Annotated in this window: 107 protein-coding genes, 1 tRNA gene and 2 pseudogenes (2 of these 110 only partly in view); 34 read left to right on the top strand and 76 right to left on the bottom strand. The window is 69.3% G+C overall.

Features of this window, described 5'->3' with window-relative positions:
• From HQ306_RS09120 to gatC, 3 genes are all read right to left on the bottom strand, one after another.
• Nucleotides 1-961, bottom strand: partial view of an ATP-dependent 6-phosphofructokinase gene (locus HQ306_RS09120; protein ID WP_027507019.1) — the 5' portion only. It extends 71 nt beyond the left edge of the window; only the first 961 of its 1,032 coding nucleotides appear in the window; it begins with the start codon at nt 959-961; its stop codon lies beyond the left edge, outside the window.
• A 97-nt stretch (nt 962-1,058) separates the two neighbouring features.
• On the bottom strand, nt 1,059-2,555 hold the full coding sequence (gene gatA, locus HQ306_RS09115) for an Asp-tRNA(Asn)/Glu-tRNA(Gln) amidotransferase subunit GatA (RefSeq protein ID WP_037187049.1): 1,497 nt from the start codon (nt 2,553-2,555) through the stop codon (nt 1,059-1,061).
• Complete coding sequence (gene gatC / locus HQ306_RS09110) at nt 2,555-2,851, bottom strand: Asp-tRNA(Asn)/Glu-tRNA(Gln) amidotransferase subunit GatC (protein WP_222630679.1); 297 nt, start codon at nt 2,849-2,851, stop codon at nt 2,555-2,557. The genes gatA and gatC overlap by 1 nt, the downstream gene beginning before the upstream one ends.
• 173 nt (nt 2,852-3,024) lie before the next feature.
• On the opposite strand from gatC, the gene HQ306_RS09105 reads away from it, so the two are divergent.
• Nucleotides 3,025-3,675, top strand: a complete 651-nt coding sequence (locus HQ306_RS09105; RefSeq protein WP_027507022.1) for an amino acid-binding protein — start codon at nt 3,025-3,027, stop codon at nt 3,673-3,675.
• On the opposite strand, the gene ligA is transcribed toward HQ306_RS09105, so the two are convergent.
• The 8 genes from ligA to HQ306_RS09065 form a co-directional block, all read right to left on the bottom strand.
• Nucleotides 3,619-5,769, bottom strand: a complete 2,151-nt coding sequence (gene ligA / locus HQ306_RS09100) for an NAD-dependent DNA ligase LigA (protein WP_222631461.1) — start codon at nt 5,767-5,769, stop codon at nt 3,619-3,621. The two genes, HQ306_RS09105 and ligA, sit on opposite strands and share 57 nt — an antisense overlap.
• A gap of 62 nt (nt 5,770-5,831) precedes the next feature.
• Nucleotides 5,832-6,857, bottom strand: a complete 1,026-nt coding sequence (locus tag HQ306_RS09095) for a methionine synthase (protein ID WP_222630677.1) — start codon at nt 6,855-6,857, stop codon at nt 5,832-5,834.
• Complete coding sequence (gene mnmA, locus HQ306_RS09090; RefSeq protein ID WP_222630676.1) at nt 6,854-7,963, bottom strand: tRNA 2-thiouridine(34) synthase MnmA; 1,110 nt, start codon at nt 7,961-7,963, stop codon at nt 6,854-6,856. Before mnmA ends, HQ306_RS09095 begins: the two co-directional genes overlap by 4 nt.
• Before the next feature lie 30 nt (nt 7,964-7,993).
• The gene (locus HQ306_RS09085) at nt 7,994-9,202 is read right to left on the bottom strand and encodes a cysteine desulfurase family protein (RefSeq protein ID WP_222630674.1); all 1,209 of its coding nucleotides are present in this window, start codon (nt 9,200-9,202) and stop codon (nt 7,994-7,996) included.
• A 70-nt stretch (nt 9,203-9,272) separates the two neighbouring features.
• Complete coding sequence (locus HQ306_RS09080; RefSeq protein WP_155957127.1) at nt 9,273-10,184, bottom strand: lysophospholipid acyltransferase family protein; 912 nt, start codon at nt 10,182-10,184, stop codon at nt 9,273-9,275.
• Nucleotides 10,181-11,020 carry a GNAT family N-acetyltransferase gene (locus tag HQ306_RS09075; protein ID WP_056445480.1) on the bottom strand — a complete coding sequence of 280 codons (840 nt, stop codon included), beginning with the start codon at nt 11,018-11,020 and terminating at the stop codon, nt 10,181-10,183. Before HQ306_RS09075 ends, HQ306_RS09080 begins: the two co-directional genes overlap by 4 nt.
• Before the next feature lie 124 nt (nt 11,021-11,144).
• Nucleotides 11,145-12,101: an electron transfer flavoprotein subunit alpha/FixB family protein gene (locus HQ306_RS09070; RefSeq protein WP_027507028.1), complete on the bottom strand. Its 957-nt coding sequence runs from the start codon at nt 12,099-12,101 to the stop codon at nt 11,145-11,147.
• 50 nt (nt 12,102-12,151) lie between these two features.
• The gene (locus HQ306_RS09065; RefSeq protein ID WP_027507029.1) at nt 12,152-12,952 is read right to left on the bottom strand and encodes an electron transfer flavoprotein subunit beta/FixA family protein; all 801 of its coding nucleotides are present in this window, start codon (nt 12,950-12,952) and stop codon (nt 12,152-12,154) included.
• 256 nt (nt 12,953-13,208) lie between these two features.
• Between HQ306_RS09065 and HQ306_RS09060 the strand changes: the two genes are divergently transcribed.
• From HQ306_RS09060 to HQ306_RS09050, 3 genes are read left to right on the top strand one after another with little or no spacing between them, the layout of a single operon-like run.
• Nucleotides 13,209-13,994 (top strand): class I SAM-dependent methyltransferase, encoded by a 786-nt coding sequence (locus HQ306_RS09060; protein ID WP_222630672.1) that lies wholly within the window; start codon nt 13,209-13,211, stop codon nt 13,992-13,994.
• A gap of 29 nt (nt 13,995-14,023) precedes the next feature.
• Complete coding sequence (locus tag HQ306_RS09055; protein ID WP_222631459.1) at nt 14,024-15,532, top strand: glycoside hydrolase family 57 protein; 1,509 nt, start codon at nt 14,024-14,026, stop codon at nt 15,530-15,532.
• Entirely contained in the window at nt 15,529-16,776 is a 1,248-nt protein-coding gene (locus tag HQ306_RS09050; RefSeq protein WP_222630664.1) for a glycosyltransferase family 4 protein, read from the top strand. The genes HQ306_RS09055 and HQ306_RS09050 overlap by 4 nt, the downstream gene beginning before the upstream one ends.
• A 1-nt stretch (nt 16,777) precedes the next feature.
• Here HQ306_RS09050 and HQ306_RS09045 read toward each other — a convergent pair whose 3' ends face one another.
• Nucleotides 16,778-17,521, bottom strand: a complete 744-nt coding sequence (locus tag HQ306_RS09045; protein WP_027507033.1) for an acyltransferase — start codon at nt 17,519-17,521, stop codon at nt 16,778-16,780.
• A 126-nt stretch (nt 17,522-17,647) separates the two neighbouring features.
• Here HQ306_RS09045 and HQ306_RS09040 point away from each other — a divergent pair, with 126 nt between their 5' ends.
• Nucleotides 17,648-18,973 carry a PQQ-binding-like beta-propeller repeat protein gene (locus HQ306_RS09040; RefSeq protein WP_222630662.1) on the top strand — a complete coding sequence of 442 codons (1,326 nt, stop codon included), beginning with the start codon at nt 17,648-17,650 and terminating at the stop codon, nt 18,971-18,973.
• Here the strand turns inward: HQ306_RS09040 and HQ306_RS09035 are convergent.
• From HQ306_RS09035 to HQ306_RS09015, 5 genes are read right to left on the bottom strand one after another with little or no spacing between them, the layout of a single operon-like run.
• The gene (locus HQ306_RS09035; RefSeq protein WP_222630660.1) at nt 18,958-20,145 is read right to left on the bottom strand and encodes a class I SAM-dependent methyltransferase; all 1,188 of its coding nucleotides are present in this window, start codon (nt 20,143-20,145) and stop codon (nt 18,958-18,960) included. The genes HQ306_RS09040 and HQ306_RS09035 overlap by 16 nt on opposite strands.
• Before the next feature lie 7 nt (nt 20,146-20,152).
• Nucleotides 20,153-21,163 carry a class I SAM-dependent methyltransferase gene (locus HQ306_RS09030; protein WP_027507036.1) on the bottom strand — a complete coding sequence of 337 codons (1,011 nt, stop codon included), beginning with the start codon at nt 21,161-21,163 and terminating at the stop codon, nt 20,153-20,155.
• A gap of 33 nt (nt 21,164-21,196) precedes the next feature.
• Nucleotides 21,197-21,976, bottom strand: a complete 780-nt coding sequence (locus HQ306_RS09025; protein WP_222630657.1) for an enoyl-CoA hydratase/isomerase family protein — start codon at nt 21,974-21,976, stop codon at nt 21,197-21,199.
• A gap of 10 nt (nt 21,977-21,986) precedes the next feature.
• The gene (locus tag HQ306_RS09020) at nt 21,987-22,805 is read right to left on the bottom strand and encodes an NUDIX hydrolase (protein ID WP_222630655.1); all 819 of its coding nucleotides are present in this window, start codon (nt 22,803-22,805) and stop codon (nt 21,987-21,989) included.
• Nucleotides 22,802-23,638: an ABC transporter ATP-binding protein gene (locus HQ306_RS09015; protein WP_027507055.1), complete on the bottom strand. Its 837-nt coding sequence runs from the start codon at nt 23,636-23,638 to the stop codon at nt 22,802-22,804. The genes HQ306_RS09020 and HQ306_RS09015 overlap by 4 nt, the downstream gene beginning before the upstream one ends.
• Nucleotides 23,639-23,681: 43 nt before the next feature.
• Between HQ306_RS09015 and glgX the strand changes: the two genes are divergently transcribed.
• On the top strand, nt 23,682-25,847 hold the full coding sequence (gene glgX / locus HQ306_RS09010) for a glycogen debranching protein GlgX (RefSeq protein ID WP_222630653.1): 2,166 nt from the start codon (nt 23,682-23,684) through the stop codon (nt 25,845-25,847).
• Nucleotide 25,848: 1 nt separating this feature from the next.
• Here glgX and HQ306_RS09005 read toward each other — a convergent pair whose 3' ends face one another.
• The 3 genes from HQ306_RS09005 to ctaD all read right to left on the bottom strand — a co-directional run bounded on the left by HQ306_RS09005 (nt 25,849) and on the right by ctaD (nt 29,753).
• Nucleotides 25,849-26,637 (bottom strand): peptidyl-tRNA hydrolase, encoded by a 789-nt coding sequence (locus tag HQ306_RS09005; RefSeq protein ID WP_373428281.1) that lies wholly within the window; start codon nt 26,635-26,637, stop codon nt 25,849-25,851.
• On the bottom strand, nt 26,634-27,884 hold the full coding sequence (gene serB / locus HQ306_RS09000) for a phosphoserine phosphatase SerB (protein ID WP_027507041.1): 1,251 nt from the start codon (nt 27,882-27,884) through the stop codon (nt 26,634-26,636). The genes HQ306_RS09005 and serB overlap by 4 nt, the downstream gene beginning before the upstream one ends.
• Nucleotides 27,885-27,965: 81 nt before the next feature.
• Nucleotides 27,966-29,753, bottom strand: a complete 1,788-nt coding sequence (ctaD, locus tag HQ306_RS08995) for a cytochrome c oxidase subunit I (RefSeq protein ID WP_027507042.1) — start codon at nt 29,751-29,753, stop codon at nt 27,966-27,968.
• Between the two features lie 210 nt (nt 29,754-29,963).
• Here ctaD and HQ306_RS08990 point away from each other — a divergent pair, with 210 nt between their 5' ends.
• Complete coding sequence (locus HQ306_RS08990; RefSeq protein WP_027507043.1) at nt 29,964-31,034, top strand: ABC transporter substrate-binding protein; 1,071 nt, start codon at nt 29,964-29,966, stop codon at nt 31,032-31,034.
• 24 nt (nt 31,035-31,058) lie between these two features.
• Nucleotides 31,059-31,532: an NUDIX domain-containing protein gene (locus tag HQ306_RS08985; protein WP_027507044.1), complete on the top strand. Its 474-nt coding sequence runs from the start codon at nt 31,059-31,061 to the stop codon at nt 31,530-31,532.
• A 291-nt stretch (nt 31,533-31,823) separates the two neighbouring features.
• Here HQ306_RS08985 and nrdF read toward each other — a convergent pair whose 3' ends face one another.
• The 6 genes from nrdF to HQ306_RS08955 form a co-directional block, all read right to left on the bottom strand.
• Nucleotides 31,824-32,789 carry a class 1b ribonucleoside-diphosphate reductase subunit beta gene (gene nrdF / locus HQ306_RS08980; protein ID WP_056445506.1) on the bottom strand — a complete coding sequence of 322 codons (966 nt, stop codon included), beginning with the start codon at nt 32,787-32,789 and terminating at the stop codon, nt 31,824-31,826.
• Nucleotides 32,790-32,966: 177 nt separating this feature from the next.
• Nucleotides 32,967-34,007 carry a type IV toxin-antitoxin system AbiEi family antitoxin domain-containing protein gene (locus tag HQ306_RS08975; RefSeq protein WP_222630652.1) on the bottom strand — a complete coding sequence of 347 codons (1,041 nt, stop codon included), beginning with the start codon at nt 34,005-34,007 and terminating at the stop codon, nt 32,967-32,969.
• 89 nt (nt 34,008-34,096) lie between these two features.
• A complete protein-coding gene (nrdE, locus tag HQ306_RS08970) occupies nt 34,097-36,259 on the bottom strand; it encodes a class 1b ribonucleoside-diphosphate reductase subunit alpha (protein ID WP_222630649.1) in 2,163 nt (720 codons plus the stop codon).
• Nucleotides 36,260-36,304: 45 nt separating this feature from the next.
• A complete protein-coding gene (gene nrdI, locus HQ306_RS08965) occupies nt 36,305-36,742 on the bottom strand; it encodes a class Ib ribonucleoside-diphosphate reductase assembly flavoprotein NrdI (RefSeq protein WP_037187075.1) in 438 nt (145 codons plus the stop codon).
• A gap of 135 nt (nt 36,743-36,877) precedes the next feature.
• Nucleotides 36,878-37,120, bottom strand: coding sequence for a redoxin NrdH (locus HQ306_RS08960; RefSeq protein WP_027507048.1), 243 nt, complete (start codon nt 37,118-37,120; stop codon nt 36,878-36,880).
• 367 nt (nt 37,121-37,487) lie between these two features.
• On the bottom strand, nt 37,488-38,048 hold the full coding sequence (locus HQ306_RS08955) for an NAD(P)H-dependent oxidoreductase (protein WP_027507049.1): 561 nt from the start codon (nt 38,046-38,048) through the stop codon (nt 37,488-37,490).
• Between the two features lie 84 nt (nt 38,049-38,132).
• Between HQ306_RS08955 and HQ306_RS08950 the strand changes: the two genes are divergently transcribed.
• Nucleotides 38,133-38,729: a TetR/AcrR family transcriptional regulator gene (locus HQ306_RS08950; protein WP_222630641.1), complete on the top strand. Its 597-nt coding sequence runs from the start codon at nt 38,133-38,135 to the stop codon at nt 38,727-38,729.
• 2 nt (nt 38,730-38,731) lie between these two features.
• Here HQ306_RS08950 and HQ306_RS08945 read toward each other — a convergent pair whose 3' ends face one another.
• From HQ306_RS08945 to moaA, 3 genes are read right to left on the bottom strand one after another with little or no spacing between them, the layout of a single operon-like run.
• Nucleotides 38,732-39,487, bottom strand: coding sequence for a fructosamine kinase family protein (locus HQ306_RS08945; protein WP_222630639.1), 756 nt, complete (start codon nt 39,485-39,487; stop codon nt 38,732-38,734).
• A 2-nt stretch (nt 39,488-39,489) separates the two neighbouring features.
• Nucleotides 39,490-39,735, bottom strand: coding sequence for a MoaD/ThiS family protein (locus HQ306_RS08940; RefSeq protein WP_307092495.1), 246 nt, complete (start codon nt 39,733-39,735; stop codon nt 39,490-39,492).
• A gap of 4 nt (nt 39,736-39,739) precedes the next feature.
• Nucleotides 39,740-40,804, bottom strand: coding sequence for a GTP 3',8-cyclase MoaA (gene moaA, locus HQ306_RS08935; protein WP_222630637.1), 1,065 nt, complete (start codon nt 40,802-40,804; stop codon nt 39,740-39,742).
• Nucleotides 40,805-40,893: 89 nt separating this feature from the next.
• Here moaA and glp point away from each other — a divergent pair, with 89 nt between their 5' ends.
• From glp to HQ306_RS08920, 3 genes are read left to right on the top strand one after another with little or no spacing between them, the layout of a single operon-like run.
• On the top strand, nt 40,894-42,099 hold the full coding sequence (gene glp / locus HQ306_RS08930; RefSeq protein WP_222630635.1) for a gephyrin-like molybdotransferase Glp: 1,206 nt from the start codon (nt 40,894-40,896) through the stop codon (nt 42,097-42,099).
• Nucleotides 42,096-43,118, top strand: coding sequence for a bifunctional molybdenum cofactor biosynthesis protein MoaC/MoaB (moaCB, locus tag HQ306_RS08925; RefSeq protein ID WP_285185367.1), 1,023 nt, complete (start codon nt 42,096-42,098; stop codon nt 43,116-43,118). Before glp ends, moaCB begins: the two co-directional genes overlap by 4 nt.
• Nucleotides 43,115-43,528: a molybdenum cofactor biosynthesis protein MoaE gene (locus HQ306_RS08920; protein WP_222630633.1), complete on the top strand. Its 414-nt coding sequence runs from the start codon at nt 43,115-43,117 to the stop codon at nt 43,526-43,528. Before moaCB ends, HQ306_RS08920 begins: the two co-directional genes overlap by 4 nt.
• Here the strand turns inward: HQ306_RS08920 and HQ306_RS08915 are convergent.
• Both HQ306_RS08915 and HQ306_RS08910 read right to left on the bottom strand, forming a co-directional pair.
• The gene (locus tag HQ306_RS08915) at nt 43,525-44,532 is read right to left on the bottom strand and encodes a GTP-binding protein (protein ID WP_222630631.1); all 1,008 of its coding nucleotides are present in this window, start codon (nt 44,530-44,532) and stop codon (nt 43,525-43,527) included. The two genes, HQ306_RS08920 and HQ306_RS08915, sit on opposite strands and share 4 nt — an antisense overlap.
• Nucleotides 44,533-44,570: 38 nt before the next feature.
• Nucleotides 44,571-45,371: an N-acetylmuramoyl-L-alanine amidase gene (locus HQ306_RS08910; RefSeq protein ID WP_222630629.1), complete on the bottom strand. Its 801-nt coding sequence runs from the start codon at nt 45,369-45,371 to the stop codon at nt 44,571-44,573.
• Nucleotides 45,372-45,659: 288 nt separating this feature from the next.
• Here HQ306_RS08910 and HQ306_RS08905 point away from each other — a divergent pair, with 288 nt between their 5' ends.
• Nucleotides 45,660-46,004 carry an Lsr2 family protein gene (locus HQ306_RS08905; RefSeq protein ID WP_027505883.1) on the top strand — a complete coding sequence of 115 codons (345 nt, stop codon included), beginning with the start codon at nt 45,660-45,662 and terminating at the stop codon, nt 46,002-46,004.
• A gap of 101 nt (nt 46,005-46,105) precedes the next feature.
• On the opposite strand, the gene HQ306_RS08900 is transcribed toward HQ306_RS08905, so the two are convergent.
• Both HQ306_RS08900 and HQ306_RS08895 read right to left on the bottom strand, forming a co-directional pair.
• Nucleotides 46,106-46,178: transfer RNA gene (locus tag HQ306_RS08900), tRNA-Ala, on the bottom strand.
• Between the two features lie 93 nt (nt 46,179-46,271).
• Complete coding sequence (locus tag HQ306_RS08895; RefSeq protein ID WP_027505882.1) at nt 46,272-47,030, bottom strand: thioredoxin domain-containing protein; 759 nt, start codon at nt 47,028-47,030, stop codon at nt 46,272-46,274.
• Nucleotides 47,031-47,141: 111 nt separating this feature from the next.
• Here HQ306_RS08895 and HQ306_RS08890 point away from each other — a divergent pair, with 111 nt between their 5' ends.
• Nucleotides 47,142-47,894 (top strand): VIT1/CCC1 transporter family protein, encoded by a 753-nt coding sequence (locus HQ306_RS08890; RefSeq protein ID WP_373428384.1) that lies wholly within the window; start codon nt 47,142-47,144, stop codon nt 47,892-47,894.
• On the opposite strand, the gene HQ306_RS08885 is transcribed toward HQ306_RS08890, so the two are convergent.
• From HQ306_RS08885 to HQ306_RS08875, 3 genes are all read right to left on the bottom strand, one after another.
• Nucleotides 47,835-49,160, bottom strand: coding sequence for an MFS transporter (locus tag HQ306_RS08885; protein WP_222630621.1), 1,326 nt, complete (start codon nt 49,158-49,160; stop codon nt 47,835-47,837). The genes HQ306_RS08890 and HQ306_RS08885 overlap by 60 nt on opposite strands.
• Nucleotides 49,157-50,797 carry a phosphoglucomutase (alpha-D-glucose-1,6-bisphosphate-dependent) gene (gene pgm, locus HQ306_RS08880; protein ID WP_222630619.1) on the bottom strand — a complete coding sequence of 547 codons (1,641 nt, stop codon included), beginning with the start codon at nt 50,795-50,797 and terminating at the stop codon, nt 49,157-49,159. Before pgm ends, HQ306_RS08885 begins: the two co-directional genes overlap by 4 nt.
• Before the next feature lie 110 nt (nt 50,798-50,907).
• Nucleotides 50,908-51,582, bottom strand: a complete 675-nt coding sequence (locus HQ306_RS08875) for an LON peptidase substrate-binding domain-containing protein (protein ID WP_056445535.1) — start codon at nt 51,580-51,582, stop codon at nt 50,908-50,910.
• Nucleotides 51,583-51,696: 114 nt separating this feature from the next.
• Between HQ306_RS08875 and treZ the strand changes: the two genes are divergently transcribed.
• Nucleotides 51,697-53,475: a malto-oligosyltrehalose trehalohydrolase gene (treZ, locus tag HQ306_RS08870; protein ID WP_222630617.1), complete on the top strand. Its 1,779-nt coding sequence runs from the start codon at nt 51,697-51,699 to the stop codon at nt 53,473-53,475.
• Here the strand turns inward: treZ and HQ306_RS08865 are convergent.
• Complete coding sequence (locus HQ306_RS08865) at nt 53,451-55,055, bottom strand: MFS transporter (RefSeq protein ID WP_308115468.1); 1,605 nt, start codon at nt 55,053-55,055, stop codon at nt 53,451-53,453. The two genes, treZ and HQ306_RS08865, sit on opposite strands and share 25 nt — an antisense overlap.
• Before the next feature lie 89 nt (nt 55,056-55,144).
• On the opposite strand from HQ306_RS08865, the gene HQ306_RS08860 reads away from it, so the two are divergent.
• Nucleotides 55,145-55,711 carry a TetR/AcrR family transcriptional regulator gene (locus HQ306_RS08860; protein WP_056446231.1) on the top strand — a complete coding sequence of 189 codons (567 nt, stop codon included), beginning with the start codon at nt 55,145-55,147 and terminating at the stop codon, nt 55,709-55,711.
• Between the two features lies 1 nt (nt 55,712).
• Here HQ306_RS08860 and ilvA read toward each other — a convergent pair whose 3' ends face one another.
• Together ilvA and HQ306_RS08850 are read right to left on the bottom strand one after the other, a co-directional pair.
• Nucleotides 55,713-57,044 (bottom strand): threonine ammonia-lyase IlvA, encoded by a 1,332-nt coding sequence (gene ilvA, locus HQ306_RS08855; RefSeq protein ID WP_027505876.1) that lies wholly within the window; start codon nt 57,042-57,044, stop codon nt 55,713-55,715.
• Nucleotides 57,045-57,129: 85 nt separating this feature from the next.
• On the bottom strand, nt 57,130-57,564 hold the full coding sequence (locus HQ306_RS08850; protein ID WP_027505875.1) for a nitroreductase family deazaflavin-dependent oxidoreductase: 435 nt from the start codon (nt 57,562-57,564) through the stop codon (nt 57,130-57,132).
• A gap of 141 nt (nt 57,565-57,705) precedes the next feature.
• Between HQ306_RS08850 and HQ306_RS08845 the strand changes: the two genes are divergently transcribed.
• Both HQ306_RS08845 and HQ306_RS08840 read left to right on the top strand, forming a co-directional pair.
• Nucleotides 57,706-57,945 (top strand): hypothetical protein, encoded by a 240-nt coding sequence (locus tag HQ306_RS08845; RefSeq protein ID WP_027505874.1) that lies wholly within the window; start codon nt 57,706-57,708, stop codon nt 57,943-57,945.
• 235 nt (nt 57,946-58,180) lie between these two features.
• Nucleotides 58,181-58,798, top strand: coding sequence for a hypothetical protein (locus HQ306_RS08840; protein ID WP_222630615.1), 618 nt, complete (start codon nt 58,181-58,183; stop codon nt 58,796-58,798).
• Between the two features lie 25 nt (nt 58,799-58,823).
• Here the strand turns inward: HQ306_RS08840 and dnaE are convergent, their stop codons facing one another.
• Together dnaE and rarD are read right to left on the bottom strand one after the other, a co-directional pair.
• Nucleotides 58,824-62,390 (bottom strand): DNA polymerase III subunit alpha, encoded by a 3,567-nt coding sequence (gene dnaE / locus HQ306_RS08835; protein ID WP_222630613.1) that lies wholly within the window; start codon nt 62,388-62,390, stop codon nt 58,824-58,826.
• A gap of 41 nt (nt 62,391-62,431) precedes the next feature.
• Nucleotides 62,432-63,331: an EamA family transporter RarD gene (gene rarD / locus HQ306_RS08830; RefSeq protein ID WP_222631447.1), complete on the bottom strand. Its 900-nt coding sequence runs from the start codon at nt 63,329-63,331 to the stop codon at nt 62,432-62,434.
• A 107-nt stretch (nt 63,332-63,438) separates the two neighbouring features.
• On the opposite strand from rarD, the pseudogene HQ306_RS22580 reads away from it, so the two are divergent.
• Nucleotides 63,439-63,573, top strand: a pseudogene (locus tag HQ306_RS22580) (DUF2256 domain-containing protein); the annotation flags it as partial.
• The gene (locus HQ306_RS22160) at nt 63,556-63,843 is read left to right on the top strand and encodes a DUF3253 domain-containing protein (protein WP_268788590.1); all 288 of its coding nucleotides are present in this window, start codon (nt 63,556-63,558) and stop codon (nt 63,841-63,843) included. The pseudogene HQ306_RS22580 and the gene HQ306_RS22160, both read left to right, overlap by 18 nt.
• Nucleotides 63,844-63,855: 12 nt before the next feature.
• Here the strand turns inward: HQ306_RS22160 and HQ306_RS08820 are convergent, their stop codons facing one another.
• A complete protein-coding gene (locus HQ306_RS08820) occupies nt 63,856-64,623 on the bottom strand; it encodes an MBL fold metallo-hydrolase (protein ID WP_308115466.1) in 768 nt (255 codons plus the stop codon).
• Nucleotides 64,624-64,809: 186 nt separating this feature from the next.
• On the opposite strand from HQ306_RS08820, the gene HQ306_RS08815 reads away from it, so the two are divergent.
• A complete protein-coding gene (locus HQ306_RS08815; protein WP_231476323.1) occupies nt 64,810-65,463 on the top strand; it encodes a hypothetical protein in 654 nt (217 codons plus the stop codon).
• A gap of 13 nt (nt 65,464-65,476) precedes the next feature.
• Here the strand turns inward: HQ306_RS08815 and HQ306_RS08810 are convergent.
• Nucleotides 65,477-65,593, bottom strand: a pseudogene (locus HQ306_RS08810) (carbonic anhydrase); the annotation flags it as partial.
• An 86-nt stretch (nt 65,594-65,679) separates the two neighbouring features.
• Entirely contained in the window at nt 65,680-66,333 is a 654-nt protein-coding gene (locus HQ306_RS08805) for a vancomycin high temperature exclusion protein (RefSeq protein ID WP_374197720.1), read from the bottom strand.
• Nucleotides 66,334-66,425: 92 nt separating this feature from the next.
• Between HQ306_RS08805 and HQ306_RS08800 the strand changes: the two genes are divergently transcribed.
• Nucleotides 66,426-67,016, top strand: a complete 591-nt coding sequence (locus tag HQ306_RS08800) for a CHAP domain-containing protein (RefSeq protein WP_222630607.1) — start codon at nt 66,426-66,428, stop codon at nt 67,014-67,016.
• Between the two features lie 2 nt (nt 67,017-67,018).
• Here HQ306_RS08800 and HQ306_RS08795 read toward each other — a convergent pair whose 3' ends face one another.
• The 3 genes from HQ306_RS08795 to lspA are packed head-to-tail and all read right to left on the bottom strand — an operon-like array spanning nt 67,019 to nt 69,152.
• Nucleotides 67,019-67,645, bottom strand: a complete 627-nt coding sequence (locus HQ306_RS08795) for a hypothetical protein (protein ID WP_308115465.1) — start codon at nt 67,643-67,645, stop codon at nt 67,019-67,021.
• Nucleotides 67,646-67,650: 5 nt separating this feature from the next.
• Nucleotides 67,651-68,577 carry an RluA family pseudouridine synthase gene (locus HQ306_RS08790; protein ID WP_027505865.1) on the bottom strand — a complete coding sequence of 309 codons (927 nt, stop codon included), beginning with the start codon at nt 68,575-68,577 and terminating at the stop codon, nt 67,651-67,653.
• Nucleotides 68,574-69,152 (bottom strand): signal peptidase II, encoded by a 579-nt coding sequence (lspA, locus tag HQ306_RS08785; RefSeq protein WP_231476321.1) that lies wholly within the window; start codon nt 69,150-69,152, stop codon nt 68,574-68,576. Before lspA ends, HQ306_RS08790 begins: the two co-directional genes overlap by 4 nt.
• A 69-nt stretch (nt 69,153-69,221) precedes the next feature.
• Here lspA and HQ306_RS08780 point away from each other — a divergent pair, with 69 nt between their 5' ends.
• Complete coding sequence (locus tag HQ306_RS08780; protein ID WP_156380553.1) at nt 69,222-70,163, top strand: hypothetical protein; 942 nt, start codon at nt 69,222-69,224, stop codon at nt 70,161-70,163.
• Entirely contained in the window at nt 70,154-70,909 is a 756-nt protein-coding gene (locus HQ306_RS08775; protein ID WP_222630605.1) for a hypothetical protein, read from the top strand. Before HQ306_RS08780 ends, HQ306_RS08775 begins: the two co-directional genes overlap by 10 nt.
• A gap of 62 nt (nt 70,910-70,971) precedes the next feature.
• On the opposite strand, the gene HQ306_RS08770 is transcribed toward HQ306_RS08775, so the two are convergent.
• From HQ306_RS08770 to HQ306_RS08645, 26 genes are all read right to left on the bottom strand, one after another.
• Nucleotides 70,972-71,484, bottom strand: coding sequence for a hypothetical protein (locus HQ306_RS08770; RefSeq protein ID WP_027505863.1), 513 nt, complete (start codon nt 71,482-71,484; stop codon nt 70,972-70,974).
• Nucleotides 71,485-71,795: 311 nt separating this feature from the next.
• On the bottom strand, nt 71,796-72,443 hold the full coding sequence (locus HQ306_RS08765) for a cutinase family protein (protein ID WP_056445560.1): 648 nt from the start codon (nt 72,441-72,443) through the stop codon (nt 71,796-71,798).
• Nucleotides 72,444-72,675: 232 nt separating this feature from the next.
• Nucleotides 72,676-73,314, bottom strand: coding sequence for a hypothetical protein (locus HQ306_RS08760; RefSeq protein WP_056445563.1), 639 nt, complete (start codon nt 73,312-73,314; stop codon nt 72,676-72,678).
• Between the two features lie 138 nt (nt 73,315-73,452).
• A complete protein-coding gene (locus HQ306_RS08755) occupies nt 73,453-74,745 on the bottom strand; it encodes a DNA polymerase IV (RefSeq protein ID WP_373428381.1) in 1,293 nt (430 codons plus the stop codon).
• Between the two features lie 55 nt (nt 74,746-74,800).
• Nucleotides 74,801-77,935, bottom strand: coding sequence for an isoleucine--tRNA ligase (gene ileS, locus HQ306_RS08750; protein WP_222630603.1), 3,135 nt, complete (start codon nt 77,933-77,935; stop codon nt 74,801-74,803).
• A gap of 244 nt (nt 77,936-78,179) precedes the next feature.
• The gene (locus HQ306_RS08745; protein ID WP_222630594.1) at nt 78,180-78,338 is read right to left on the bottom strand and encodes a hypothetical protein; all 159 of its coding nucleotides are present in this window, start codon (nt 78,336-78,338) and stop codon (nt 78,180-78,182) included.
• Nucleotides 78,339-78,403: 65 nt separating this feature from the next.
• The gene (locus HQ306_RS08740; protein WP_027505857.1) at nt 78,404-79,264 is read right to left on the bottom strand and encodes a DivIVA domain-containing protein; all 861 of its coding nucleotides are present in this window, start codon (nt 79,262-79,264) and stop codon (nt 78,404-78,406) included.
• Between the two features lie 216 nt (nt 79,265-79,480).
• Nucleotides 79,481-79,759, bottom strand: a complete 279-nt coding sequence (locus HQ306_RS08735) for a YggT family protein (RefSeq protein ID WP_027505856.1) — start codon at nt 79,757-79,759, stop codon at nt 79,481-79,483.
• A gap of 139 nt (nt 79,760-79,898) precedes the next feature.
• Nucleotides 79,899-80,606 (bottom strand): cell division protein SepF, encoded by a 708-nt coding sequence (locus HQ306_RS08730; protein ID WP_027505855.1) that lies wholly within the window; start codon nt 80,604-80,606, stop codon nt 79,899-79,901.
• Between the two features lie 81 nt (nt 80,607-80,687).
• Nucleotides 80,688-81,413: a YggS family pyridoxal phosphate-dependent enzyme gene (locus HQ306_RS08725; RefSeq protein WP_222630592.1), complete on the bottom strand. Its 726-nt coding sequence runs from the start codon at nt 81,411-81,413 to the stop codon at nt 80,688-80,690.
• Nucleotides 81,410-82,102, bottom strand: a complete 693-nt coding sequence (gene pgeF / locus HQ306_RS08720; protein WP_222631440.1) for a peptidoglycan editing factor PgeF — start codon at nt 82,100-82,102, stop codon at nt 81,410-81,412. The genes HQ306_RS08725 and pgeF overlap by 4 nt, the downstream gene beginning before the upstream one ends.
• Nucleotides 82,103-82,137: 35 nt before the next feature.
• On the bottom strand, nt 82,138-83,319 hold the full coding sequence (gene ftsZ, locus HQ306_RS08715; protein ID WP_027505852.1) for a cell division protein FtsZ: 1,182 nt from the start codon (nt 83,317-83,319) through the stop codon (nt 82,138-82,140).
• Nucleotides 83,320-83,493: 174 nt separating this feature from the next.
• The gene (locus HQ306_RS08710) at nt 83,494-84,285 is read right to left on the bottom strand and encodes a cell division protein FtsQ/DivIB (protein ID WP_082544518.1); all 792 of its coding nucleotides are present in this window, start codon (nt 84,283-84,285) and stop codon (nt 83,494-83,496) included.
• Nucleotides 84,286-84,299: 14 nt separating this feature from the next.
• Entirely contained in the window at nt 84,300-85,775 is a 1,476-nt protein-coding gene (murC, locus tag HQ306_RS08705) for a UDP-N-acetylmuramate--L-alanine ligase (protein ID WP_056445582.1), read from the bottom strand.
• Nucleotides 85,772-86,893, bottom strand: coding sequence for an undecaprenyldiphospho-muramoylpentapeptide beta-N-acetylglucosaminyltransferase (murG, locus tag HQ306_RS08700; protein ID WP_222630590.1), 1,122 nt, complete (start codon nt 86,891-86,893; stop codon nt 85,772-85,774). The genes murC and murG overlap by 4 nt, the downstream gene beginning before the upstream one ends.
• Nucleotides 86,890-88,449 (bottom strand): putative lipid II flippase FtsW, encoded by a 1,560-nt coding sequence (gene ftsW, locus HQ306_RS08695; protein WP_222630588.1) that lies wholly within the window; start codon nt 88,447-88,449, stop codon nt 86,890-86,892. The genes murG and ftsW overlap by 4 nt, the downstream gene beginning before the upstream one ends.
• Complete coding sequence (gene murD / locus HQ306_RS08690; RefSeq protein ID WP_222631438.1) at nt 88,446-89,936, bottom strand: UDP-N-acetylmuramoyl-L-alanine--D-glutamate ligase; 1,491 nt, start codon at nt 89,934-89,936, stop codon at nt 88,446-88,448. The genes ftsW and murD overlap by 4 nt, the downstream gene beginning before the upstream one ends.
• Nucleotides 89,937-89,943: 7 nt before the next feature.
• On the bottom strand, nt 89,944-91,023 hold the full coding sequence (mraY, locus tag HQ306_RS08685; protein WP_027505847.1) for a phospho-N-acetylmuramoyl-pentapeptide-transferase: 1,080 nt from the start codon (nt 91,021-91,023) through the stop codon (nt 89,944-89,946).
• The gene (murF, locus tag HQ306_RS08680; RefSeq protein ID WP_027505846.1) at nt 91,020-92,471 is read right to left on the bottom strand and encodes a UDP-N-acetylmuramoyl-tripeptide--D-alanyl-D-alanine ligase; all 1,452 of its coding nucleotides are present in this window, start codon (nt 92,469-92,471) and stop codon (nt 91,020-91,022) included. Before murF ends, mraY begins: the two co-directional genes overlap by 4 nt.
• Complete coding sequence (locus HQ306_RS08675) at nt 92,468-94,048, bottom strand: UDP-N-acetylmuramoyl-L-alanyl-D-glutamate--2,6-diaminopimelate ligase (RefSeq protein WP_308115584.1); 1,581 nt, start codon at nt 94,046-94,048, stop codon at nt 92,468-92,470. Before HQ306_RS08675 ends, murF begins: the two co-directional genes overlap by 4 nt.
• A gap of 203 nt (nt 94,049-94,251) precedes the next feature.
• The gene (locus tag HQ306_RS08670) at nt 94,252-96,168 is read right to left on the bottom strand and encodes a penicillin-binding protein 2 (protein ID WP_082544520.1); all 1,917 of its coding nucleotides are present in this window, start codon (nt 96,166-96,168) and stop codon (nt 94,252-94,254) included.
• Nucleotides 96,165-96,965, bottom strand: coding sequence for a hypothetical protein (locus HQ306_RS08665; RefSeq protein WP_261769352.1), 801 nt, complete (start codon nt 96,963-96,965; stop codon nt 96,165-96,167). Before HQ306_RS08665 ends, HQ306_RS08670 begins: the two co-directional genes overlap by 4 nt.
• A complete protein-coding gene (gene rsmH / locus HQ306_RS08660; protein ID WP_222631424.1) occupies nt 96,962-97,966 on the bottom strand; it encodes a 16S rRNA (cytosine(1402)-N(4))-methyltransferase RsmH in 1,005 nt (334 codons plus the stop codon). Before rsmH ends, HQ306_RS08665 begins: the two co-directional genes overlap by 4 nt.
• 201 nt (nt 97,967-98,167) lie before the next feature.
• Nucleotides 98,168-98,599 (bottom strand): division/cell wall cluster transcriptional repressor MraZ, encoded by a 432-nt coding sequence (gene mraZ, locus HQ306_RS08655; RefSeq protein ID WP_027505841.1) that lies wholly within the window; start codon nt 98,597-98,599, stop codon nt 98,168-98,170.
• Between the two features lie 512 nt (nt 98,600-99,111).
• On the bottom strand, nt 99,112-99,540 hold the full coding sequence (locus tag HQ306_RS08650; RefSeq protein ID WP_222630586.1) for a DUF3040 domain-containing protein: 429 nt from the start codon (nt 99,538-99,540) through the stop codon (nt 99,112-99,114).
• A 167-nt stretch (nt 99,541-99,707) separates the two neighbouring features.
• Complete coding sequence (locus HQ306_RS08645; protein ID WP_231476320.1) at nt 99,708-100,148, bottom strand: SAV_6107 family HEPN domain-containing protein; 441 nt, start codon at nt 100,146-100,148, stop codon at nt 99,708-99,710.
• A gap of 397 nt (nt 100,149-100,545) precedes the next feature.
• On the opposite strand from HQ306_RS08645, the gene HQ306_RS08640 reads away from it, so the two are divergent.
• From HQ306_RS08640 to HQ306_RS08620, 5 genes are read left to right on the top strand one after another with little or no spacing between them, the layout of a single operon-like run.
• Nucleotides 100,546-101,121 carry an N-acetyltransferase gene (locus tag HQ306_RS08640; protein ID WP_261769490.1) on the top strand — a complete coding sequence of 192 codons (576 nt, stop codon included), beginning with the start codon at nt 100,546-100,548 and terminating at the stop codon, nt 101,119-101,121.
• A complete protein-coding gene (locus HQ306_RS08635; protein WP_051613370.1) occupies nt 101,118-102,734 on the top strand; it encodes an NAD(P)/FAD-dependent oxidoreductase in 1,617 nt (538 codons plus the stop codon). The genes HQ306_RS08640 and HQ306_RS08635 overlap by 4 nt, the downstream gene beginning before the upstream one ends.
• Complete coding sequence (locus HQ306_RS08630; RefSeq protein WP_051613369.1) at nt 102,731-103,582, top strand: carotenoid biosynthesis protein; 852 nt, start codon at nt 102,731-102,733, stop codon at nt 103,580-103,582. Before HQ306_RS08635 ends, HQ306_RS08630 begins: the two co-directional genes overlap by 4 nt.
• Before the next feature lie 23 nt (nt 103,583-103,605).
• Nucleotides 103,606-104,337, top strand: a complete 732-nt coding sequence (locus HQ306_RS08625) for a DUF3153 domain-containing protein (RefSeq protein WP_222630582.1) — start codon at nt 103,606-103,608, stop codon at nt 104,335-104,337.
• Nucleotides 104,334-105,512 carry a glycosyltransferase family 2 protein gene (locus HQ306_RS08620; protein WP_222630580.1) on the top strand — a complete coding sequence of 393 codons (1,179 nt, stop codon included), beginning with the start codon at nt 104,334-104,336 and terminating at the stop codon, nt 105,510-105,512. The genes HQ306_RS08625 and HQ306_RS08620 overlap by 4 nt, the downstream gene beginning before the upstream one ends.
• On the opposite strand, the gene HQ306_RS08615 is transcribed toward HQ306_RS08620, so the two are convergent.
• Nucleotides 105,444-106,490: a methylenetetrahydrofolate reductase gene (locus HQ306_RS08615; protein ID WP_081821267.1), complete on the bottom strand. Its 1,047-nt coding sequence runs from the start codon at nt 106,488-106,490 to the stop codon at nt 105,444-105,446. The two genes, HQ306_RS08620 and HQ306_RS08615, sit on opposite strands and share 69 nt — an antisense overlap.
• A 222-nt stretch (nt 106,491-106,712) precedes the next feature.
• On the opposite strand from HQ306_RS08615, the gene HQ306_RS08610 reads away from it, so the two are divergent.
• The 4 genes from HQ306_RS08610 (at nt 106,713) to HQ306_RS08595 (ending at nt 112,136) form a co-directional block, all read left to right on the top strand.
• Nucleotides 106,713-107,816 (top strand): polyprenyl synthetase family protein, encoded by a 1,104-nt coding sequence (locus HQ306_RS08610; RefSeq protein ID WP_222630578.1) that lies wholly within the window; start codon nt 106,713-106,715, stop codon nt 107,814-107,816.
• On the top strand, nt 107,813-109,381 hold the full coding sequence (crtI, locus tag HQ306_RS08605) for a phytoene desaturase family protein (RefSeq protein WP_222630576.1): 1,569 nt from the start codon (nt 107,813-107,815) through the stop codon (nt 109,379-109,381). The genes HQ306_RS08610 and crtI overlap by 4 nt, the downstream gene beginning before the upstream one ends.
• Before the next feature lie 101 nt (nt 109,382-109,482).
• A complete protein-coding gene (locus HQ306_RS08600; protein ID WP_222630569.1) occupies nt 109,483-111,147 on the top strand; it encodes an alpha-(1->6)-mannopyranosyltransferase A in 1,665 nt (554 codons plus the stop codon).
• Nucleotides 111,144-112,136 carry a phytoene/squalene synthase family protein gene (locus HQ306_RS08595; protein WP_222630567.1) on the top strand — a complete coding sequence of 331 codons (993 nt, stop codon included), beginning with the start codon at nt 111,144-111,146 and terminating at the stop codon, nt 112,134-112,136. Before HQ306_RS08600 ends, HQ306_RS08595 begins: the two co-directional genes overlap by 4 nt.
• A gap of 12 nt (nt 112,137-112,148) precedes the next feature.
• On the opposite strand, the gene HQ306_RS08590 is transcribed toward HQ306_RS08595, so the two are convergent.
• Complete coding sequence (locus HQ306_RS08590) at nt 112,149-112,517, bottom strand: Rv2175c family DNA-binding protein (protein WP_027505833.1); 369 nt, start codon at nt 112,515-112,517, stop codon at nt 112,149-112,151.
• A gap of 161 nt (nt 112,518-112,678) precedes the next feature.
• On the opposite strand from HQ306_RS08590, the gene pknB reads away from it, so the two are divergent.
• Nucleotides 112,679-114,700 (top strand): Stk1 family PASTA domain-containing Ser/Thr kinase, encoded by a 2,022-nt coding sequence (pknB, locus tag HQ306_RS08585; RefSeq protein ID WP_308115556.1) that lies wholly within the window; start codon nt 112,679-112,681, stop codon nt 114,698-114,700.
• Nucleotides 114,701-114,715: 15 nt separating this feature from the next.
• On the opposite strand, the gene HQ306_RS08580 is transcribed toward pknB, so the two are convergent.
• Nucleotides 114,716-115,343 carry the final stretch of a class II 3-deoxy-7-phosphoheptulonate synthase gene (locus HQ306_RS08580; protein WP_027505831.1) on the bottom strand. The gene runs 758 nt beyond the window's last position, so the window shows 628 of its 1,386 coding nt (coding positions 759-1,386); the start codon falls outside the window, past its right edge — the gene reads right to left on this strand; its stop codon occupies nt 114,716-114,718.

The raw sequence follows: 115,343 nt of genomic DNA, 5'->3' as shown, positions 1-115,343 counted from the left end.
CGAGGTCCACCAGGCCGATCTCAGCGCCCTGGAGGGAGACCATCTTGCCCTTCTCCCCCGCGTGCACGGCGTCGACGGCGTTGACGCCGAAACGGGTGGCGAGGACGCGGTCGTACGGAGTGGGCTTGCCGCCGCGCTGCACGTGGCCCAGCACCGTGGTGCGGACCTCCTTGTTGATGCGGCGTTCGATCTCGACGCCCAATTGCTGTGCGACACCGGTGAACCGGACGTGGCCGAACTCGTCGATTCCTCCGTCGCGGATCTCCATCGACCCCTCCTTGGGCGTCGCTCCCTCGGCGACGACGCAGATGAAGTGGGAGTCCCCGCGCTGGAACCGCTTCTTCACCAGATCGCACACCTCCTGGACGTCGAAGGGCTGCTCGGGGATCAGTGTCATGTGCGCGCCGGACGCGAGGCCGGAGTGCAGCGCGATCCAGCCGGCGTGCCGCCCCATCACCTCGACGAGCATGACGCGCTGGTGGGACTCGGCGGTGCTGTGCAGCCGATCGATCGCGTCGGTGGCGATGGTGAGTGCCGTGTCGAAACCGAACGTGACGTCGGTGCAGTCGATGTCGTTGTCGATGGTCTTGGGAACCCCGATGACGGGCACGCCCTCCTGCGACAGCCAGTGTCCGGCGGTCAACGTGCCCTCGCCGCCGATGGGGATGAGCACGTCGATGCCGTTGTCGTCCATCGTCTGCTTGATCTGGTCGAGCCCCGCCCGCAGCTTCTCGGGATTGACGCGTGCGGTCCCCAGGATGGTGCCGCCCTTGGTGAGCAGTCGATCGTTGCGATCGTCGTTGCGCAGTTGGATACGACGGTCCTCGAGCAGGCCGCGCCAGCCGTCGAGGAATCCGACCACCGACGACCCGTAGCGGGCGTCCGCCGTGCGTACGACGGCCCTGATGACCGCGTTGAGTCCCGGGCAGTCGCCGCCGCCGGTCAGTACTCCGATACGCATGGGTCGGTGCCTCTCGTTCGCGGGTGTCGACGCGGGGTCGCCGCGCACGATGCTCGTCACCATCTTGCTACCTCCGGCGCGGGGAGGCACGGTCGGATCAGATCGCGGACGGCTGGGGAAACTCTCCCCGTGCGGCTTCGTACGCCGCACCGACCCGGTAGAGGCGATCGTCCGCCATCGCCGGAGCCATGATCTGCAGCCCGACCGGGAGACCGTCCGCGAGACCGGACGGCACCGACATGGCCGGGTGACCGGCCAGGTTGGTCGGCAGGGTGCAGAGGTCGTACAGGTACATGGCGATGGGGTCGTCGACCTTCTCGCCCAGCGCGAACGCCGTCGACGGGGTGGTGGGCGACACCAGGACGTCCACCTTCTCGTAGGCACGATCGAAGTCCCGGGCGATGAGCGTCCGGATCTTCAGAGCCTGGCCGTAGTACGCGTCGTAGTAGCCTGCGGACAGCGCATACGTCCCGATCATGATGCGGCGCTTGACCTCCGGGCCGAACCCGGCGGCACGCGACATCGCCATGACCTGATCGGCACTGTGCGTTCCGTCGTCACCGACCCGCAGTCCGTAGCGCATCGCGTCGAAGCGGGCGAGGTTGGACGACACCTCCGACGGGAGGATGAGGTAGTACGCGGCGAGGGCGTGATCGAAGTTGGGGCACGACACCTCCACCACCTCGGCGCCCAGCGAGGTGAGCACCTCGACGGCGGCGTCGAAGGAGGAGATGACCCCCGGCTGATAGGCGTCCGAGTGCAGTTCCTTGACGACGCCGACGCGCACGCCCGTCAGATCTCCACCCGCGCCGCGGCGCGCCGCCGCGACGACGTCCGGCACCGCCGCGTCGACCGACGTCGAGTCGCGGGGGTCGTGTCCGGCGATGACCTGGTGCAGCAACGCGGTGTCGAGCACCGTCCGCCCGCAGGGACCGCCCTGATCCAGGGAGGAGGCGCAGGCGATGAGCCCGTACCGGGAGACGCCGCCGTACGTCGGCTTGCACCCGACGGTTCCGGTGACGGCGGCCGGTTGCCGGATCGAGCCACCGGTGTCGGTACCGATGGCCAACGGTGCCTGGAACGACGCGAGCGCCGCGGCCGAACCGCCGCCCGAACCGCCCGGCACCCGAGTGGTGTCCCACGGGTTCAGGGTGGGTCCGTACGCGCTGTTCTCGGTGGACGACCCCATCGCGAACTCGTCCATGTTGGTCTTGCCCAGCAACGGGATTCCCGCGGCACGCAGCCTCGCGGTGACCGTGGCGTCGTACGGCGAGACCCATCCCTCGAGGATCTTCGAGCCGGCGGTGGTGGGCATGTCCGTGGTGGTGAACACGTCCTTCAGCGCCAACGGGACGCCGGCCAACTCCGACGCGGGCGTCTCACCCGCGTCCAACGCGTCGTCGACGCGCTGGGCGGCGGCGATCGCCTCGTCCCCCGCGACGTGCAGGAAGGCGTGCAGCGTTCCGTCGACCTCGGCGATGCGATCGAGGTGGGCGCGAGTGACCTCCACGGCGGAGACCTCGCGGGTACGGATCTTCGCGGCCAGGTCGGACGCGGTGGACCGGATCAGATCGGTCTGCTCGGCGGCGGTCATCAGTCTTCTCCCAGGATGCGCGGCACCGCGAAGCGGCTCTGTTCGGACGCGGGCGCCTCGGCGAGGGCACTGTCCGGGCCGAGACCCGGGACGATGACGTCTGGCCGGGTGACGTTGGTCACAGCGAGCGGACTCGCGGTGGCGTCGACGTCCGAGACGTCGACCTCCGACACCGCCTTCACGTGGCCCAGAATGGCGTCGAGCTGACCGGCGAACGCATCGAGTTCGTGCTCCTCGAGCGCGAGCCGGGACAGTCGTGCGAGGTGGGCGACCTCGTCGCGGGATATGGCAGACACGTCCGTCAGGCCCCCTTCGATTCGTAACGCATGCCGAGCAGCCTAGTTCGTGGCGACCACCCCACCGTCACGGCCTCGCGTCGCGGCGAGGGACGGCGAGCCCGGCCGTCCTCCACCTTCCCGTGAGCCGCGTGCGACTCGATGGAGACGGCGTCGAGTGCGAGGATGTCGGCGTGTCGTATCTCCTGCGGGTCCAGTTGCCCGACCGTCCGGGCAGTCTCGGGTCGCTCGCCGTCGCCCTGGGTTCGGTGGGGGCCGACATCCTGTCGCTCGACGTCATCGAACGCGGAGCCGGATTCGCGGTGGACGATCTGGTGGTGGACGTCGCGCCGGGCGCCCTCCCCGACACACTCATCACCGCGGCCGAGAAGCTCACCGACGTCCGCGTGGACTCGATCCGTCCCTACGCCGGCATCCTGGACACACACCGCGAGCTCGAGCTCATCGATCAGGTGGCGACGGCGCACGACGACCGTCTGCAGGTGCTCGTGGACGGTGCGCCGCGGGTGCTGCGCGTCGGGTGGAGCACCGTGGTGGGCATGTCGGATCACGGTCCGGCAGTCATCGTCGGCAGCTCCGGGGCGCCCGAGTCGCGGGCCGACGACATGCCGTGGATGCCCCTCGAGAAGCCGGCAGTCCTCGACCCGACCGGAGCATGGGTTCCGCAGTCGTGGAAGGACATGGACACCACACTGGCCGCGGCGCCGCTCGGATCGTCGGGCACCGTGCTGGTGCTGGGACGACCCGGCGGACCGGACTTCCGACCGTCAGAGATCGCCCGGCTCGGCTACCTGGCCGGCATCGTCGCCACCGTCCTCGGCTGAGTCCGCCCCGGCGACCAGCGCGCGGGCCGCGTCGGGCCCCTCGCCGAGCAGCGTGCGGAACCCGTCCTCGTCGAGCACGGGAACACCCAGTTCGAGCGCCTTGTCGTGCTTGGATCCGGGCGCGTCGCCGACGACCACGAACGCCGTCTTCTTCGACACCGACGAGGCCGCCTTGCCGCCGCGGGCCAGGATCGCCTCCTTCGCGTCGTCACGCGTGAACGTGGCGAGCGATCCGGTGACGACGATCGACAGACCGTCGAGCGTGCGCTCGATACTCTCGTCGCGTTCGTCCTCCATGCGCACGCCCGCCGCCGACCACTTCTCCACGATGGCGCGGTGCCAGTCGACGTCGAACCACTCGACGACTGCGCGGGCGATGGTGGGGCCCACCCCGTCGGCGGCGGCCAGTTCCTCCTCCGTCGCCGCCCGGATGGCGTCGAGCGACCCGAAGCGGGCGGCGAGGGCGCGGGCGGCGGTCGGCCCGACATGGCGGATCGACAATCCGACGAGCACCCGCCACAGCGGCTGATCCTTGGCTCGCCCCAGGTTGTCCAGCAATCGCCGACCGTTCGCGGACAGCGCTCCCGCCTTGGTTCGGAAGAGATCCGTCCGGGTGAGCTGGTCCTCGGTGAGATCGAACAGATCGCCCTCGTCCTCGATCACCTGTGCGGACAGCAGCGCCGTCGCGGCCTCGTACCCCAACACCTCGATGTCGAATGCACCACGGCCCGCGACGTGAAAGACCCGCTCCCGCAACTGTGCCGGGCACGAGCGCGAGTTGGGGCAGCGGATGTCGGCGTCGCCCTCCTTGGCCGGTGCGAGCTCGGTTCCGCACTCGGGGCAGTGCGTCGGCATGACGAACTCCCGCTCGTCCCCGGTGCGCGCGTCGACCACAGGACCGAGCACCTCCGGGATCACCTCGCCCGCCTTGCGGATGACCACCGTGTCTCCGATCAGCACGCCCTTGCGCACGACCTCGGACGCGTTGTGCAACGTCGCGAGGGACACCGTCGACCCTGCCACGAGCACCGGCTCCATGAACGCGAACGGCGTCACTCGCCCGGTGCGACCGACATTGACCCGGATGTCGAGCAACGTCGTGGTGGCCTCCTCCGGCGGATACTTGAAGGCGATGGCCCAGCGGGGTGCGCGGGACGTGGATCCGAGTCGGCGGTGCAACGCCATCTCGTCGACCTTCACCACGAGGCCGTCGATCTCGTGCTCGACCGAGTGCCGGTTCTCGCCCCAGTACTCCATGCGTTCGACCACCGCGTCGACGCCCTGCACCAGTGCGGTGTGAGTCGAGACCGGCAGACCCCAGGCGGCGAGCGCGTCGTACGCGACGGACTGGGCGGCGGGGGCGAAGCCCTCCATCCGGCCGAACCCGTGACAGATCATGCCGAGCCGCCGCCGCGAGGTGACCGCGGGGTTCTTCTGCCGCAGCGACCCCGCGGCGGAGTTGCGCGGGTTGGCGAACGGCGGCTTGCCCTGCTCGACGAGAGAGGCGTTGAGCGCCTGGAAGTCCTCGAGTCGGAAGAACACCTCGCCCCGCACCTCGAGCAGCGTCGGGACCGGGAACTCGTCCGACGGGGTGAGCACCTCGGGGATGTCGTCGATGGTGCGCGCGTTGAGCGTCACGTCCTCCCCGGTGCGTCCGTCACCGCGGGTGGCGGCGCGCACCAGTCGGCCGTTCTCGTACACCAGATTGAGCGCGACACCGTCGATCTTGACCTCGCAGAGGTAGTGCAGGTTCTCCCCCGCCTCCACCTCGACCCTGCGCGCCCAGGCACGCAGCTCGTCCGCGTCGAACACGTTGTCCAGGGACAACATTCGCTCGAGGTGGTCGACAGCCGTGAAGTCCGTCTCGAAGCCGCCACCGACGAGCTGCGTCGGCGAGTCGGGCGTCCGGAGATCCGGATGCTCCTCCTCCATCGCCTGCAGGCGCTTCAGCAACTCGTCGAACTGCCCGTCCGAGATGATCGGCGCGTCCCGCACGTAGTACCGGAACTGGTGACCGCGGACCTCCTCGGCCAGCGCGTCCCACTCCTGCTTCTGCTCGGGTGAGGCCGGGACCAGGTCCGGCGGTGTCTCGATCTCGTCCACGATCGCAGACTATCGGAGCGCTCCGACACCGTTCCCGGTGACGAAGGCCGGTGTCACAGCGCGTCGGGATCCTCGGTGAAAGCAGCGCGGACGTCGCGCAGCACCGTCAGAGCGTGCCGGGCCCACGGCAGGCTCGCGCCGGACAACCCACACGTGGGTGAGACGGCGACGCGCTCGGCGAGGTACCGCCTCGGGAAGCCCAACCGATCCATCAGTTCCACTGCGGGCGCCGCACTCTCGCGCCACGCCGGGTACTTATCCGGGTCGGTTCCCGGCACCACCCCCAGGACGGCGACACCGCCGCTCTCCAGGTACTCGCCGACCGCGTCGTACCGCGACGTGGGCAGCAGGGACAGATCGAACGAGACGCCGTGCACCCCGCTGCGTTCGAAGACCTCGAACGGGACGTCGGCGGAGCACGTGTGCACGATCACGGGTCGGTTCACCCGCTGCACCACCGAGCCCAGCAGGTCGGCCACCTCCGGCGCCGGCACCGCGGCGATCTGCTCGAGGCTCGTCACGCCCTGCAGGCGACCGGCCAGCACGGCCGCGATGCGAGGTTCGTCGAACTGGACGACCACCTCGGCGCCGAGCCGCCTCGCGACCTCGTCGGCGTGCGCGGCCACTCCCTCGGCCAACGACCCGGCTATGTCGCGCACCGCACCGCGGTCGGTCAAGGCGCGGTGACCGAACGCCAGCTCGATGTCCGCGGCCATCGTCAGCGGGCCCGCGGCCTGCACCTTGACGGCGCGGCCGGATCCGCGCAGCCCGGCCAGTTCCCACTGCTCCTCGAGAACGTCGAGGTCCTCCGTCAGGAAGTCGCGGGCCCGGCGGCTCGTCGTACTCGGCCGTCGGCTCACGCGGTATCCGCTGGTGGCCGCATCGATCTCGATGTCGACCAGCAGCACGCCGGTGCGCCCGATCATGTCGGCGCCGAGACCTCGCGCCGGGAGTTCCACGACGTGCGGCAGGTCGGGGAGCTCGCCGATCACCGTCGTGACGGCGTTCGCGATGTCCGTTCCCGGCCACGAGCCGACGCCCGTCGCCACGCCTGCCAGAGCGGCAGCAGGATCCGTCACGGGCGAGCGGACGCGGTGAGTGGCGACTCGGCGGAGGTTGCCGCGATGGTGCCGCTGCCGACCACGATGTCGCCTGCCGGGTCGGGGCGGTACAGCACGGCTGCCTGACCACGGGCAACTCCGGTGAGCGGGGACCGCAGACCGATGCGCAGGGTGTCGCCGTCGACACGAGCGACGGCGTCCGCGATTCCGCCGTGTGCCCGGACCTGGACGACGCAGTCCACGTCGCCCTCGGGCGCCGTGCCGGACGTCCAGACGGGTGTGCTCGCATCGATGCCGTACACGTCGAGGCGGCTCGCCGAGCCGACCCGGACGGTCCCGGTCTCGGGCTCGATGGAGGTGACGTACCGCGGCTTGCCGTCGGCGGCCGGTCCCTCGACACCGAGGCCTTTGCGCTGGCCGACGGTGAACCCGTGCACACCGTCGTGCTCGGCCAGCACCGCGCCGGAGTCCGCGTCGACCACCGATCCGGGGCGCACGCCGATACGGGCGCCGAGGAACGCCCGGGTGTCGCCGGAGGGGATGAAGCAGATGTCGTGACTGTCGGGCTTGTCCGCGACGGCGAGACCGCGGCGGGCGGCCTCGTCACGCACCTCCGCCTTCGGGGTGTCCCCGATCGGGAACAGGGCACGGGACAGCTGGCGCGCGGTGAGGACGCCCAGCACGTACGACTGGTCCTTGTCGGCATCGACCGCACGACGCAGCACGCCGTCCTCGAGCCGGGCGTAGTGGCCGGTGGCGACCGCGTCGAAACCGAGCGCCTCGGCCCGATCGGCGAGCGCCGCGAACTTGACCTTCTCGTTGCAGCGCAGGCACGGGTTCGGGGTCTCGCCTGCGGCGTAGGACGCGACGAAGTCGTCGATCACGTCCTCCTTGAACCGATCCGCGAAATCCCAGACGTAGAACGGGATCCCGAGCACGTCCGCGGCGCGGCGCGCGTCCCCGGCGTCCTCCTTGGAGCAGCACCCGCGCGACCCGGTGCGCAGAGCGCCGGGAGCGGTGGACAGCGCCAGGTGCACCCCGACCACCTCGTGGCCGGCATCGACGGCACGCGCCGCCGCCACGGCGGAATCGACGCCGCCGCTCATCGCTGCCAGAACTCTCATGTCACCACTCTTCTCGTCTCGACGTTCTCGTCATCTCGAACTGGACGCCATGCCGGCGGCCCGCGCACGTTCGACGACGCGCGGCAGGACCTCGAGCAGTGCGTCGACATCGGCGTCGGTGCTGGTGTGGCCCAAGGAGAACCGGAGTGATCCGCGGGCATCGGCCGCATCGACGCCCATCGCCAGCAGCACATGACTCGCCCGCGCGACACCCGCCGTGCACGCGGATCCCGTCGAGCACTCGACACCGGACGCGTCGAGCAACATCAACAGTGAATCGCCCTCGCATCCGGGGAACGTGACGTGCACGTTGCCGGGGAGTCTGTCCGCGCCGCGGGCACCGTTGACCGACGCGCCGGGCACCGCGTCGAGGACACCCTCGATGACACGCTCGCGCAACGCCACGAGCCGCGCCTCGGTGTCGGCCCGTCCGGCGACGGCGACGTCGAGGGCGGCCGCCATGCCCACGGCACCTGCCGTGTCGGGCGTCCCGGACCGGACGTCGCGTTCCTGACCGCCTCCGTGCAGCAGTGATTCGCAGGGCACCGAGCGTCCGAGCAGCAGCGCGCCGACGCCCTGGGGTCCGCCGAACTTGTGTGCCGCGATGGACAGCGCGGAGAGACCACTGGACGCGAAGTCGAGCTCACGGACACCGGCCACCTGGACCGCGTCGCTGTGCATGGGCACGTCGAACTCGGCCGCGATGGCAGCGAGTTCGCGGATCGCCATGATGGTGCCCACCTCGTTGTTCGCCCACATGATCGACACGACGGCGACCTCGTCGGCGTGCAGCTCGAGTTCTCGGCGCAGCGTCGACGGGAGGACGCGGCCGTCGGCCTCGACCGGCAACCAGGACACCGCGGCGCCCTCGTGACGTTCGAGCCACTCCACGGCATCGAGCACGGCGTGATGCTCGACCGAGCTGGTGATCACGCGGACGCGACGAGAATCACGCGCTCGGCGTGCCCAGAAGATGCCCTTGACCGCCAGATTGTCGCTCTCGGTGCCGCCGGAGGTGAAGATGACCTCGGACGGACGAGCGCCCAGCGCCGCGGCGATGGACTCCCGCGACTCCTCGATGCGGCGGCGGGCCGTGCGCCCCGATCCGTGCAGGGACGACGCGTTTCCCACGGTCCGATGGATCTCCGTCATCGCCTCGATCGCCGCGGGGACCATCGGAGTGGTCGCGGCATGATCGAGGTACACCGGCGTTCCGGGCACACGTGGGGGCTGTGGCATGACGTGGTCCAGGATAACCGGTCGCGGACCCCGCCTCTCCCCCGCGCGAGCACGCCCGAACTGCCGTGCGTCAGCTCGCCCGCACGACGGTTCCGGCGTACTCACCGGGGCGGACCGGCTGGGCGAGCCGATCCCGGCGCGGCAGTCGCGTGCGGGTGACGCGCAAGGGCGGAACTGCCGTCTCGTCCTGGTGTCGGCGCACGGCCAACTCCGCGCTGCGCGCCAGCAGTCGACGATCGTCGATGGGCGCGATGTCCTCGCACACCCGCACGGCGGCACGGACGCCCTTCAGCCGCAGGATCCTCGACATCGACTCGCCGATGGTCTCGTCGCCCACGAAGGCGGTGGCCGTCGTCGGACGGTGGTCGACGTCGCGGTAAGTGACCGCGATCGGCCGCACCACCGCACCGGCGTCGATGGCCGCCTGGAACAGGGCGGGACGGAACGATCCGTAGGCGGTTCCGCACCAGGTGGTGCCCTCGGGGAAGACGACCACCGTGGCTCCCGATCGCAAGGCCTCGGTCACCTCGTCGACGGTGCCGGGCAGGGAGCGGAGTCGCTCACGGGCGATGGGGACGACCCGCACGATGCGTGCGAGCAGACCCAGGACGGGCCAGTCCACGAGGTCCGCGCGGGCGACGAAGCGGCACGGGAAACAGGCTGCCAGCACCAGGACGTCCGTCCAGGACACGTGATTGGCGACGACGAGCGTTCCGACGCCGGTGGGCTCGGCCGTGCGGTCGCCGTCCAGAGTCACCCGGACACCGAGCGCGCCGAGGAGTCCCCTGGCTCCGGCACGTGCGGCGGCGCGTCGACCGCCCGCCGGCAACACCCGGCCCGCCAGCAGGAGCGGGACCACGGCGAGCAGCACCGCCACCAGGACGCAGCGCACCACCACGCGTGCGGTGCCCACGGTCGCCGAGACCGCCGGATGGCACCCCGTCCCGCACGGGCTGGCGGGCATCCAGGCGTGTGTCGTCACGCGTGCGACTCCGCGGTCGCCGCGGCCGAGCGGAGCCGGTCGAGATAGCGGACGTTGGCGTCCTTCATGTGCAGGAGGGTGACGAAGTCCGCGACGCCGAAATCGGGATCGTGGGCCGGCTCCCCGCAGATCGAGGCGCCCATGCGCAGATAGCCGCGCATCAGGGCCGGCACCGAGGTGCGGGCGGGCGCCGTCATGTCGGCGAGGGCGACACCGTCGACGCGCACGGGGGTGCGGGGGTACGCGCGGACCTCGGAGCGGTGCCGCTTCTCGACGAGGTCGTACACGCCCTTGACGTGCGCGCCGTCCGGCTCCCCGTCGCCGAGTGCCATGGGGACCGACACACAGCCCATCACCCGGTCGTAGCCACCGAGGTCGATGTACCGGAGGATCCCGGACCACATCAGCGCCAGCACCGAGCCGGATCGATGGCCCTCCAGGACGCACGCACGACCCATCTCGACCGTCCGCAACTCGTGTGCACGCAGTTCGCTGATGTCGAACTCCGTCGCCGTGTAGTACCCGCCGGCGCGCTCCGCACCGTCCGGGGTGAGCATGCGGTAGCAGCCGACACGATCGCCGGTGCGGTTGTCGACGACGAGCAGGTGATCGCAGTGGTCGTCGAAGCGGTCGGCGTCGAGGCCGCCGTCGAAGGTGGTCGACTCGTACCCCGCTTCCGAGCCGAACACGGTGGCGCGCAACCGCTGCGCCGCGAGCACGTGTTCCGGGGTGGATCCGAGAACGAGTGAGTGGTGCTTGTCGGAGACGAGCACGTGCTCGTCGGCCGAGGACGGGGTGATGACGGTCGGTGCCGAGTCGCACACATCTGATGTCATGGCACATAGATCTATCGAGCCCACTCGACGGCACTCACAACACGACGTGACCGGAAGGTGCACGAACGACGAAAGCCCCGCTACCGACGAACGGTAGCGGGGCTCTCGGGTACTGCTGAGGGGATCAGCCCTTGCGCTTCTTCACTGCCTCGGCGAGCTGAGGCGTGACGTCGAAGAGGTCGCCCACGACGCCGAAGTCCGCGATCTCGAAGATCGGTGCTTCCTCGTCCTTGTTGACGGCGACGATCGTCTTGGACGTCTGCATGCCGGCGCGGTGCTGGATCGCACCGGAGATGCCGAGCGCGACGTACAGCTGGGGCGAGACGGTCTTGCCCGTCTGACCCACCTGGAACTGGCCCGGGTAGTAGCCCGAGTCGACGGCTGCACGCGACGCGCCGACGGCCGCACCGAGCGAGTCGGCCAGATCCTCGACGACGGAGAACTTGTCCGCGCTGCCGACACCGCGACCACCGGAGACGACGACCGATGCCTCGGTGAGCTCGGGGCGGTCGCCGCCGGCGACGGGCTCACGCGAGGTGACCTTGACGACGGCCTCCTCCTGCGCGGGAACCTCGACGTCGACACGCTCACCGGCACCGGCCTGCGGCTCGGCGTCGATGGCACCCGGGCGGAGCGAGATGACCGGGACGTCGCCGTTGGTCTTCGCCTCGACGGTGAACGCGCCACCGAAGATGGAGTACGTGGCGGACTTGTCGGCGTTGATCGCCACGACGTCCTGGTGCAGTCCGGCACCGAGGCGAGCGGCGAGACGACCCGCCACCTCCTTGCCCTCGATGCCACCGGACGTGAGGATCGCGGCGGGCGAGACCGACTCGGCCAGGGACGACAGCACGTCGACCTTCGGCGTGACGAGGAAGCCGTCGACGTCGGCGGACTCCGCGACATAGATCTTCGCGGCGCCGGCCTCGGTGAGTGCGGCGGCGATCGCGTCGGTGGTGCCCGGCGCTCCCGTGACCACCGCGGACGGCTCACCCAGAACGCGGGCGGCCGTGATGAGCTCGCTGGTGACCTTCTTCAGTGCCCCGTCTGCGTGCTCGACGAGTACGAGTACCTCTGCCATGGTGTTTCTCCTGTACTGCAGTGAGACGAATGTGTGCTGGTGACGGGGATCTAGATGATCTTCTGCGCGACGAGGTACTCGGCGACCTTGGTTCCGCCGTCGCCCTCGTCGTTCACGCGCTCACCAGCGGTCTTCGGCGGCTTCGGGGTCACCGTGGTGACGGTGGTGCCCGCGTTCGCGACGCCCACGGTCTCCGGATCGACGCCGATGTCGGCGAGGGTGAGGACCTGCACCGTCTTCTTCTTGGCGGCCATGATGCCCTTGAAGGACGGGAAGCGCGGCTCGTTGATCTTCTCGGTGACGCTGACGATCGCGGGGAGATCCGCCTCGAGGCCGAAGATGCCCTCGTCGGTCTCGCGCTCGCCGCTGACCTTGCCGTCGGCGACGACCAGCTTGCGCATCTGGGTCAGCTGCGGGATGCCGAGGTACTCGGCGATGATGGCGGGGACCGCGCCGATGCGGCCGTCGGTCGCCTCGTTGCCGGCGATGACCAGATCTGCGGCCTCACCGTTCTCGAACTCCACCTGGCCGAGTGCGGCAGCGAGAGCCCACGCGGTCTGGATGGCGTCGGAACCGTGCATGGCCGGATCGTTGACGTGCACAGCACTGTCCGCGCCCATGGAGAGGGCCTTGCGGATGGCCTCGGTCGCGCGGTCGGGTCCTGCCGAGAGAACCTTGACCTCGCCGCCGTCGCGCTCCTTGATCAGGAGTGCCTCCTCCACGGCGCGCTCGTTGATCTCGTCGAGCACGGCATCGGCCGCGTCGCGGTCGAGCGTGTAGTCGCCGTCCGAGAGCTTGCGCTCGGACCACGTGTCGGGAACCTGCTTGATCAGTACGACGATGTTCGTCATGGGTCTTCGTCGACCTCCTGTGTCCTGTCTCGGTGAATCAGGTCTTGATCTCGTAGCGCGGGGCCCGAAACGTATTCGGAGTTCACGCTGCGCGCGGTGGGCCGAAGCCCCGGAACCGACGTGTCACGGACGTTACCCCATTCGTGGTTACTGATGGGTAACTTACTCCTGTCGCGCCGAGAAATCACCCCCAGGGGCCCCTCGGACCGCCGACCGGCGTCGCTCGACCGGGCAGGTGGGAACTACTGTCGCCCGGATGAACGACGCCGCGACCGACACGACAGTGTCGACCGAGACACCCCTCCCGCTCACCGGCGAGCGCACCGTGCCCGGCATCGCCGAGGAGAACTACTGGTTCCGTCGGCACGAGGTCGTGTACCGCCGTCTCGCACCGGCCTGCGCCGACCGAGTGGTGCTCGAGGCGGGCTCCGGCGAGGGCTACGGCGCCGACTTGATCGCGCGGACGGCGACACGGGTGATCGGTCTCGACTACGATCGCAGCGCCGCCGAACACGTCGCTCGCCGGTACCCGTCGGTCGCCATGACCCGAGGCAACCTCGCGATGCTGCCGCTGCGCGGCGAGAGCGTCGACGTCGTCGTCAACTTCCAGGTGATCGAACATCTGTGGGACCAGGCCGAGTTCCTGCGGGAGTGCCTCCGGGTTCTGGTTCCCGGCGGCGTCCTCCTCGTCAGCACTCCCAACCGCATCACGTTCTCCCCCGGCCGGGACACCCCGCTCAACCCCTTCCACACCCGCGAACTCGCAGCCGCGGAACTACGGGAACTACTGTTCGACAACGGATTCGAGATCGAGTCGATGATCGGCGTGCATCACGGCGAGCGACTGCGCGAACTCGACGCGGCCCACGGCGGATCGTTCATCGACGCGCAGATCGACCGCGCCCTCGCCGGTGAGCCGTGGCCGGAGGCCCTCGTCGCCGACGTCGCCGGCATCACCGTCGACGACTTCGACATCCACGCCGAGGCGATCGACGAGAGCCTGGATCTCGTCGCGGTGGCCCGGAAACCGTCCAGCACGTGACGGGCGCGCCCTCGGCCGACGAACCGGGCATGTTCGCGCTCGTCCTGCACTCCCATCTCCCGTGGCTCGCCCACCAGGGCCGGTGGCCCGTCGGGGAGGAGTGGCTCTACCAGTCGTGGGCAGATTCGTACCTGCCCGTGGTCCGCGAACTGCGGACCCTTGCCGACGAGGGCTGCACCGATCTTGTGACCCTCGGCGTGACGCCGGTACTCGCCGCCCAACTGGACGATCCGTACAGCCTCGACGGGATGCATCACTGGCTCGGCAACTGGCAGCTCCGCGCCGCCGAAGCCGCCGGGTCCCGTGACCCGGACCGCCGCGCGCTCGGTCACCGCGAACACCGGCGATCGGCTGCCGCTCTGCACGAGTTCGAGACCCGCTGGCGCCACGGCGGCGCCCCCCGACTGCGCGAACTGGCCGACTCCGGCGCCGTCGAACTGCTCGGTGGGCCGTCGATGCACCCGTTCCAACCTCTTCTCGACCCACGACTGCGGACGTTCGCGCTCCGCGAGGGACGCGCCGACGCCGTACGCCGGTGGGGCCGCGGCACCGAGGGCATCTGGGCACCCGAGTGCGCCTTCACCGCAGGGATGGAACTCGACTACGCCGCCGCGGGCGTCGGACACTTCATGGTCGACGGCCCGGCTCTGCACGGAGACACGACGTGCGGCCGTCCGGTCGGCGACACCCACGTCGTCGCGTTCGGTCGCGATCTCCCGGTCAGCTATCGCGTGTGGTCACCGAAGTCCGGTTATCCCGGTCATTCCGCGTACCGCGACTTCCACACCTACGACCACGACACCGGGCTGAAGCCGTCCCGGGTCACCGGCAGAAGCGTCGCGGGCCCGGACAAGGCACCGTACGAACCGGAGCGCGCCGCAGCAGCCGTCCGCTCGCACGTCGAGGACTTCGTCGACGTGGTTCGCCGCCGGCTGCGCTCCGAACACGCGCGCACCGGGTCCCCGGCACTGGTGGTCGCCGCCTTCGACACCGAGCTCTTCGGACACTGGTGGCACGAGGGTCCGGCATGGTTGGCCGGCATCCTGCGTGCGCTCCCCGAGGCCGGCATCCGCGTCGGGACACTCGCGGGCGCGAAGCGAGACGGCTACGTCGGTGACCCCGTCGACCTCCCTGACACCTCCTGGGGCAGCGGGAAGGACTGGCGGGTGTGGGCGGGCGATCCCGTCCGCGACCTGGTCGATCTCAACGCCGAGGTCACCGCCACCGCGCTCGACGCCGTCGACGCGGCACCCCCCGGCGGTCTGCGAGACCGTGTCGCGGACCAGATCCTGCGCGAGACGATGCTCACCGTCTCGAGCGACTGGGCCTTCATGGTGAGCAAGGACTCGGCCGCGCAGTACGCCCGCGACCGCGCCCACAAGCACGCTCACGCGGTGCGCGAGATCGCCGACGCCCGCGTGCACGGGCATCACGCACGAGCCGCCGACCTTGCATCCGGGTGGAACCAGGCGGACGATCTGTTCCCGGACCTCGATGCGCGGCGTCTGCAACCGACGGGTCGGGAGGTGCGGGCGTGAAGGTCCTGATGATCTCGTGGGAGTACCCGCCCGTGGTGGTCGGCGGCCTCGGTCGCCACGTCCACCATCTCGCGGTGGAACTGGCCGCGGCCGGACACGAGGTGGTGGTCCTCTCCCGCCGCCCCACGGGTTCCGACGCGGCGACCCACCCCACCGTGAGCTCGGTCGCCGAGGGCGTGCTCGTCGTCGCCGTGGCCGAGGATCCGGCGCACTTCACCTTCGGAGTGGACATGCTGGAGTGGACGCTCGCGATGGGTCACGCGATGGTGCGCGCCGGCCTCGCACTCTCCAAGCCCGGCATCGGCGAGGGGTGGGTTCCCGACGTCGTCCATGCCCACGACTGGCTGGTGGCGCACCCGGCGATCGCGCTCGCCGAGTACTACGACGTCCCGCTGGTCTCGACGATCCACGCGACGGAGGCCGGACGCCACAGCGGATGGGTCTCCGGCCGCGTGAACCGCCAGGTGCACTCCGTGGAATGGTGGCTGGCGCACGAATCCGATTCCGTCATCACGTGTTCCGCGGGAATGGAGGACGAGGTGGTCCGCCTCTTCGGTCCGCTTCCGTCCCCGGTCCACGTGATACGCAACGGCATCGACACCCGGACCTGGACGTATAGTCCTCGCGCGCCACGCATCGGCGCCCCGTCCCTGCTCTTCGTGGGTCGGTTGGAGTACGAGAAGGGGGTGCAGGATCTGATAGCGGCACTCCCCCGTGTCCGACGGACGCACCCCGGCACCACGCTCACCGTCGTCGGCGACGGGACCCAGCTCGACCACCTCGTCGATCTGGCGCGTGTGCACCGGGTGCGCCGGGCGGTGACGTTCGTCGGATCCCTCGGCCACGACGGCGTTCTCGGGCATCTGCACCGGGCCGACGCGCTGGTGCTGCCGAGTCGATACGAGCCCTTCGGCATCATCGCCCTCGAGGGCGCCGCGGCCGGCACACCGCTCGTCGCCTCCACCGCGGGCGGCCTGGGCGAAGCCGTCGTCGACGGCGTCACCGGGATGTCCTTCGTTCCCGGCGATGTCGGCTCCTTGGCGACGGCGGTGCGGCGCACACTCGACGACCCCGCTGCGGCACGTACCCGGAGTGACGCGGCACGTGCGCGACTCACGTCCGACTTCGACTGGCACTCCGTGGCCCGCGAGACCGCCACGGTCTACTCCACCGCGAAGCGCCGGGTGCGCTTTCCGCTGGGCAGGCCCACGATCAGCGAACGTCCACTGCCCGAACGGGACTGAGTCACTCGCTCCCGAGCGACTTCTTGCGGGCGATGTCCTCCAGTGCGGCGACGTACGCCGCGCGGTCCTCCGCGCCGGCCTCCCAGTCGGTGCGACGGTTCCGGACCACTCGTGCGGGTGCGCCGACCGCGATCCCGTAGTCGGGCACGTGACCCTTGACCACCGCGTGCGCGCCCAGGACGCAGCCGCGACCGACGACGGTCTCCCGCAGCACGGTCACCTTCGCGGCGATCCACGTGTCCGGGCCGATCCGCACCGGCGACTTGACGATGCCCTGATCCTTGATCGGCACCGTGATGTCCTCGGTCCGATGATCGAAATCGCAGATGTAGCACCAGTCGGCGACGAGGGTGGACGCACCGATCTCGATGTCGAGATAGGTGTTGACGACGTTGTCCTTGCCGAACACCACCTTGTCACCGATGCGCAGCGACCCCTCGTGGCAGCGGATCGCGTTGCCGTCACCGATGTGCACCCAGCGACCGATCTCGAGTCGCGCCAGCTCGGGCGTCGCGTGGATCTCGACGTTCTTGCCGAGGAAGACCATTCCGCGCAACACCACGTGCGGGTTCGCGGCCTTGAAACGCGCGAGGCGGTAGTACCGCACCAGGTACCAGGGCGTGTACGCCTTGTGGCCGATCACCCAGCGCAGCGACGCGAGCGTGAGGAAGCGCGCCTGGTCGGGGTCGCGTCGCCGCGATCCTCGCCACCGGGTGCGCAACGGCGCGTTCCACATGCTGGTCATGGGCGGCACATTACTGTCGGCGCCGCCGCAGGGAACCCGGGGGCCGACCACCGGGGGTCGGAACCGTGACGCATCGTTTCAGCCGTTAGTCTCGTGCGAGCCGATCACCCGACATCAGGAGAGTGCATGCACGACGAGAACCCGCGTACCTCGGTGCGCACTCGTCGAGCCGGTGCCGCTCTCCTCGCGGTCGGCGCCCTCGCCCTCGGGGCCTGTGGCAGTGACTCCGGGCCCATCGACATCCTGGGCGACGAGGGCTGGCGCGGCGGTCTCGCCGACGCCCACAACTCCGCCTCCGTGACCACCGAGGGCAGTCGCTCCCTCGCTCTCGACTGGACCCGCCCTCTCGGCGCTCCCACGTCCACACGTCCCTCCGTCGCGCCCAACGGTCAGATCACGGTGACGATGACCGGAGACGCCGGCTGCGCGCTCGGATCGTTCCAGGGCGAGACCGGACGCAAGCGGTTCTGCAACTCGCTCGGACCCTCCGGCGTCTCGTCGACCGCGGTCGCCGACTCGGCGTCCAACCTCTACGCCGGTGACGACGGCAGCATGAGCTCGATCAACCAGAACGGTCAACTGCGCTGGCGCACACCGGTCTACGGGGTACCGCGCACCCCGCAGTTCCTGCCCGACGGCAACGTCCTGGTGGTCACCCAGTTTGGTCAGATCAACGTGCTGAGCAACCAGACCGGGAACGCGGTCGCACCCGTACTGGACCTGAACCCCAATCCCACGCCCCTGGACGCGCCGAACACCACGCTGCGGCCCGCGGACGACGGTCTGCTGGCCTGCCTGGGCGGTGGGCCGGACTGCGCCGTCGCGGCGGCACCGGCCGTCGATCTGGAGTCCTCGACCGTCTACCTCGTCCTGTGGCGCGCCGGCGCCGTCGCTCCCCAGCTCGTGGCGCTGTCCTACACCGGCGGTGACTCCCCCGGCCTCACCGAGGCGTGGTCGTCGCCCCTGCTTCCCTCCGCCGTGACGTCGAGCCCCGTGGTGTCACCCGACGGTGACCGTGTGTACCTCACGGACATCGACGGCACCGTGCGTGCGTACTCCACCGAGGACGGCTCCGAGATCTGGTCCTACTTCGTCGGTGACCGCGCGGCAGGAAGTGTGTCCGTCGCTGCGGACGGCACCATCGTCCCCGCGGGCGGCGCGGGGTCGCATCTGCGGGCGATCCGCGATGCGGGCGAGCGACCCGAGACGCTCTGGGAGCGGCCAGATCTCGTGACACAGGGTTCCTCCGCACTGGCGGGTGGCACCACGGGCTACACGGTGGTCGGCGACGGTGACGGGCTCGCACTCGTCACCTTCGACACGGCCACCGGCGAGACGGTCGACACCGACGCGCTCCCCGGCGCCGAGGGCTACAGCCCCGGAGTCGTCGTCGGCTCGGACGGCGAGGTGGTCGTCCCGACCGCGCTGGGATCCCTCTACTCGTTCCGCTGAGGCCCGGTACGCGGCCCGCACACGAAGGCCACCCCCGAGCGCCCGATCCGGGTGATCACGAGCCCCAGCGGCACGGTGCCCCGGAGATCGAGCCGGGGGCGCAGCAACGCAGGATCGACGTCGATGCCACGGACGATAATCTCGAGCGACCCGCATCCCAGCTCCGCGAGCCGCTTGCGCAACACCTTCTCGGTGAAGGGCAACCTGTCGAGGATCTCGAAGCCCGTCGTCCCCTCCGGTATCGCGTCTCCCGTGAGGTGCGCGATGCGTGGATCCAGTTGCCACAGTCCATGTCTCGCGGCGTAGTGGCGCACGAGACCGGCCCGCACGACGGCGCCGTCGGGATCGACGATGTACCTGCCCGGGGCACGATCGTCGTCGATGGCGTCCGAGTCGGCGTCCGTCACCTCCCACGCGGAACCGTCCGACCGGAGCACCGTCGCACGGCGACGCACAGCGGGGTCCGCCACCTCCCCCAGCCAGAGGCACGCCTCGCGGACGGCGCCGTCGAGGGAGACGAGTTCGACCTCGGCCCGCGTGTGTCGGCTCGCGAGGTCGAGACGGTCGACGTCGAGACCCGGTGCGCACTTGACCACCAGGTCGCGGCCGGCATAGGCGTCGAGGAGGTCCGGAAGCGGGGGTTCGAGGGCTGCGGGGTCGTGACGGCGGCGGCCGCCGGCGCGGCGGCCGGGGTCGGCGACGACGACGGTGCCGCGCGTGGTGGGGGCCACCGCGTCGGCACGCAGCACGGCCACGTCGGGAACGTTGTGTCGTGCCATGGCCAACCGCACCGGATCGAGATCGCTACCCACCACGATGTCCGCGACCGAGTGCAGGGTGTGCAGTTCGGTGCCGATCGAGCAGGTGACGTCGTGGATGCGACGTCCGCGCAGCCGCTCGGCCCGGTGCCGGGACACCTGTTCGGTGGTGGCCTGCTGCACCGCGTCGTCGGTGACCAACCACGTTCCGGCGAACGGCAGCTTGGTCGCGGCCTTGCGACGCAGGGTGACCGTCTCGATCAGCGCGGCGGCGCGGTCACCGAAGGCGCTGCGGATCCGGCCGATGTCCGAGACCAGCGTGGCGGGCGTCAGCGCACGGTCACCGACCGCGGCCAGCGCGTCGGACGCCCCGGCCAGGTACTCGACGTCGTCGAGGTCGAACGAGTATCCCACCGACGCGTCAGAGCGCGCCGGTGTCCGGCTTCGTGCCCGTGATCATCACGTTGTAGAAGTAGCCACGGGGCACGACGTGGTGCAGCACGTTCTCGTCGAGCCAGGACAGCGACTTCCAGCCGTTGAACGCGAACCTCGCCCAGCCCCAACCCAGCTTCTCCGCCGGCACCGCCGCCTCGAAGGTGCGGACCGGCCAGCCCAGCAGCGCTGCGGCGAACTCCTCGGTCTTGGCCTGCACGTCGTCCGCACCGGCGGCGACGGCGATGTTCTCGAGCTCCGTCGGGTCGAAGGTGTGCAGATCGACGACGGCCTCGAGTGCCGCGGCACGGGACGACTCGTCCAGCTCCTGCTGCGGGCGACGCCAGTCCGCGAGGAACGGCAACCGCGTCGTGCGGGTCGTGGCCTCCCACGTGAGACGCCCCAGCCACCGCGCGTAGAAGTTGCCCACCGTCGTCGGCTCGCCCGCGAACACGAACCGGCCGCCGGGCTTGAGCACGCGCAGCACCTCGCGCAGCGACTGCTCCACGTCCGGGATGTGGTGCAGCACCGCGTGACCGACGACGAGATCGAACGTGTCGTCCTCGTACGGGATGGTCTCGGCGTCGGCGACGCGGCCGTCCACGTCGAGGCCCAGGTTCTCGGCGTTGCGCAGCGCGACCTTGACCATGCCCGGCGACAGGTCCGTGACCGACCCGGTCGCGGCGACGCCGCTCTGCATGAGGTTGAGCAGGAAGAAGCCGGTACCGCAGCCCAGTTCCAGCGCGCGACCGTACGGCAGGGCCTCGGATCCGGCCACCGCGTCGAAACGGCCGCGGGCGTAGTCGATGCAGCGCTGGTCGTAGGAGATCGACCACTTGTCGTCGTAGGTCTCCGCTTCCCAGTCGTGGTAGAGCACCTGGGCCAGCTTGGTGTCCGACCGTGCGGCCTGCACTTCCTCGGCACTCGCGTGCGGGCGCGGCGCCGGATCCGACGGTGCGGTCGAGGCGGCGGTGTCGGTGTGCGGTTCACGAGCGGTCATGGAAGGGAACCCTATCTGAACGAGTGCGGGAGGCTAGTTGCCGGTGAAGTCGGCCTTGCCCGGGCCGTTCTCGAGGAACGACGCCATGCCGATCGCGCGGTCCTCGGTACCGAACAGCGAGGCGAAGACGTGCGCCTCGATCTTCAGGCCCGTCGCGAGGTCGGTGTCCAGACCCTCGTCGATGGCCGCCTTTGCTGCGGCGAGGGCGCGCGAGGCACCGCGGACGAACTGACCGGCCCACGCGCGCGCCGCCCCGTACACGGCATCGGGGGCCACCACCTCGTCCACGAGACCGACGGCGAGCGCCTCCTCGGCCCCGACGAAACGGCCCGTGAACACCATGTCCTTCGCGCGGCTCGGGCCGATCAGCCGGGCGAGTCGCTGGGTGCCGCCACCGCCGGGAATGACGCCGAGCAGCACCTCGGGGACGCCGAGCTTCGCGTTGTCGCCCGCGATGCGGCGATCGGCACCGAGGGCGACCTCCAGACCGCCGCCGAGGGCGTATCCGGTGATGGCGGCGACGGTGGGCTTCGGGATGGACGCGATCGCTCCGAGACCGGCCTGCAGAGCGCCGATCGCGTCGGTCATCTGGCCCGCGGACATCTCCGCCATCTCCTTGATGTCCGCGCCGGCGGCGAACACCTTCTCACCGCCGTACACGATGACCGCCTTGACGTCCGGATCCTCGGCGGCGGCCCGCGAGACCTCGAGGAGCTCACCCTGCACCTGGCGGTTCAGGGCGTTCATCGGCGGCCGGGAGAGCCGGATGGTGCCGATGCCGTCGGTCACGTCGAGAGTCACGAATTCAGCCATGGCCAGCACGCTAGCTGTTCGACGTCCGCTCGGCGCGTGGGGGGAGGTCGGCGCGATACTCGTCGGCGCCGTCGAAGTTCACCCGCACGGATCCACCCGATCCGCTGATGACGGGCTGCACCGGCGCCAGATCGGCCTCTGCGGCCATGGCCTGGGCGACCGACCCGTGACCGGCGAGATGCCGCAGGCACGCCCAGGTGGGCGGCATCAGCATGCGGTCGCCGCGACGGAACTCGTCGAGGGCATCCGCGGGCCGCACCCACGCGGCGTCGACGGCCTCGGACGTCTCGCCGTCGGGACGTTGCCCGGACGGGAGCGCCGCGACGAAGAAGCGGGTGTCGTACCGACGGGTCGTCTCGCCCTCGGGCGTGATCCAACGGGCGTGCGGGCGCAGCAGATCGGAGCGCACCACCAGGCGGGTCTCGGCCAGGAACTCACCGAACGAGATCTCGTGCTTCTCGACGGCACGACGCCGGTCGGCGTGATCGGACGTGTCCGCGACGACGGTGTGCGCGTCGGGCCCGGCGAACAGGACACCGCACTCCTCGAAGGTCTCGCGCACCGCGGCGAGCACCAGGGCCCGCGCCGCGGCGTCGTCGTCGGTGCCGAACCGTGCCGCCCACCACGCGGGTGACGGGCCGGCCCACCGGTCCTCCCCGTCCGCGGGCGTGCGATCGGTCGGATCCACACCGCCACCCGGGAAGACCGTCATGCCGGCGGCGAACGCCATCCGTCCGACTCGCCGCTGCAGGAAGACCTCGAGCCCTGCCGGCGCATCGCGCAGCAGGATGACGGTGGAGGCGTCCCGCAGCGCGACCGGTTCGGTCACCGCGCTCGCCGATGGGACGACCGCGACCGCTTGCGCCGCGCGAAGAACCGCCCGTCGGTGCGCTCGAGGGCGATGGCCTGACTGAACGCGGTGGACAGGTTCTCCTCCGTGATGACGTCGTCGATGAGACCCTGCGCCACGACTCCGCCCTCCTTGAGCAGCATCGCGTGGGTGAAGCCCGGTGGGATCTCCTCCACGTGGTGCGTGATCAGCACCGTCGCGGGGGCGTCGGGGTCGAGTGCGAGGTCGGTGAGGATGGCGACGAGATCCTCGCGGCCTCCGAGGTCGAGACCCGCGGCCGGCTCGTCGAGCAGCAGCAACTCGGGGTCCGTCATCAGAGCGCGGGCGATCAGGACACGCTTGCGTTCGCCCTCGGACAGAGTCCCGAAGGTCCGGCGAGCGAGATGCTCGATACCGGCCGTCTCGAGCATGTCGACCGCACGCTCGTCGTCCACCTCGTCGTACTTCTCACGCCAGCGACCGAGCACCGCGTACCCCGCCGACACGACCAGATCGGCCACCACCTCGTCGGACGGGATGCGTCCGGCGAGAGCAGAGGACGACAGGCCGATGCGCGGCTTGAGTTCCGAGATGTCGACGTGCCCGAGCGTCTCGCCGAGCACGTGCGCGGTGCCGGAGGTCGGGTAGATCTCCGCCGCGGCGACGCGCAGCAGCGTGGTCTTGCCCGCACCGTTCGGTCCGAGGACCACCCACCGCTCGTCCAGCTCCACGTTCCAGGAGACGGGGCCGACGAGGGTCGTCCCTCCGCGGACGACGGAGACATCGGCGAGTTCGACGAGCAGGTCTGGGTCAGGAGAGGACACGCCTTCCATCTTCCCGCACGCGCGGGGTGCATCCACGGCAGGATCAGCACGCGTGTCGCACAAACAGAACTCACCGAAGTCCGCCGCCGCGTCGGGCAGGCCCTTCCCGCTGGGCGCCCACCCCGTGGAGGGCGGCGTCTGCTTCGCCGTGCACGCACCCGACGCGCACGCCGTCGAGGTGTGTCTGGTGGACGGGTCGGGCCCCGACTCACGGGAGTCGCGTCACCTCCTCACCCAGCGCACGTACGGCATCTGGCACGGTGTGGTCGCCGAGGCCGGCGTCGGATCCGTCTACGGCTACCGCGTCTCCGGACCGTGGAATCCCGAAGCCGGTCACCGGTTCGATCCGCACAAGATCCTTCTCGACCCCTACGCACGGCGCATCGTCGGCAGCCTCGGCGACGCGCGAGCCCTCCTGCCGTACCGCGACGACCCGTTCGGACCGCAGTCGACGGTCGACTCGCTGGGACACGCTCCCCTCGCGGTGGTCACCGCTCCCCTGCCGGCCTCGGACGCACCGCGACTCGAGACCGACTGGGACCGCACCGTCGTGTACGAGGTGCACGTCGGGTCGTTCACCGGTGCCCATCCGGACGTCCCCGAGAATCTGCGCGGCACCTACCTCGGACTCGTTCACCCTGCGGTGCTCGAGCACCTTCGTACGCTGGGTGTGACGGCGGTGGAACTGCTTCCGGTGCACGCGTGCCTCACCGAACCCGGTGTGCGCGCCCGAGGGATGCGCAACCACTGGGGCTACAGCACCGGCTCGTACTTCGCCGTCGAACCGTCCTACGCCTCGGTCCCCGGCGCCGAGGTCACCGAGTTCCGCACGATGATCGACACGCTGCACGAGGCGGGTATCGAGGTGATCCTCGACGTCGTCTACAACCACACCTGCGAGGGCGGTGTCGACGGCCCCTCCCTCTCGTGGCGCGGCCTGGACGCGCGCGGGTACTACCTGCTGGACGCCCGCGGTCACGACATCGATCTGACGGGATGCGGCAACACCGTCGACGCCGCGTCCCCGGCTGTCGTCCGGATGGTCTGCGACTCGTTGCGGTACTGGGTCACCGAACTGGGGGTCGACGGCTTCCGCTTCGATCTCGCCAGCACTCTGGGCAGGCCGGGCGGATGGCGCTTCGATCCGCACGCCCCGATGTTGAGCGCCATCGCGGCCGACCCGATCCTGTGCCGCGCGAAGCTGATCGCCGAGCCGTGGGACGCGACCGGGCCCGGGTACCAGGTCGGCGGGTTCGGCGGCGTGTGGAGCGAGTGGAACGACCGCTACCGAGACACGCTGCGCCGCTTCTTCGCCGGGCACGGCGGTGTGCGTGAGCTGGCGTCCCGCCTCGCGGGATCCGAGGATCTGTTCGCGCCGACCGGACGCAGGCCGTGGGCGTCCGTCAACTTCGTCACCGCTCACGACGGCTTCACCGCGCGAGACCTGGTGTCCTACACCGCCAAGCACAACGAGGCCAACGGCGAGTCCAACCGCGACGGCACCGACAACAACCTCTCGGTGAATCACGGCGTCGAGGGCGAGACCGAGGACCCCGCCGTGCTCGCGGCGCGCGATCGACACGTGCGTGCGCTGCTGTCGACCCTGGCCCTGTCCACCGGGACACCCATGTTCCTGGCCGGCGACGAACTGGGACACACGCAGCACGGCAACAACAATGCCTACTGCGTGCCGCAGGGAACATCGGCCGCGGATGCGCACGCGATCGACTGGTCGAGACGGGACGACGCCCTGACGGCGACTCTGGGACGAGCACTGCGGCTGCGTCGATCGGCACCCGTTCTGCGCCAACAGGAGTTCTTCGCCGGTCGTGACACACCCAGCGGCGAACCGGATCTCATGTGGTTCGACCACGACGGGGCCGAGATCGTCGGCGATCGGTGGAACGACGATCACGCCCGGACCCTGCAGGCCTGGGTCGACGGATCCGACGTGCGCATCCCCGCGCTCCGACACGCAGGGGTCGAGGCGGAGACCTTCGATTCGGCTCTGCTGGTGGTGCACTCGGGAGGCGATGCGAACATCGTCCTCCCCGATCACCGTCGACACGGGCCGAACGAGGCTCCCGGTTACGTTCCCGTCTTCGACTCCGCGACACCCGACGGTCGACCGGTGGACGCGTCGCCCGTCACCGCGGGAAGCACCGTCCGAGTGGCCGGTCCGATCGTGCTCGTCTACATCTCGACGATCCCGTCCTGACTCAGGCGGTGCGCGGGACGTCCAGCTCGGCGATCACGGTCATCGACCCGGGGGCGACCTCCGTGTAGCCCGCGTCCCGCACGCCGACGGCGGTGCCGCGCTCGCACTCGGCCACGAGGCGAGACCAGGTCTCGGCATCGGCATCACGGACGCTGACGGCCCACTGCGCGTCCTGCCACGCCCGGACGTCCTCGACCGTCATGGCACCGGCAGCGAGCATCACGGCGTGTCCCACCTGGGCGGCGGTCTTGCCGACGGTCATCTCGAGCTCCGCGTCCACCCAGAGCCGCACGGCACCCTCGGCGTGCGATCCCGGGTCGTCGGCCGGCAGGTCGGTGCCTCCCACCTGGAGCTTGCGCAGCCTCGGGTCCAGATCACCCACACGGCACGGCACATAGGCCCGAGCCGACGCCCCGCCCACGTCGACGGTCACGCCGTCCACCTCCTGCGCCGCCGTCCACTGCGCGCCCCGCGCGCGACGGGACACCTTGCGGATCCGCGCACCCAGCCACGCCGTGTACTCCTCGTGCCAGGGACCGCCCGGGGCGATGCGCTCGTCCAGGCACACCTGCAGCGTCGCGGACGCCGCCGCGGCCAGCAGGTCGGACCGGGCCGGCGGATCGACCTTGGGGATGTGGAGCACCAGCGGCATCGCGCGCACGTCGGCAGGATCGGGCGGATCGACTCGCGAGCCGTAGGAACCGGCCGCACTCGTCCCGGCCACCAGCACCGCGTGGCGCTCCTCGAGGGTGGACGGCCGGACGTCCTCCAGGGGACCCTCGTCGATCACGGGATGGGGATGCGGCGAACCCCGCCGTCGAGGGAGTCGGCGGCCTCGATCTCACTGCGGGTGACACCGAGGACGAAGAGCAGCGCGTCGAGGAACGGATAGGACAGCGCCGCGTCCGCGACCTCGCGCAGCGCCGGCTTCGCGTTGAAGGCGATGCCGAGACCCGCCGCGGTGAGCATGTCGATGTCGTTGGCACCGTCGCCGACCGCCACCGTCTGCTCCATCGGCACGCCGACCTGTGAGGCGAACTGGCGCAGCGCCACCGCCTTCGCCGCGCGATCGACGACATCGCCGATCACGCGCCCGGTGAGCTTGCCGTCGACGATCTCCAGGGTGTTCGCCTTCACGAAGTCCAGTTCGAGCTCGTGCGCCAAGCCCTCGATCACCTGCCGGAAACCGCCCGACACCACGCCGCAGTGATAGCCGAGTCGTCGCAACGTCCGAATGGTGGTGCGCGCGCCCGGCGTGAGCTCGAGATCCTCGGCGACGTCGTCGATGACCGATGCGTCCAACCCGGCGAGGGTCGCGACTCGACGGTGCAGTGACTCCGCGAAGTCGATCTCGCCTCGCATGGCCGCCTCGGTGACGGCTCGGACCTCGTCCTCGACTCCGGCCCGCGCCGCGAGCATCTCGATGACCTCGCCCTGCACCAGCGTCGAGTCGACGTCGAACACGATGAGGCGCTTCGCTCGACGAGCCAGTCCGGACCGTTCGACGGCGACGTCGATACCGACTCCGGCAGCCACGGTCGCGAGCGCCGACCGCAACGCCTCGTCGGCCTCGTCGCTCGACAGCCCGCCCTCCTCCTGCGGACGGGCCGAGACCAACAACTCGAGTCCCGTCACCGGGTAGTCGGCGATACCGCGGATCGAGTCGATGTTGGCGCCCTGTCGCGCGAGTTCGCTCGACAGCACGCTGATGGCTCGCGCGGTGACGGGCCGTCCCAACACGACGACGACGTGGGTGGAGAGGGGCGAACGACCGTGCGCTCCCCCGACCTCGACGTCGACGTGGACACCCACCGTGCCCATGGCCTCCTCGAGGTGCTCCTGCAAACTCTCGACGTCCCCGGGGCAACTGCCCAGGACACCGAGCGTCAGGCGACCGCGAATGACCACCTGCTCCACGTCCACGACGCTGACGTCGTGTCGCGCCAGCGAGGCGAAGAGCACGGATGTGACACCGGGCTTGTCACCGCCGGTGACCGTCACGAGCACGGACGTCGGCGGGGGTGGTGTCTCCACCATCGAGGTATCTCCTTGTCACACGAAAAGCCCCTCACCGTGAGGAGAGGGGCTCGTCGCTGGAACGGTCGTGGAACGAGAGGACTACTTGTCGCGGTCGCCCGAACCTTCGTGATCGCTGGTCGCGATCGGCGCGCGGCGTGCCTGCTCGAGCACCTCGGTGGTCTTGCCTCCACCGTGGCCCGGTCCCACATGCGCTTCGTCTCGCATGCGTTCGACCATGTGCGGGTAGTGCAGCTCGAACGCGGGGCGCTCGGAGCGGATACGCGGGAGCTCCACGAAGTTGTGGCGCGGCGGCGGGCAGCTGGTCGCCCACTCCAGGGAGTTGCCGTAGCCCCACGGATCGTCGACCGTGACGACCTCGCCGTAGCGGTAGCTCTTGAAGACGTTCCAGAGGAACGGCAACGTCGAGGCGCCGAGGACGAAGGCACCGACCGTCGAGATCGAGTTGAGCACCGTGAAGCCGTCGGACGGGAGGTAGTCCGCGTAGCGACGCGGGAATCCCTCGGCGCCGAGCCAGTGCTGCACCAGGAACGTGGCGTGGAAGCCGACGAAGGTGGCCCAGAAGTGCCACTTGCCGAGAGCCTCGTCCATCATCCGGCCCGTCATCTTCGGGAACCAGAAGTAGATACCGGCGTAGGTCGCGAACACGATCGTGCCGAACAGCACGTAGTGGAAGTGCGCCACCACGAAGTAGGAGTCGGTGACGTGGAAGTCGATGGGCGGGCTGGCGAGCAGCACACCGGACAGACCACCGAAGAGGAACGTGACCAGGAAGCCGACCGAGAACAGCATCGGCGTCTCGAACGTCAGCTGGCCCTTCCACATCGTGCCGATCCAGTTGAAGAACTTCACACCCGTCGGGACGGCGATGAGGAACGTCATGAAGGAGAAGAACGGCAGCAGCACCGCACCGGTCGCGTACATGTGGTGGGCCCACACGGCGATGGACAGCGCCGCGATGGCGATGGTGGCGTAGATCAGGCCCGTGTAACCGAACAGCGGCTTACGGGAGAAGACCGGGAAGATCTCCGACACGATGCCGAAGAACGGCAGCGCGATGATGTACACCTCGGGGTGACCGAAGAACCAGAACAGGTGCTGCCACAGCAACACACCGCCCGTGGCCGGATCGAACAGGTGCGCACCCAGGTGTCTGTCGGCCGCCAGTCCCAGCAGTGCCGCGGTGAGCAGCGGGAAGGCGAGCAGCACGAGGATCATCGTCACGAAGATGTTCCAGGTGAAGATCGGCATCCGGAACATGGTCATGCCCGGGGCACGCAGGCAGATGACCGTCGTGATCATGTTCACGCCACCGAGGATGGTGCCGAGGCCCGAGAGCGCGAGGCCCATGATCCAGAAGTCCGCGCCCACGCCCGGCGAGTGCACGGCGTCGGTGAGCGGCGTGTAGGCCGTCCAGCCGAAGTCTGCAGCGCCACCGGGGGTGATGAAGCCCGCCGAGGCGATGAGTGCGCCGAACAGGTACAGCCAGTAGCTGAACGCGTTCAGACGTGGGAACGCCACGTCGGGCGCACCGATCTGCAGCGGGAGGATGTAGTTGGCGAACGCGAACACGATGGGCGTCGCGTACAGCAGCAACATGATCGTGCCGTGCATGGTGAAGAGCTGGTTGTACTGCTCGTTCGACAGGAACTGCATGCCCGGGAGGGCGAGCTCCGCACGCATGAGCAGGGCGAGGACGCCACCGAACAAGAAGAAGCCGAACGACGTGACCATGTACATGATCCCGAGCGTCTTCGGATCGGTGGTCGTCACCATCTTGTGGATGAACGATCCCTTGGGCCCCATACGGGGCGGGTACGGCCGTGAAGCCGTCAGCTCGGGGACTGGCTGGGGCGCTAGGGCAGTCACTGATCCTCCTGAAAGCGCGTCTCCCCGTGCCCGAGGTGGACGCATGAAATTCGTGCGCTCTATGGATCGTAACCCCATGACACACGAACTGCGGCACGGGTCCTACGAAGTGTCGTACTTCCACCCGGGTGTCGCATTTTCCGGCCCGCGGGAGGCCCTCTTCCGAAGGCCTCCACGACCGGAGCACGGCCTGCCCGTAAGGTCTCGGCCATGTCGGATCGCTCTCGTCGTCACGCTCGATCGGTCGTCGCCCTCGCGACGATTCCCGCGATGCTCGCCCTCTCTGCCTGCGGCGACACCTCGAGTGACGACGCCTCCACCATTGTGCGGACCACCACGAACGTGGCCGGAGCCGGCGTCGTCGGCATCGAACGTGACACCGCCGGCCTGTGCGCGCTCCCGCAGCCGGTCGACTCGGTCGGTCAGCAAGGTGACACCCGGCTCGTCGTCGGCAGCGGCCGTGCGACCACGGTGCCCGCCGATCCGCAACGTGTCGTGGTTCTCACCATGACGGCACTCGACGCGTCGTGCGCCGTCGGCACCTGGGAGCGCGTCGTCGGCGCACCCACGGCGCCGCTCGCTCCCACCGCTCCCCCGTCCGGCCTGCTGCGCCCGGACTACCTCGGCACCGGCATCGCCGAGATCGCCGGCGTCGGACCCGAGGGCTCCCCCGACGTCGACGCGATCCGAGCACTGGCTCCGGACGTCATCATCGGCGGCGACGCCCTCGACCCCGCCGTCACCGCGCAACTCGACGGCATCGCCCCGACCGTTCTCACGCGCGCGTCGTCGTCGTGGCTCGAACGGTCCACGCTCGCGGCCGCGGCGATGGGACGACGTGACGCCGCCACCCGTGCGACGGAGCAGTACCGCGCACGCGCCGAGACCGTGGGCCGCGAGCAGAACTCCCGCATCACCGAGGCGTCTCTCGTGCGCTTCGGCGCCGACGGCACACAACTGCTCGGCGACGACAGCTTCGCGGGGCAGGTACTCGCGCAGGCGGGCGTGCGACGACCGGGGCCTCAGCTAGGCGAGACCCGCGCACTCCCGCAGGACGATCTGTCCGACGCGGAGGGCGACCTGATCTACGTCATGTTCGACGGACAGGCGGGGCTGGAACGCGGCACCGAGGTCATGGACTCGGACGCCTGGAAGGACCTCGGCGCCGCGACGGACAGTCGCGTGTTCAGCGTCGACGACACGGTGTGGTCGGGCGAGGGCCTCGTGGCTGCGGGCGCGGTCCTCACCGACGTGTCGAACACGCTGAACGGCTACGTCTGACGCGTCGGCGGTAGCGTTCCGGGAGTGCCGATACCCGAGTTCATCACCACCCTGCGCGCCAAGATCGGTCACGATCCGCTCTGGCTCTCCGGTGTCAGTGCCGTCGTGCTCGACGCCGACGATCGGCTGCTGCTGACGCGTCGCAAGGACAACGAGCTCTGGGCCGTGGTGTCCGGCGTCCTCGAGCCCGGCGAGGAACCCGGACCGGCCGCCCTCCGGGAGATCCTGGAGGAGACGGGCGTGACGGCCGAGCTCGTGCGGTTGACGAGTGTCGACGTCACCGAGCCCATCGTCTACCCGAACGGCGACCGCACCCAGTACCTCGACGTCTGCTTCCTCGCCCGGTACGTCGCCGGCGAGGCGCGGGTCGCGGACGACGAGAACCTCGACGTGCAGTGGTTCGCGCGCGATGCGCTGCCCGCGGACATCACCGACACCTCGACTCTCCGCATCGCGAAGGCGCTGGACCACGGCCCGGAGGCCTGGTTCCGGCGGTAGGTGGCGCCGGACCGTGCCGTCCTGCCGCGTCCTGTGTGCACCGCTGCTCAGTGTCCGGCGCGCCCGCACACCCTCACCGATTTCGGCCACCTTCACCGGTCACAACCGGTGAAGGTGGCTACAACCGTTGCAGGAGGGCGCAACGGCGCACGTGCTCCGGTTTCCGCAACCCGCTCCTGCTACAACCGAAGCGGGTTGCGGGAACCGGAGCACCTCGCACTCGAGACGTGCTCACCAGACATGACTCAGGGCACCACCCGCAAAGCGGACGGTGCCCCGAGGTGAGGTGGGTCAGAAGTCCCAGTCGTCGTCCTCGGTGTTGACTGCCTTGCCGATGACGTACGAGCTTCCCGAACCCGAGAAGAAGTCGTGGTTCTCGTCGGCGTTGGGTGAGAGCGCCGACAGGATGGCCGGGTTGACGTCGCACTCGTCCTTCGGGAACAGGCCTTCGTAGCCGAGGTTCATGAGCGCCTTGTTCGCGTTGTAGCGCAGGAACTTCTTGACGTCCTCGGTCAGACCGACCTCGTCGTAGAGGTCCTGCGTGTACTCGGTCTCGTTCTCGTACAGCTCGAAGAGCAGATCGAACGTGTAGTTCTTCAGCTCCTCGCGCTCGGCGGGCGAGCGGGTCTCGAGTCCGCGCTGGTACTTGTAGCCGATGTAGTACCCGTGCACGGCCTCGTCGCGGATGATCAGGCGCACGAGGTCGGCAGTGTTGGTGAGCTTGGCCCGCGAGGACCAGTACATCGGCAGGTAGAAGCCCGAGTAGAAGAGGAACGACTCGAGCAGGGTCGAGGCGACCTTGCGCTTGAGCGGGTCGTCGCCCTTGTAGTAGTCCATGACGATGGACGCCTTGCGCTGCAGATTCGGGTTCTCCTCCGACCAGCGGAACGCATCGTCGATGTCGCGCGTGGAGCACAGCGTCGAGAAGATCGACGAGTAGGACTTGGCGTGCACCGACTCCATGAACGAGATGTTGGTGTACACCGCCTCCTCGTGCGGAGTAATGGCGTCCGGGATGAGCGACACGGCGCCGACGGTGCCCTGAATCGTGTCGAGCAGCGTCAGACCCGTGAAGACGCGCATGGTGAGCTGCTTCTCGTGGTCCGTCAGCGTGTCCCAGGACGGGATGTCGTTCGAGATCGGCACCTTCTCGGGCAGCCAGAAGTTGCTGGTGAGCCGATCCCAGACCTCGGAATCCTTGTCGTCGACGACGCGGTTCCAGTTGATCGCGGAGACGCGATCGATGAGCTTCACCATGGGTACCTACCTGCTGATCGATGACTCTGCTTCACGGCTGCACCTGCGGTGCGCCGGGGACTGCGAGAAATGCGGCCGTGGCCGCGAATTGTCACTGACGGCAACACTACCCGTTGTGGCATGCCCCGGGGGCCAACACAACACCGTGTGTCTCCGACCCGTGCGCCTCATGCGCGTTCAGAGATGCGCACGAGGCTCACAACGGGCGCAGCCCGACCACTCGCCTACCCACCCCTCACGACGGAGGACGGTCGTCACCTCACGTGCGACACCGCAGGGATCGTCGACCACCTCGTCGTACCCGAAGACCAGACGCGGGCGGCCGGCAAGTTCCGCGGCATTGTCGCGTCGACGGTCGCGGAAGGCCACGCCGGGCATCGCGTGGAACCGACGGCCGTCCAGGCGAACGATCAGGTCGACGCCGACGTTCGAATAGTCGACATCCTCGAACAATGTCCGCCCGTCGACGCGAACAGGGCTCTGACGTGCACCGACGGGAAATCCATGCGCCTGCTCGACCTCGAGTGCGTACGCGAGTTCGAGAACGGACTGCACCCCGTCGGACATGTACCGCACAGCCTGTTCGAGGGCCACACGGTAGCGGTAGGGGCGACGCTTCTCGAGTCGCTCACGGATGTCGTCGAGGCGCACGATCCGACTGCTCACGGAGGACACCAGACTCGTCATCGCTTCGCGCGCAGTCGATTCGGATGTCGCAAGGTCGATCGCCGTGTCGGCCGCACGGGTTCTCGGTAGCGGCCCGTCGTGCACGATGTGTGCATGAGCGCGGGACCGATGCACCACGACCCCGGGATGTAGAACTGACCCGACGCGGGCCACCGGTCCCGTCGCCGTCACTCGGGAGCGAACCCTGGTGGGACTCTGGCACCGCGCCGAACGGCCGTAGGGAACCGTGACATGGGCGCGTGCACCCGATGAGACTCGCCGCAGACCCCACTCCTCCGCTGCGCTCCGGTGACTGAGCAAGGAGTCCGGGCCGCCGTAGAGCAGGGCGGCGCACAGAGTCTGTTCCCGATCGAGCGGACCTGCTGCGATGGCGTAGACGCCCCGAAGAACGATCGCCCAGCGGCCCGACTCGACGTGCCGCCGAACTCTGTCTCGGCTGTAGCCGAGAGCCGTCACCTGCGATTGCGTGAACAGGCCTGACTGATCGTCCAGTAGTCGATGCAGTTCATGTTCGTCCCCCCGGATGCGCATGCGGGGATGGTGCACGACCGGTACGACACCCGTCCGTGCGCCTTCTGCGCATCGTCAGATGCGCACAAGGCGCACGGGGGCGAAGCCCACTAGAGCATGCAGCTGACGCAACCCTCGACCTCGGTCCCCTCGAGGGCCATCTGGCGCAGCCGGATGTAGTACAGCGTCTTGATTCCCTTGCGCCACGCGTAGATCTGCGCCTTGTTGATGTCGCGGGTGCTCGCGGTGTCCTTGAAGAACAGCGTGAGGGACAGGCCCTGGTCGACGTGCTGCGTCGCTGCCGCATACGTGTCGATGATCTTCTCGTAGCCGATTTCGTACGCGTCCTGGTAGTACTCCAGGTTGTCGTTGGTCAGGTACGGCGCCGGATAGTAGACGCGGCCGATCTTGCCTTCCTTGCGGATCTCGATCTTCGACGCCACCGGGTGGATGGAACTGGTGGAGTAGTTGATGTACGAGATGGAGCCGGTCGGCGGGACGGCCTGCAGGTTCTGGTTGTAGATGCCGTGCTGCTGCACCGACGCCTTCAACTCGACCCAGTCGTCCTGCGTCGGGATGCTGATTCCCGACTGGGAGAACAACTCTCGGACACGCGCTGTCTTGGGCTCCCAGGCGCGCTCGGTGTACTTGTCGAAGAACTCGCCCGACGCGTACTTGGACTGCGGGAAGCCTCCGAAGTAGCTGCCGCGCTCCTTCGCCAGACGGTTCGAGGCCCGCAGCGCATGGAACAGCACGGTGTAGAAGTAGATGTCGGTGAAATCGACACCCTCCTCGCTGCCGTAGTGGATGCGCTCACGAGCGAGGTAGCCGTGCAGGTTCATCTGGCCGAGGCCGATGGCGTGCGAGGTGTTGTTGCCCTGCTCGATGGACGGCACCGAGTAGATGTGGGTCTGGTCCGACACGGCCGTCAAGCCGCGGATGGCGACCTCGATGGTCTGCGCGAAGTCGGGCGAGTCCATGGTCTTCGCGATGTTCAGCGAACCCAGGTTGCACGAGATGTCCTTGCCCACATGGCTGTACGAGAGATCCTCGTTGAACGTGGACGGCGTCGAGACCTGCAGGATCTCCGAGCACAGGTTCGAGTGCGTGATCTTGCCCTCGATGGGATTGGCCCGGTTCACCGTGTCCTCGAACATGATGTAGGGGTAGCCCGACTCGAACTGCAGCTCGGCGAGAGTCTGGAAGAACTCGCGCGCCTTGATCTTCGTCTTGCGGATGCGCGCGTCGTCGACCATCTCGTGGTAGGTCTCGCTGACGTTCACGTCGGCGAAGGGCTTGCCGTAGATGCGCTCGACGTCGTACGGCGAGAACAGGTACATGTCCTCGTTCTTCTTTGCCAGCTCGAACGTGATGTCCGGGATGACGATGCCGAGGGACAGCGTCTTGATGCGGATCTTCTCGTCGGCGTTCTCGCGCTTGGTGTCGAGGAACTTGTAGATGTCCGGGTGGTGCGCGTGCAGGTACACCGCGCCGGCACCCTGCCGCGCTCCGAGCTGGTTCGCGTACGAGAACGAGTCCTCGAGCAGCTTCATGATGGGGATGACGCCCGACGACTGGTTCTCGATGCGCTTGATCGGCGCACCGGATTCACGAACGTTGCTGAGCAGCAACGCGACTCCGCCACCACGCTTGGACAGCTGCAGTGCCGAGTTGATGGAGCGACCGATGGACTCCATGTTGTCCTCGATGCGCAGGAGGAAGCAGGAGACGGGCTCGCCGCGCTGCTTCTTGCCCGAGTTGAGGAACGTGGGAGTGGCCGGCTGGAAGCGGCCGGCGATGATCTCGTCGACCAGGTCGGTCGCGAGAGTCTCGTTGCCGGCGGCCAGCGTCAGCGCGACCATGCACACCCGATCCTCGAAGCGCTCCAGGTAGCGCTTCCCGTCGAACGTCTTGAGTGTGTAGGACGTGTAGTACTTGAACGCACCCAGGAAGGTGGGGAACCGGAACTTCTTGGAGTAGGCGTGCTCGATCAGACCCTTGACGAAGGATCGCGAGTACTGGTCGAGAACCTCTGCCTCGTAGTAGTTCTCCTCCACCAGGTAGTCGAGCTTCTCGTCGAGGTTGTGGAAGAAGACCGTGTTCTGGTTGACGTGCTGCAGGAAGTACGCCCGCGCGGCGTCCCGGTCCTTCTCGAACTGGATCTCGCCGTTCGGCCCGTACAGGTTGAGCATCGCGTTCAGAGCGTGATAGTCGAGCTCCGAGTCGTCACGGCGCGACACGGCGGGAGACGAGTCGGTGATGGTCGGTGCCATGTGCGTACTCCTGAGATCGATGATGGGCGGTACTGGTGCGGACGATCAGATGGTGCAGGTCGCGTCGAGCCGGTCCCAGAACTCGGCGAGTCCGGTGCGGACCCGCTCCACGTCCTCCGGGGTACCCATGACTTCGAAGCGATAGAGGAACGGGACCTGACATTTTGCCGAGACCACGTCCCCGGCGAAACAGTACGAATCGCCGAAGTTGGTGTTGCCCGCGGCGATGACGGCGCGAATGAGGGACCGGTTGTGCTCGTCGTTGAGGAACCGGATGACGGGCTTGGGGACGTAACTCGTGTCGCGCCCCAGCGCGGTGGTGCCGCCGCCGTAGGTCGGGAGGATCAGGACGTACGGACGGTCGATCTCCACGTCGTCGCGGGGATAGCGAACGGGGATGCGCGTCGCGGGGATCTCGAGCTTCTCCACGAACCGGTGGGTGTTCTCCGAGACGCTCGAGAAGTAGACCAGCGATTCGGACACGATGCTCCATCCTCCGCCGACTCTGCGCACTTCTTCGACATTCGCGACGGCGCGGACCGGGTGGGTCGGCCGTCAGCGGTGAGTCGGGAACTCACCCGAGCCGGCCTCCTCGTCGGAAGGCGCGGCGGACGCGCTTCAGGCAGCGGCGGTGACGAGGGTCTTGATGCGGTCGGGACGGAAGCCGGACCAGTGGTCCTCGCCTGCGACGACGACAGGTGCCTGCAGGTAGCCGAGCGCCATGACGTAGTCACGTGCCTCGGGATCCTGCGAGATGTCGATGACGTCGTACTCGATGCCCTCTTTGTCGAGAGCGCGGTACGTGGCCTTGCACTGCACGCAGGCGGGCTTGGTGTAGACGGTGACGGTGGTGGCGCTCATGAATCCTCTTCTCCGCATCCTGTGTCCGGATGCGCTCGCTGTTCGCCCGAGAGCTGTCCTGCACTGCTGCTGTGGGATCGCACTGGAGAAAGCGAGACCCGCCGACTCTGCCGTGCACACCACTGACAACCTGTCCGAGAGACCGGGCCGGACCCGCATCCACCCCTCCGAAAAGGGGGTGATGCGGGCCTCGAGCCGTTGTGGCCTCTCGGTGTTCAAGACACTACACCTAGTGTCCGACAGTGCAAGGCAACACCACACTTTGTAATGACACTGGTGGAATTACCTGGTCGGACGCGGAAAACTCCGGCGTGTCGCGACCCCTCGGGCGCGTCGCGAGACCGCGCTGCAGACGGGGCCTCGAGCCTCAGGCATCGACGAGCTCCGCGCGGGTGAGCGCCGTGACGACCTCGGCGATGTCCGCGGCGATCTGTGAGTTGTCACGGGGATGGCCCCCGTCGATCGCGGCCACCACGCCACCGATGGCGAGATCGACGTCGTCGAGCACGCTCGCGCCGGCGATCCGCGCCGCCTTCTCCGTGTCCTCCTTGGCCCACCGGGCGCCGTTCGAGCTCGGCGAGGAACTGATGACGGCGGTCGGCTTGGTGGAGATGGCGCCGCTGCCGTAGGGGCGGGAGAGCCAGTCGATGGCGTTCTTGAGTACTGCGGGGATGGTGCCGTTGTACTCGGGCGTGAGCAGCAACACGGCGTCGGCGTCCTGGACGGCCGCGCGCAGAGCGGTCACGGTGTCGAGCGAGGCGACCGACTCGGGGGTGTCGATGTCCTCGTTGTAGAACGGAAGGCCTCCGAGGCCCTCGTGAATGACGACCTCGACGCCCTCGGGTGCGACGGACGCGGCGGTCTCGGCGAGACGACGGGTGATGGAGGCGGCGCGGAGGCTGCCGACGAGTGCGATGACGCGGCTCATGGGTGGGTCCTTTCGACGAAGTGTGTCCGTGATCTACAACCGGACCGTAGTCCACTTTCTTCCGTGACGCGCTATCCTGACGGTGTGACACATGCCCCTCTGCCGATGGCGGCCGACGACAGCGAGCGCTGCGACGCCGCGCGCAACCGCCGTCTGCTCCTCGACGCCGCGATCGGGCTGGTCGACGAGCGCGGAGCGGACTCCGTCACCATGGACGCCGTGGCAGCCCGCGCAGGTGTGGGCAAGGGCACCGTGTTCCGTCGGTTCGGCAGTCGTGCGGGTCTGATGTTCGCTCTTCTGGACCACACCGAGACCGAACTCCAACAGGCCTTCCTCTTCGGTCCTCCCCCGCTGGGCCCCGGCGCACCACCGCTCGATCGACTCGTCGCGTTCGGCCGTGCCCGCCTCGAACTGGTCGCCGTGCAGGGTGAGGTGCTGCGGGCAGCCGAGAACTCGCCCGTCTCGCGCTTCTCCGCGCCCGCCCACGCGGTCGGCCTGACCCACGTGAGCACACTGCTGCGGCAGATCGGCGTGTCGGGCGATGTCACGTTGCTGGCCTACGCGCTGCTCGCCCCGCTCGAGGCCACTCTGGTGCTGCACCTGCAACGCGACGCCGGAATGACCACCGAGCGCCTCGCCGACGGCTGGGAGGATCTCGCCCGCCGCATCGCCTCCGCCTGACCTCAGGCCAGCGCGAGGGTTCGCGTCGCGGCGTCGGCCAGTGCCACGCCGTAGCTCCGGCCGTGACCCGCCGCGTGCACGGCGAGGGGATGCAGCTGATGCAGAGGCACCCGTTCCTCGGCACCCGGAGCGAGCTCGTGCTGCTCCTGATAGCCGTCGAGAAGGTGCTCGAGGTGCGGACATCCGAAGAGAGACAGCATCGCGAGGTCCGTCTCGCGATGTCCGCCGTGCGCCGCGGGGTCGATGAGCGTCACGCCGCCGGGCGTCCAGAGCACGTTGCCGGTCCACAGGTCGCCGTGCAGACGCGCCGGAGGGTCGGTCGAGTCGAACGACCCGTCCGCGACGACGGAGCAGGCACGCTCCACGAGGTCGGCCTCGTCCCGCGTGACCGTGCCGGCGTCGACCGCGACACGGAGATACGGCAGCACCCGTTCCTGCGCGTAGAACTCACCCCAGCGGTCGTGCTCCACCGACGACATGGTGCGCGATCCGATGAACAGCGTTCCGTCGAAACCTGCAGGCGGCGAGCCGAACCGGGGGGCACCGCTGTCGTGGGTGCGGGCGAGCAGTGCGCCGAAGCGGCGAGCAGCGTCCGGCGTCGGCCGGACGGAGTCGAGGCGTTCGAGAACGATGTGGTCGGCCGCGACCTCGAGGACGTCGACCGTAGGCGCTCCCCCGTCGGCGAGCCACCGCAGACCTGCAGCTTCGGCGGCGAAGAAGTCGGGATGCGCGTCCTCACGCCGTTTGACGAACGCCATCTCTAGCCGCCGGCGAAGGGCGGGAGGACGTCGATCCGGGAACCGACGGGGTAGGCGTCGTCGCGGACCATCTCGTCGCCGATGAGGAACACCGCCACGTCCAGCACACGATTCAATTTCTGCCCGTGGCGTCCACGCAGCGCCGACTTCACGTCCGCCACGGTCGCGCCGACCCTCAGGTCGTACGACTCCTGCGTGGTGCCCGCAGCGTCCGCGGCCCCCGCGAAGTACCGCACGTCCACAGTCACGGACTCAACCACCGATGGCACCCATCGAGCGTTCCGGCGGCACGAAGTCCTCACGTTCCATCCCGTGGCCGGCCCACTTGTTCCACATCGCTCCACGCCAGAGGTCCGCGATCTCCTCGTCGGTCGCACCCCCCCGCAACGCCACCCGCAGATCGGTCTCGGAGTCGCTGAACAGGCAGGACCGCACGGTCCCCTCCGCCGTCAACCGGGTCCGGTCGCAGTCGGCGCAGAAGGACCGGGTGACCGAGGCGATGATGCCCACCGTGGCGGGGCCACCGTTCACGGTCCACTCCTCGGCGGGCGCGGACGGATCGGTGCGGCCGATCTCGGTGAGCGTGAACCGCTCCCCGAGCAGATCGAGCAGTTCCGCCGCCGACACCATCGTCGAGCGCGCCCACTCCCGGTCGGCGTCGAGCGGCATCTGCTCGATGAACCGCAGATCGACACCTCGGTCCAGGCACCACTGCACCAGGTCCTGAGCGCCGTGCAGAGTCTCGCGCATGAGAACGGCGTTGATCTTGACCGGCGTCAGTCCGGCCGCCAGGGCCCCGTCGATGCCGCCGAGCACGGCGGGCAACCGGTCCCGCCGGGTCAACGATGCGAAGTGCTTGCGGTCGATCGTGTCGAGAGAGACGTTGACCCGGGTCAGACCCGCCTCGCGAAGACGCTCCGCTCGGCGTTCGAGGCCGATGCCGTTGGTGGTCATCGACAGTTCGACACCGGGTGCGTGCTGAGAGGTCAGGGCGATGATGTCCACGATGTCCTTGCGGACCAACGGCTCGCCGCCGGTGAAGCGGACCTCGCGCACACCGAGGAGTCGATCGGCGACGCCGACGAGGCGGGCGATCTCCTGCGCAGTGAGCAGTTGTTCGAACTCCAGGTTCGGCAGCCCCTCGGCCGGCATGCAGTAGGTGCATCGCAGCGAGCACTTCTCGGTGACCGAGATGCGCAGGTCCCGCGCGATGCGACCGAAACTGTCCAGCAGGTGCGGAACGTCCGGACGGCCGACCATGGACGGCGCGCGCACGACACCGGGCAGGCTGGGAATTCCCATGCTCACCGTCGTCATTCGATCACCTCCACTCGCCGTTCACGTCAGTATGCCCGTTCGGGGCAACGGGAACCCGACCGTCCTCATTCCCGCTCTAGGATGACCGCATGGGCCATGCGCACACGACGTCGGCACGCTCGGTCGAGGATCACGCCGTTCGGATCGACGAGATGATCACCCGCGCGTGGTCCGCTCGCCCCCCGGAGACGGTTCCGCTCACCGATGCGCTCGGCCGCGTGACGCACGCGGACATCGAGGCCCTCATCGACGTCCCCAACTTCCGGAACTCCCAGATGGACGGATACGCGGTCGACGCGGAATCGGTTGCCCGCGTACCGGTCACACTGCCGGTCACCGGCGTTCTCGCCGCCGGCGACGCCGGGGACGAACGGCATCGGTCGGGCACGGCACGCAAGATCATGACCGGCGCTCCGGTACCCGAGGGCGCCGACGCGGTGATCCCCGTCGAGGACACCGAGATGGACGGGGACGGTGTCCGCGTCCTCGGCTCACGGCGCTCGGGTGAGTACGTGCGGGAGCAGGGCAGCGACATCGCGGCGGGGTCGGTCGTCGTCACAGCCGGCACGACGCTCGGCCCCCGTCACCTCGGCGCTCTCACGGCCGTCGGCCGATCCGACGTCACCGTCCGCCCCCGGCTGCGGGTCGCGGTCATCGCGACCGGCGCCGAACTCGTCGAGGCGGGCAGTGCACTCGGACCCGGTCAGCTGTACGACTCGAACGGTCTCACGCTCGCGACCTCGGTGACCGCGGACGGCGCCGTGGTGACGTTCCGCGGACGCAGTACCGACACCGCCGACGAGTTCTCCGCGATGCTGTCCGAGGCCGCCGAGAACGCGGACGTGATCATCACCTCGGGGGGTGTGTCGATGGGCGACTTCGAGGTGGTCCGGGACGTGCTCGGCCCCCGCGGGGGAACCTTCACCCACGTCGCGATGCAGCCCGGTGGGCCGCAGGGGTGGACCGACCTCGACGGCACCCCGGTGATCAGCTTCCCCGGCAATCCCGTGAGCACCCTGGTGTCTTACCTCGTCTTCGCCCGTCCGGCGATCCGGAGGCTCTCGGGCCTCCCCGACGCGACCGTCACCGAGCGCATCGCCGACGAGGCAGTCCGATCCCTGCCCGGACGGCGTCAGTTCCTGCGGGGCCGACTCACGGAGACCGGCGTCGTGGTGTCGTCCGGACCGGGGTCGCACCTGGTGGTGTCGATGGCCGCCGCCGATGTTTTGGTCGACGTCCCCGCGGACACCGTCGAGGTGCCCGCGGGCAACAGTGTGCGAGTGTGGCCGCTGTGAACGATTCATCCGCTGCGCACTCATCCGGGAGTTCCTCCACAGGGCTCTCGCACCTGGACTCCGACGGCCGGGCCCGCATGGTCGACGTCAGCGGGAAGAGCGAGACCACGCGCACCGCGGTCGCCGCCGGGTCCCTGCGGACGACTCGGGACGTGATCGCCCTGGTGCGTGCCGACGGCATGCCGAAGGCCGATGTCCTGTCGACCGCGCGCATCGCCGGCATCGCCGGAGCGAAGCGGACGTCCGATCTCATTCCGCTGTGCCATCCGCTTCCGCTGTCCTCGGTCGCGGTGTCCTTCGGCTTCACCGACGACACGATCACGATAGAGGCCACAGCCGTCACGACCGGGCGGACGGGCGTCGAGATGGAAGCACTGACGGCGGTGTCCATCGCCGGGCTCACGCTGCACGACATGGTCAAGGCCGTGGATCCGGCAGCGTCGATCGAGTCGGTGCGTCTGATCCGCAAGGAGGGTGGCAAGCGCGGCGTGTGGACGCGCGACGACCACCAGCCCGACACCTCCTCCACAGCAACGCCTCTCGGTGATCGAACTGCGGTCGTCGTCGTCGCGTCCACCGGCGGCGCAGCCGGGACGCGCGAGGACACCACGGGACCGCGCATCGTGTCGTGGCTCGGTGACCGCGGTTTCGACGTTCGGGGGCCTCTCGTGGTGGCAGACGCCGACGTGGCCGCGGGCTTACGAGACGCCCTCACCGGCGGACCCGCCCTGATCATCAGCACCGGCGGCACGGGCGTCTCCCCCACCGACGCCACACCCGACGCCACCCGGCCACTGCTCGACCGCGAACTACCCGGCGTCGCGGAGGAGATCCGACGTACGGGACTGGCAGCCACCGTGCACGCCTCGATCAGCCGCGGGTTGGTGGGCGTCGCTGGGAAGACAGTGATCGTGAACCTGCCCGGATCACCCGGCGGAGTGAAGGACGGACTGACGGTGCTGGATCCGATCGTGGACCATCTCGTCGCCCAGGTACGCGGAGGCGGTGCTCACGAATGACAACGGTTCTCGCCCGGATCTCGAGCGATCCGATCGATCCGGCGGAGGTCTCCGACGCCGTCTCGGGTCCTGAACACGGTGCCGTGCTGGTGTTCTGGGGAGTCGTCCGCGACCACGACCACGGCGAGTCGGTGTCGGCACTCGAGTACCGAGCCCACCCCGACGCCGAGAAGTTCCTGCGTCGCTGCTGCGAGGACGCGGCCGCGTCGTCCGGCCTGCCGACGGCGGCCGTGCACCGCGTCGGCGACCTGACGATCGGTGACACCGCTCTCGTCGCCGCGGTCGCGTCTCCCCATCGCGCCGAAGCATTCGCAGCGTTGCAGGCGTTGGTCGATCGCGTCAAGACCGAGGTGCCGATCTGGAAGCGCCAGCAGTTCCCCGGCGGCACCAGCGAGTGGGTGGGGCTCTAGCGGTCGCCGGTGCGCAGGAACCTGTGCACCACGAGTGATTCTTCGTCGGTCGCACTCTCGGTGCGGACCATCGCCTCGATCCGGGAACGCGCCGCCGCGACGTCGAGTCCCGAGCCGATGAAGACCAGCGCGGTGTCTCCGCGGGACGAGGCGGTCTCGACGTCGATGTGGACGCCGACCGTCTGGACGACGAATCGCGCCGCGCCACGGCCGAATCGAACGAATCCCTTGGATCTGTACAGCCCCGCCGGCGGGTTCTCGAGGAACTCGAAGAACGCCCGCGGATCGAGGCAGTCGCTGGTCTCGACGCTGAACGTCTCGTAACTCGCGTGCAGGTGGTCGTGGGGATCGTCCTGCTCCCGCAACAGATCGTCGAGGGCGAGTTGCCGGGGCCCGTCGTCGGGGCGCTCCGGCGGATCGAGAAGGAGCGACACGTCCACGGCTCCGTGCGACGTCACCACCGTCGGGGCAGCGGGAGCCGCGTCGCGCACCAGCGTGAGCACCTCGTCGATGCGTCCGGGTCCCACCGCATCCGCTTTGTTCACCACCACCAGGTCGGCGAGACCGAGATGCTGAGCGAGGTGCTGGTGCCGGGCCGTCGACTCGAGCACGTGCAGGGCGTCCACGACCATCACCATGCCGCCGTACCGGATCCGCGAGTCGGTGCTCGCGACGACCATCCTGATGAGAGCACGTGGCTCCGCCACACCGCTGGCCTCGACGACGATCGCGTCGACGGCGGCACTGGTCGCGGTGAGGGCTCCGAACATCTCGTCGAGATCCTCGGTGTCGACGGCGCAACACAGACAGCCGTTGCCCAGGGTGATCATCGAGTCGACCTGCCCGGCGACCAGCATCGAGTCGATGTCCACGGCGCCGAAGTCGTTGACCACCACACCGATTCGAATGCCGTGATTGCGGCGGAGGAGATGGTTGAGCAACGTCGTCTTACCGGATCCGAGGTACCCGGCGACGAGAACGACCGGAACAGCGCTGCGAGACACCGCGTCAGGGTACGTCAGCCGATTCAGCCTCCCCGCCCCTACCGACCGGCCTCCGGCCTCCCCGCCACGAAATCGACGATCCCGGTCGCGATCGCCGCCGCATGGGACGCGCGACCCTCAGCACTCTCGAGCTCGGCGGCATCCGATGGGTTCGACCCGTTGCCCATCTCGAGGAAGACCACGGGGACGGTCGTGAGAGCGGGGGCGGCCACGTCGGATCGCACCTGCAGCCCGTCCACCCCCGCATAGTTCGCCGGGGTGAATCCGGCTCGCTCGTACGCGTCCCGCATGGCGGTGGATGCACGCCGTCCCTCACCGGACTGCACCTCGTCGACGTCGGCGGACGGCACCGGCAGCGCCGGGACGATGACGTGGAATCCGTGATGCGCGTCGTCGGACCGGAGTGAGGTGGAGTCGGCGTGAACACTCACCGCCACCGCGGCGCCCGATGCACTCGCCGCTCGCGCGCGGTCGGTGATGCACCCACCCCATCCCGTGTCGTCCGGCCGGCTCAGCACGATCTCGGCACCCAGCCTCTCGAGGCGCGAGGCCACCAGTTGCGACACGTCCCAGACGATGGTGTGTTCCGGCGTTCCGCCGAGCGCCGTCATCCCGCGCGTCTGGCAGTCCTTCGTACCGCCCCGGCCGTCGTCCACCTGCGCCGCGAGGTTCTCCTCGTGGCCCGTTCCCTGGTGTCCGGGATCGAGGAAGATCACGGTGCCCGCGAGCGGTGCGTCCGGTGTCACCGGGATCGCAGCGGCCCCCGGCGGGACCGCCACGGAGACCAGTGCGACCGCGAGGATCGAGACACCACAGTGTCGTGCAACCGACGATCGCATACGCCCCACTTCCCACCTCGGCGCACGTGCGCAAACACGATGTTCTCGCGATTTCCAAGAATGGCACGGCGAATTGGTTGAACGTGTGATGATCGGTAGCCGTCCGTGACCCCGTCGTGACCGTTCGCGAGTCCGGACAGCGTGAATCGCGATATCCGTGCACAATGGCTCCGCGCCCCGAGAAAATGACGTGTATCGCGGCGCCCCCGACCGAATTGGAAGGGCGGTTCACACGGTATGGTCTCGGCAAAGCGTGATTAACCGAGCTCAGCGACGAAAGCAGAAGACATGGCGAAGAAGGTCGTTGTTCAGCTGGTCGACGACATCGACAGAACACCTCTCGAGGACGATGGCGAACACATCACGTTCGCGGTCGACGGCACGCACTACGAGATCGACCTCGGGCCCGACAATGCCGCCGAGTTCCGACGTGTTCTGGGTTATTACATCGAGCACGCGGCGAAGGTGTCGGCCGGAACGCACAGCGGACGACGCAGCACGAAGCCGATGGGACGACGCAGTCCCGAACAGACCAGGGCCGTGCGCGAATGGGCCGTGGACGCGGGATTCACGGTGTCGAGCCGCGGGCGCATTCCCTCCGAGGTGCAGAGCGCGTACGACGCAGCGCACTGACACCACATCACACGCGAAAGGCCCCGTACCTGACCGGTACGGGGCCTTTCGCGTGTCCGCCTACTTCGGTGGAGCTGTTACTCGGTGGAGCTGTCAATCGGTGGAGCTAAGGGGACTCGAACCCCTGACCCCCACACTGCCAGTGTGGTGCGCTACCAGCTGCGCCATAGCCCCGTGCTCTTCTGACCGTGAGAAAGAGTGTTTCGCACCGCTCGAAGAACGCTCGACCGAAGTTACACCATCGGTTCGACGAGGTCCAAATCAGCGTCAGCCGAGATCGGACACCCAGGCGGAGTTGGTGGTGGTGTCGACGATCGCGCCGTCCACGATGACGGTGGGAGTGCCTCGCGCGCCGGCAGCTGCGAGCGCCGCGCTGCCCGTCGCAGCGTCGGTGGCGGCGTCCGCCACTCGCGTTCCGTCGGTGATGCACTGTGCCGCCTCGTCGGAGGCTCCCGCCTCCGTGGCGCGGGCGGCGAGCTCGTCGGCGGTGTGGTCCGCGCTGCCCTTCTCCTCCGGCTGGAAGTCCGGCGAGAACAGGGCCGAGTGGAATGCTGAGTAGGCGGGCCCGTCGCCCGTGGCGGCGACGCACTGCGATGCGGCGGCCGCACGGGTGCTGTAGTCACCGCTGGGCGACAACTGATTCAGGAAGTCGAGCATGTGATAGCGCACCGCGATGGTGCCCTCGTCGATCTTCTGCGCGAGTTCCTGGCCGTAGGTGTTCTCCAACTCGGCGCAGTACGGGCACATCGCGTCCTCGTAGATGTCGACCGTGCGTGTCGCCTCCGGGAGACCCAGCCGCACCACGCCGTCGTCGTCGACCGAGGAGGTGACCGCCGCATTCTGCACGGACCCGTATCCGTCGGCGCGCGGCTGGCTGCGGGAGTTCTGCCACAACACTCCGCCGATGACGACGGCCGCGATGACCAGGAGAGCCAGACCGCCCAGAACATAGGTCGACGTGCTCGACGACTTCTGTGGCGTGTACTTGCTCGACGATTTCGATGACGACGATTTCGAGGCATTCACGCGAATACTGTGTCACGCGCGACTGACAGTGTGCTGAGAACTGGATGTCAGGTATGCCAATGCTTGCTGGTAGAGACGTTCCGGCGCGCGTACATTCGCCCCGTGACCCACATCGAGCCCCGTGATCCGCAGGCGTCCGCCGTGCCCGTCGAGGGAGGGCCCGGCCTGCCCCACGACATCGATCACACACACGCCGACGTCTCGGGAGGCTGGCTCCGGGCCGCCACGTTCGGGGCCATGGACGGACTGGTGACCAACACCTCGCTCATCGCGGGTGTCGGCGGTGCGGGCGTCTCGACGCACACGCTGGTCCTCAGCGGCATCGCCGGCCTCGTCGCGGGAGCGTTCTCGATGGCACTCGGCGAGTTCACGTCCGTGTCCACCCAGAACGAGCAGATCGATGCCGAGGTGACCACCGAGCGCGCCGCGTTCACGAAGTACCCGGAGGCCGAACAGGCGGAGTTGGTGGGCATGCTCACCGACATGGGCATGTCGACCGAGACGGCCACGGTCGCCGCGCGCGAGATCCACACGGACGCCGATCGTGCCGTGGATCTGCACATCTCGCGGGAGTTGGGTGTCGACCCCACCGAGAAGCCGTCACCGTGGGTGGCGGCCGGATCGTCCTTCGTCCTGTTCTCGATCGGCGCGATCATTCCGCTCATACCGTTCCTGCTGGGATCGGACGTCCTCGCCCTCGGGCTCGCGTGCGGCGCCGTGGGCCTCATGATCGCGGGCGCGCTCGCCGCGCACTTCACCTCGCGGTCGACCGTCGTCGGAGCGCTCCGCCAACTACTGTTCGGCTCACTCGCCGTCGCGGCGACCTACGCCGTCGGATCCCTCATCGGTGTCGGCACCGCCTGAGTCGCCGTCCGGATCGATCGTCACCGCGCTGGGCTTCCCGGTCAGCGACACCCGCCCGGACCGCGTGTCGGGTACCACCATCCAACCGACCGCGGCGATCAGCAGGATGGCGCCCGAGGTCCCGAACGCGGCCGCGTAGGAGAGTTCCGTCACGAGTACACCGGCGACCAGCGGCCCGATGACCGAGCCCACGTCCATGGCCATCTGGAATGCGGCGAGGACGGGGCCTCCGCGGGCGCGCGAGCCGATCATGTCGGCCACCGCCGCCTGCTGGGTCGGCGTGATCAGCCCGGACCCGAGCCCGGCGACGAAGGTGATCACGAGGAACACCTCCGTCGATCCCGAGATGCCCATGGTCGCGGTCGATGCGCCGCACAGCAGGAGCCCGGCGACGAGGAACGGCTTGCGCCCGTACCGATCGGACCATCGCCCCGCCGGCACCAACACCACCGCGTTGCCCACCGCGAACACCGCGAGGGCCACGGCGGCCATGGAATCGCTGCGTCCGAGCGCGGCGACGACGAACAGCGGCACGATGGCCGTGCGCACGCCGAACACCGCCCATCCGTTGGCGAAGTTGGACAGCAGGGCCGACCGGTACGTCGGGGAGCGCAGGGCGTCGGCGAACCGCAGCACGACCGCCGCGTCCCGATCGGCCTCCGTGGTCGCGGCGGGTGTTCGTAGGCCCACCGCGACGACGGCGGCGGCCGCGACCAGCGTCACGGCGTAGAAGAGGAACGGCGCCCGCAGACCTCCGACACCGAGCACGATGCCGCCCACGAACGGGCCCAGGACTGTGCCGGCCAGGAAGCTCGACGCGTACATGCCGGAGACGCGCCCGCGGCGATCGGGCGGGGCGATCCGGATGAGCAGTCCCAGCGCGGACACGGTGAACATGGTGGACCCGATACCGCCGAGCGACCGGAAGAGGAGGAGTTGCCAGTACGTCTGGGCCAGTGCGCACAACCCGGTCGACACCGCGACGACGACGAGACCGGTGAGGTAGACCCGGCGCTCGCCGATGCGCTGCACGAGCGATCCGCTGGCGGGCGCGAAGATCAGCCGTGTCGCCGCGAAGGCACTGATGATGACGGTGACCGCGAACTCGTCGACCCCGAAGGCGAGCGCGAACCCCGGGAGCGCGGGCGCGACGATGCCGAAGCCGAGTGCGATGACGAACGCGGCCGAGACGAGGATCCAGATGTCGCGGGTGGGATCGGGGGCGGTCCCCCGCGTCCCGGCACCGGCCCCTGCTGCGGCGCTCACTCCCCGGTCAGGACGGACGACACGAGATCGCGTGCGGCGCTCTGCACCTCGGCGAGGTGATCCGCACCGCGGAAGGACTCGGCGTAGATCTTGTAGACGTCCTCCGTACCCGACGGCCGAGCGGCGAACCAGGCGCTGTCCGTGGTGACCTTGAGTCCGCCCAGAGCCGCCCCGTTGCCGGGAGCCGAGGTGAGCGTGGCGGTGATGTCCTCCCCCGCCAGGGTGGTCGCGGTGACCTGCTCCGCCGACAGCTTCGCCAACACGGCCTTCTGCTCGCGCGTCGCGGGCGCATCGGTGCGTGCGTAGGACGGGTCACCGAACTGCTCGGTGAGCTCCCGGTAGCGGGTCGACGGTGTCTTCCCGGTCACCGCGGTGATCTCGGAGGCGAGCAGGGCCAGGATGATGCCGTCCTTGTCGGTGGTCCAGACGGATCCGTCCGTCCGCAGGAACGAGGCGCCGGCGCTCTCCTCGCCGCCGAACCCGATCTCACCGGAGACGAGACCGGGCACGAACCACTTGAACCCCACGGGCACCTCGAGCAGGGTGCGACCGAGCGAGGCCACGACGCGGTCGATCATCGAGGAACTGACGAGGGTCTTGCCGACCGCCGCCTCGGCGGGCCATCCCGGCCGGTGCGAGAACAAGTAGTCGATCGCCACCGCGAGGTAGTGGTTCGGGTTCATCAGTCCGCCGTCGGGGGTGACGATGCCGTGCCGGTCCGCATCGGCGTCGTTGCCCGTCGACACGTCGTAGTCGTGCCGGGCGCCGATCAACGACGCCATCGCGTTGGGCGACGAGCAGTCCATCCGGATCTTGCCGTCGGTGTCCAGGGTCATGAACCGCCATGTCGCGTCGACGAGCGGGTTGACCACGGTCAGATCGAGGCGGTGTCGCTCGGCGATCGCCGCCCAGTAGTCGACGCTCGCACCGCCCAGCGGATCGGCGCCGATGCGCACACCCGCGGACCGGATGGCATCGATGTCGACGACGGACGGGAGATCGTCCACGTACGTGGTGAGGAAGTCGTACTTCTGCACGGACCCGGCCAGTGCCGACGCCAGAGACACGCGCTTCACGGACGACACACCGGAGCGCAGAATCTCGTTGGCGCGCGCCGCGATCACGGAGGTCGCGTCGCTGTCGGCGGGTCCACCGTTCGGCGGGTTGTACTTGAAACCGCCGTCGCGCGGCGGGTTGTGGGACGGCGTGACGACGATGCCGTCCGCGAGCGCCGACGGGCCCGAGGCGTTGTGACGCAGGATCGCGTGGCTCACCGCCGGGGTGGGCGTGTAGCGGTCTGCCGAATCCACCAGCACCGCAACGTCGTTGGCGGCGAGAACTTCCACGGCGGTGACCCACGCGGGCTCGGAGAGCGCGTGGGTGTCGCGACCGAGGAAGAGCGGTCCCGTGGTGCCCTGCGCGGACCGGTACTCCACGATGGCCTGTGTCGTGGCCACGATGTGGTCTTCGTTGAAGGCGCCGTCCAGGGACGATCCACGATGTCCGGAGGTACCGAAGACCACCTGCTGATCGGGATTCTCGACGTCCGGCTTCACGCTGTAGTAGGCCGTCACCAGATGCGACAGATCGACCAGATCCGATGCCTGTGCCCGTTGTCCCGCTCGCTCGTGAGCCACTCGGGTCCTCCTGTGTCGATTGCGTACCCCCGCCCCGAGAACCCTAGTGGGCGAGCAACGACCGCGGACCACGACTGTCGGATCGAGACCCCGACCGCGTCGTCGGACGGTCAGAGATCGGGCAGCGCGGAGAACTCGGCGATCGCGATGACGTCCTCGAGAGCGGTCGCGAGGACGTGGAGTCGTCGTCCGACCGTTTCTGCCGCGAGCACCTTCGCGCGATCGGACGAGCCGAGCGGCAGGGACGACGCGAACTCCCAGACCTCGGCGACGGAGCGCGTTCCGTCCGCGTCGACACGCGGCGCCTCGGGTGTGGGCAGATCGCGCGAGCGTGCGATGCCGGTCAGGATCTCGAACAACCGGTCGGTGCGCTCCTGCACGAGGTCGTACACCTCGTCCAGCGATTCGTCGCCCGCCGGGAGATCGGGCCAGGCGGTGACACGCGCCCGCGGGTACGGATCGTCCGGCAGCCACTCCAGCACGCGGATCCGGTCGACTCCGCGGCACTCGAGCACGAAGCGCCCGTCCGGTGTGGGGAGGGCGCGGTCGATCCGGGTCGACACTGCGGCCACGCCGCGCACGTCCCCGCCGCCGACCTCGTGGCCTCGCTCGATGAGCGCCACCCCGAAGTGCGACTCGGTGTCCAGGCAGTGCTGCACCATCGCGCGGTAGCGGGGCTCGAACACGTGCAACGGCACGTCGTCCCCCGGAAGTACCACCGAGCCGAGCGGGAACATCGGGAGCTCGTAGATGTCGTCGGACCGGGCGTGCATGTCGTCGTCCACACCACCAGCATGCACTCACCGCGACCACCGCGACAGAACCCGACGACCCGGGTGTGGTGCAACTCCCCCGCCGGTCCGGTGTCGGTGGCCCGGCTACTGGGTAAGGATGCGTCCATGAGCACTCCGGTTCGCGCCGCTTCCCGCACCACTGGACCCCGGACGTTCGCGGTCTGGGCACCCACACCCGAGCGGGTCCGACTGCACCTCGACGGCGACCTGCACCCGATGACCGAGAAGGACGGGTGGTGGAGCGCCGAGGTGCCCGCCGCCGACGGTGCCCGGTACGGCTTCGTCCTGGACAACGACGATGCGGTGATCCCGGATCCGCGCTCGCCGCGGCAGCCGGACGGCGTGCACGAGGCCTCGGCGCTGTACTCCGCGGACACCTTCGCGTGGACCGACGACGCGTGGACGGGTCGCCCGCTGGCGGGCGGCGTGCTGTACGAACTGCACATCGGCACCTTCACCGCGGAGGGGACGTTCGACGCGGCGATCGACCGACTCGATCACCTCGTCGACCTCGGCGTGACCTTCGTGGAGGTCATGCCCGTCAACGGTTTCAACGGGACACACAACTGGGGCTACGACGGCGTCCTGTGGTACAGCGTCCACGAGGGCTACGGCGGTCCGGAAGGTTTCCAGCGGTTCGTCGACGCCTGCCACGCCCGGGGGCTGGCCGTCACGCTCGACGTGGTCTACAACCACCTGGGTCCGTCGGGCAACTACCTCGAGAAGTTCGGCCCGTACATGTCCGAGGGTGCGAACTCCTGGGGACAGACGGTCAACGTGGCCGGCGCGGAGTCGGACACGGTGCGGCGCTACATCATCGACAACGCACTGCGGTGGTTCGAGCAGTTCCACGTGGACGCGCTCCGTCTCGATGCGGTGCACGCCCTGGCCGACACCACGGCCACCCACATCCTCGAGCAGCTCGCCGTGGAGACCGAGGCCCTGTCGGCGCACGTCGGTCGACCCCTGAGCCTGGTCGCGGAGAGTGACCTCAACGACCCGACGCTCATCACTCCCCGAGCGGGCGGCGGGTACGGCCTCACTGCCCAGTGGGACGACGACGTCCACCATGCCGTGCACGCAGCGGTGTCCGGCGAACGTCAGGGCTACTTCGGTGACTTCGGCTCGATGCAGTGCCTCGCGACCACCATCACGCAGGGCTTCTTCCACGCCGGGACGTATTCGACCTTCCGTGGCCGCGTGCACGGTCGACCCCTGGACCGACGGGTGCTCCCGGCGAGCTCGCTCGTCGCGTACACCACGACGCACGATCAGGTGGGCAACCGCGCAATCGGCGATCGTCCCGGCTTCTCACTCACGCCGGGGCAGCTGGCGGTCAAGGCGGCGCTGATCCTGTTGTCCCCCTTCACCCCGATGCTCTTCATGGGTGAGGAGTTCGACGCCTCCACCCCGTTCCAGTTCTTCACCTCCCATCCCGAACCCGAGCTGGGTGAGGCCACCGCGAATGGCCGCAAGGCCGAGTTCGCGTCCCACGGGTGGGACAGCGAGGACATCCCCGACCCGCAGGATCCCGCGACGTTCGAGAACTCGAAGCTGAACTGGGATGAGGTCACCGAGGGTGATCACGCCCGCGTACTCGACTGCTACCGAGCACTTCTGGCGTTGCGCGCCCAGCGCACGGAGATCACGAACCCGTGGTTGACCGACGTGCACGTCGACTACGACGAGGACGCCCGATGGATCGTGATCCACCGGGCGCACCCCACCGCGGGCCGTGGTCTGAGCATCGCGTGCAACCTCACCGACTCGCCGGTGACAGTGCCGGTGGGCGGCTCACCGCTGCTGTGGTGGGACGAGCCGACGCCGAACGCGACCGCGTCGGCGACGACCGTTCCGGGTCACTCCTTCGTCGTGCTGGAGTGAGTTCCGTTGGAGTGACTCTCCGGCTCGGCCCGCGCGTCGCCGGCGTCCGAGCCACGCAGAGCCAGAGCCACGAGGAGAGCGTTGGCGACGAGCACGATCGCGGTGGCCACCGCCGCGACGTGCATCCCGTCGACGAAGGCGGCGCCGGCCGAACTGGTCAGAGCGTCACCGAGATCCGCCGGTAGCGTCCGCGCGAGCGAGACCGCCTCGCCGATGGTCTCGCGGGCACCCGACGCGGTGTCCGGGTCGAGCGCCGACGTGTCGATACCGCCACGGAACACGGCCATCACCACCGAACCGAGCAACGCGACGCCGAGGGCGATCCCGAGTTCGTACGCCGTCTCGGAGATCGCAGACGCTGCGCCGGCGCGCGGCGCGGGAACCGAGGCGACCACCAGATCCGACGTCAGCGTCAGCGCGAGGCCCGCGCCGACACCGACCAGGACGAACGACGCCATGAACACGGCGATGCCGTCGGTCTGACCGAGACGTGTCAGGAGCAGTGCCCCCGCCGCGGAGACCCCGAGTCCCACGGCGAGAACGGTGCCCGCCTCCCATCGGCGTACGAGATGTGCGGCGGCGAGCGACGCGACGATGCTCGTCGCCGTTCCCGGCAGCATGATCAGACCGGCCTCCAGAGGGGACGTGCCGAGAACCGACTGCAGGTACTGCGAGCCGAAGAACAGGACTCCCGCCAGCGCGAAGACGGACAGCAGGTTCGTCGCGACGGCTGTCGAGAAGCGACGCTGCGCGAACAGCGTCAGGTCGATCATCGGAGCGGCGAGTCGGCCCTGCCGGCGGACGAAGACGGTGCCCGCGGCCAGACCGACCAGCGCGACCGGAATCATCGACGGGTGCGGCCCGTGAGCGGCGGTCTCCTTGATCGCGTAGACGACGGGAACGATGGCCAGGATCGACAGCGCGGCGCTGGGTACGTCGAATCGGCCCGGTTCCGGATCCTTGGACTCCGGGATGGTGAACGGACCGACGACGACCAGCGCGATCATGATCGGCACGTTGATCAGGAAGACCGAGCCCCACCAGAAGTGCTCGAGAAGCCACCCGCCCACCAGAGGACCCGCCGCCGCGCCGCCGCCGGCCATGGCACCCCAGACACCGATCGCGAGCGTGCGTTCACGCCGCACCTGGAACATCGTGCGGATCAGGCCCAGGGTGGCGGGCATCAACGTGGCACCCGAGATGCCCTGCAGCACACGGGCCGCGATCATCATCGCGGGGTCGACCGCGAAGGCGGCGAGCACCGAGGACAGTCCGAAGCCGACCGCGCCGATCAGGAGCAACCGCCGTCGTCCGATGCGGTCGCCGACAGTGCCCATGGTGACCAGCAGGCCGGCGAGGACGAACGAGTAGACGTCGATGATCCACAGCAGCTCGGTGCTGCTCGGGCGGAGATCCGCGCTGAGGAACGGCAGCGCGATGTCGAGGACGGTGCCGTCGACGGCGATGAGCATCACGGCACCGGCCAGCACCACCAGACCGAGCCAGTCGCGGCGGGTGGCGCCGGCCGGTACGAGATCGTCGGGATTCGGCTGCACGGACGCTGCCGGGGACACGGACACGAGACACCTCTTTCGTTTACCGTCCGGACGGTACAGTCGACGGACACCGACAGCGTAGCAACAACCGTCCGGCCGGTACAGTGCGTGTCATGGCAGCCGACACACGCGACCGCATCCTGGACGCCCTCGAGACGCTGCTCCTCGACGACGGCGCGGACAAGGCCACCCTCGAGGCGGTGGCCTCTCGGGCCGGCGTCTCGAAAGGTGGTCTGCTGTACCACTTCCCCAGCAAGGACGCGATGATGGCCGCGCTGGTGCGTCGCCTCGGTGAACGATCCGACGTCCAACGCGTCGAGGCGGAGGCCGCCGGCACCTCGCTGGCGCAGTGGTATCTCCAGCCACCGGACGCCTCGTCCGCCGAGGAGGTGGCGCTCTACCGCTCCACTCTCGCCGCGCTGCGCAGCATCGACGGCAGACCCGGCGAGGTGCAGCAGGCCGTCATCGACGTCATGGGCATGTGGGACCGCGCGCTGCAGCGCGAGGTGACCGATCCGGTGCAGGCCGAGATCGTGCGGCTGGTGGGCGACGGCATCTACCTCGCCGCGCTGCTCGGCCTCCCCCACACGCCGCCCGACCTGCACCGTGACGTGGTCGAACGGCTCCTCGGTGGCGGTTCGAGCAGTGTCGACCCGAGCGGTCAGGGGTCGGCCGGATGACTCAGGTCAGGTAGCGGTATGCGGGAGACCCGGGCTCGAGATGCTCGACGTGCATCGGCGACGTCTCCATCCGCTCGAGGAGGGACGACAGGCCCGCGGCCGAACCGAGCTCGATACCCACCAGCGCGGCACCCGTCTCGCGGTTGTTGCGCTTGACGTACTCGAACAGCGTCACGTCGTCCTCCGGACCGAGAACGACGTCGAGGAACGTGCGCAGTGCGCCCGGCTCCTGCGGGAAATCGACGAGGAAGTAGTGCTTGAGCCCCTTGTGCACGAGCGACCGTTCGAGAATCTCCCCGTAGCGCGAGACGTCGTTGTTACCGCCCGAGATCAGGCACACGACGGACGAGCCGGCCGGGATGTCGATCTGCGACAGCGCGGCCACCGACAGCGCTCCGGCGGGTTCGGCGATGATGCCCTCACTCTGGTACAGATCCAGCATCGCGGTGCAGATGGCACCCTCGTCCACCTGCGTGACCACCACCGACCCGCGTCCGTCGTGGCCCGCACCGACCGTCACCGAGGCATGCGAGGCGACGGTCGCGCCGAGCGACGACACGACCCGGTACGGGAGATCGCCGATCCGGCGCACGGCGGCGCCGTCGACGAACGGGTCGATCTCGTCGAGTGTGACGGGGCCGCCGGCCATGAGCGCCGCCGCCATGGATGCGGCGCCGGTAGGCTCCGCACCGACGACGGAGGTGTTCGGCGACCGCTCGGCGAGGTAGGCCGACATGCCCGTCATGCACCCACCACCGCCCACCGCGACCACGACGACGTCCGGAGCGGCACCGAGCTGCTCCAGGATCTCCGCGGCGATGGTTCCCTGTCCCGCCACGGTTCTCGGGTCGTCGAACGGCGGCACGATGGTGGCACCGGTGGTGCGGACGTCGGCGAGGGCGGCCGCCGCGGCCGCATCGAAGGTGGAGCCGACGCTGATCACCTGCACCATGTCGCCGCCGTGGAAGGCGATGCGATCGCGCTTCTGCTTCGGGGTGTTGGTCGGCACGTAGATGCGACCGCGGATGCCGAGCGCCCGGCACGCGAACGCGACACCCTGCGCGTGATTGCCGGCGCTCGCCGCCACGACACCGACCGCGCGCTCGTCGTCGTCGAGTTGCAGCATGAGGTTGTACGCGCCGCGCAACTTGTACGAGCGCACGCGCTGGAGATCCTCGCGCTTGAGGTGGATCCGCGCACCCGTCTGCTCGGACAACCGCTCGCAGAACTCGAGCGGGGTGCGGGTGGCCACGTCCCGCAGCCGGACGGCCGCGGCATCGATGTCGTCTGCGGTCGGCGCAGCGGCGTCGGTACGGCTCGTCGTCTCGGTCACACGGACATGCTGCCACGGTGGTGCGACGACCACCGACCCACCCTCACCTGCGGAGCGGCCGCCGGCGGGGGTGACGAATCAGCGCTCAGGCCCGCTCGAGCACGAAGACAGGAATCTCGCGGTCGGTCTTCTTCTGGTAGTCCGCGTAGTCGGGGTAGGCCGCGACCGCACGCTCCCACCACTGCGCCTTCTCCTCGCCGTGGACCTCGCGCGCGACCATGTCCCACTTCTCGGTCTTGTCCCGCAGTTCGACGTGGGGGTTCGCGAGCACGTTGAAGTACCAGACGGGGTGTTTCGGCGCGCCGCCGAGCGACGCGACGGCGGCGTACGCACCGTCGTGCTCCACGCGCATCAGAGGGGTCCGACGGAGCTTGCCCGTCTTGTTCCCGATGGTCGTGAGGAGGATGACGGGCATCCCCCGCATCTCGGTGCCCTCGGTCCCTCCCGAGCTCTCGTACAGGTCGGCCTGATCGGCGGCCCAGGTGGACGGACTCGGCTCGTACTCTCCGTGCAGCGGCATGATCCCAGTACACACACCTCGGCGGTCTCCGGCAACCATCCGCAGGGTGATCAGGAGGTTTCGGTCACCCTAACTTCCATGTACGTGTAGCCTAGGGACCAACGCACGGCACACGGAACACGGATGGTTCGGGAGGCGAATATGACCACGGTCGACCTGCAGTTCACACGCCCGCGGCACTCGACGAGCGTTCGTACCGTGGACGTGGCCGGCACCGACTGGCCGCTCTACAAGCTCGAGAGCATCATGGTCGCCGTCATCCTCTTCGCCGCTCTCGCACTGACAGTCAGCATGCAGACGGCAGTCCTCACCTCCGCCGCTGTCGGCGTGACGCTGTGGTGGGCCCTCGGCGCGACCGAGCGGTTCCGCACCCGACACTGATCACGGACAGACACCGACGGGGCGCCCACTCCACGTGGGCGCCCCGTCGGCGTTCGCGTGGTCCGGCCTTATGTCAGGAACCGAACGGCAGGACACCGGGGGCCAGGTAGAGACCGCTGCTTCCGGCGGCGATGCCACCGACGAGTTCGAGCACGGCGTTGATGAAGTTCGTGATCATGGGATCATCCCTCTCGGTCGAGTTCGACGTGACGATCCGACGGTACCGTCCGTCCCTGTGAACAGTCACGAACTCGTCTGGTACGTCGGCTACGGCTCGAACACCCTGCCCGCACGCCTCGACGCCTACTTGGGCGGCTCCGCGGCCGACAGCAGATTCGGTGCGCACGCCGCCCCGCGGACGCTCTCGCTTCCTCGCGAACACCGGTGGATCACCGTGCCGCATGCGGTGTACTTCGCCGGCGTCTCGGCCCGGTGGACCGGAGCGTCCGCGTTCCTCTCGCTCACACCCTCCCCCGACTCCGACAGCATCGCCCGCGCCTACCTGCTCGACTGGGCCGCCCTCGACCACATCGCGACGGTGGAGAACGCGCAGACGGAGCAGACACTCGACGTCCGCGCGTCCGTACCGACACGGCCGGGAGCGTGGGCGCTGCTGCCGGTCGAGGTGTCGCCCGAGCCGCACCGCGGCAAGTACGACGCGGCGCTGCGCCTGGACGACATCGACGGCGTCCCGGCGATGACTCTGACGTCGAGCCACGTGCGAGAACGCGGAGTGCCGGCCGACCGCTACCGCGACGTCATCGCGGAGGGCTTGCGGGACAACCCGTTCGGCGTCGATCCCGATGCCTACCTCGCGGCAGCCGTCGAGCGGTCGGCCGTCGTCAGACGGTGAGGCAGCGTCAGACGGTGAGGCAGCGTCAGACGGTGAGGCAGCCGGGTCCGAGCAGCGCCTTGAGATCGCCCATCAGCGCCGACGACGGTGTGACGCGCAGCTTCTCGTCCACCTTGAGCATGGTGACCCGGTCGCCACTGATGAGGCGCAGGTGCACGTCGGTGGTACCGGGATGGCTGGCCAGCACCCGCTTGAGCGCCCCGACCTTGTCCGCGGTGCACTGACGCGTCGGCAAGCTGACGGCGACGGGCTTGGCGACACCGACGGACGACAGATCGGGAACCGCGATGTCGTTCGCGATGAGCGAGATCCGATCGTCCCGAGCCGACACCCTGGCCTTCACCAGCACCACGGCGTCCTCGGCGACGTCCGCACCGAACACGGAGTACGCCTGCGGGAAGAACAGCACCTCGATACCGCCGGTGAGATCCTCGAGCTGGGCGGACGCCCAGGTCAGACCGTTCTTGTTCACCCGTCGGTTGACCGACGCCAGAATGCCGCCCACCGTGACCTGCGTGCCGTCCTTCAGACTGCCCTCGAGGATCGTGGGAATGGCGGTGTCCGACTGAGCCGCGAGCACGTGCTCTACTCCGTTCAGCGGATGCCCGGACACGTACAGCCCCAACATCTCCCGCTCCAACGCGAGACGGTGCTTGCTGTCCCACTCCTCGGCCGGGATCTTCACGTTGAAGACGGAGGTGATGGACTCGTCGGCGTCGACGCCGCCGAACAGGTCGAACTGGCCGATGGCCTCCGCCTTCTTGGTGCCCAGCACCGAGTCGATCGCGTCGGCGTGGATCAGCATCAAACCCTTGCGTGGATGGTCCAGCGAATCGAAACCACCGGCCTTGACGAGAGACTCGGTGACCTTCTTGTTGCAGGCCGTCGCATCGATCTTGGCCAGGTAGTCGGAGAAGTCGGTGAACTTCCCCTTCTCCTTGCGCGCCGAGATGATGGACGCCACGACGTTGGCGCCCACGTTGCGCACCGCGCCCATACCGAAGCGGATGTCCTCGCCCACCGAGGCGAAGTTGAGCTCGGACTCGTTGACGTCCGGCGGCAGCACGGTGATGCCGAGCCGTCTGCAGTCGGCGAGATAGATCGCCGCCTTGTCCTTGTCGTCGCCGACACTGGTGAGCAGTCCGGCCATGTACTCGGCCGGGTAGTTGGCCTTGAGATACGCCGTCCAGTAGGACACCAGCCCGTACCCCGCCGAGTGCGACTTGTTGAACGCGTAGCCGGCGAACGGGAGCACGGTGTCCCAGAGCGCCTTGATGGCGGCCTCGGAGAAATCGTTGTCCAGCATGCCCTGGCGGAATCCGGCGTACGCCTTCTCCAGCTCGGACAGCTTCTTCTTTCCCATGGCGCGCCGCAGCAGGTCGGCCTGGCCGAGCGAGTATCCGGCGACCTTCTGCGCCAGCTGCATGATCTGCTCCTGGTAGACCACCAGGCCGTACGTCTCGCCGAGGATGACCTTCAGCGGTTCCTCGAGTTCGGCGTGAATCGGCTTGACCTCTTGACGGCCGTTCTTGCGATCGGCGTAGTCGTTGTGCGAGTTCATGCCCATCGGACCGGGCCGGTAGAGCGCCAGGACGGCGACGATGTCCTCGAATCCGGTGGGCTGCATCTTGCGCAGCAGGTCCCGCATCGCGCTGCCGTCGAGCTGGAACACGCCGAGAGTGTCTCCGCGCGAGAGCAGTTCGAACGTCGCCGGATCATCGAGAGGCAGGGCGTCGAGATCGATGTCGATGCCGCGATTGGCCTTGATGTTGTCGATGGCGTCACCGATGACCGTGAGGTTGCGCAGCCCCAGGAAGTCCATCTTCAGCAGGCCGATGGCCTCGCAGGACGGGTAGTCCCAGCCGGTGATGATGGCGCCGTCCTGCGGACGCTTCCACACCGGGATGGCGTCGGTCAGCGGCTCCGAGGACATGATGACCGCGCAGGCGTGGACGCCGGCGTTGCGGATCAGCCCCTCGAGACCCTTGGCCGTCTGGTAGATCTTCGCGACGTCGGGGTTCGAGTCGATCAGCGAGCGGACCTCGGTGGCCTCCTTGTACCGCTCGTGCGTCGGATCGGTGATACCCGCGACCGAGATGTCCTTCGCCATCACGGGCGGGGGCAGTGCCTTGGTGATCTGGTCGGCGATGGCGAAGCCCGGCTGCCCGAACTGCACGCGGGCCGAGTCCTTGATGGCGGCCTTCGTCTTGATGGTGCCGAACGTGATCACCTGCGCGACACGATCACTGCCCCACTTCTCGGTGGCGTAGCGCACCATCTCGCCGCGTCGGCGATCGTCGAAGTCGATGTCGATGTCGGGCATGGAGACGCGCTCGGGATTGAGGAACCGCTCGAACAGCAGACCGTGCGGGAGCGGGTCGATGTTGGTGATCCCCATCGCGTAGGCGACGAGCGACCCGGCCGCCGAACCTCGACCGGGGCCGACGCGGATGCCGACCTCCTTGGCGTGGTTGATGAGGTCACCGACGACGAGGAAGTAGGCGGGGAAGCCCATCTCGAGGATGACGCTGATCTCGTAGTCCGCACGGGAGAGGTACTCCTCCGTCGGACCGTCGGGGAAGCGGCGGTGCAGGCCGTCCATGACCTCCTTGCGGAGCCAGGTGCCCTGCGTGTAGCCCTCCGGCACCGGGAACACCGGCATCCGGTCGCGGTGCTCCCACACCTCGTCGTAGGACTGGACGCGTTCGGCGATGAGCAACGTGGAGTCGCACGCGCCGGGCACCTCGTCGTCCCAGAGGGCGCGCATCTCCTCCGCGGACTTGAGGTAGTAGCCGTCGCCGTCGAACTTGAACCGGGTGGGATCGCTCAGCGTCTTACCGGTCTGGATGCACAGCAACGCTTCGTGATTGACCGACGCGTCCTTGGTGACGTAGTGGCAGTCGTTGGTCGCGAGCGGGGGGATGCCGAGCTGCTCCCCGATGCTCAGCAGTCCTTCTCGCACCCTCCGCTCGATCGACAGACCGTGGTCCATCAGTTCGAGGAAGAAGTTGTCGGGGCCCCAGATCTCCTGCCACTTGGCCGCCGCCTCGAGCGCCTCACGCTCGTGGCCCAGACGAAGCCGGGTCTGGATCTCGCCGGACGGGCAGCCGGTGGTGGCGATGATGCCCTCGGCGTGGTTGGCGATGATCTCCTCGTCCATGCGCGCCCACTTGCCCAGCTGCCCCTCGGTGGACGCGAGGGACGACAGCTTGAACAGGTTGCGCAGACCCGTCGCGTTCTCCGCCACCATCGTCATGTGCGTGTACGCGCCGCTGCCCGAGACGTCGTCCGACTTCTGGCTGCGGTCTCCCCACAGCACGCGCTTCTTGTTGAAACGGGACTCCGGGGCGATGTAGGCCTCGATCCCGATGATGGGCTTGACCCCGGCCTTCTTGGCCTCGTTGTAGAACTCACTGGCCCCGTACATGTTGCCGTGGTCGGTCATCCCGACCGCGCTCATCCCCAGGCGCTGGGCCTCCGCGAACATCGGCGCGATCTTCGCCGCCCCGTCCAGCATGGAGTACTCGGTGTGATTGTGGAGATGAACGAAGTCCGACACGGGAGCCACTCTAGGTCGTCGGGCCGACAACATTCTCCGCACACGCGGCGTGTGACGACTGTGACGGATGAGGACTAGCGCGGGGCGTCCGCGGACGCCGCCTCGACCGGCACCGACGCCACGCGATGCGCCCGCAGACGCCGCACGGAGTCGACCGTGAAGATCGCCAGCGCGCACCAGATGAGTGCGAAACCGATCCACCGCGACGCGGGCATGTCCTCGTTCAGCACCAGCACTCCCCACGCGAGCTGCAGGCCCGGTGTCAGGTACTGCAGCAGACCGAGGGTGACCAACGGCAGCTTCTGCGCGGCGACACCGAACAGCAGCAGCGGCAGTGCGGTGACGGGCCCGGCGAGGACGAGCAGCAGGGCGTGCGGCACCCCGAGCGAGAGGGCGCTCGCTCCCCCGGTGACGCCCAGCACCACCAGGTAACCGATCGCGATCGGCGCCCCCACGAGCCCCTCCGCGGTCAGCGACGTGGTGGGTTCGAGCCGAACCACCTTCTTCATGACGCCGTACAGCGCGAACGAGAAGGCCAGGGTGAGGGCGATGACGGGAGGCCGTCCGTAGTCGACGGTGAGCACGACCACCGCGACGAAGGCCAGCGCGAGGGCCGCGATCTGCGCACGGCCCAACCGCTCCCGGAACACCACGACGCCGAGCAGGACACTGACGAGCGGATTGACGAAGTATCCGAGGGCTGCCTCGACCACACGGTCCTGCGAGACCGCGAAGATGTAGACGCCCCAGTTGATCGAGATGAACGCCGACGACAACGCCACCACACCCCACGTGCGCGCCGGGAGACCGCGCAGCGTGGACAGTCGTCCCAACACCGCCAGGACGACGAGCATGAGCACCAACGTCCACACGATGCGGTGCGCGAGGACCTCGACGGGTCCGGCGAAGGACAGCACGCCGAAGAAGGCCGGGAACAGTCCCCACAGTCCGTACGCACCGACACCGCTGGCCATGCCGACGCTGGAGGACGACCGGGGAGCTCCACCGCGCCGGGAGCCGAGAGAGGACGTGAGACTGCGCACGCGCTCACGCTATCCCCGACCGGTGCACAATCGACGAGGTGGCACACAGGAAGAAGGCGCCGAGCGGCGAGGCCGAGGCTCGGGCGGACAAGACCTGCGTCGTCTGCGGTCGACGGATCGAGTGGCGTAAGAAGTGGGAACGCGACTGGGACTCGGTGAAGTACTGCAGCGACGCGTGCCGACGCACCGGCTCCGCGGGAGCCGACGACGGTCTCGAGGACGCGATCCGGCGGCTGCTCGACAGTCGCGCCCGCGATTCGTCGATCTGCCCCTCCGACGTGGCTCGCGCCGTGGCGCCGGACGACTGGCGCCCCCTGATGGAACCCGTCCGCCGCGCCGCCCGCCGCCTCGTCGCCGCGGGCGAGGCGGAGATCACGCAGGGCGGGAACGTGGTCGACCCGTCGACGGCGAAGGGCCCCATCCGCATTCGGCGACCCCGCTGACCCGGAGTCGACTCAGGCGCGTGCGGACCTGACCCGCCGCACCGCGTCGTCGACGGACCCGCGATGCACTCCCCCGTGTCCGGGAATCAGGACGTCGGCGTCCAGGCCGACGAAGGCGTCGAGCGCGTCGAACTCCCGCGGCCGGTCGTGCGCGAACAGGGGCGGCAGCATCTGCGGTCCGGTCCGAACGCTCAGAGCGTGGCCGGTGACCAGAGCGTCACCGGACAGAACGGCCCCCGCACCTGGCACGTGATACCCGGTGTGACCGGACGTGTGACCCGAACTGTCGAGCGGCACCGGCCCGCCCGGCAGGTCCAGCGGCCCACCCGGCACGGATCCGACGACCGAGTCGAACCCCTCGGCGTCGGCGACGGCGCCCGATTCGGTTCCGCCCGCGCGAGCGATGCGCACCGTCCATGCGAGCGCACCGCGCCGCCAGACGTTACGCGCCACGTCGAGCGGCGATGCCTGTTCGAGATACTCACGTCGGGCATGCCGCGCCTCGGTGTCCGAGGTGAGCACCGGCGTGCCGTAGGTCAAGGCGAAGTGGCCGGCGCCGCCGATGTGGTCGATGTGCGCGTGTGTCAGCAGGATCGCCCGCACGTCCTCCGGACGCCGACCGACACGACGGAGCGATTCGACGACCGCACCGACGTACCGCGGATATCCCGAGTCGACCAACGTCACGTCCTCGCCGTCGACCAACAGTGTCCAGTTGACGTCCGGCCCGAACGCGACGTGCACGCCGTCGGCGACGGTCGTGACTTCGAGTGTGCTCACGACTGCCGAGTATGGACGGTCCGGAGCCCCGGGGGAAGACCGACGAGTCTGCTGACGCGACACGCCGATGACACGACCGAGCGGAGCCGGGTGTGTCATGACGTTGGTCACCGACGACGCGAAAAGCACGAGGCGACAGCCGCTCCCGCTCCTCGGGCCTCGTGTCGTGCACTACGCTGGTTCGACGTGATCGACGATCGAAATCTCGGCTCCGGCGCCTCCTCCACGATGACCACCACCTCACCCCACGACACCGCTGCGGACGACACCCCCGTCACCCGGCGGTGGAGTCCCGGCGGCTGCGTGTGGTGCGGCAGCCGGACCGACATCGAGATCTACCGGGACGAGCCCCGGTGCGGTGAGTGCCGTGAACACGAGAACACGATCGACGCGGCGCGTCGCTTCATCGGCATGTACGGCCTGCGTCCCCTGGGCGGCGCGGTGACGTCCGACGACGACGAGGAGCTCGAGCACCGCACCGCGGCTCGCAGTGCGCGTGCCGCTCTCGACCGGGTCCGCCTGCCGAAGCGTCCCGCGGCCGCCGACGTCCGGAAGGCCTCGGCCCGCGCCGGTGCGTCCGCCGCCGTCCGCACCACTCCGTCCCGCTCGGCGTCCTCCGCTCCGTCGGGTGCCGTCAGCACGGTGGACGTCGCCGTGCTCGCCGATCGCGTGACCGGTCTGCTCGAGCAGCTCACCGCCATCGAGGCCGGCATCGCCGACGCCGAGGCGTCGTCGGGTCTGCCCGCGCGTGCCCGGCTCAGCGACCTGCAACGTCAGCGCGCCACCGTCATGTCGACACTGGCCGCGCTGGAGAAGGCCCGCCGCGGCAGCGCGGGCTGACCGACACGCTCGATCAGGCCGGCTGAACCTCACGCAGCGCACCGGTCGCCACGTCGAACACGAAGCCGCGCAACGACGTCGTCCGCGAGACGAACGGACCGAGCTCGATACGCCGGAGCTGTTGCCGCAAGCATCAACTCGCGCTCGGGTCTCCGGACTGCTCGCGGTGCGACGGTGCGAACAGGGTTGGGCTCGAGGTGATCCGAGTGACTCGGGTCAGCCGATCTCGACGGCGCGGCGCACCGCGTCGGTCGATGGCGACTGCACCGCGGGCGCGGAGCCGCGGAGCACGTCCAGCACGGCCTTGGGACGCGCGAGCATCTCGCGTACGAACTGCCGCAGCAGCGAGCGCCGGGAACAGTCACAGGGAGCGACGACGCCGCCGGCATCGATCCCCGCAGCTCGGCACAGGGCCACCGCACGTGCGGCATGGGTGTCCTGACTGACGATCAGGGCCGTCGACACTCCGTACGTCGCCACAGCGCGTCGACACGTGTCGTGGGTCGTCAGACCGTACGGGTCGGCCACGATGCGGTCGGGATCGACGCCGCGGCGCACCAGGTAGCGCGTCATCACCTCCACCTCGTCACCCGACGTGCCGGCGGCGTTGCCCGACAACAGAAGTGCGCGCACGGTACCGCGACGCACCAGATCGAGTGCCGCGTCGAGACGACCGGCGAGAAACGACGACGGTTCGCCCTCCTGGACCCGAGCGCCCAGCACGATGGCGACGGGAGCGCGCGGCGCGGTGTCCGCCGTGTACAGCCGACCGTGGGACGAGGCGGCGACCCACGCCGCCGATCCGAGCACGACGACGAGCACCGCGGCGGCGGACCCGCCGACGGCACGGATCAGATGTCGGCGCCCCACACGTCTCATGTCCCCAGTCCATCATGTGAGGGTTCCGTGAAGATCGGCGCCGCGATCCTGACCACGGAGACCCGGCTCGGTAGCGTCGAGGCATGCCCACCAGCACCCGCGTCCGCCGTACCGTCGCCGGCGTCGTCGCCCTCGCGGTGGTCGCCGTCGCGGCGGTGCTGTGGACCGCGCCCGAGCGGTGGTACCCGTGGGACACCGCCGACTTCCCCGCGGCCGACGCGTCCCTGTCCCCTGCGCAGCAGCGTGTGCTCGAGGTGGTGGAGCGTGAGTATCGCGATCCCCGTCCCGCCACGTTCTACTCCGAGGGCGTCGACGAGGCCTGGTGCGCCGACTTCGTCAGTCACGTGATGCGCCAGGCCGGACAGCCGTTCACCAATCCGCATTCGGGTGGGTGGCGCATTCCCGGTGTCTACACGTTGACGGAGTACTACCAGGAACAGGGCCGTTTCGCGCCGGTCGGCGACCACTCCCCCGCGGTCGGCGACGTCGTCCTGTACGAGTCGGGTGGGCCCGTCGGGGATCTGCTCGTCGGCCAGCACACGAACATCGTGGTCGCGGTGGACGGAGACACGGTCACGACCGTCGGCGGAAACGAAATGGGCGGGATCCGCATTCACGATCTGGACTGGGCGGACGACTCGGCGGTGCTCGGTTTCGGCCTACTCGGGTCCTGAGGTCAGGAGGCGGGAACCGGGCCGTCGTCGGGCTGCACCGCGTCGCCGTCGCGTTCGGGATACAGCGGTGCCACCGCGAACCGGCCGTAGACCGCGTCCCCCGGCAATGCCTCGACCGCGCGGATGCCGTCCAGGCCCGCGAGCGCGGCGAGTTCCGGAACACTCGCACGTACCAGAACTCCTGCGGCGCAGTCACAGTCGGCCTGCAGGCGTGCGCGCACCACCGTCGCGATCACGTTCCCGCGCTCGTCGCGTCCGGGCGGAACGAGGCCGGCGGCGAGACGGACGGACGACGCGAGCACGGAGTCGGTGTCCGGCACCGGGACCACCACGAGCGGGGTCTGCACGCGGTCGATCGGCACGTGCGCATAGACGACCGAGACCCTGATTCCGTCGACGGTGGGCGCGATCTCGTCGGCACGCATCGACCGCGTGAAGGACACCAGCGCCCACCGATCTCCGTCGCCGGAGGGCGGGTCCACCCGGGCCACGTACTGCGCGGCGGTCTCGTCGTTGTCGGGACCGAGGGCATCGGTGCGAACCGACGAACCACGGACCGGGTTGAGGACACCGAGCACGAGCACCGCGACGATCAACGCGACGACCGACGCCGCGGACACGGCGCGCACGCGTCTCAGCCCGCTCTCAACACGTCCAGTGCGTGCTGCAGATCCGCCGGGTACGGGCTCGAGAACTCCACGTAGCGGCCGTCACCGGGATGAGTGAACCCGAGTGCGCGGGCGTGCAGCCACTGGCGTTCGAGGCCGAGTCGTTCGGCCAGGCGCGGATCGGCACCGTAGGTCAGATCACCGCAGCACGGATGCCGCAGCGCCGAGAAGTGCACCCGGATCTGGTGAGTGCGCCCGGTCTCGAGGTGCACGTCCAGCAGGCTCGCGGCCTGGAACGCCTCGACCGTGTCGTAGTGGGTGATGCTGGGCTTGCCGTCGGCCGTGACGGCGAACTTCCAGTCGTTGCTGCGGTGTCGTCCGATGGGCGCATCGACGGTTCCGCTGCTCGGGTCCGGATGTCCCTGCACCAGAGCGTGATAGCGCTTGTCGATGGTGCGCTCCTTGAACGCGCGCTTGAGCACGGTGTACGCATGCTCCGACGTCGCCACCACCATCACGCCGGACGTCCCGACGTCGAGACGGTGCACGATGCCCTGACGCTCGTGGACCCCGGACGTCGAGATGCGGAATCCAGCGGCCGCGAGACCACCGATCACCGTCGGTCCCGTCCAGCCCACGCTCGCGTGCGCGGCCACTCCGACCGGCTTGTCCACGACGACGATGTGGTCGTCCGAGTACAGGATCTCCATGCCCGGCACCGGCTGTGCCTCGATGGTCAACGGACGCGCGGGCTCGGGCAGTTCCACCTCGAGCCACGTGCCGCCGCCGAGACGGTCGGACTTCGCCACAGTGGAACCGTCGACCTGGACGGCGCCCTCCTCGGCGAGGGTCGCGACGACGGTCCGCGACAACCCCAGCAGCCGAGCCAGTCCCGCATCCACGCGCATGCCGTCGAGCCCGTCCGGAACGGGCATCGACCGTGTCTCCCTCACGCCTTCTTCTCCGACTCCGTCGCCGCTGCGCTCTCGGTCACCGCGGGGTCGTCACCCTTGTCGTCGGCACGGCGAGTCCCGTCCGGCTCGATCCCGAACAGCGTGATGATCACCAGCAGGACGGCCCCGCAGACGATGGAGGAATCGGCGACGTTGAAGACCGGCCACCAGCCGATGGACACGAAGTCCACGACGTGACCCTGCAGCGGGCCGGGCGAGCGGAAGAATCGGTCGATCAGATTGCCGAGCGCGCCGCCCAGCACCAGGCCGAGGCCCACGGCCCACCAGCCGGAGCGAAGAGTGCGTCCGATGCGGATCACACCCACCACGACGGCGACGGCCACCAGCGTCAACAGCCAGGTCATGCCCGTGGCCATCGAGAACGCCGCGCCCGCGTTGCGCACCATGCGGAGGGTGACGGTGTCACCGATGATCTCGATCGGTCGACCGGGCTCGATGACGGCGACCGCGACGATCTTCGTGAGCAGGTCCAGGGCGAGCACGACCGCCGCGACAGCGAACAGCCGTCGGGTACGTCGGGCCAGGGGTCGGTCCGGATTCTCCACGTCGGTCACCCCACCATTGTCCACTACCTGCCCTCACCGCTCACCGGCCGCTCAGGATCCGACGCTAACCTCGGGCGCGTGACACTGCTCTCGACACGACCCCGCCGACGCTCCACCACCCTCGTCGCCGCGGCAGCGGTCACCGTCGTCCTCTCGCTCGGGGCGTGCGGGACCGACACCGACGTACCCGCGACCGAGGAGCTGACCCCCAGCACGTCCGCGGTCACCCTCCCGGTCTCCGCCGTCACCACCACGCTGGTCGATGCCGGAGCCGAGCCGCGGACCGTCGTCACCGCGACCCCGTCGGAAGCAGAGCAGACCGCGACCCTCGTGGCCGAGTCGACCATCAGCCAGCAGATCGACGCTGCCGAGGCGCAGGACTTCTCGACCCCGCCGCTGACGCTGCCGATGACGGCGACCTCACGCTCGGCGGCCGGGTCCGACGGACTCCAGGTCGACATGACACTCGGTGCGGCCACCACGTCGGACGCCACCCTGCAGGCGAGCCTCGGGCCCACCGCGGGATCGTCCGCAGGCTTCGCGACCACGCCGTCGGGTGCCGTCACCGCACTCACCATCGATCCGTCGCCGGACGCCCGGGACATCGCTCGATCAGCCGTCGAGCAGGCGCTGTCCCAGGCGGTGTACCGCGCCGTCCCGTTCCCGGCAGAGCCCATCGGCGTCGGCGCGAGATGGACCGTCACCCAGGAGGTCGTCAGCGGGATCTCGCTGCTGCAGACGACGACGGCGACACTCACCTCGTTCGACGACGGCGTCGCGACGGTCGACGTCGCCGTGACCCAGTCGCCGGAGGAACCGATCTGGCAGCTGCCCGACGAGCAGGGCACCCTGAACATCGAGTCGTTCGTGATGACCGGCCAGGGGCAGTTGCGGATCGATCCGTCCAAGCCGCTTCCCCTGGGCGGCACGGTCGCCGTCGGCGGCGACCAGGTCTACCGGGACGCCAACAGCCAGACGACGCTGAAGCAGACCACCAGCAACACGGTGACGTGGAGTTGAGACGACTGGGCGCGGTCACGGCAGCGCTCGCGGTGGTGCTCGTCGGATGCGGCACCGGTCGGGACGTCGGCGACACGCCGAGCGAGGCCACGCCCGAGGCGCCCACCGTCGGGCTCCCCGCCTTCACTCCGGTCCCTCCGCCGTCGGCCACCGGCACCGGCCCGATCACCGACAACGCTCTGCTCGCCGGTCGGCTCCTGAGCATCGCCGACCTCCCACCCGGCTACACCGGCTACGACCTGCCTCCGCTCGACCCCAGCGCTCCGGGCGCGACGGCCGAGGACCGGTCGAGCACCGACCCCGCCGAGTGCGCCGCGGTGCTGGCGCCCATCGCCACCCAGGTGCCCGGCGTCATCAGCGCCGCATCCGTCTCCTACGGCGGACCCGACTTCTCGTCGATCGACCAGGACGCCGCGAGCTACGACGGTCCCGGCGCCCTCACCGCGTTCGCGGCCGTGCAGGACTCGCTCACACGATGCGCGACCTTCAGCGGCACGGACGCCGACGGTGTGCGGGTGGACTACCGCGTCGGCGCCTCGACCCTGCTCACCGACGTCGCCCCGATCGGCGACGCCTCCGTGGCGGTGCGACTCGCGGTGAGCAGCGACGGCGTGTCCCTGACGACGGACGCGATCCTCACCGTCTCCGGATCCACCCTGAGCCAACTGGTGGCCACCGGGACCGAGCCCGTCGACCCCGACCTGGTGCGGACGCTCGCGCGCACCGCCGCCGACCGGCTGCGCTGAGACACGACGACGCCGGCACCACCCGAAGGTGATGCCGGCGTCGTGTGGTCGGTACTGCGGTGTCAGGCGGTGCAGGCAGGCGAGGTCAGCTGCGCCAGCGACACGATCGCGCAAGCGTTGTCCTTCGACAGCTTCCACTCCCCGTCCTCGGCCACGTAGGCGACCTGGAGCGGGTTGACCTGGCCACCGAGATCGATGGTGGCGTTGGAGCTGAGCGTGCCGTCGCCCAGATCGGTCACGTCGAGGACCTGAATCTTCGCGTTGTTCACGCGAGCGGCCTCGGCGACCTTGTTGATGAGCTCCGGATCGGCTTCCGCGCCCTGCACGTACTGGACCTTCTGCTCGAGCGGCACGTTGGGATCGAGGCTCTCCTGCAGGCGCGTGTTCAGCTCCTCGGCGGTGGGAACCGGGGGGAGATCGGACGGTGCCTCGGCAACTGCGCTGGAGGTGGTGGCTGCCGACGTGGTGGCGTCGGTGGTGCCGCCGTCCTCGCCGCTGCTGCACGCCGTCATCGTCAGGGCGGCGGCGACTGCCATGCCTGCCACCAGTGCGCGTCCGGTACGGGGAAGCTTCACGTGTACGTCCTTACATCTCGTGAGTTGACTCGGTATCGAGCGTCGGGCCAGACCTTACCGACCAGTTCTGAGGAAACGGTAAAGCTCGTCGCGCTCTCGAGAGGGGTCACAGGGTGGGCGGCGTCGGCCGGCGCGGTGGCCGCCGCGCGCACCGCACGGGGTAGCGCGCACTCTGCATCCTGAGCAGAACACCGCGCGCTGCGCACGGGGCGAAACCCTGGCCTGGTGGAGGATGCCGGGTTCGACGCCGAACCTGCATGCACCGCGCACATTCAGTCCACCGAGCTCCGATCAGTCGAACAATGAGCGATTCAGCTGATTCGGGAGGCTGCGAATGTTGCACCCTGACCCGCGCTGCCATTGCTCGCGTAGGTGAGATGCGCAAAGGAATTGAATCCGCCGATCTGGCACACCGGGTCTCCGAAGTTGCAGAAACTGCGGGCGCGCGGGCCGTAGGTTCCGCTCGCCGACTCGATGGTCCTCCCGGTCAGACCGAACGGGTTGCCGAACACGACGACGGCCTTGACCCTGTCGGCGACGCCGGCGGGCAGCACGGAACCGGTGAGACTGCTCGGGGTGCGCAGACCCACGGCATTGGTGACCACAGTGGCACCCTGTGAGTACCCACCGATGATGAATTGCGTTGCAGGACATGCTGCTGCGACGGAGGTGATGTGCGCGACCAGGTCACGCGAGCCGGGCCCGGCGCTGGCCTGCGAGAAGTCGGCAGCGTAGTTCACGGCGTAGGTGCTGACGGACCGTCCGGCGAGCGTGGAGGTGACACTGCTGGTGAAAGGTCCACCGGTGATGCCGAGTCCGGGCAGTTCACCGGTCCCGCGTGCGAACGAGACGTCGACGTCCGTACACGGCGCCGCGGTGGCCACAGCGCTGGGAACGACCAGGGCCGCAGCGGCGACAGACGCCGCTGCACACACCCGAGCGAGAAGTCTGACATTCATGACGAGCCTTTCCCCGAAGGTCAGTGGACTCGGTCACAGTAACGGACGGAAATGTCGGGTGACAGTACTTGTTCGCACACATCACAATTGCACGAACGCATTTCCCGCATGTCACCGGAAACGCCGAAGACACGGAAGGAACGAGCGCCGGAAGACCGTCACGACGAGCAGTTCGGACGCCGAAACCTCCTCGTGTCGTCCCGGGCGTCGACAGATGCTGCCGACACACCGCTCAGACGCCGAGAACGGCTCGGGCCTGGAGGGCCACCGTGCGATCCGCCGCGAACGCCGCCGCCCGCAGCACGGCCGACGCCGCGGGCGCGTCGATCCGGTGACGACCGGCCAGGACACCGATGGCCTCGTCGATCAGGTCGCACTCACCGCCCGGATCCGCCGGTACGCCTGCCAGGCCGGAGGTGACCAGTTCGTCGCCCAGCACATCGGCGAGTCTGCCCACCGCCGCGACGGTCCTCTCGTCGGGTGTGCCGAGGGGACCGCGTCCGTGGCACTGCAGGGTGCCGACCCGGCTACTCGCTCCGACCGCGACGGTCCGGACCCATCGCACCCCCGACTCGATGAGACAGTCGACCAGCAGGGGCCATCGCACGCGATCCGCCGCCGAGTCGACCGACACACTGTGCATCCGACCGTCCGCCATCGTCTCCGCGTGCGGTCCCTCGCCCAGGAGGTACTGCAGATCCGCCAGCTGCACGGCATCGTGGGCGGTCGGGTACAGCACGCGCCTGCTGTCCGGGGCGTGCGCGGAGGTGAGTACCGCGGTCGCTCCGTCCGCGTGCAGGAGATCTGCACAGACGGCGACCCACTCGGCTCCGCGCAGACCCGCTAGCGGGTGCCGCTGATCGCTCACCATGGGAGCGAGGCTCGCAGCGTGAACTCGGTGCCGGGCACGGGCACTCCTCGTCGTACGGGTGCGGCGACAGACGCCGCAGTCACGCGTATTCGGCGGTGCGCGCCCCGCGGATGGGTCACAGGACTCGATCGGTGAGCCTCAGGCCAGACTGTCCATCGGATCCGCCACCGCGAGGTGCTCGTCGTCTCCGGAGAAGGTCCGCGCCACCCCGGGGCCCGTGCTCCGCGTCTCGAACCGCACGGTCACCACGTCGTGCCCTGCGCCCTGCACCCACCCGTGGCCGTACTCGTCGTGTCGGACGTCGAGCCCCGGCCGCCAGAGCAGGACGTCGCTCGTGACGACCGGCGCGGGCTCGGCCGCGGTGACCGAGGAGTCGACGTCGAGGCCCTCCTGGTCGAGTTCGGGGAACAGCGACTCCTGCCGGACCGTCGACAGCCCGGCGAGGCCCACGCCCACGAGTCGGATACTGCCGAGCTCGCGCGGATCGAGAGCCTGCCGCTGCGCGGTGGCCACGATCGTCGCCAGATCGACCGTCGCGTACGGCAGTGTGGCCGAACGGGTCACGATGCTCATGTCGGACTTGCGGAGCTTGAGGACGACGGTGCGGGCCGCCCGCCCGTCCTTCGTCAATCGGGTGTGGGCGGCCTCCGCGCTGGCGACGATGGCGGATCGCAACCCGGCCATGTCGACGATGTCGGTGGCGAAGGTGGTCTCGGCACTGACCTGTTTGGACTCGGCGCGTTCCGCCACGGGTCGATCGTCGAGACCACGTGCGAGACGGTGCAGGCTGGGGCCGACGGCGGAACCGAGTACGGACGCGGCCTCCGCCTCCGGCATCGCGGCGAACGCACCGACCGTGTGCACTCCCAGTCGGCGGAGCTTGTCCTCGGCCACCGGCCCGATGCCCCACAACTTCCGCACCGGCAGAGTCTCGAGGAGGGCGGCCTGGTCCGCCGGAGAGACCACCCGGATGCCGTCCGGCTTCGCGAGACCCGAGCCGATCTTCGCGATCTGCTTGCCCGCTCCTGCTCCGATGGAGGCGACGAGCCCGGACGCGTCCAGGACTGACGCACGCAGCGCGGCGCAGAACTCCTCCACCTCGGCGACGGTCGCTCCCGCCAACTCCGCGGGCTCACCGAACGCCTCGTCGAGCGAGAGCTGTTCGATCACCGGCACGACGCGCCGCACGGTGTCGAAGACGACGGTGGAGAGAGCCGAGTAGACCTTGCCGCGGGGCGGCACCACCACCGCACCGGATCCGACGAGTCGTCGAGCCTGGTGCATCGGCATCGCCGACCGGGCACCGAACACGCGTGCCTCGTAGCTGCATCCCGCCACGACGCCTCGACCACCGCCACCGCCGACGAGCACGGGTCGGCCCCGCAGCGTCGGCCGGGTGAGCTGCTCGACCGACGCGAAGAACGCGTCCATGTCGAGATGCAACACCCAGCGTCTGCTGCGCTCGGCCGACCCGCCGCTCACACCGTCAGGCCTTCACCAGCGATGCCCGCACTCCGTCGCCGAGATCGACTGCTGCCGAACCCGGATCGCCGACCTGCAGATCGGTGGCCAGGATCTCGCCGGCGATGAGATCGCGGTGCGTGTCGAACCAGGACCGGCGCTCGGCGGGAACGTCGACCGTCACCGCGATGCGGTCGGACACGTCCAGACCCGCGGAGCGTCGGGCGTCCTGGAACTCGCGGATGCGATCCTTGGCCCACCCCTCGGCCTCGAGCTCCTCGGTGACCTCCGAGTCGAGCACGACCAGCCCGGCATTGCCCGGGAGCGCCGCCGTCGACTCCGGTTCCGCCGCGACCAGGCGCCGGGTGAACTCCTCGGGCAGCAGCTCGAGACCTGCCGCCGTGACGACGCCGTCGGTCTCGCTCCACTCCCCTGCCTTGACCGCCTTGATGACCGCCTGCACCTGCTTGCCCAGACGCGGACCGGCCACGCGGGCGTTGACGACGAGCTCGAAACGGCCGTGCACGTCGACGTTCTCGGTGAGGTCGACACGCTTGACGTTCACCTCGTCGGCGATGAGGTCCGCGAACGGGCGCAGCCGCTCGGCGTCGTCGGCGGCGACGGTGAGCTCCTGCAGCGGCAGGCGGACGCGCAGGTTCTTCGCCTTGCGCAGCGACAGTGCCGCGCCGCAGACGGTGCGGACCTCGTCCATCGCCGCGACCAGCTCGGGATCGGCCGGCAACTCGGTACCGACCACCGGCCAGTCCGCGAGATGCACGGAGCGCCCACCGGTGAGTCCCCGCCAGACGACCTCGCTGACGAGCGGGAGCATCGGGGCCGCGACGCGGGTGAGCACCTCGAGCACCGTGTGCAGAGTGTCGATCGCGTCGGCGTCCTCGTTCCAGAAGCGCTGACGCGAACGCCGCACATACCAGTTGGTCAGCGCGTCGCAGAACTGACGCAACTCGTCGCACGCCCCCGCGATGTCGACCGCCTCCAACGCCTCGGTGATGACGCGCGTGGTCTCGGCCAACTTGGCCAGGATGTAGCGATCGAGCACGTTGGTGGAATCGGTCCGCCACGTCCCCGGCTTCGACGCGTACAGCTGCAGGAAACTCCACGCGTTCCACATCGGCAGCAGTGCCTGCCGCACACCCTCGCGGATGCCCTGCTCGGTGACGATCAGGTTGCCGCCCCGCAGGATCGGGGACGACATGAGGAACCACCGCATGGCATCGGAGCCGTCGCGGTCGAACACCTCGTTGACGTCCGGGTAGTTGCCCTTGGACTTGCTCATCTTGAGCCCGTCCTCGCCCAGCACGATGCCGTGTGCCGCGACCGTCCGGAAGGCGGGCCGGTCGAACAGCGCCGTCGCCAGGACGTGGAGGGTGTAGAACCACCCACGCGTCTGACCGTTGTACTCGACGATGAAGTCGCCCGGGTTGTGCGTGGAGAACCACTCGGCGTTCTCGAACGGGTAGTGCACCTGGGCGAACGGCATCGAGCCCGACTCGAACCAGCAGTCCAGTACCTCGGGGACTCGACGCATGACGGACCGGCCCGTGGGGTCGTCCGGGTTGGGACGGGTCAGCTCGTCGATGAACGGCCGGTGCAGGTCGTTCGGACGGACGCCGAAGTCCGCCTCGATCTGGTCGAGACTGCCGTACACGTCGGTGCGCGGGTACGCGGGGTCGTCCGACACCCACACCGGGATGGGGCTGCCCCAGTACCGGTTCCGGCTGATGTTCCAGTCACGCGCGCCTTCGAGCCACTTGCCGAACTGGCCGTCGCGGATGTGCTCGGGCACCCACGTGATGTCCTGGTTCAGCTCGACCATCCGGTCGCGGAAACTGGTGACGGAGACGAACCACGACGGCACCGCCATGTAGATCAGCGGCTGACCCGAACGCCAGCTGTGCGGGTACGAGTGCTCGATGGTCTCGTGCCGCACCAGCTTTCCCGACGCCTTGAGGTCCTTGATGATCACCGGGTTGGCATCGAAGATCATCAGACCCTCGTACGGCGGCACCATCGCGGTGAACTTGCCGCCGGCGTCGAGCGGCTGCACCACCTCGATACCGTTGGCCGTCGCTACGTCCATGTCCTCCTCACCGAAAGCCGGTGCGAGGTGGACGATTCCGGTACCGGAGTCGGTGGTCACGTAGTCGGCCGACAGCACACGGTGACTGTTCTCGTGACCGAGGAAGAAATCGAACGGCGGCGCGTAGGCGAGACCGATCAGATCGGCACCGGTGTGTTCGGACACCACCACGGGCTCGTCGCCGAACTCACGGGCGTAGTGCGACACCCGATCTCGGGCGAGCACGACACGGCCGCCCGCGCCGTCCTCGATCTGCACGTAGTCGATGTCGGGGCGTACGGCCATCGCCAGGTTGGACGGCACGGTCCACGGGGTGGTGGTCCAGATCAGTGCGTCCGCACCGTCGAGCGGGGAGCCGGGCGCGCTCAACGTCATCCGCACCGTGACCGCTGGGTCCTGACGCATCTTGTAGGCGTCGTCGAGCCTGGTCTCCTGGTTCGACAGCGGCGTCTGCTCGTACCAGCTGTAGGGCAGCACACGGAAGCCCTGGTACACCAGGCCCTTGTCGTGCAGTTCCTTGAACGCCCACATGACCGACTCCATGAAGTCCAGGTCGAGCGTCTTGTAGTCGTTGTCGAAGTCGACCCACCGCGCCTGGCGCGTGACATAGTCGCGCCACTCGCCGGTGTACCGCAGAACGGACTGCTTGCAGTACGCGTTGAACTCCGCCAGACCCATCGTGTCGATCTGGCTCTTGTCGGTGATGCCGAGCTGCTTCTCCGCCTCGAGCTCGGCGGGGAGACCGTGACAGTCCCAGCCGAACCGTCGCTCCACCTTGCGCCCGCGCATGGTCTGGAAACGCGGGATCAGGTCCTTCACGTAGCCGGTGAGGAGATGGCCGTAGTGCGGGAGGCCGTTGGCGAAGGGCGGCCCGTCGTAGAAGACGAACTCATCCGCGTCGGTACGCGCGTCGACGCTGGCTCGGAATGTGCCGTCCGCGTCCCAGTGCGCGAGGACCTGCTGCTCGAGAGCCGGGAAATCGGGACTGCCGGACTCCGAGGCGTAGCGGACGCGGGGGTACCCGGCGTCGGGTGTCGAGGTGTCGTCGGTGGTGGTCATGGCTGCGGTGCTCCTGTGCCCGTTCGATGCGGCACGGGGACGACGACCGGCACTCTGCGCCGGAAGCCGCGGTACCACCCCGCTTGGCCGCCGAGGCGACCCACTCTCCGATCGAGCTGTGACGGGCTCGACCCGTCCGGTTCTACTGAGCACCGACCCGTGCGGGCCAAGACCGTTCTTCCGGACAGCTCCCCGGTGATGGCCGGATCGTCGCTGAACTACTTGTACTTCGACGTGAGGAAGTCTACCGCCGCCGGCCCACGAGGGCACCGGCGAGCAAGAGGACCGCACCCACGAGACACACCGCGATGCAGGCCCAGGCCCACACCACGGATCCCGTGACGAGCGAGACGACGAGTAACGCGAACCCGACGCCCGCCAGAACCAGCGTCAGAACAAGCACGCACTCATCCGTTCACCCTCGATCCCCCCGCTGGTTCCCCCCGGAACAGCCTCGACGAGGACGGATCAGTTGTTGCCCTTGGCGTACGACTGTCCGAAGTTCGACGACTGGCCGTTGTCCTTGCTGAACGGATCCTGACCACTGTCGACCGGCAGTGCGGACGAACGCTGGTCGAGTTCCTGCAGCTGCGACTCGAGGTAGGACTTGAGGCGGACCCGGTACTCGCGCTCGAACGTCTTGAGGCGCTCGATGCGCTCCTCGAGGACCGAACGCTGCTGGTTGATGGTCGCCATGATCTCGGTGTGCTTGCGCTCGGCATCGCTCTCGAGCGCGTCGGCCTTCTCCTTGGCCTGGCGCAGCTGTGTCTCCGAGCGCGTCTGTGCGTCGGACAGCAGCGCGTCGGCCTTCTGGCGAGCCTCGGAGACGAGGGACTCGGCGCGGCTCTGCGCCTCGCTGACCAGACGGTCCGAGTTGGCGCGAGCGCTCCCGAGCAGCTGCTCGGACTCGGTCTTCGCGTCACCGGTGAGGCGATCGGCCATCTCCTGGGCGAGACCCAGGATCTTCGCAGCCTGCATGTTCGAATCGCCGGCGGACGACGCCGCGGCGGGGGCAGGAGCCGGTGCCGGAGCGGCCTGGACGACCGGTGCCGGCTTGGCGGGCTCCGGACGCGGTGCCGGTGCGGGGGTGGGAGCAGGCGCGGGGGCAGGGGTGCTCTGACGCGACGCTGCCGAGCTCTTGGCCTCGGCGAGATCCTGATCGAGCTCTCCGACCCGCTGACGCAGGTCGGCATTCTCCTCGATCAGGCGCGACAGCTCCTGTTCGACGAGATCGAGAAATGCATCGACCTCGTCCTCGTTGTATCCGCGCTTACCGATGGGCGGCTTGCTGAACGCGACGTTGTGCACATCGGCGGGAGTCAGCGGCATGGAAGGGTCCCTTCACGCGTCTCGAGAGCGGTGGAGCATCGACAAGCGATGTACGCGAGCATTCGTTCGATCAACAGTGGCAGTGGCACCCGGCTGCCGTAGTGGGGGCAACCAGGACATTCAGTTATATCGCACAAAGAGCGATGGTCACTCATCGTGCACCTTCGAGCAACATTCTGTCACACGGGACACTGTCGCCGTCGACAGAACTCACCGTCAGCCGACGCCCTGCACCACGCGCATCAGGATGAAGACGATGAAGAGCAGCACCATGATGGACAGGTCGAGCCGGACACCGCCCAGATTCAGTGGCGGGATGATGCGCCGCAGCAGTTTGACCGGCGGATCGGTGACCGTGAAGATCGCTTCGAGTACGACCACGACCACACCCGTCGGACGCCAGTCACGTGCGAACGAACGGATGAACTCGACGATGATCCGGCCGATGAGCAACAGCCAGAAGACGAAGAGGATGAAGTACAGGACCGCGAACACTCAGCTCACCGTCCTGCGAGACGCAGGAGAGACCGACACCGACACAACTTTCTGATCACGCACGACACCACAATGCCATCTCGCGACACGGGGAGGCCATCTCGCACCGCGAGACCGGCCCACCGCGCCGTGTGAGACGTCACTGCTGGTTGTAGAAGCCCGTCTCGGCGATCCGGCGACGCTCTTCGGCGGAGACGTCGACGTCGGCCGGTGAGAGCAGGAACACCTTCGTGGCGACCTTGTCGAACGAACCACGCAACGCGAACGCGAGGCCCGCGGCGAAGTCGACGAGGCGCTTGGCGTCGGCGTTGCTCATCTCGACCAGATCCATGATGACGGGCGTGCCGTCACGGAAGCGCTCGCCGATCGTGCGCGCCTCGCTGTAGTCACGCGGACGCAGCGTGGTGATGGTCGACATGGGGCCCCCGTCGTCGAGTGCGGCCTGGCGGCGGTCGGACACGCGCGGTTCGGCGTGACGGGGCTCGCTGCGACGCAGCTCCGAGTGCGGGTCCATGCGAGTGTCCATCGCGAGGGCGCCGCGGGTGGAGGTGCGCATCGCGCCGCCGGAGCGGGATCCTCCACCGGAGCGCGACGACAGCGGCGCCACCCGAGCGCTGTGCCGGGGCTCGGGACGCTCGTAGTCGTCGTCCTCGTCCCGGCGACCACCGACGAACGCCGGCTCGGCGTAGTCGCGATCGGCGTAATCATGGTCGTCCATCGATTTTCCGTATCCGCCACGCGACGACCGGGATGCGACGGGCGCATCCGTGTCGTCGAGGTAGTCGTCCTCGAAATCGTCGAGTGGGACCATGCCGAAGTAAGCCTTGAACTTGTGCAACGTGCTCATCGGTCGACCTTCCTGGCGTGGCGGTGTGGCTGGTACTCGTGTGACTGGAGTAAGTCCGTGGTGACGATGGTGTTCATGTCGTCAAGGCGAGGTTATCGGCCGTGGACCGAGGATTGCGGTTCCGACACGCACACACGTGGACCCGTGTCGGACAGCCTCTTCCAGGTCGCCCGTCATCCCGGCCGAGAGTCCGGTCGCGCCCGGATGCGAGGCGAGGACCTGCGTGTGAAGACGCTGCAGATCCTCGAACGACGCCTCGGCGTCCGCACCCAACGGGGGCACCGCCATGAGCCCGGCGAGTCGCAGACCCGAGGTCTCGGACACCTGCGCGGTGAGTGCCTCCAGGTCTTCGCGGTCCACGCCTCCGCGATGCGTGTCACCGTCCAGACTCACCTGCACGTAGACGTCCAGATGCGCAGTCCTGTCACCGTTGTCCACCGCGCCCGCGACCGCCTTGCCGAGCGCGGTGACCAGACGGTCGGTGTCCACCGAGTGGATCGCATGTGCCCAGGCGGCAACAGCTTTCGCCTTGTTGCGCTGCAGGCGGCCGATCATGTGCCAGCGCACACCGTCGGTGCCGATCTCGGCGACCTTGGGAGACGCGTCCTGCTCGCGCGACTCACCGAACTCGGTGCACCCGAGCTCGCGCAGCAGTGCGACGTCGGAGGCCGGGAAGAACTTGGTGACGGGAAGCAGGGTCACAGATTCGGGTGCGCGATCCGCGGCCGCACAGGCGCGCGACAGCCGATCTCGGACCTCGGCGAGATGGTCCGCGAGATACGTCCGCCGATCGTCCGGCGCGGTCACGAGGTCGTGTCCATCCACACGACACCGGCGTGCCGCCCCGTGGGCGACCCCCGGCGGTGGCTGAATAGCGAACGGTCCGTGATGGTCTCGCGCGGATCGGCGGCCACTCCGGCGACGCCGGCCTCGAGCAACTGGCGACGCAGGCCCGCCCGGATGTCGAGACCGGGTGTGCCCTTGCGAGTACGCGTCGCACTGCCCGGCAGGTGGGTCTCGACGTCGATCTGCATGGTGCGCGGCACCTCGTAGTCGTCTCCCCCGGCCGCCGGGCCGAGGAACGCCTCGATCCGGGAGACGGCGGCGCCCGCGGCCACCATGGCGTCGAGAACGCGCGGGACGATGCCGATCCGAGCACCGACGCGGCCGGCGTGAACGGCGGCGACGACGCCCGCGGCATCGTCGGACAACAGGAGCGGCACGCAGTCGGCGGCCAGGACGACGAGCGCGAGGTCGCGCTGGGTGGTGACGAGGGCGTCGGTGGCCTCGACCGGTCCGGCGACCGGTCCGTCCACCGTCGCGACGGATCGACCGTGTATCTGGTCCATCCACACGAGACGCTCGGGAGACAGACCGATCTTCTCGGCGAGACGACGCCGATTGGCCTCCACGTGCGCCGGGTCGTCACCGACGTGATCACCGAGATTGAAGGAATCGTAGGGCGGTTCGGACACGCCTCCGGCGCGTGACGTCATCACGCGCCGGACACGGTAGCCGCGGTCGGAGATGCTCACCGACGCATGAAGGAGGGCACGTCCACGTCGTCGTCGCCCTCGTCCTCCACCCGGACGGGATGTCCGGTGGCACGCGCGGCGCGCTCGCCGATGGGGGGAAGAGACGAGGACGGCGCGTCGCGGAAGACGGCGGGACCGTCGTCCTCGGTACGCGTCTCGCCCGCGCGAGCCGTTCCCACGGTGGCGCCGCGAGACTGACTCTGCGGTGCCTCGATGGGGCGACGGGCCGGACCGCTGCCGTCGAAACCGGCGGCGATGACGGTGACGCGTACCTCGTCGCCCAGCGAATCGTCGATCACGGTGCCGAAGATGATGTTGGCGTCGATGTGCGCGGCCTCCTGCACCAGCGATGCCGCTTCGTTGATCTCGAACAGACCGAGATCGGATCCGCCGGCGATGGAGAGGAGCACTCCGCGCGCACCCTCCATGGACGCCTCGAGCAACGGCGAGTTGATGGCCGACTCGGCCGCCTTGATGGCGCGCCCCTCGCCGCGCGAGGACCCGATGCCCATGAGGGCGCTGCCCGCACCGGACATGACGCCCTTGACGTCGGCGAAGTCCACGTTGATGAGGCCGGGAGTAGTGATGAGGTCGGTGATGCCCTGGACACCGTTGAGCAGCACCTCGTCGGCGGAGCGGAACGCGTCCATGAGGCTGACGGCCGCGTCGCCGAGCTGCAGCAGTCGGTCGTTCGGGATGACGATGAGGGTGTCGCACGACTCGCGCAGACCCTGGATGCCGACGTCGGCCTGACCGCCGCGCCGCTTGCCCTCGAAGGAGAACGGGCGTGTCACCACACCGACGGTGAGGGCGCCGAGCTTGCGCGCGATGCTCGCGACGACGGGGGCTCCACCGGTGCCGGTGCCGCCACCCTCGCCCGCGGTGACGAACACCATGTCGGCGCCCTTGAGCACCTCTTCGATCTCGTCCTTGTGATCCTCGGCGGCCTTGCGGCCCACCTCGGGATCGGCACCCGCGCCGAGGCCTCGGGTGAGTTCGCGACCGACGTCGAGCTTGACGTCGGCGTCCGACATGAGCAGCGCCTGCGCGTCCGTGTTGACCGCGATGAACTCGACTCCCTTGAGTCCCTGCTCGATCATGCGGTTGACCGCGTTGACGCCGCCGCCGCCGATGCCGACGACCTTGATTACGGCGAGGTAGTTGTGCGGGGGCGTCATGGGCTCTCGCCTTCCGTGGTTGGTGTGCATGATGCAGTCGAGGCAAACCCTCAACCTGAACCATAGGTTCATAGTTATGTCAAGTGATCGACTGGGTGAAACGCTAGAGACACCGCTCGGCGGGTTCCATTAGGCGCGCCGACACGCGCAGGAAAATTATGTGGGACGTCACCGTCACCGAATGGTCGGCAGATCCGGACTCGACACGTCGTAGGTCTGACCCGGCTGAGTGAGCAGTGGCAGAGCGATGGACGCCTTGTACTCCGTGTCCTCACTGCTCCCCCACACCACGACCCGGCCGTCGTACAACGTCAACGACACCGCCGAGATGGTCGGCGCGTCGATCTGTGCCACCTGCGATCGCAGCGGACCGGGCAGCGCGGTGAGCACCGACAGGGCCGCACGGGTCTCGAGGTTGCCGAAGGACGGGCTGGCCACCACCATGCGCACCACCCCGGGCGGGGGCGGTTCCACCGCGAAGTCGACGGCCTCGGCGTCCATCAGATGGGTACCGTCCGCCGCGTCGAAGAAGACGACGGGGACGCGCTCCTCGACCGTGACCCGCACCGTGGACGGGTACACGCGCTGGACCCGGACCGACGCGACCTTCGGGATGGCGGCGACCCGCGCCGCGGCAGCATCCGTGTCCACTCTCGGCAGGGGTGTCCCCTCCGCGACCTGCAGCGTCTGCACGACCTGCTCGCGCGAGACCGCGGCGTTGCCGTTCACCTGCACGGAGGAGACCGCCCACAGCGGACCGAAGTACGACACCGCCACGAAGGCGACCGAGGCGACGAGCGCGAGAAGGATCAACAGCTTGCCGCGGCGACCGACACGCGGTTCGCGCGCCGGCGCCCGCGTCGACGTGCGCGACCGCGTCGACCGCTCCGCACCGACACGACGCGGTGTGGCCGCGGGTCGGGTGCGGCCGGTACCGCGCGCGTTCACGGTCTGTCGTCCTGCCATGTCACGTCCCGAACTCAGCGCCGCGCCGGGGTGGAGCGGAGAGCGTCGAGGATCTGGCTTCCCAGCATGGTCACGTCGCCCGCGCCCATCGTCACCACGATGTCGCCGGCGACACACAGGTGCGCCACCTGACGCGGCACCGCGGACAGATCGGGCTGGTAGTGCACCGGCTTGGTCACCGACCGGGCCACCGTCGCTCCGCTGACACCGGGAACCGGCTCCTCGCGCGCGCCGTAGACGTCGAGCACGACCACCTCGTCGGCCAGATCCAGGGCGGCCGCGAACTGGTCCGCGAAGGTCACCGTGCGCGAGTACAGGTGGGGCTGGAACACGACGATCACGCGACCGGGGGTCGCGGTGTCCGCGGTGCGCACCAGGTCCGCCGCGGCACCGAGCACCGCGCGGACCTCGGTGGGATGGTGGGCGTAGTCGTCGAACACGCGCACGCCGCGCTCACGGCCCTGCAACTGGAACCGTCGGTGCACACCGGCGAACCCGGCCAGCCCCTCGATGATCTCGTCGACTCCGGCCCCGGTCTCGCGCGCGGCGACGATGGCGGCCAGCGCGTTCAGCGCCATGTGCCGGCCGGGCACACCCAGGCGCACGGTGCGGGCACGGTCCTCGCCGGCCAGCCGGAACTGCACCACGCCGCCGGTGTCCTCGGGCTCCCACCCGAGCAGCGTCGCGGACACCTCGGCGCCGTCGACCTGCGCGTCCTCGGAGCCGTACGTCAGAACCCGCACACCGTCGGTCGCCTTCGCGGCGACCCGACGCGCCAGCTCCCGCGACCCGGGGTCGTCCGTGCACACCACCAGGGCACCGCCGGCGGACAGACGAGCGGCGAAATCGTCGAACACCTGGACGTAGGCATCCTCGCTGCCGAAGTAGTCGAGGTGATCCGCCTCCACGTTGGTGACGACGATGACGTCGGGGTCGTACTGCAGCAGCGACCCGTCGCTCTCGTCCGCCTCCGCGACGAAGACCTCGCCGGTGCCGTGATGAGAGTTGGTTCCCGCTTCGTTCAGCTCGCCGCCCACGGCGAAGGACGGATCCGCACCGCAGTGCTGCAGCGCGACGACGAGCATCGACGTGGTGGAGGTCTTGCCGTGCGTCCCCGACACCAGGACGGTGCGGAAACCCTTCATCAGCGAGGCGAGCACGGCCGGACGCAGGAGGACGGGCACACCACGCTCGGCGGCCGCGACCAGCTCCGGGTTCGTCTTCGGGATGGCCGCGTGCGTCGTGACCAACGCCGTCGGGCCGCCTTCGAGCATATCGAGCGCCGACGCGTCGTGCCCGATCCGTATCTGGGCACCGCGGGCGCGCAGCGCCTTCACGCCACGACTCTCCTTGGCGTCGGAGCCCGACACCTGGCCACCGCGCGAGAGCAGGATCCGGGCTATCCCCGACATGCCCGCTCCCCCGATGCCGACCATGTGCACGCGCTGCAGTTCGGGCGGCAGGGTCGCGTCGACGGTGTGTCGCGTCATGCCCGACCACCTCGTCCGGCGACCTCGAGAACGATGCGCGCGACCTCCGCGGCGGCGCCTCGATGACCCGCGCCCGCGGCGGCCGCACTCATGGCCGACACGCGATCGGGATCGGTCAGCAGCGACACCACGTCGGTGGCCACGAACTCCGGCGTGAGGTCGGCGTCGGCGATCACGACACCACCGCCGGCCGCGACGATCGGGCCCGCGTTGAGTTCTTGTTCCCCGTTGCCATGGGGCAAGGGTACGTAGAAGGCGGGCAGACCGACGGCTGAGACCTCCGCGACGGTCATTGCGCCGGACCGGCACACGACGGCATCGGCGGCAGCGTAGGCGAGGTCCATGCGGGTCAGGTACGGCACCGCCACGTAGGGGGCGTCCGGATCGGCCGTGGCGACGTCGAGGGTGTTCTTCGGGCCGTGCGCGTGGAGCACCGACACGCCGGCGGCCGCGAGCGCGGCCGACGCGCCGGACACGGCGAGGTTGAGCGAGCGGGCGCCCTGCGACCCACCGAACACGAGCAGCACGGGACCGCGTTGCGGCAGTCCGAAGTGCGCACGCGCCTCGGCGCGCAGTCCGGCGCGGTCGAGCTCGGTGATGGTCGGCCGGACGGGGATGCCCACGATCTCGGCCTCCGACGACCCGCGGCCGTGGATCCCGGAGCCGGCGACGGCGGCGAGGACTCTCGTCGCCACGCGAGCGCCCACCTTGTTCGCGATACCGGCGCGCGCGTTCGCCTCGTGCACGATCACGGGCACCGTGCCGCGAGCGGCGAGGTAGGCCGGCAGCGCGACGTACCCGCCGAAGCCGATCACCACGTCGGCGTCGACGTCGCGCAGGACCGCACGCGTGGCGCGGACCGATCGCACGACGTTCGCCGGCAACGCGAACAGCGACCGGGTCAGCTTGCGCGGCAACGGCACCGGCGGAACGAGCGCCAACTCGTAACCGCGAGCGGGCACCAGCGTCGTCTCGAGCCCGCGTTCGGTTCCGAGTGCCGTCACCCGTATCGACGGGTCCAGCTCCCGCAGGGCGTCGGCCACCGCGAGAGCTGGTTCGATGTGTCCCGCCGTGCCGCCGCCGGCGACGACGACGGACACGCCGGAAGAGCCTGTCACCGGTGATGTCTCCGTTCTCGTGATCGTGCGTCGCGGGCAGCGGCGCTGCGTGCCATGTCCGCGGCGCCCCGTCGGGGATCCCGCGCGGACGGGCGTCCGGACGTGTGTCGCTCGGGAGCGGGGCGTGCCGCGCGGGCCTCGGACTCGCGTCGTCGCGCCTGTGGCGGCAACGCCTGGCGCGCAGCGGGTCCCGCCACCCCCTGTCGGCCCGGACCACGCGGTCCGCCTCGCGCCTGCGACGCCTTGACCGGCGAGTAGGGCTCGGGCACCGGCAGTCTGAGCAGTCTGCCGAACTTCCCGTCGTGACCCGACGCGAGTGCGGCCACCGCCTCGGGCTCGTGTCGCGAGATGTTGGCGAGCAGCCCGAGCACCAGAAGTGTGATGGCGGTGGACGTTCCGCCCGCGGACACCAGGGGCAACTGCAGTCCCGTCACGGGCAGGAGCCCGATGACGTAGCCGATGTTGATGGCGGCCTGCGCGAGGATCCAGACAGTGAACGTCGCCACCAGGATCTTCATGAACGGATCGGGCACCCGCGCCGCGATGCGCAGGCCCGTGAAGACCAGCAGTCCGAACAGTCCGATGACCGCGATGCACCCGACCAGGCCGAGTTCCTCGCCGATGATCGCGAAGATGAAGTCGTTGTGCGCGTTGGGAAGATAGCTCCACTTGGCTCGGCTCTGACCCAGGCCGAGACCGAACAACCCACCGTCGGCCAGGGAGTACAGCGCCTGCCGCGACTGGTATCCGGTGCCCTGCGGGTCGCTGCCGGGGTTCAGCCACTGCTGGATACGCGCGGAGCGGTACCCGGCCGTCAGGGCGAGCACCACCGCCGCCAGGAAGAGGCCGCCGACGACCGATCCGAACACCTTGACCGGCAGACCCGCGAACCACAGCAGAGCCATGAGGATGATGCCCAGGGCCACGGTGGTACCGAGGTCGGGCTGCATCACGATGAGGAAGAAGATCACCATCGCGGCGGGCACCAGGGGAATCAGCAGACCCTTGAGGTCGGCACGCTCCGCCCGGCGCGACGCCAGCAGGTGCGCGCCCCACACGGCGAAGGTCACCTTCGAGATCTCCGACGGCTGGAGGCCGACTCCGCCGATGGTGAACCATCCGCGGGTGCCCTGCGCGACCGTTCCGATGCCGGGGATCAGCACGAGCACCAGCAGGATCACCGACACCACGAACATCGGGAACGACATCTTGCGCAGGATCCGGATGGGGAGGCGCAGCGCCACGACGAAGAGCACCAGGCCGACCACGGTGAAGATGGCCTGCCGGGTGAACATCGTGTACGCGGAACCGTCCTCGGCGTAGGCCTCGACCGACGACGCGGACAGCACCATGACGAGTCCGAGGATGGTGAGCAGCGCCGCCACGGTGACGATGAGGTGGAAGGACGCGAGGGGCCGGTCCACCCATGTCTCGAACTTCGCGCGGACGGGTCGTCGACGCGGAGCCGTACGGCCGGGGCGGGCGGCGGTGACCGGCTCGGTCACGGGTCCGCCGGCGCGCGACGGGGGTGTCGTGGCGCCGCGGGCCGGGCTCATGCCGGCGTGCCGTGGTCGGCGGTGGGAGCGAGATCGTGCGGGCCGAGGCTCGCGGCGGCGGCGGCGAAGCTGTCACCGCGGTGCCCGTAGTCCCGGAACTGATCGAACGAGGCGGTCGAGGGTGCCAGGAGCACGGTGGTTCCCGGCTCGGCGCGGCGCGCGGCTGCCCGCACCGCCTGTGCCATCACTTCGTCACCGTCAGTCACATCAGTCGCATCGGCCACTCCAGCATCGTCTCCCGACGGCACCCGATCCACGGGCACATCCGGCGCGTGTCGCCCGAGTGCTGCCGCGATCACGTCGCCGTCCTGGCCGAACACCACGGCACCGACGAGCCGCGGGGCGACCTCGGCGACGAGATCGTCGACCTCCGCGCCCTTGAGCAGACCGCCCGCGAGCCACACGACGCGCTCGTGCGCGAGGATCGACGACCTCGCGGCGTGCGGATTGGTGGCCTTCGAGTCGTCGACGAACAGCACCCCACCGAGCTCACGCACCACGGCGGCGCGGTGCGGTCCGACGCGGAACGACCTCAGACCGGCCGCGATGTGCTCGGCCGAGACCCCGGCCGCGCGCGCGAGCGACGCCGCGGCGAGCGCGTCCTGAAGTCCCGCGGGCCCTGCGGGTTCGATGGCGTCCGTCTCCACCAGCGACTCGGCGTCACCGAACGCACGGTCCACGATCGTGCCGTCCACGACACCGACATCGCCGGCAGCAGGGTCGTGCGCAGTGAACCCGACCGTGATCGGAGCCGCGGCGCGCGCTCGCAGCGTGGACGCGATCGCGTCGTCCAGCCCCACCACGGCGACGTCGCCGTGCAGCGCCTGGAGCTTCGCCTGGACGTAGGCCTCCATGCCGCCGTGCCAGTCGAGATGGTCCTCGGCGATGTTGAGCACCACTCCGGCCGCGGGTCGCACCGACGGCGCCCAGAACAGTTGGAAGGAGGACAGTTCCACGGCGAGCACGTCCGCCCGGGGGTCGCGTCGCAGCGCGTCCACGACCGGTACGCCGATGTTGCCGCACGCCGCGGACGCCACGCCCGCCGCGTCGAGGACGGCCGCGAGCATCGACGTCGTCGTGGTCTTGCCGTTGGTCCCGGTGACCACCAACCAGGTGCGCGGCGGCCCGTAGACCTCGGCCTGATCGATACGCCAGGAGAACTCGATGTCGCCCCACACCGGCACGCCGACCGTGAGCGCGGTGGTGAGCAACGGCGAATCGGGGCGAAATCCCGGGCTGGTGACGACGAGGGCGCTCTCGGCCACCGCGTCGCGGTCGGTGGCGATCGCGTCCATCGACACCGTGTCCACGCCGAGATCGGCGCAGGCCTCGAGTGAGGACGTGTCCGAGTCGGCCACCGTCACCGAGGCTCCCACCTCGAGCAGCGCGGGAATCACGGCGCGGCCGGACACCCGACCACCGGCGACGAGAACCCGGCGACCCCGGAGGTCGAGCGGTGACGTGAGGGGTTCGCGGGGATCGTGCAACACCACGTCAGTCGCCGATCGCCGAGAGGTACTCGCTGTAGAACAGAGCCAGTCCGACTGCCGACGAGATGGCGGCCAACAACCAGAAACGGATGATCACCGTCGTCTCGGCCCATCCTCCGAGCTCGAAGTGGTGATGGAACGGGGCCATCCGGAACACTCGTCGGCGGCTCGACCGGAAGACCGCCACCTGGATCACGACGGACGCGGCCTCGGCCACGAAGAGCGCACCGATGACGACCATCAGCAGCTCGGTCCGGGTGACGATGGACAGGCCGGCGAGCAGGCCACCGAGCGCGAGCGAGCCCGTGTCGCCCATGAAGATCTTGGCGGGCGCCGCGTTCCACCACAGGAAGCCGATGCACGCACCCGCCGCAGCGGCACAGATCAGGGCCAGGTCGAGCGGATCACGGACGTCGTAGCAGCCGGGTCCCGGACTCGTGGTGCACGCCTGCCGGTACTGCCAGAACGTGATGACGGTGTACGCACCCAGCACGAGGGTCATCGATCCGGCCGCGAGTCCGTCGAGGCCGTCGGTCAGGTTGACCGCATTGGACCAGGCACTGACGAGGAGGTAGCAGAACAGGATGAAGACGATGCCGCCCATGGAGACGGTCGCGATGTCGCGCACGTAGCTCAGCTGGACACTGCCCGGCGTCAGTCCGCCGGCACCGTTGAACTGCAGTGCGAGGACACCGAAGATCACCGCGGCGAACAGCTGACCCACCAGCTTGGCCGTCTTGTTCAGTCCGAGGTTGCGCTGCTTGCGGATCTTGATGAAGTCGTCGAGGAAGCCCACCACGCCCAGCACCGTCGTCAGACCCAGCACCAGGAGCGCCGACACCGACGGCCCGTCCGCGTCGTAGCCGATGCCGATGAGGTGCGAGCCCCAGTAGCCGGCCCACAGACCGGCGAGGATCGCGACGCCGCCCATGGTGGGCGTGCCGCGCTTGGACTGATGGCTCGCAGGACCCTCGACCCGGATCTCCTGGCCGAACCCCTGCTTCGAGAACGCCTTGATCAACACGGGCGTCAGCAGGATCGCCACCGCCAGCGCGATACCGCCCGCGAACAGAATCTGTCTCACCGAGTCTCCCCCTGCTCGCTCAGCAATGCCTCCGCGACGGTCCACAGCCCCACCGACTGGGACGCCTTCACCAACACCAGGTCACCCGGCTCCACCTCGTCGCGCAGCAGCGCGATCGCGGCGTCGGCATCGGGAACCAGGTGGGCCTCCTCGCCCCAGGACCCTTCCATGACGGCACCCTGGTACAGGCCGTGCGACGGGCGACCCGTTCCCACGACGATGATCTTGCTGACGGCCAGACGCACCGCGAGGCGCCCGATCCGATCGTGCTCGATCACCGACTCGTCGCCGAGTTCGGCCATCTCACCCAGCACGGCCCAGGACCGCCGACCCCTGTCGCGGCCACTGCGCGCCATCGTGACGAGCGCCTTCAGCGCGGCGCGTACCGAATCCGGGTTGGCGTTGTAGGAGTCGTTGACGACGGTGACGCCGTCGGCGCGCGTGCGCACGTCCATGCGCCGGGCCGAGGCGGCCTCCGCGCCCGACAGCGCGGCCGCGACGGTCTCGACGTCCATGCCGCAGTCCAGGCCGACGGCCGCCGCCGCCAATGCGTTGCCCACCTGGTGCTCGCCGTGGACCAGCAGCGACACCGGAGCGCTCCCCGACGGCGTGACCATGGTGAACGACGCGCGCGCGGTCTCGTCGAGGCGGACGTCCAGCGCGTGGACGTCGGCACTGGTGTCCGACCCGTAGGTGACGACGCGAGCGGTGGTCTTCGACGCCATCGCTGCCACCAGCGGATCATCGGCGTTGAGGATCGCCAGACCACCGGCCTCCGCAGCCGGAAGCGCTTGTACCAGTTCGGACTTGGCCTCGGCGATGTTCTCGCGCGAGCCGAACTCGCCGAGGTGCGCGGTGCCGACGTTGAGTTCCACACCGATCCGCGGCGGTGCGATCGCGGCCAGCGCGGCGATGTGGCCGCGTCCCCGCGCCGACAGCTCGAGGACGAGGAACCGTGTCGAGGCGTCCGCGCGCAGCACGGTCCAGGGATGCCCGAGCTCGTTGTTGAAGGAGCCGGGCGGTGCGACCACGGTGCCCGCACGCTCGAGCACCGCGCGGATCAGATCCTTGGTCGATGTCTTCCCCGAGCTTCCGGTGACACCGACGACGGTGAGATCGCCGGCGGCCAGTTCGGCGACGGACGCCGCGGCCAGCTTCCCGAGTGCGTCCAGAACAGCCGCGCCGGGTCCGTCCTCGTGCTCGACGACGATGGCGGGAACGCCCACCGGCCGCGCTGCGAGCACCGCGACGGCACCGGCGGCGACGGCACCGGCGGCATGATCGTGGCCGTCCACGCGCTCACCGGGCAGAGCGAGGAACAGTCCGCCCTCGGTGATCTTCCGGGAGTCGAACTCGACGCCGGCGGTGATCTCCACGGAGGGATCGGGGACGTCGTGCAGTGTGCCCTCCACGATGTCCGCGACGGCGGACAGGGACAGTCGGATCACATCGAGCCTTTCTGTCGGTCGAGGGCGTCGGCGAGCACACGGCGGTCGTCGAAGGGGTACTTGATACCGCCGACGTCCTGCCCCACCTCGTGGCCCTTGCCGGCGATCAGGACGACGTCGCCGTCCTTCGCCCACTGCACCACGGCGTGGATCGCCTCGTCGCGCGGAGAGATCTCGCGCACCTCGGCGCTACCGCCGACGGCGTCGGCGCCTCGCCGAACGGCCGCGCGGATGGCGGCCGGGTCCTCGGATCTGGGGTTGTCGTCGGTGATGACGACCAGGTCTGCGGCGCGCGCCGCGGCCTCGCCCATCAGCGGCCGCTTCTCGGCGTCGCGGTCTCCCCCGGCGCCGACGACGACGGCGATGCGGCCGTCGGTCTGAGCGCGCAGAGTGGCCAGCACCGCCTCGAGTGCGGCGGGTTTGTGGGCGTAGTCGACGACGGCCAGGAAGTTCTGACCACGCTCGACGCGCTGCATGCGGCCGGGCACGTCGACCTCGGCCATCGCGGCGAGGGCGACCGCCGGATCCACCCCGACCTCCGCGCACACGGCGGCGGCGACCACGGCGTTGGCGACGTTGTAGCGCCCCGGCATCCGGAGTGACGCCGACACGACGGTGTCCCGCGCGGCGACCTCGAACTGCTGGGTGCCGTCCGGCCCGGACGACCAGGACGTCACCGCCCAGGAGGCCGACCCCTCGGTCGTGGTCGCCACGGTGAGCGGGGCGGCTCGGCCACCGGCCGCCGCGATCTCCGCCATGCGCCGGCCCCACCGGTCGTCGACGCAGACGACGGCGCGATCCGCGCGGACCGGCGAGTCCTCGGCGAACAACCGGGCCTTGGCCGCGAAGTAGTCCTCGAAGGTGAGATGGAAGTCGAGGTGGTCCTGCGAGAGGTTCGTGAACGCGCCCACCGCGAAGGTGGTGCCGTCGACCCGGCCGAGGGACAGCGCGTGGGAGGACACCTCCATGACGACCGTGTCCACCCCCTGCTCGTACATCGCCGCGAACATCGCGTGCAGATTCGGAGCCTCGGGCGTGGTCAGCGCGGACGGCACCGGTTCGGTGCCGATACGGGTCTCGATGGTGCCGATGAGCCCGGGGGTGCGTCCGGCAGCGCGCAGCGCCGCCTCCACCAGATAGGACGTGGTGGTCTTCCCCGAGGTGCCGGTGATGCCGATGACCGTCATCTTGTCGGACGGCCGATCGTGCACCGCCGCGGACAGCGTGCCGAGGATCGAGCGGGGCTGCGGATGCACCAGGACGGCAGTGCCGTCGGGCACGCCGGAACCGATCATGAGGGCCACACCCTCGTCGTCGGTGACCACGGCGACCGCTCCGCGTTCGAGCGCCTCGCCCGCGAAGGCGGCGCCGTGCGACCGAGCGCCCGGCAGGGCCGCGAAGAGATCGCCCGCCAGGATGCTCTGCGCGCGCAGTTCGATGCCCGTGACGCCGACGTCGTCCGTCGCGTCGACCAGCGCACTGTCGACGAGCACTCCGTGGCGCAGACCGATCTCTCCGGCCAGCTCGGTCGCCGACGTGACCGTGGGCCGCTGCGGGCGGAGAGTCGAGCTGGGCACTTCGAGACGCTCCTCTGCTGTGGTGACGGGCGGACGGTGGGTGTTCGGGCCGGTGCGGTGACTGCCTCGGCGCCGAACATGCGAGTGCCGCCGACCGGTGGTCGGCGGCCGACGCATCAGATTACCGGCGAGTCGGCACGCCACGAGACGTGCCATGGCGAAGTCCGCCCCGGTGCAGGTGAACGCCCTGCACCGTCGACGGATCAGTCCGCCTGCAGGAGGAGCCGACGACCTTCCTGCGAGAGCGGCACCGCGTCACGCTGCAGCATCCAGGACGCGATCGAGTGGAACAGCGGAGCGGCGGACTGCCCGCCCGATCCGTCGGAGCTGCGGGTCGGGGCGTCGAGCATGATGCCGATCACGTAGCGCGGATCGTCCGCCGGCGCGATGCCGGCGAAGGTGATCCAGTAGTTCGAGTTGGAGTAGCACTTGCACTCCGGATCGACCTGCTGCGCGGTGCCGGTCTTGCCACTGACCTGGTATCCCTCGATACCGGCGGCGACACCGGTGCCGCGCTGGTTGCCGGTGTCGTTCTGCGTGACGGCCCGGAACATGTCGCGCACGGTGCGCGCGGTGTCGGCACTGACCACCGGCACGCCCTCGGGCTGCGGCTCCGCGGTGCGCTGACCGTCCTTGCCGACGGTCGCCGACACGATGCGCGGCGGGATGCGCACGCCGTCGTTGGCGATCGCCTGGTACATACCGGTCATCTGCAGCAGGGTCATGGACAGGCCCTGCCCGATCGGGAGGTTCGCGAACGTGCCGCCGGACCACTGGTCGCGGGCCGGGACACTGCCGGCACTCTCGCCGGGCAGGCCCACGTCGGTGCGCTGTCCCAGCCCGAACTTGTCCAGCATGTCCGCGTAGCGATCCTCGCCGACCCGCTGCGCGAGCATCAGCGTGCCCACGTTGGAGGACTTACCGAACACACCGGTGGTCGTGTACGGCGCGACGCCGTGATCCCAGGCGTCCTTGACCGTCGCACCGGACATCGTGATGCTGCCGGGAACCTGCAGCACCTCGTCGGGGTTCGTCAGACCGTCCTCGACGGCGGCCGCCGCCGTGACGATCTTGTTCACCGATCCCGGCTCGAACGGGCTGGACACCGCGAGGTTGCCCATCTGCGCCGTCGGCGAGTTGTTGCCCACGCCGATGGCCGGGTCGAAGGTGCCGTCGTTCGACATGGCCAGCACCTGGCCGGTGTGCGAGTCCAGGACGACGGCCGACGCGTTCTTGGCGCCCGACAGATCCTTGGCCTGCTGGACCTGCTGCTGAACGTAGTACTGGATGTCGCTGTCGAGCGTCAGCTCCACGTTCGAGCCGTCGATGGCGGGTTGCTGGTCGCGCCAACTACCGGGAATCACCGCGCCGTCGCTGCCGCGGTCGTAGGTGCGGGAGCCGTCGGTACCGGCCAACACCGGGTCGAGGGAGTCCTCGAGGCCGAGCAGGCCGTGGCCGTCCCAGCCGGTCGCCCCGACGATGTTGGCGGCGAGCGCCCCACCCGGGTACTCGCGGATGTCCTGCCGCTCGAGGCCGACCTCGGGGTACTGCTCGGCGATGGTCGCCGCGACGGCGGGATCGATGCTGCGCACGAGGTACTCGAACGACGAGGATCCGGTCATCTTGTCGAGAAGGTCCTTCTCCGACACCAGGTCGCCCAGGATGCCGTGGACACCGGCAGCGACCTCGCGGATGCGATCGTCCGGATCCGGCTTCGTGTCGTCCTTCGCCTTCGCCTCCTCGAGCTCCACACGCACTCGCTGCGGCTGGAAGGTCAGCGCCTTCGCCTCCATCGTGAACGCGATGGGATTGCCGTCCCGGTCCGTGATGGACCCTCGTGTCGCCGGATCGACGATGGTGGTGGTGCGCTGACTGGCCGACTGCGCCGACAGCGACGGGGCGTCGATGCCCTGGATCCACAGCAACTGCAGCGTCGCGACGCCCAGGATCGCGAACATCGCGAAACGGCCGTAGCGGAACCGGAAGTCGAACGTCTCGGACTTGCGTGGACCCTGTCGACGCGGCGGACGAGGACCGCGAGGACCGGAGCCGGTGGCCGGCCGAGCGCGTGGGTCGCCGTGGTCGCGGCCAGTGCTCCGGTACGGCTGTCGAGTGGTCACCGAGCGCCTCCTGCGATGGGTACCTGCTGCTCGCCCACCGCGGCGGCGGGAGCCGGAAGAGGCTGCGGCGCAGCATTCTCCGGCACTGGCGTGGTCGTCGGTGCCGCGGGTGCGGACGTCGTGGGGGCCGGCGTGGTGGATGCTGCCGGTGCCGACGTGGTCGGGGTCGCGGACGCACTCGGCGAGGTACCCGGGCGCCCGACGGGTGTGAGCGCCTCCCCGCCGGACGCGGGTGCCCCGGGGCGCGCACTCGGAGTCGCCGCACCGCCCGACGGGGTGGCGGCCGCGAAGTCGGGAGCCGGTGGACCGGCGGCCGGTGCCGGCGTACCGATCACCTGGACGACGCCGTCCGGCAGGACCACCAGTCGCGGAACGTCCTTCGTCGGGATCATTCCCTGTGCGGTCGCGCGACGGGCCAGCTCGGGAGCCGAGTTCGCGGTCTCCACGTCACGTTGCAGCGCGGCGGCCCGTTCCGTCAGCTCCTGGTTGGTGGCACGCCCCGCACTGAGCAGGTACGAGTCCTCCGCAGCGCGTGTGCTCAACAGCAGTGTCGAGGCGAGTCCGATGGCGAGGAGCCCGATGATGCTGGCCACGAACGGGATCCGAGCCGCGACGGGTCGGGTGGGTCGTTGCGCGCGCGGGTCGGACTCGTGGGACATCGCACGCTGGCGACGCTTGTCGTACGCGCGCTTGGCCGCGCCCGTGCGAGCGGGAGGCCGCGGTGCGCGCACCGTCTCGAGCGAGGACCCGGCGCGGCGGTTGCCGTCCGATCCGGTCACGTCCACCGGAACACTCATGACGACCTCCTGGAAATGCGTTCTGCGCCGCGCAGTCTGACCGGAGCCGCGCGGGGGTTGTCGTCGATCTCGTCCTGCGAGGCCTTCTCGGCGCCGCGAGTGAGCAGCCGGAACTCGGGTCCGCTTCCCGGCAGCTCCATCGGGAGCCCCTCCGGAGTGGTGGACCGGGTGCGCGGTGTCAGCTCCTGCTTGACCACGCGGTCCTCGAGCGACTGGTACGACATGAAGACGATGCGTCCCCCGACGACCAGCGAGTCGAGAGCCGGTGCGATGGCGTCTCGCAACGAGTCGAGTTCCTCGTTCACCGCGACCCGCAGTGCTTGGAAGGTCCGCTTCGCCGGATGTCCGCCGGTGCGACGCGTCGCGGCCGGGATGCTCGCGTAGAGCAGTTCGACGAGAGGCCCGCTGGTGACGAACGGTTCCGTCTCCCGGCGGCGCAGGATCGCCGAGGCGATGCGGCCGGCGAAGCGTTCCTCGCCGTACGTGCTGAGGATGCGGGCGATCTCACCGTGCGACGCGGTGTTGAGGATGTCCGCGGCGGTCCGACCCGTCGTGGGATCCATCCGCATGTCGAGCGGTGCGTCCACGGAGTAGGCGAAGCCACGATCGGTGGAGTCGAGCTGCATCGACGAGACGCCGAGATCGAAGAGGATCCCGTCGACGCTGTCCGTCGCGCCGAGGCCGACCGACGCCAGCGCGTCCTCGATACCGTCGTACGTGGTCGCGACCAGCGAGACGCGGTCACCGAAGGGAGCCAGCCGTTCTCCGGCCATGGCCAACGCGTCCGGGTCGCGGTCGAGACCGACGAGACGCAACCGCGGATACGCGGTGAGGAAGTGTTCGGCATGACCGCCGAGGCCGAGAGTGGCGTCGATGTAGACGGGATCGCGGTCGTTCGCAGCAGCGGCGACGAACGCCGGTCCGAGAAGTTCGTCGGCCCGAGGAAGGCGGACCGGAACGTGCGAGAAAGGCGAGGCGGATGCCTGCTCGTCCTCCGCCATGGTGGTGATCTCCCGCCTGATTCGCATTCGAGCTGTGTGTCGTGCCAGGTGGAGCGGTGAGTGCGTCGAGGTCTCTGTCCGACAGTGGAACCTGGCGTTGGGGAAGTACGTCAGGGTCCGACCGGTACTTGGCGTTGGGGAAGTACGTCAAGGCCCGGTTCGGGCAGAGGCCACGCGGCACTCGCCGCCGGCCGGGTGTGGCTACAACATGTCCATGAGCGATTCGTCCACTGCCTGCGAGAAATCTTCTTCGTGCTCCTGCGAGTACCGCTCCCACGACGCGGCGTCCCACAGCTCGAGATGATCCATCGAGCCGATGACGACGCAGTCCTTCGACAGCGCCGCGTACTCGCGGTGCGAGGACCCGATGGTGATGCGACCCTGCGAATCCGGCCGCTGCTCGTCCGTACCGGCCGCGAGGTTGCGGATGTACGCGCGCGCCTGCGGGTTCGACCGCGAGGCCTTCGACAGCTTCGCCACCCGCTCCGCGAACACGTCACGGGGGTAGATGGCCAGGCTGTGGTCCTGCCCTTTGCTCACCATCACTCCTCCCGCCAGGTCTTCGCGAAACTTCGCCGGCAACGTCAGTCGAAACTTGTCATCGAGCTTGGGCGTGTAGGTACCGAGAAACACTCGGCACCTCCTCGACCCTGTGTCGTGCAGTTCGCGGGACTCCATCGATCCCCGCTGTCCGCCACATTACCCCACTTTCCCCCACATTCAATCGACACGGCGGAACATTTCAGTGACTCGTCACTAAAGGGCCAGGTCGCACGCACAAAGAGCAGCGAAGTCGGTCCGGCGGCGGGAGGACCCACGTGCGCGTGGTGGAGGTGTCCCCCACCGTTCCGCGACCCCCGTGAACCGGATAATTGCAGGTCGAACGGCACGTTCGCGCGTCACGGGCCCGGGTGACCGCGCGCGGCAGAGTCGCCAGGGGTGCCGGGTGGGGCGTGGTGGGGATCCAGGGGCCGAGACCACCCTCGGTGGGGCGCGGTGGGGGGATCGACACCCACGGGGCCCTGAACGGCATCAGCGCGGCACCCGTGGTGGGTGCCGCGCTGATGTGTCACAGCATCGGTGTGAGAGGCGTGATGCCCCTCACGCGAGAATCGGAGCGATCGATGTGACCGCTCCGGTCTCTCTCATTCCTGGTCGAACCGTCGCTTGAAACGATCCTCCATCCGCGAGGAGAATCCCTTGCGAGGACCTCGGCGCGGTGCGGAACCGGAACGGCGCGGGCCGCTTCCCGGTGCCGGCGGGTTGTCGCCCTCGGACTGCTCGGACTGGGGCGCGGAGGGCTTGCGCAGCAAGAGCAGAACGCCGGAGCCGAACATGAACACGAAGCCGACGAGACTGATGATCGGGAATCCACCGGGCTTGAACGGGAGGGCCACGCCTGCAATGAGCAGAATGAGGCCGATCACGAACAGAGCGACGGCCTGAAAACGACGCCGCGTGGATGCGGCTCGAATCCGTCCGCCGCGCACGGTCGACGCGAACTTGGGGTCCTCGGCATAGAGAGCGCTCTCGATCTGGTCGAGCATGCGCTGCTCGTGCTCGGAGAGTGGCACGGTACCTCCCCCGGCACTGGATGGTGGCTCTCACTTCTTGGCCAGAAGTGAGAGGTAGCCGATCGGTCCGGCTACCTGTTGTCGATGATACGAGCAGAATCGGCGGCGAGCCACCTACCTGCACCACCAGTATGCGAGAAAAAGTCGCTCCGTGGTGGCGACCAGGTCTACGCGGGCACCGCGACCGCGTCGGACCGCGAGGTCACACGGTCCTCGACGCGGTGCAGAAAGCGTCCCACCTGCGAGAAGAACTCGTCCGCCTCGGCCGCGTCGAGCCGATCGGCCGAGCCCGCCTCGATGGACGCACGCAGCGTGGAATACGCGGCGAAGTACGACGCCCACTCCGTGAACTCCGGCGCAGCCGTCCGCATGCGCACCCAGGCGCTGCGGGACGCCCCACGCTTGGGCACCGGATCGACCGCGTCGAGCAGGGCGCCGGCACCGCGCAACGCGGCGACGTAGGACTCGAGGAACATGTCGGCCGCCGACGGTGCACCGGCCGCGTCACCGAGAATGGCGTCCGCGCGACGCAGCAACATGCGGGCGCGGGCGTGCGTGCGCGACGGCGCCGCGGAGGCGTCGAACGAGACCACCGTGCCGTTCGTCATCGTCTCACCACCCTCCGTGCGGTCTGCAGAGCTGCGGCGTGCCGCAGTGTGACCACCCGTGCTCCGAGCCATTGCGCTACCTCCCTCTCCGACACGTGAACCGATCGGCGTCCCACGTCCTTCTCAACACCGTCGGCCTGTCGGTTACTCCCCTGAGCGGGCCGATCGAGCGCGATGTAAGCATGGAGGTCGGACATGTTCTCCGGACCGTCTCGCGCGATCGACCCGAGGTCGGGCCGATCGACCCGAGGTCGATTCGTTCGAACGCGTGTTCGATGACTTCACTGTAGCGCGGACGTCCGACACGATGCGAGGGATCGAGGTGAGTACCGTTCACGACGCCCGAGGCGGCCCCTCCGACGAGGGCATTCGTCTGATCGAACTCACCCCGCAGGACATGCGCCGACGGTTGACCGAAGCCCTGTCCGTCTACGTCGCCGCGATGGGCTACCCGCGCGGAACCGAGTTGCATCGGGCGCCGATGTGGGCGGAGCACATCCTGCGGCCGGGGTGGGGCGCGGTGGGAGGAGTCTCACACAACGACCACCTGGTGGCGATCGCCTACTGCTATCGCGGAGCGCCACATCAGTGGTGGCATCAGCAGGTCCGCGACGGGATGCGACGAGCGGGGTGGTCCGCCGAGAACGCCGAGCGGGTCCTCTCGGACTACGTCGAGTTGACCGAGCTGCACGTCTCCCCCGAGGCTCAGGGGCACCGTCTCGGCGAACGGCTCCTGCTCGCCCTCATGGCGGGCCGCCGGGAGAGTTCCGTGCTGCTCTCCACCCCCGAGGTCACCGGCGAGGACAATCGAGCATGGCGTCTCTACCGGCGGACGGGGTTCCAGGACGTCGTGCGCCGATTCCACTTCGCCGGGGACGCCCGACCCTTCGCGGTGCTCGGCCGCGAATTACCCCTGACACCCGGGACCGGACTCGGTCTCGACACCACCACAGAAGAGGGGCCGACCACGTGATCGATGCCGCCGTCGTCGGATCGGGTCACAACGCACTCGTCTCCGCCGCCTACCTGACCGATGCCGGATGGTCCGTCCGCGTCCTCGAACGAGACACCGTCGTCGGAGGCGCGGCCTCCACGGTCGAGCGCTTCCCCGGCCACAAGGTGGATCGGGGCTCGTCCGCGCACATCATGATCCGGCAGACCGGCATCATCGAGGAGTTGCGTCTCGCCGATCACGGCCTGCGCTATCTCGACTGCGACCCGTGGGCGTTCGCGCCGCCTCCGCCCGGCACCGACGAGCCGGGCATCGTGTTCTCCGTGGACCTGGACGCCACCTGTGCCTCGATCGAGGCGGCGTGCGGACGCAAGGACGCGGACGCGTACCGCGCGTTCGTCGCACTGTGGGGGCCCCGCAGCGCACGTGTCATGACGTCGTTCGGGAGTCCGCCCACCGGGAGGGCTCTGCTGTCCTCCTTCTGGGGCATGGACGCGAGCGACGGTGCGGCGGCCCTGTCCCGCGAGTTCCTCGCGTCGGGCGACTCGCTTCTGAACCGGTGGTTCGACAGCGAGCGCCTGAAAGCGGCTCTCGCGTGGTTCGGCGCCCAGTCCGGTCCGCCGATGTCCGAGCCCGGCACGGCCCCGATGGTGGCCTTCAACGCTCTGATGCACACGACCCCGCCCGGCCGCGCCGTCGGCGGCAGTGGCGCGCTGAGCGTCGCGCTGCAGACGAAGATCGAGGCCGACGGAGGCACCGTCACCCTCGGTGACGCCGTCGTGTCGGTCACGCGTGTCGGAGACGGATGGTCGGTCCGCACCGCGAGTGGCGAGGAGGTGCGCGCACGCACGGTCATCGCCGGGTGCCACATCCTGACCACGCTCGACCTCCTCGACGCCGGCGGTTTCGACACGGCGACGACGGAGTCGTGGCGACGGCAGATCGACGTGGGGCCGGGCATCGGCATGGTGGTCCGCGCATCGACGTCGTCGTTGCCGCAGTATCCCGGCGCTCCCGGCGTCGAGTCGTCCAGCCGCGGACTGCAACTGCTGGTACACGACCGGGCCCAGCTCCGTCGGGCGCACGGAGCGGCATCGGCAGGCGATCTCCCGCCGGCGCCGGTGGTGCTGGCCATGAGCTTCAGCGCGGTCGACCCATCGATCGCGAAGCCCGGCGAACACCAGGTCTCGCTGTGGTCGCAGTGGCACCCGTACCGACTGGCCGACGGTCGGAGCTGGCGAGGCGGCAGCCCCGAGGTGGCGGAACTGGAGGGTGATCGGATCGTCGCCGAGGTGGACAAGTACGCCCCCGGCTTCGCCGACAGCATCCTGCAACGGCACACCCAGTCCCCGTGGGACCTCGAACAGGAACTCGGGCTCGTCGGGGGCAACGTGATGCACGTCGAGATGTCACTGCACCAGATGATGATGTGGCGCCCCATGCCGGCGCTCGCGGACATGACCGTGCCCGGAGCCCCGTCGTTCTTCCTGACCGGCGCCTCGATGCACCCCGGCGGCGGTGTCTCCGGATCCAGCGGCCGCAGTGCCGCCCGGCTCGCGATCGCCGAACGCGCGGGCAGTCCTCTGAAGCGCGTGGCGTCGCGTCTGGGCGCCGCTCTCCCGGGCCGCCGATGAGGTCGGGAGACACTCTCCGCGCGTCGGGGCGAGCCACACCCGTCGCGGTGGGCTTCGCCGTCGCGGCCGTCCTCGCGCAGATCAGTTACCCGCTCGTCTCGGGCGGCGTCAAGGACGCCGTGACGTTCTGTGTCGTCGCTCTGCTCGCCGCCGCCTGCGTCACGCACGCGGCGAGCGCACGCGGGGCCGGGTGGGCCACGCTCATGGTGCTGCTCACCGCCGGGATCGGTCTGACGGCCGAGATCATCGGCACGCGAACCGGCATGCCCTTCGGGTGCTACGAGTACGCGCAGGACCGCATCGGACCCTCCCTGGCCCACGTGCCGGTGGTGGTTCCGTTCGCCTGGACGGCCGGCCTGTACCCGGTGTGGTGCGCCGCCACCGTCGTCGCGCAGCGGATGCGCCGACCGGTGCTCACCCGCGTGGGACTCACGACCGTCGGCGTCGTGGGGTGGGATCTGTATCTCGACCCTCAGATGGTGGCCGACGGTCAGTGGACCTGGTGCAGTCCCTTCGCTCCCCTGCCCGGGCTCGACGGCATCCCGTGGACCAACTATGTGGGATGGCTGCTCGTCGCGGCGCTCATGGCCGTCGCCATGGAGGTCCTGGGGCGGTCACCGATGCGCACGCCCACGGTGAGCCCGCTGGTGCCGTGGGGGCTGTTCGTGTGGACGTGGCTCGGCTCCGCTCTCGCCCATGCGGTCTTCCTGCCGGACCTCGGTTGGTCCGCTCTGTACGGCCTCGTCGCCATGGGCGTCGTCGGTGTCCCCTTCCTCCTCGCCCTGTCCCGACCCCGGTCGGACATCGCTCGCGACGCGCCACGCCGCGCCGACCGACCCGTTCACTGACGGTGTCGCGGCGGCCTGGCACGATGACCGCTGTGCCCCACCCCGCTGCTCCTCGCACGTCGCCGCGCGTTCCCGTACCGCGCCGCGTGGTCTCCGTCCTCGTGCTCGCCCTGCTGGCGGTTCCGCTGCTGGCCGGGTGCCTCCGGGCACAGGTGTCCATGGGCGTGTCCTCGAACGACCGGGTGTCCGGCCGCATCGTCGCCGCGACGGTGCCGACGGCCGAGGGTGACACCGGACCGGGCATGGAGGTCCCCGACAGCCTGGGCAGCAAGATCCGGGTGCAGCCGTACGACTCGGACGGGTACGTCGGCAGCGAGGCGCTGTTCAGCGACCTCACGTTCGGTGACGTGCAGCAGCTCGCGGCACTGTCCGACCAGTCGGTCGGCCTCTACCAGCTGTCCCTGGTCCGCGCGGGTGACCTCGTCACTCTCGCCGGCCAGGTCGATCTGAGCTCCGTACCCGCCGAGGGCAGCGACGTGCAGTTCACCATCGCCTTCCCCGCTCGTGTCACCACCACCAACGGCGCCCGCGAGGGCGACAACGTGGTGTCCTGGAAGCTCCCCGCCGGCGAGCGCAGCACCCTGCGCGCCGAGGTGCGCTACTCGGATCCGAACACGCGCAGCTTCGCCGGGTGGGCCGGCATCGTCTTCGGTGTCACCGTGGGTATCGCGGCCATCGTCGGCGGCATGGCCTACGTCGCCCGCGACGCTTCCGGCGGACGCCGACGCGATGCGGAGTCGGCCGGCCGCCGGTGACCGCCCGGCGCCGAGCCCGGAACGCGGTCCGAGTCGGCTCTCTCGCCTCGATCGCCACCGCGGGCATCGCCCTGATCAACGCAGCGACCGCACCCCGCGTGCTGCCCTCGTCCGCGGCGACGGTGCGGGCCGGTGAGCGCATCACGGTCTGCATTCCTGCCCGTGACGAGGCAGACCGTCTCCCCGACCTGCTGCGGGATCTGCTGGCTCAGCGCTCCCGGTCCGCGATGACCGTGCTCGTGCTGGACGACGACTCGTCCGACGGGACCGCGGACGTCGCCCGGGCCGTCGTGGGTGACGATCCGCGTTTCCGGATCCTGGCGGGCCGCACGACCGAGCCGGCCGACGCGCCGGGAATGGGCAAGTCCCTCGCCTGCCTCGACCTCGGCCGCCGCGCGCTCGCGACCACCGATCCGACCCTCGTCGTCTTCCTCGACGCGGACGTGCGATTGCATCCTGACGCACTGGACGCCGCCGCGTCCGTTCTCCGCGAGCACGACGTGGCCATGCTCTGCCCGTGGCCCGCGGAGACGGCGGTGACGACGATCGAGCGGGTCGTCCAGCCTCTGCTGTCGTGGTCGTGGTCGGTGACCCTCCTCGTCCGGGCCGCCAATCGAGGCCGTCGGCCGTCGATGGGCGTGGCCAACGGGCAGTTCCTCGTGCTCGACGCACCGTCCTACCGCGTGGTCGGCGGACACGAGTGCACACGCTTCGCGGTGGCCGACGATCTGACGCTGGTGCGGCACGTCCGCTCCCGCGGTCTCCCGACGGCAGTGGCGTACGGCGGGCGAGTCGCGACGTGCCGCATGTACACCGACGCCGCGCAGGTGCGTGCCGGTCACGCGAAGTGGCTCTGGTCCCAGTTCGGCGGCGCTGCAGGCACTCTCGCCGTCTCGGCGATCGCCACAGCCGTATGGGTCCTGCCACCGATCGCGATGGCCGCGCGCGGATCGACCCGCCGGTGGGGAGTCGCCGGGTACCTGGCGGGATGGGTGTCGCGCATCGCTGCGCGGCGCGCGGAGGGCAGCGACGACTCGCTGGCCCGCGACGTCGTCACCTCGGCGCTGCACCCACTGTCCATCGCGGCGGGCTCGGCGCTGTTGGCCTCATCGGACCGGGGACGCCGCCAGGGCACTCTCGTGTGGAAGTCGCGCGTTCTGGCCACCCGGCACTGATCCGGTACCGATCCCACCCGTGCCCTCCGGAACCGGGCGGGCGAGCCCGAGATTGCCGACGACCTCACTGGTGGCCTTCGCGAAGTTCAGCGTGATGAAGTGCAGGCCGGGGGCGCCCTCGGCGATCAGTCGCTCCCCCATCTCGGTGGCGATCTCGATGCCCACCGCGCGCACGGCGGCCCGGTTCTCGTCCGGGTCGGACCCGGCCGCGGCGGACAGGCGCTTCTCGACGGATGCGGGCAGCGCAGATCCCGACAGCTCCATCGCACGCTTGACGCTGCGCAGCGACGTGATGGGCATGATCTCGGGGATGATCGGCTTGGCGCCCTGCTCCGGATCGAACGCGGCGACACGGTCACGCAGGCGGAGATAGTCCTCGACGTCGAAGAACATCTGGGTGATCGAGTACTCGGCGCCCGCACGCAGTTTCGCGACCAGATGGCGGGTGTCGTGGTCGAGATCGGGCGCGCGGTGATGTCCCTCGGGGAACGACGCGACACCGACGTGGAAGTCGCCCAGCTCGCAGACCAACCGCACCAGTTCCTCCGCGTACTCGACGCCGTCCGGATGCTTCTCCCACGGACCCAGCGGATCGCCGGGAGGGTCGCCACGCAACACGAGAATGTTGGAGATGCCGCGGTCCGCGTAGGCCCCGACCATCGCGCGCAGCTCGGTGCGGCTGTGCCCCACGGCCGTGAGGTGGGCCACGGGCAGCAGGTTGGTGACCTCCGCCAGCTCGCCGGTGACCCGCACCGTGCGATCACGCGTGGATCCGCCCGCCCCGTACGTCATGGACACGAAGGCGGGATGCATCTGCTCGAAGGTGCGCACGGCACGCCACAGGCGGTCCTCGGCGGCCTCGTCGCGAGGAGGCGAGAACTCGACGGAGAACGGAACACTCCCGTGCGCCGCGGAATTCAACCGGTCGATCACCGACGGAGTGCGGCTGACCCGCGCGCGGGAGGATTCGTCTGTCACGCCTCACAGCATAGATTCCCGCGCCGACCTGCTCGGGCCCCCAGGTCGTCCGCACCGGCGCCGTGTCCGAATACCCGGATAGAGTCGGGGGTGCCAGGACGCTGCGCCCGCGACCCGACCGCATCCCGACCGATTGCCCGCGGACACCGTCCGCCGCCCCGAACACCGGAGGAAACTCTGTCCGCCGCACCGCACAGCCCCGCCGCCCACCGACCGCTCGACGTGGAGTCCGCCGCGGACGACCGTGATCAGTGGCCGCTGGGGACGTTCGTCGATGCGGTCGAGACGTCCCTGCGCGATTTCGTCGCGACGCAACAGGCCACGGTCGACTCGGTCGGTCCCATCTACACCGACGCCGTGGCAGAGCTCACCTCCTTCGTCTTCCGCGGCGGCAAGCGGATCCGCCCCGCTTTCGCGTGGACGGGCTTCCTGGGTGCGGGCGGCGATCCGCACGCCGCCGAGGCCGACGCCGTCCTCGACGTGTGCTCCGCCCTCGAATTCGTCCAGGCGTGCGCGCTGGTGCACGACGACATCATCGACGCGTCCTCGACCCGTCGCGGATTCCCCACAGTCCACGTCACCTTCGCCGAACGGCACCGCGCGGCCGGGTGGCGCGGGAACTCGGACAAGTTCGGCGAGTCGGTCGCGATCCTGCTGGGCGACATCGCGCTCTGCTGGGCCGACGATCTCGTCCGCGCGGCGGCACTGGAAGCCGCCACGTCGGCACGCCTCGCTCCGGTGTGGTCCGCGATGCGCACCGAGGTGCTCGGCGGACAGCTGCTCGACATCGCCGTGGAGGCCAGTGGAGACGATTCCGTCGAGGCCGCGCTCCAGATCGACCGCTACAAGACGGCGGCCTACACGGTGGAACGCCCTCTCCTCATCGGCGGCACGCTCGCCGGCGCCGGCCCCGACCTGCTGGAGGTCTACAGCACGTTCGGTGCGGACATCGGCATCGCCTTCCAGCTGCGGGACGACCTGCTGGGAGTGTTCGGGGATCCGTCCGTGACCGGCAAGCCGTCCGGCGACGATCTGCGCGAGGGCAAGCGGACGGTGCTCCTCGCCGCAGCCCTGGACGCGGCGGACGAACGCGATCCCGCCACCGCGGCTGCTCTGCGCGCGGGAATCGGCACGGACCTCTCCGAGGCTGCCGTCGACGACCTGCGTGCGCACATGATCGATCTCGGTGCCGTCGACGACGTCGAGCGCCGCATCACCACACTGACCGACAGCGCCCTGGCGGCGCTGAACGCGTCCGATGTCACCGAGGACGCCAAGAGGCGGCTCACGGCCATGGCCTACACCGCCACCAGGAGAACCTCATGACGCATGCCACCGTGTCCGGACCCACCGATCACGTGATCGTCGTGGGCGCCGGTCTGTCCGGCCTCGCCGCGGCGCTCCACCTCCGCGGCACCGGTCGCGAGGTCACCGTGATCGAGAAGTCCGACACCGTCGGCGGCCGGGTGGGTTCCGTCGCGGCGCCGGGCTACCGCATCGACACGGGCGCGAGCGTTCTCACGATGCCCGACCTGATCGATCAGGCGCTCGCCGCCGTGGGTGCGACCCGCGAGTCCACCACGCCTCCCCTGCGTCTGACACCGTTGCATCCGGCGTACCACACCCGTTTCGCCGACGGCACCACCATCGACGTCCACTCCGATCCCGAGCGGATGATCGCGGAGGTCGGCGAGAAGTGCGGGTCGGACGAGGCTCGGCGCTACCGCACGCTCCGCGCGTGGATCGGATCGATGTTCGACGCGGAGTTCGACCGCTACATCGACGACAACTTCGACTCACCGCTCGACCTCGTGGGCGAGCGCAGGGCGCGAGCGAACACGCTGACCCTGCTGCGTCTCGGGGGGTTCGGAAAACTCGGAAAGCGGATCGACAAGCTCATCGACGACCCGCGACTGCGCCGCATCTTCACCTTCCAGGCTCTCTACGCCGGTGTCGCGCCCGCCAAAGCTCTCGGGGTCTACTCCGCGATCTCGCACATGGACACGTCGTTGGGTGTGTCGTTCCCGGACGGCGGAATGCAGTCGATCGCGAACGCGATGGCCGACGCGTTCGTGAGTGCGGGCGGCACGCTGCTGCTCTCCACCGGCGTGGCCGCCATCGAGAAGGGCGGGACCCGCGCTCGCGCGGTGGTGACCGAGAACGGCGAGCGGCACACGTGCGACTCCCTGATCCTCACGCCGGATCTCCTGGTGACGGATCGCCTTCTCGCCACCGCCGGCATCACCGTGCGCCGCAAGATCCGGGCGTCACCGTCCTGTGTCGTGGTGCACGGCCGCGTGCCGGTGGACGTCACCGCGCGGTGGTCGTCCCGCTCGCACCACGTCATCGACTTCGGGCACAACTGGAACGAGACGTTCGAGGAGCTCACCGCCTCGCGCGGGCGCGGCACACTCATGTCGGACCCGTCGTTGCTCATCACCCGGACCTCGCTGACCGATCCGGCTCTGCGCGTCACGCACGACGGCGTCGAGCAGGAGCCCATCTCGATCCTCGCGCCCTGCCCCAATCTCGACAGCGCGCCGTTGGACTGGTCCGCCATCACCGACCCCTACGTGCGGGAGATCCTGCTCGAGATGGATCGCCGCGGTTACACCGGCGTGTCCGAGCACCTCGAGATCGACCACATCGACACGCCGGCCACCTGGCTCGCGCAGGGGATGGTCGCGGGAACCCCGTTCTCGGCGTCGCACATCTTCCGCCAGACCGGCCCGTTCCGGCGCCGCAACCTGGTCAAGGGCATCGACAACGTCGTCCTCGCCGGGTGTGGCACCACCCCCGGAGTGGGTGTGCCGACGGTGTTGATCTCGGGTCGACTGGCCGCCGAACGCATCGATCCGTCCGTGCGTCGCTCGGCCCGTGTGGCCGTCTGACGGCGGGCCGGTTCGTCTTCCGGTCCGGAGCCTCTAAACTCACGTGAGTTCAGCCCGGCTTCCGCACGGTCGCCGGCATGTCGCGTCTTCCGGGGAGGAACATGACGACGTCCTCCCCACTCCGGGCCGCGGACGCCACCGACGAGTCGTCGTGGCGATCGACACGACGGTTCTTCGGCGGACGCGCCGGCCGCGCCACGTTGGTGGGTCTGGCCGGGTCCGCGCTCATCACCTTCGGCGGTTTCGGCTCGGGTGCCGTGCGCCGTCGTGACCCGCTGCTCGAGGCGATGCACCTGTCCTGGCTCCGCTTCGGGCACGGACTCGTCTTGTCGACCGTCATGGTGTGGATCGGCGTGCTGCTCATGATCGCCGCGTGGGTCCGTCTCGGACGCGCCACTCTCGGTCACCGGACCACGGTGCGGCAGCTGCGTTGGGTGGTGCCGCTCTGGATCGCGCCGCTCCTGCTCGCGGTCCCGATGTTCAGCCGCGACGCGTACTCCTATCTCGCACAGGGCGCCCTCCTCCGGGACGGGTTCGACCCGTACGCCGTCGGTCCCGTCGCCAATCCCGGTGTGCTGCTGGACAACGTGAGCAACGTCTGGACCACCACCACCGCGCCCTACGGCCCGCTGTTCCTCCTGCTGGGCGAGGGCATCACCTCGCTCACGGGCGACAACGTGATCGCCGGGACGATGCTCCTGCGCCTGACCATGCTGCCGGGGCTCGCCCTCACCATGTGGGCAGTTCCCCGCATCGCCCGACACTTCGGCGCGGATCCTGCCGTGGCCCTGTGGCTCGCCGTGCTCAATCCCCTGGTCCTGATCCACCTGATCGGCGGCGTCCACAACGAGATGCTCATGGTCGGTCTCATGACGGCCGGCATCGCCGCCGTCCTCGACCGCCACCACGTCGCCGGGATGGGGCTCGTCGCGGTCGCCGTGGCGATCAAGGCCACCGCGGGTATCGCGCTGCCCTTCCTGGTGTGGATCTGGATGCTCCACGAGCGCGACCGGCTCCGCACCGAGAACGAGGCGCGGGCCGAGCGTGGTGACCCGCCGCGACGCCAGCACGTCCTGCTGGTGTTCGCGAAGACCGCAGGTATCGGTTTCGCCGTGTTCGTCGCGGTGTTCGTCGTCGCGTCCCTGGTGGCCGGCGTCGGCATCGGCTGGCTGACGGCGCTCTCGGGCTCGGCCAAGATCATCAACTGGCTCTCGCTGCCGACCATCCTCGCCCACCTGGTCACGGTCTTCACCGGGTGGTTCACGGGCGCTCGGCTCGGCCCCGTGCTCGAGGTGACCAGGATGCTGTGCGCGGTGGCTCTGGCCGCGATCCTGGCCACGGCGTGGTGGCGATCGCGCCACTCGGAGCGCGGCGCACTGCTGGGCATACTCGTGTCGCTGGTGGCCATCGTGATCCTGTCCCCGGCCGCTCTCCCCTGGTACTACTCGTGGCCTCTCGCCGTCGCCGCAGGTCTCACCATGTCGGCGACCACCTTGACCGTGCTGGTGGGCCTGTCCGCCTGGCTCATGTTGGTGTTCCAGCCGGACGGGTCCATCGGTCTCTACACGTTCCCGCACGTCGTGCTGGCGACGTTCGCCGCAGTGGTCGCCGCGCTGTCGCTCCGGACGGTCGATCCCCTCCGCCTGCGGGCCGTCACACACCCGGAGCACGAGAACACGTTCGTCCCGGCCCCGCGCGTCCGCGCCGAGACCGCCCGCCCGGACCAGCCCCGTCCGGACCAGCCCAGCCAGGAGTTGACCGAGTGACCGATCTTCCCGAGGCCTACGCGCTGTGCCGGGACGTGGCGGCCGAACACGGCAAGACGTACTTCCTCGCCACCCGCCTGCTGCCGACCGACCGTCGGCCCGCGGTGCACGCGCTGTACGCGTTCGCACGCATGGTCGACGACATCATCGACGTCGACATGATCGCCGAGCGCGGCGACGACACGGCGGTCGCACTCGACCTGGCGCTGCTCACCCGCATCGAGGAGCGACTGAACGAGGGTCTCGCCTCGACCATCGCCCCGCCGACGTCGGTCCCGCCCGGACCCGACCGGCGCAACGAGCTGATCCTGGCGGCCCTGTTCGACACCGCACGTCGCTACGACATCCCGTCCGAGTACTTCACAGCCTTCATGACGTCGATGCTCATGGACGTACCGCACTCGGCGATCTACAAGGATCGCTACGCCACCATGGACGAGTTGTCGACGTACATGTACGGCTCCGCCGCCGTGATCGGGCTGCAGATGCTCCCCATCCTCGGCACCGTGTGTCCGGTCGAGGAGGCCCGCCCGACGGCGTCCGCTCTCGGCGAGGCTTTCCAGGTCACGAACTTCGTTCGCGACGCGGGCGAGGATCTCGCGCGCGACCGCATCTATCTGCCCGGCGACGTGCTCACCGCCTACGGCGTCGACGAGGACCTGCTGTGGTGGTGCCGCCGTACGGACTCCGTCGATCCGAGGGTCCGCCGCGCTCTGGCCGACATCATCGCCACCACCCGCGCGCTCTACCGCACCGCCGAGCCCGGCATCGCCCTGCTGGAACCGCGGGCGCGCGAGGGCATCCGGGTCGCGTTCGCGCTGTACCAGGACATCCTCGAAGCCGTGGAGAACGACGGTTACCGGTCGTTGTCCGTCCGCTCTCGCGTGGGCACTCCTCGGCGCGCTCGTGTCGCCGCGACCGCGGCCGGTCGAGGTCTTCTCGTCAGAGCCGGAGAACGGCTCCCGCGGCCCGGGTCACGCGCCGCCTGATCCGATCGAGCGCTAGAAGGCCATGGCCTGGGCGCGGCGGATGATCTCGCGGGCGTGGTCGCCGCGCAGCACGTCGGCCGGCATGCCCGGCAGACTGTCGTCCGGGGTGAAGAGCCACCGCAGAATCGACGGGTGGTTGTAGCCGCCGTCGAGCAGAACCGCGATCGCACCGGCGAGGTACTTGATCGGCTCGCCGTCCTCGCCGACGAACTTCGCGGGGATCGAGACCACTCGATCGCGGCGCACCGCGATCAGCTTGTGCTCACGCACCATCTGGTAGAGCTTCGTCACGGGGACGCCCATGATCTCGGCGGCGTCGGGAATCGCGATCACGGCCTCGTCGGCAGGCAGGACGTCGTCGCAGTAGGGAATGGCACTCACGCGGTCAAAGGTAGTCACGGCCCGCCGCCAGGACAATTCGCCGACGCCCGCTTCCCGCGCCGTGTTCCCGCACACGTGACTGCTACCTCATCCGTCACACTGGCTACCATCGAATGATCGGCATCGATCGATGCGAGAACACGACAGGAGAGTGGACGCAGGTGACAACGTCAGGTCCGTCGCTGCTCGGCGCGCTGCTGGACCGTCGTTACCGCGTCGACGCGCCGATCGCCCGCGGCGGTATGTCCACGGTCTACCGGGGTCTCGACCTGCGTCTGGACCGGCCCGTGGCCATCAAGATCATGGACCCCCAGTTCGCCGCCGACCCCGAGTTCGTGCGTCGCTTCGAGTTCGAGGCGCGCGCGGTCGCCCGGCTCAGCCACCCGGGTCTGGTCGCCGTCCACGATCACGGTCGCGACGGTCAGCACGCCTTCCTGGTCATGGAACTGGTCGAGGGCGGCACGCTGCGCGAGTTGCTCCGCGAACGCGGTCCCATGCCCCCGCACGCCGTCGCCGCCGTTCTCCAACCCGTACTCGACGGACTCGCGGTCGCGCACCGCGGTGGCCTCGTGCACCGCGACGTCAAACCGGAGAACGTGCTGATCTCCGACGCGGGCGAGGTCAAGATCGCCGACTTCGGTCTGGTGCGCGCCGTGGCCGCGTCGACGACGACGTCCAACAGCGTCATCCTCGGCACTGCCGCCTACCTCTCCCCCGAACAGGTGACCACCGGATCGGCCGACGCGCGCAGCGACGTGTACTCGGCGGGCATCCTGCTCTTCGAACTGCTGACCGGACGCACGCCGTTCCAGGGAGACACCTCCCTCTCGATCGCGTACCAGCGCATCGAGAACGACGTTCCGCCGCCGAGCTCGGTGATCGCAGGGGTGCCGCCCCACTTCGACGCACTGGTGCGCGACGCGACGGCGCGGCGGCCCGAGGAGCGGTTCCGCGACGCCGGCACGATGGGCGACGCGGTGCGCTCGGTCACCAGGACCCTCGCTCTGCCCCACTACCGGGTGCCGTCCCCGTCGCGGTCGGCCGAGCATCTGAGCGCCGAGACGCTGAACGCTCCGCGCCCCTACGCTCCGCAGGCTCCGCGTACTCCGGAGACGGAGATCGTGTCGGTCCCCGCGGACGACTTCTCCGCCGCCTCCGACCGCGGGCAGCCGTCCACCGGCGGCGTTCAGCACACGCGGATGGTGACCACCGCGACTCCCCGCGGCGCCGACGAACCGCGGTCCACCGCCGCCGAGCCGGTGGACCGGAAAGCCTTCGCGTTCCCGGACTTCGACGCGGACAAGCGCAGGTCGCGTCGAGTCGCACTCACGTGGCTCGCGATCGTCGTGATCGTGGCGATCCTGCTCGGCACCGTCGGCTGGTGGGCCGGGTCCGGCCGCTTCACCGCGGTGCCGGCGATCGACGGGCTCGACCGATCCACCGCCGTCTCCGCCATCGAGGCGGCCGATCTCTCGGCGACCGTCGAGGGCCGCTACACCGACAGCGATCCCGTGGACCGATTACTCGGAACCGATCCTCCCGCAGGGTCACGGATCGCCCGGGGCGAGACCGTGACCCTTCTCGTTTCTCAGGGCAGGCCCACAGTCCCGGCCCTCGGGAACGCGGACTCGACCGCGGTGGAGGCGGCACTGCGGGAGCGGACGTTCGTCCCCGTGGACGGCGGTGACGCCTTCAGCAGCGCCGCACCCGTCGGTGCGGTCGCTGCACTCGACCCCGCGCCCGGGACGGTCCTGCCGGTGGGCAGCGAGGTCCGGGTGGTGACCAGCAAGGGCGCTCCCCCCGTCGACGTTCCCGACGTCCGGGGCGAGACGGAGCAGCAGGCGCGCGCAGAACTCGATCGGGTCGGCATCACTGTGGCGACGGTGGACTCCGTCTTCGACGAGGACGTCGACGGTGGCCGTGTCATCGGGACCGACCCGGCGAGCGGCACGTCCGTGACCGCGGGATCGACCGTCACGCTGCGGGTGTCGACGGCCGTGGAGGTGCCCTCGATGCTCGGACGTACCGTCGGCTCGGCGCGGTCGGAACTCGAACGCCTGGGGCTCACCGTGGTGGTGCGCCAGGTCGCGCAGACGGATCGCTCGCTCGTCATCGCCCAGTCGCCCGGTCAGGGCGACCGAGTGCAGAAGGGCAGCACGGTCACTCTGACCGCGCTGCCCTGAGTTCTGCTCCGGCGATCAGCCGCGCAGCATCTCCGCGACGAGGAAGGCCAGCTCGAGGGACTGCTGCGTGTTCAGTCGCGGGTCGCAGGCCGTCTCGTACCGTCCGGACAGATCGAGGTCCGAGATGTCCTGGGCGCCGCCGAGGCACTCGGTGACGTTCTCACCGGTGAGCTCGACGTGGATGCCACCCGGGTGCGTCCCGAGCTCGTTGTGCACCTCGAAGAAGCCCTGGACCTCGTCGACGATGCGGTCGAAGTGGCGCGTCTTGTAGCCGGTGGACGCCTCGTGCGTGTTGCCGTGCATGGGGTCGCACTGCCAGATGACCTGGTGACCGGTGGCCTGCACCTTCTCGATGATGGGCGGCAGCAGGTCCCGAACCTTGCCGTTGCCCATGCGCGAGATCAGCGTCAACCGGCCGGGCTTGTTGGTCGGGTCGAGCCGCTCGACGTACTCGACGGCCATCTCGGGCGTCGTGCTGGGACCGATCTTCAGTCCGATGGGGTTGGAGACCAGCTCGGCGAACGCGATGTGCGCGCCGTCCAGCTGCCGCGTGCGGTCGCCGATCCACAGGAAGTGTGCCGACAGGTCGTAGAGCTTGGCGTGCTCGTCGTCGTTGTCCAGACGCAGCATCGCGCGCTCGTAA

Source organism: Rhodococcus sp. BP-160, assembly GCF_019836205.1.
In the GTDB taxonomy this organism is placed as follows: domain Bacteria; phylum Actinomycetota; class Actinomycetes; order Mycobacteriales; family Mycobacteriaceae; genus Rhodococcoides.
Note: the sequence above shows the minus strand (reverse complement) of the source record. Positions and strands in the feature narration are given on the sequence as shown.

Bases quoted from the DNA above. Each gene is read 5' to 3' on its own strand.
- gatA (WP_037187049.1), bottom strand. From the start codon at position 2,555: ATGACCGCCGCCGAGCAGACCGATCTGATCCGGTCCACCGCGTCCGAC.
- mnmA (WP_222630676.1), bottom strand. From the start codon at position 7,963: ATGAGAGTTCTGGCAGCGATGAGCGGCGGCGTCGATTCCGCCGTGGCG.
- HQ306_RS09085 (WP_222630674.1), bottom strand. From the start codon at position 9,202: ATGCCACAGCCCCCACGTGTGCCCGGAACGCCGGTGTACCTCGATCAT.
- HQ306_RS09075 (WP_056445480.1), bottom strand. From the start codon at position 11,020: ATGACATCAGATGTGTGCGACTCGGCACCGACCGTCATCACCCCGTCC.
- HQ306_RS09070 (WP_027507028.1), bottom strand. From the start codon at position 12,101: ATGGCAGAGGTACTCGTACTCGTCGAGCACGCAGACGGGGCACTGAAG.
- HQ306_RS09065 (WP_027507029.1), bottom strand. From the start codon at position 12,952: ATGACGAACATCGTCGTACTGATCAAGCAGGTTCCCGACACGTGGTCC.
- HQ306_RS09060 (WP_222630672.1), top strand. From the start codon at position 13,209: ATGAACGACGCCGCGACCGACACGACAGTGTCGACCGAGACACCCCTC.
- HQ306_RS09055 (WP_222631459.1), top strand. From the start codon at position 14,024: ATGTTCGCGCTCGTCCTGCACTCCCATCTCCCGTGGCTCGCCCACCAG.
- HQ306_RS09045 (WP_027507033.1), bottom strand. From the start codon at position 17,521: ATGACCAGCATGTGGAACGCGCCGTTGCGCACCCGGTGGCGAGGATCG.
- HQ306_RS09040 (WP_222630662.1), top strand. From the start codon at position 17,648: ATGCACGACGAGAACCCGCGTACCTCGGTGCGCACTCGTCGAGCCGGT.
- HQ306_RS09030 (WP_027507036.1), bottom strand. From the start codon at position 21,163: ATGACCGCTCGTGAACCGCACACCGACACCGCCGCCTCGACCGCACCG.
- HQ306_RS09025 (WP_222630657.1), bottom strand. From the start codon at position 21,976: ATGGCTGAATTCGTGACTCTCGACGTGACCGACGGCATCGGCACCATC.
- HQ306_RS09015 (WP_027507055.1), bottom strand. From the start codon at position 23,638: ATGGAAGGCGTGTCCTCTCCTGACCCAGACCTGCTCGTCGAACTCGCC.
- serB (WP_027507041.1), bottom strand. From the start codon at position 27,884: ATGGTGGAGACACCACCCCCGCCGACGTCCGTGCTCGTGACGGTCACC.
- HQ306_RS08990 (WP_027507043.1), top strand. From the start codon at position 29,964: ATGTCGGATCGCTCTCGTCGTCACGCTCGATCGGTCGTCGCCCTCGCG.
- nrdF (WP_056445506.1), bottom strand. From the start codon at position 32,789: ATGGTGAAGCTCATCGATCGCGTCTCCGCGATCAACTGGAACCGCGTC.
- HQ306_RS08975 (WP_222630652.1), bottom strand. From the start codon at position 34,007: ATGCGCATCCGGGGGGACGAACATGAACTGCATCGACTACTGGACGAT.
- nrdE (WP_222630649.1), bottom strand. From the start codon at position 36,259: ATGGCACCGACCATCACCGACTCGTCTCCCGCCGTGTCGCGCCGTGAC.
- HQ306_RS08960 (WP_027507048.1), bottom strand. From the start codon at position 37,120: ATGAGCGCCACCACCGTCACCGTCTACACCAAGCCCGCCTGCGTGCAG.
- HQ306_RS08955 (WP_027507049.1), bottom strand. From the start codon at position 38,048: ATGAGCCGCGTCATCGCACTCGTCGGCAGCCTCCGCGCCGCCTCCATC.
- HQ306_RS08945 (WP_222630639.1), bottom strand. From the start codon at position 39,487: ATGGCGTTCGTCAAACGGCGTGAGGACGCGCATCCCGACTTCTTCGCC.
- moaA (WP_222630637.1), bottom strand. From the start codon at position 40,804: ATGACGACGGTGAGCATGGGAATTCCCAGCCTGCCCGGTGTCGTGCGC.
- glp (WP_222630635.1), top strand. From the start codon at position 40,894: ATGGGCCATGCGCACACGACGTCGGCACGCTCGGTCGAGGATCACGCC.
- HQ306_RS08920 (WP_222630633.1), top strand. From the start codon at position 43,115: ATGACAACGGTTCTCGCCCGGATCTCGAGCGATCCGATCGATCCGGCG.
- HQ306_RS08910 (WP_222630629.1), bottom strand. From the start codon at position 45,371: ATGCGATCGTCGGTTGCACGACACTGTGGTGTCTCGATCCTCGCGGTC.
- HQ306_RS08905 (WP_027505883.1), top strand. From the start codon at position 45,660: ATGGCGAAGAAGGTCGTTGTTCAGCTGGTCGACGACATCGACAGAACA.
- treZ (WP_222630617.1), top strand. From the start codon at position 51,697: ATGAGCACTCCGGTTCGCGCCGCTTCCCGCACCACTGGACCCCGGACG.
- HQ306_RS08860 (WP_056446231.1), top strand. From the start codon at position 55,145: ATGGCAGCCGACACACGCGACCGCATCCTGGACGCCCTCGAGACGCTG.
- HQ306_RS08850 (WP_027505875.1), bottom strand. From the start codon at position 57,564: ATGCCGCTGCACGGAGAGTACGAGCCGAGTCCGTCCACCTGGGCCGCC.
- HQ306_RS08845 (WP_027505874.1), top strand. From the start codon at position 57,706: ATGACCACGGTCGACCTGCAGTTCACACGCCCGCGGCACTCGACGAGC.
- dnaE (WP_222630613.1), bottom strand. From the start codon at position 62,390: ATGTTGTCGGCCCGACGACCTAGAGTGGCTCCCGTGTCGGACTTCGTT.
- rarD (WP_222631447.1), bottom strand. From the start codon at position 63,331: ATGGCCAGCGGTGTCGGTGCGTACGGACTGTGGGGACTGTTCCCGGCC.
- HQ306_RS08800 (WP_222630607.1), top strand. From the start codon at position 66,426: ATGCCCACCAGCACCCGCGTCCGCCGTACCGTCGCCGGCGTCGTCGCC.
- HQ306_RS08765 (WP_056445560.1), bottom strand. From the start codon at position 72,443: ATGAATGTCAGACTTCTCGCTCGGGTGTGTGCAGCGGCGTCTGTCGCC.
- HQ306_RS08760 (WP_056445563.1), bottom strand. From the start codon at position 73,314: ATGGTGAGCGATCAGCGGCACCCGCTAGCGGGTCTGCGCGGAGCCGAG.
- HQ306_RS08755 (WP_373428381.1), bottom strand. From the start codon at position 74,745: ATGGACGCGTTCTTCGCGTCGGTCGAGCAGCTCACCCGGCCGACGCTG.
- ileS (WP_222630603.1), bottom strand. From the start codon at position 77,935: ATGACCACCACCGACGACACCTCGACACCCGACGCCGGGTACCCCCGC.
- HQ306_RS08740 (WP_027505857.1), bottom strand. From the start codon at position 79,264: ATGCCGCTGACTCCCGCCGATGTGCACAACGTCGCGTTCAGCAAGCCG.
- HQ306_RS08730 (WP_027505855.1), bottom strand. From the start codon at position 80,606: ATGAGCACGTTGCACAAGTTCAAGGCTTACTTCGGCATGGTCCCACTC.
- pgeF (WP_222631440.1), bottom strand. From the start codon at position 82,102: ATGACGTCACGCGCCGGAGGCGTGTCCGAACCGCCCTACGATTCCTTC.
- ftsZ (WP_027505852.1), bottom strand. From the start codon at position 83,319: ATGACGCCCCCGCACAACTACCTCGCCGTAATCAAGGTCGTCGGCATC.
- HQ306_RS08710 (WP_082544518.1), bottom strand. From the start codon at position 84,285: ATGGCAGGACGACAGACCGTGAACGCGCGCGGTACCGGCCGCACCCGA.
- murC (WP_056445582.1), bottom strand. From the start codon at position 85,775: ATGACGCGACACACCGTCGACGCGACCCTGCCGCCCGAACTGCAGCGC.
- ftsW (WP_222630588.1), bottom strand. From the start codon at position 88,449: ATGAGCCCGGCCCGCGGCGCCACGACACCCCCGTCGCGCGCCGGCGGA.
- HQ306_RS08665 (WP_261769352.1), bottom strand. From the start codon at position 96,965: ATGAGTGTTCCGGTGGACGTGACCGGATCGGACGGCAACCGCCGCGCC.
- rsmH (WP_222631424.1), bottom strand. From the start codon at position 97,966: ATGGCGGAGGACGAGCAGGCATCCGCCTCGCCTTTCTCGCACGTTCCG.
- HQ306_RS08645 (WP_231476320.1), bottom strand. From the start codon at position 100,148: ATGACGAACGGCACGGTGGTCTCGTTCGACGCCTCCGCGGCGCCGTCG.
- HQ306_RS08640 (WP_261769490.1), top strand. From the start codon at position 100,546: ATGCGCCGACGGTTGACCGAAGCCCTGTCCGTCTACGTCGCCGCGATG.
- HQ306_RS08630 (WP_051613369.1), top strand. From the start codon at position 102,731: ATGAGGTCGGGAGACACTCTCCGCGCGTCGGGGCGAGCCACACCCGTC.
- HQ306_RS08625 (WP_222630582.1), top strand. From the start codon at position 103,606: ATGACCGCTGTGCCCCACCCCGCTGCTCCTCGCACGTCGCCGCGCGTT.
- crtI (WP_222630576.1), top strand. From the start codon at position 107,813: ATGACGCATGCCACCGTGTCCGGACCCACCGATCACGTGATCGTCGTG.
- HQ306_RS08600 (WP_222630569.1), top strand. From the start codon at position 109,483: ATGACGACGTCCTCCCCACTCCGGGCCGCGGACGCCACCGACGAGTCG.